The sequence below is a fragment of the Cohnella pontilimi genome, from assembly GCF_005049045.1.
GTDB classification, from domain to species: domain Bacteria; phylum Bacillota; class Bacilli; order Paenibacillales; family Paenibacillaceae; genus Cohnella; species Cohnella pontilimi.
This window is the reverse complement of record NZ_SUPK01000006.1, coordinates 1-114,030: the sequence shown is the minus strand read 5'-3', so window position 1 is coordinate 114,030 and position 114,030 is coordinate 1. Positions and strand designations below refer to the sequence as shown.

118 protein-coding genes, 2 tRNA genes, 2 pseudogenes and 2 riboswitches (1 of these 124 only partly in view) are annotated in these 114,030 nt (G+C 51.4%); of the genes and pseudogenes, 93 read left to right on the top strand and 29 right to left on the bottom strand.

What is annotated here, in order from left to right; genetic code table 11:
* Together E5161_RS13180 and E5161_RS13175 are read left to right on the top strand one after the other, a co-directional pair.
* Nucleotides 1-71, top strand: the 3' end of a protein-coding gene (locus E5161_RS13180; RefSeq protein ID WP_136778284.1) for a metallophosphoesterase family protein. It extends 1,219 nt beyond the left edge of the window; 71 of the gene's 1,290 nt are visible here — the last part of the coding sequence; the start codon falls outside the window, past its left edge; it ends in the stop codon at nt 69-71.
* Between the two features lie 47 nt (nt 72-118).
* The gene (locus tag E5161_RS13175; RefSeq protein ID WP_169306689.1) at nt 119-3,301 is read left to right on the top strand and encodes an AAA family ATPase; all 3,183 of its coding nucleotides are present in this window, start codon (nt 119-121) and stop codon (nt 3,299-3,301) included.
* Here the strand turns inward: E5161_RS13175 and E5161_RS13170 are convergent.
* On the bottom strand, nt 3,273-4,340 hold the full coding sequence (locus E5161_RS13170; protein ID WP_136778282.1) for a YkvI family membrane protein: 1,068 nt from the start codon (nt 4,338-4,340) through the stop codon (nt 3,273-3,275). The genes E5161_RS13175 and E5161_RS13170 overlap by 29 nt on opposite strands.
* Nucleotides 4,341-4,417: 77 nt before the next feature.
* Nucleotides 4,418-4,933 carry a DinB family protein gene (locus E5161_RS13165; protein WP_136778281.1) on the bottom strand — a complete coding sequence of 172 codons (516 nt, stop codon included), beginning with the start codon at nt 4,931-4,933 and terminating at the stop codon, nt 4,418-4,420.
* A gap of 96 nt (nt 4,934-5,029) precedes the next feature.
* On the opposite strand from E5161_RS13165, the gene E5161_RS13160 reads away from it, so the two are divergent.
* The 5 genes and pseudogenes from E5161_RS13160 (at nt 5,030) to E5161_RS13140 (ending at nt 7,148) form a co-directional block, all read left to right on the top strand.
* On the top strand, nt 5,030-5,602 hold the full coding sequence (locus E5161_RS13160) for a xanthine phosphoribosyltransferase (RefSeq protein WP_136778512.1): 573 nt from the start codon (nt 5,030-5,032) through the stop codon (nt 5,600-5,602).
* A gap of 111 nt (nt 5,603-5,713) precedes the next feature.
* Entirely contained in the window at nt 5,714-6,040 is a 327-nt protein-coding gene (locus E5161_RS13155) for a hypothetical protein (RefSeq protein ID WP_136778280.1), read from the top strand.
* A 90-nt stretch (nt 6,041-6,130) separates the two neighbouring features.
* Nucleotides 6,131-6,346: a hypothetical protein gene (locus tag E5161_RS13150; protein ID WP_136778279.1), complete on the top strand. Its 216-nt coding sequence runs from the start codon at nt 6,131-6,133 to the stop codon at nt 6,344-6,346.
* Between the two features lie 76 nt (nt 6,347-6,422).
* Nucleotides 6,423-6,746 (top strand): annotated as a pseudogene (locus tag E5161_RS13145) (carboxymuconolactone decarboxylase family protein); the annotation flags it as partial.
* Between the two features lie 315 nt (nt 6,747-7,061).
* Nucleotides 7,062-7,148 (top strand) — tRNA-Leu (locus E5161_RS13140).
* Between the two features lie 121 nt (nt 7,149-7,269).
* Here the strand turns inward: E5161_RS13140 and E5161_RS13135 are convergent.
* Nucleotides 7,270-7,839 carry a CAP domain-containing protein gene (locus tag E5161_RS13135; RefSeq protein ID WP_342773869.1) on the bottom strand — a complete coding sequence of 190 codons (570 nt, stop codon included), beginning with the start codon at nt 7,837-7,839 and terminating at the stop codon, nt 7,270-7,272.
* A gap of 255 nt (nt 7,840-8,094) precedes the next feature.
* Nucleotides 8,095-8,188, top strand: a riboswitch (cyclic di-GMP riboswitch).
* Between the two features lie 69 nt (nt 8,189-8,257).
* Between E5161_RS13135 and E5161_RS13130 the strand changes: the two genes are divergently transcribed.
* The 7 genes from E5161_RS13130 to E5161_RS13100 all read left to right on the top strand — a co-directional run bounded on the left by E5161_RS13130 (nt 8,258) and on the right by E5161_RS13100 (nt 16,051).
* Nucleotides 8,258-9,139 carry a hypothetical protein gene (locus E5161_RS13130; protein WP_136778277.1) on the top strand — a complete coding sequence of 294 codons (882 nt, stop codon included), beginning with the start codon at nt 8,258-8,260 and terminating at the stop codon, nt 9,137-9,139.
* A gap of 30 nt (nt 9,140-9,169) precedes the next feature.
* Entirely contained in the window at nt 9,170-9,646 is a 477-nt protein-coding gene (locus E5161_RS13125) for a hypothetical protein (protein ID WP_136778276.1), read from the top strand.
* Nucleotides 9,647-9,763: 117 nt separating this feature from the next.
* Nucleotides 9,764-9,850, top strand: a tRNA-Leu gene (locus tag E5161_RS13120).
* Nucleotides 9,851-9,998: 148 nt separating this feature from the next.
* A complete protein-coding gene (locus tag E5161_RS13115; RefSeq protein ID WP_136778275.1) occupies nt 9,999-10,478 on the top strand; it encodes a MarR family winged helix-turn-helix transcriptional regulator in 480 nt (159 codons plus the stop codon).
* On the top strand, nt 10,475-12,202 hold the full coding sequence (locus E5161_RS13110) for an ABC transporter ATP-binding protein (RefSeq protein ID WP_136778274.1): 1,728 nt from the start codon (nt 10,475-10,477) through the stop codon (nt 12,200-12,202). The genes E5161_RS13115 and E5161_RS13110 overlap by 4 nt, the downstream gene beginning before the upstream one ends.
* Nucleotides 12,199-14,091 carry an ABC transporter ATP-binding protein gene (locus E5161_RS13105; RefSeq protein ID WP_136778273.1) on the top strand — a complete coding sequence of 631 codons (1,893 nt, stop codon included), beginning with the start codon at nt 12,199-12,201 and terminating at the stop codon, nt 14,089-14,091. The genes E5161_RS13110 and E5161_RS13105 overlap by 4 nt, the downstream gene beginning before the upstream one ends.
* A gap of 16 nt (nt 14,092-14,107) precedes the next feature.
* Complete coding sequence (locus E5161_RS13100) at nt 14,108-16,051, top strand: sensor histidine kinase (RefSeq protein WP_136778272.1); 1,944 nt, start codon at nt 14,108-14,110, stop codon at nt 16,049-16,051.
* Here the strand turns inward: E5161_RS13100 and E5161_RS13095 are convergent.
* Nucleotides 16,048-16,710 (bottom strand): response regulator transcription factor, encoded by a 663-nt coding sequence (locus E5161_RS13095; protein WP_136778271.1) that lies wholly within the window; start codon nt 16,708-16,710, stop codon nt 16,048-16,050. The two genes, E5161_RS13100 and E5161_RS13095, sit on opposite strands and share 4 nt — an antisense overlap.
* Nucleotides 16,711-16,920: 210 nt before the next feature.
* On the opposite strand from E5161_RS13095, the gene E5161_RS13090 reads away from it, so the two are divergent.
* From E5161_RS13090 to E5161_RS13070, 5 genes are all read left to right on the top strand, one after another.
* Nucleotides 16,921-18,045: an acyltransferase family protein gene (locus tag E5161_RS13090; RefSeq protein ID WP_136778270.1), complete on the top strand. Its 1,125-nt coding sequence runs from the start codon at nt 16,921-16,923 to the stop codon at nt 18,043-18,045.
* A 275-nt stretch (nt 18,046-18,320) separates the two neighbouring features.
* Nucleotides 18,321-19,688, top strand: coding sequence for an ABC transporter substrate-binding protein (locus E5161_RS13085; protein ID WP_246042228.1), 1,368 nt, complete (start codon nt 18,321-18,323; stop codon nt 19,686-19,688).
* A gap of 78 nt (nt 19,689-19,766) precedes the next feature.
* A complete protein-coding gene (locus E5161_RS13080; protein WP_136778269.1) occupies nt 19,767-20,717 on the top strand; it encodes a carbohydrate ABC transporter permease in 951 nt (316 codons plus the stop codon).
* The gene (locus E5161_RS13075; RefSeq protein WP_136778268.1) at nt 20,714-21,595 is read left to right on the top strand and encodes a carbohydrate ABC transporter permease; all 882 of its coding nucleotides are present in this window, start codon (nt 20,714-20,716) and stop codon (nt 21,593-21,595) included. Before E5161_RS13080 ends, E5161_RS13075 begins: the two co-directional genes overlap by 4 nt.
* 48 nt (nt 21,596-21,643) lie before the next feature.
* Complete coding sequence (locus E5161_RS13070; protein ID WP_136778267.1) at nt 21,644-22,435, top strand: DeoR/GlpR family DNA-binding transcription regulator; 792 nt, start codon at nt 21,644-21,646, stop codon at nt 22,433-22,435.
* A 74-nt stretch (nt 22,436-22,509) separates the two neighbouring features.
* Here E5161_RS13070 and E5161_RS13065 read toward each other — a convergent pair whose 3' ends face one another.
* Entirely contained in the window at nt 22,510-23,043 is a 534-nt protein-coding gene (locus tag E5161_RS13065) for a DJ-1/PfpI family protein (RefSeq protein WP_136778266.1), read from the bottom strand.
* Between the two features lie 179 nt (nt 23,044-23,222).
* Here E5161_RS13065 and E5161_RS13060 point away from each other — a divergent pair, with 179 nt between their 5' ends.
* Nucleotides 23,223-24,047 (top strand): divergent polysaccharide deacetylase family protein, encoded by an 825-nt coding sequence (locus E5161_RS13060; RefSeq protein ID WP_136778265.1) that lies wholly within the window; start codon nt 23,223-23,225, stop codon nt 24,045-24,047.
* Here the strand turns inward: E5161_RS13060 and E5161_RS13055 are convergent.
* Nucleotides 24,019-24,732: an N-acetylmuramoyl-L-alanine amidase gene (locus tag E5161_RS13055; protein ID WP_246042226.1), complete on the bottom strand. Its 714-nt coding sequence runs from the start codon at nt 24,730-24,732 to the stop codon at nt 24,019-24,021. The genes E5161_RS13060 and E5161_RS13055 overlap by 29 nt on opposite strands.
* A 146-nt stretch (nt 24,733-24,878) precedes the next feature.
* Between E5161_RS13055 and E5161_RS13050 the strand changes: the two genes are divergently transcribed.
* Nucleotides 24,879-25,115 (top strand): YqzE family protein, encoded by a 237-nt coding sequence (locus tag E5161_RS13050; protein ID WP_136778264.1) that lies wholly within the window; start codon nt 24,879-24,881, stop codon nt 25,113-25,115.
* Here E5161_RS13050 and E5161_RS13045 read toward each other — a convergent pair.
* From E5161_RS13045 to E5161_RS13035, 3 genes are all read right to left on the bottom strand, one after another.
* Nucleotides 25,106-26,002: a hypothetical protein gene (locus E5161_RS13045; protein ID WP_136778263.1), complete on the bottom strand. Its 897-nt coding sequence runs from the start codon at nt 26,000-26,002 to the stop codon at nt 25,106-25,108. The genes E5161_RS13050 and E5161_RS13045 overlap by 10 nt on opposite strands.
* A gap of 163 nt (nt 26,003-26,165) precedes the next feature.
* Nucleotides 26,166-27,047 (bottom strand): YqhG family protein, encoded by an 882-nt coding sequence (locus E5161_RS13040; protein ID WP_136778262.1) that lies wholly within the window; start codon nt 27,045-27,047, stop codon nt 26,166-26,168.
* Nucleotides 27,044-28,879 (bottom strand): DEAD/DEAH box helicase, encoded by a 1,836-nt coding sequence (locus E5161_RS13035; RefSeq protein ID WP_246042224.1) that lies wholly within the window; start codon nt 28,877-28,879, stop codon nt 27,044-27,046. The genes E5161_RS13040 and E5161_RS13035 overlap by 4 nt, the downstream gene beginning before the upstream one ends.
* A 273-nt stretch (nt 28,880-29,152) precedes the next feature.
* Here E5161_RS13035 and E5161_RS13030 point away from each other — a divergent pair, with 273 nt between their 5' ends.
* Together E5161_RS13030 and E5161_RS13025 are read left to right on the top strand one after the other, a co-directional pair.
* Nucleotides 29,153-31,726 (top strand): adenosylcobalamin-dependent ribonucleoside-diphosphate reductase, encoded by a 2,574-nt coding sequence (locus E5161_RS13030; protein ID WP_136778261.1) that lies wholly within the window; start codon nt 29,153-29,155, stop codon nt 31,724-31,726.
* A 198-nt stretch (nt 31,727-31,924) separates the two neighbouring features.
* Nucleotides 31,925-32,446 carry a hypothetical protein gene (locus E5161_RS13025; protein ID WP_136778260.1) on the top strand — a complete coding sequence of 174 codons (522 nt, stop codon included), beginning with the start codon at nt 31,925-31,927 and terminating at the stop codon, nt 32,444-32,446.
* 93 nt (nt 32,447-32,539) lie between these two features.
* Here E5161_RS13025 and E5161_RS13020 read toward each other — a convergent pair whose 3' ends face one another.
* Both E5161_RS13020 and E5161_RS13015 read right to left on the bottom strand, forming a co-directional pair.
* Nucleotides 32,540-32,764 carry a VOC family protein gene (locus tag E5161_RS13020; protein WP_136778259.1) on the bottom strand — a complete coding sequence of 75 codons (225 nt, stop codon included), beginning with the start codon at nt 32,762-32,764 and terminating at the stop codon, nt 32,540-32,542.
* 20 nt (nt 32,765-32,784) lie between these two features.
* Nucleotides 32,785-32,970, bottom strand: a complete 186-nt coding sequence (locus E5161_RS13015; RefSeq protein ID WP_136778258.1) for a hypothetical protein — start codon at nt 32,968-32,970, stop codon at nt 32,785-32,787.
* A gap of 121 nt (nt 32,971-33,091) precedes the next feature.
* Between E5161_RS13015 and E5161_RS13010 the strand changes: the two genes are divergently transcribed.
* The 3 genes from E5161_RS13010 (at nt 33,092) to E5161_RS13000 (ending at nt 35,461) form a co-directional block, all read left to right on the top strand.
* Nucleotides 33,092-33,676: a TetR/AcrR family transcriptional regulator gene (locus tag E5161_RS13010; RefSeq protein ID WP_246042221.1), complete on the top strand. Its 585-nt coding sequence runs from the start codon at nt 33,092-33,094 to the stop codon at nt 33,674-33,676.
* Nucleotides 33,677-33,739: 63 nt separating this feature from the next.
* Nucleotides 33,740-35,128 carry an MFS transporter gene (locus E5161_RS13005; protein WP_136778257.1) on the top strand — a complete coding sequence of 463 codons (1,389 nt, stop codon included), beginning with the start codon at nt 33,740-33,742 and terminating at the stop codon, nt 35,126-35,128.
* A gap of 6 nt (nt 35,129-35,134) precedes the next feature.
* A complete protein-coding gene (locus E5161_RS13000) occupies nt 35,135-35,461 on the top strand; it encodes a luciferase domain-containing protein (RefSeq protein ID WP_136778256.1) in 327 nt (108 codons plus the stop codon).
* 49 nt (nt 35,462-35,510) lie between these two features.
* Here E5161_RS13000 and E5161_RS12995 read toward each other — a convergent pair whose 3' ends face one another.
* Nucleotides 35,511-36,059 (bottom strand): dihydrofolate reductase family protein, encoded by a 549-nt coding sequence (locus tag E5161_RS12995; protein ID WP_136778255.1) that lies wholly within the window; start codon nt 36,057-36,059, stop codon nt 35,511-35,513.
* Nucleotides 36,060-36,246: 187 nt separating this feature from the next.
* Nucleotides 36,247-37,818, bottom strand: coding sequence for a PucR family transcriptional regulator (locus E5161_RS12990; protein ID WP_169306688.1), 1,572 nt, complete (start codon nt 37,816-37,818; stop codon nt 36,247-36,249).
* A gap of 170 nt (nt 37,819-37,988) precedes the next feature.
* Here E5161_RS12990 and E5161_RS12985 point away from each other — a divergent pair, with 170 nt between their 5' ends.
* From E5161_RS12985 to E5161_RS12955, 7 genes are all read left to right on the top strand, one after another.
* Nucleotides 37,989-39,125, top strand: a complete 1,137-nt coding sequence (locus E5161_RS12985; protein WP_136778253.1) for a saccharopine dehydrogenase family protein — start codon at nt 37,989-37,991, stop codon at nt 39,123-39,125.
* Between the two features lie 21 nt (nt 39,126-39,146).
* Nucleotides 39,147-40,601 carry an aldehyde dehydrogenase family protein gene (locus E5161_RS12980; protein WP_136778252.1) on the top strand — a complete coding sequence of 485 codons (1,455 nt, stop codon included), beginning with the start codon at nt 39,147-39,149 and terminating at the stop codon, nt 40,599-40,601.
* Between the two features lie 74 nt (nt 40,602-40,675).
* Nucleotides 40,676-41,929, top strand: a complete 1,254-nt coding sequence (locus E5161_RS12975; RefSeq protein ID WP_136778251.1) for an MFS transporter — start codon at nt 40,676-40,678, stop codon at nt 41,927-41,929.
* 252 nt (nt 41,930-42,181) lie between these two features.
* Complete coding sequence (locus E5161_RS12970) at nt 42,182-43,558, top strand: DJ-1/PfpI family protein (RefSeq protein WP_136778250.1); 1,377 nt, start codon at nt 42,182-42,184, stop codon at nt 43,556-43,558.
* A gap of 186 nt (nt 43,559-43,744) precedes the next feature.
* Nucleotides 43,745-44,074, top strand: coding sequence for an ArsR/SmtB family transcription factor (locus tag E5161_RS12965; RefSeq protein ID WP_136778249.1), 330 nt, complete (start codon nt 43,745-43,747; stop codon nt 44,072-44,074).
* Nucleotides 44,071-44,490 (top strand): SRPBCC family protein, encoded by a 420-nt coding sequence (locus tag E5161_RS12960; RefSeq protein WP_136778248.1) that lies wholly within the window; start codon nt 44,071-44,073, stop codon nt 44,488-44,490. Before E5161_RS12965 ends, E5161_RS12960 begins: the two co-directional genes overlap by 4 nt.
* Before the next feature lie 15 nt (nt 44,491-44,505).
* Nucleotides 44,506-44,970, top strand: a complete 465-nt coding sequence (locus tag E5161_RS12955; protein WP_136778247.1) for a phage tail protein — start codon at nt 44,506-44,508, stop codon at nt 44,968-44,970.
* Between the two features lie 92 nt (nt 44,971-45,062).
* On the opposite strand, the gene E5161_RS12950 is transcribed toward E5161_RS12955, so the two are convergent.
* The gene (locus tag E5161_RS12950) at nt 45,063-45,491 is read right to left on the bottom strand and encodes a CBO0543 family protein (protein ID WP_281279876.1); all 429 of its coding nucleotides are present in this window, start codon (nt 45,489-45,491) and stop codon (nt 45,063-45,065) included.
* Nucleotides 45,451-46,536, bottom strand: coding sequence for a DUF2515 domain-containing protein (locus E5161_RS12945; RefSeq protein ID WP_136778246.1), 1,086 nt, complete (start codon nt 46,534-46,536; stop codon nt 45,451-45,453). Before E5161_RS12945 ends, E5161_RS12950 begins: the two co-directional genes overlap by 41 nt.
* Nucleotides 46,537-46,618: 82 nt before the next feature.
* Between E5161_RS12945 and shc the strand changes: the two genes are divergently transcribed.
* Nucleotides 46,619-48,535, top strand: coding sequence for a squalene--hopene cyclase (shc, locus tag E5161_RS12940; RefSeq protein WP_136778245.1), 1,917 nt, complete (start codon nt 46,619-46,621; stop codon nt 48,533-48,535).
* Between the two features lie 161 nt (nt 48,536-48,696).
* Nucleotides 48,697-48,873 carry a hypothetical protein gene (locus tag E5161_RS20800; RefSeq protein ID WP_169306687.1) on the top strand — a complete coding sequence of 59 codons (177 nt, stop codon included), beginning with the start codon at nt 48,697-48,699 and terminating at the stop codon, nt 48,871-48,873.
* A 226-nt stretch (nt 48,874-49,099) separates the two neighbouring features.
* Here the strand turns inward: E5161_RS20800 and E5161_RS12930 are convergent, their stop codons facing one another.
* Nucleotides 49,100-49,597, bottom strand: coding sequence for a hypothetical protein (locus E5161_RS12930; RefSeq protein ID WP_136778244.1), 498 nt, complete (start codon nt 49,595-49,597; stop codon nt 49,100-49,102).
* Nucleotides 49,598-50,403: 806 nt separating this feature from the next.
* On the opposite strand from E5161_RS12930, the gene E5161_RS12920 reads away from it, so the two are divergent.
* Both E5161_RS12920 and wrbA read left to right on the top strand, forming a co-directional pair.
* Nucleotides 50,404-51,384 carry an aldo/keto reductase gene (locus E5161_RS12920; RefSeq protein ID WP_136778243.1) on the top strand — a complete coding sequence of 327 codons (981 nt, stop codon included), beginning with the start codon at nt 50,404-50,406 and terminating at the stop codon, nt 51,382-51,384.
* 190 nt (nt 51,385-51,574) lie between these two features.
* On the top strand, nt 51,575-52,198 hold the full coding sequence (wrbA, locus tag E5161_RS12915) for an NAD(P)H:quinone oxidoreductase (protein WP_136778242.1): 624 nt from the start codon (nt 51,575-51,577) through the stop codon (nt 52,196-52,198).
* A gap of 42 nt (nt 52,199-52,240) precedes the next feature.
* Here the strand turns inward: wrbA and E5161_RS12910 are convergent, their stop codons facing one another.
* The 3 genes from E5161_RS12910 to E5161_RS12900 are packed head-to-tail and all read right to left on the bottom strand — an operon-like array spanning nt 52,241 to nt 54,884.
* Nucleotides 52,241-52,855: a diadenylate cyclase gene (locus tag E5161_RS12910; protein WP_136778241.1), complete on the bottom strand. Its 615-nt coding sequence runs from the start codon at nt 52,853-52,855 to the stop codon at nt 52,241-52,243.
* A 15-nt stretch (nt 52,856-52,870) separates the two neighbouring features.
* Nucleotides 52,871-53,491 (bottom strand): sporulation-specific diadenylate cyclase CdaS, encoded by a 621-nt coding sequence (gene cdaS, locus E5161_RS12905; protein ID WP_136778240.1) that lies wholly within the window; start codon nt 53,489-53,491, stop codon nt 52,871-52,873.
* A gap of 58 nt (nt 53,492-53,549) precedes the next feature.
* Nucleotides 53,550-54,884, bottom strand: a complete 1,335-nt coding sequence (locus E5161_RS12900) for a glycoside hydrolase family 18 protein (RefSeq protein WP_246042220.1) — start codon at nt 54,882-54,884, stop codon at nt 53,550-53,552.
* Nucleotides 54,885-55,078: 194 nt separating this feature from the next.
* Between E5161_RS12900 and E5161_RS12895 the strand changes: the two genes are divergently transcribed.
* Entirely contained in the window at nt 55,079-55,369 is a 291-nt protein-coding gene (locus E5161_RS12895) for an NAD(P)H-dependent oxidoreductase (protein ID WP_136778239.1), read from the top strand.
* Between the two features lie 72 nt (nt 55,370-55,441).
* Here the strand turns inward: E5161_RS12895 and E5161_RS12890 are convergent, their stop codons facing one another.
* Together E5161_RS12890 and E5161_RS12885 are read right to left on the bottom strand one after the other, a co-directional pair.
* Nucleotides 55,442-55,756, bottom strand: coding sequence for a DMT family transporter (locus E5161_RS12890; RefSeq protein ID WP_136778238.1), 315 nt, complete (start codon nt 55,754-55,756; stop codon nt 55,442-55,444).
* A complete protein-coding gene (locus E5161_RS12885; protein WP_136778237.1) occupies nt 55,753-56,091 on the bottom strand; it encodes a DMT family transporter in 339 nt (112 codons plus the stop codon). Before E5161_RS12885 ends, E5161_RS12890 begins: the two co-directional genes overlap by 4 nt.
* A gap of 63 nt (nt 56,092-56,154) precedes the next feature.
* Nucleotides 56,155-56,255, bottom strand: a riboswitch (guanidine-I (ykkC/yxkD leader).
* A 596-nt stretch (nt 56,256-56,851) separates the two neighbouring features.
* Here E5161_RS12885 and E5161_RS12875 point away from each other — a divergent pair.
* From E5161_RS12875 to E5161_RS12820, 12 genes are all read left to right on the top strand, one after another.
* Nucleotides 56,852-57,352, top strand: coding sequence for a TRAP transporter small permease (locus tag E5161_RS12875; RefSeq protein ID WP_136778236.1), 501 nt, complete (start codon nt 56,852-56,854; stop codon nt 57,350-57,352).
* Complete coding sequence (locus tag E5161_RS12870; protein ID WP_136778235.1) at nt 57,352-58,644, top strand: TRAP transporter large permease; 1,293 nt, start codon at nt 57,352-57,354, stop codon at nt 58,642-58,644. The genes E5161_RS12875 and E5161_RS12870 overlap by 1 nt, the downstream gene beginning before the upstream one ends.
* 127 nt (nt 58,645-58,771) lie before the next feature.
* Nucleotides 58,772-59,830 (top strand): TRAP transporter substrate-binding protein, encoded by a 1,059-nt coding sequence (locus E5161_RS12865; protein ID WP_136778234.1) that lies wholly within the window; start codon nt 58,772-58,774, stop codon nt 59,828-59,830.
* Between the two features lie 109 nt (nt 59,831-59,939).
* A complete protein-coding gene (locus E5161_RS12860; RefSeq protein ID WP_136778233.1) occupies nt 59,940-61,769 on the top strand; it encodes a sensor histidine kinase in 1,830 nt (609 codons plus the stop codon).
* Nucleotides 61,770-61,776: 7 nt separating this feature from the next.
* Entirely contained in the window at nt 61,777-62,394 is a 618-nt protein-coding gene (locus E5161_RS12855; RefSeq protein ID WP_169306686.1) for a nucleotidyltransferase family protein, read from the top strand.
* A gap of 105 nt (nt 62,395-62,499) precedes the next feature.
* Nucleotides 62,500-62,991 carry an FUSC family protein gene (locus E5161_RS12850; protein WP_246042249.1) on the top strand — a complete coding sequence of 164 codons (492 nt, stop codon included), beginning with the start codon at nt 62,500-62,502 and terminating at the stop codon, nt 62,989-62,991.
* A 134-nt stretch (nt 62,992-63,125) separates the two neighbouring features.
* The gene (locus tag E5161_RS12845; RefSeq protein WP_136778503.1) at nt 63,126-65,396 is read left to right on the top strand and encodes a xanthine dehydrogenase family protein molybdopterin-binding subunit; all 2,271 of its coding nucleotides are present in this window, start codon (nt 63,126-63,128) and stop codon (nt 65,394-65,396) included.
* Nucleotides 65,383-66,213: an FAD binding domain-containing protein gene (locus tag E5161_RS12840; RefSeq protein WP_136778230.1), complete on the top strand. Its 831-nt coding sequence runs from the start codon at nt 65,383-65,385 to the stop codon at nt 66,211-66,213. The genes E5161_RS12845 and E5161_RS12840 overlap by 14 nt, the downstream gene beginning before the upstream one ends.
* A 21-nt stretch (nt 66,214-66,234) precedes the next feature.
* Nucleotides 66,235-66,693 (top strand): (2Fe-2S)-binding protein, encoded by a 459-nt coding sequence (locus E5161_RS12835; RefSeq protein ID WP_136778229.1) that lies wholly within the window; start codon nt 66,235-66,237, stop codon nt 66,691-66,693.
* Between the two features lie 5 nt (nt 66,694-66,698).
* Nucleotides 66,699-67,631, top strand: coding sequence for an XdhC family protein (locus tag E5161_RS12830; protein ID WP_136778228.1), 933 nt, complete (start codon nt 66,699-66,701; stop codon nt 67,629-67,631).
* 183 nt (nt 67,632-67,814) lie between these two features.
* A complete protein-coding gene (locus E5161_RS12825; protein WP_136778227.1) occupies nt 67,815-68,471 on the top strand; it encodes a copper amine oxidase N-terminal domain-containing protein in 657 nt (218 codons plus the stop codon).
* Between the two features lie 194 nt (nt 68,472-68,665).
* Nucleotides 68,666-69,544, top strand: a complete 879-nt coding sequence (locus tag E5161_RS12820; protein ID WP_136778226.1) for a proline iminopeptidase-family hydrolase — start codon at nt 68,666-68,668, stop codon at nt 69,542-69,544.
* Nucleotides 69,545-69,612: 68 nt separating this feature from the next.
* On the opposite strand, the gene lepB is transcribed toward E5161_RS12820, so the two are convergent.
* The gene (gene lepB, locus E5161_RS12815; RefSeq protein ID WP_136778225.1) at nt 69,613-70,164 is read right to left on the bottom strand and encodes a signal peptidase I; all 552 of its coding nucleotides are present in this window, start codon (nt 70,162-70,164) and stop codon (nt 69,613-69,615) included.
* A gap of 94 nt (nt 70,165-70,258) precedes the next feature.
* Nucleotides 70,259-70,642: a YmaF family protein gene (locus E5161_RS12810; protein ID WP_136778224.1), complete on the bottom strand. Its 384-nt coding sequence runs from the start codon at nt 70,640-70,642 to the stop codon at nt 70,259-70,261.
* 156 nt (nt 70,643-70,798) lie between these two features.
* Here E5161_RS12810 and E5161_RS12805 point away from each other — a divergent pair, with 156 nt between their 5' ends.
* The 8 genes from E5161_RS12805 to E5161_RS12770 all read left to right on the top strand — a co-directional run bounded on the left by E5161_RS12805 (nt 70,799) and on the right by E5161_RS12770 (nt 77,588).
* Entirely contained in the window at nt 70,799-71,695 is an 897-nt protein-coding gene (locus E5161_RS12805; protein WP_136778223.1) for a DUF2935 domain-containing protein, read from the top strand.
* Between the two features lie 133 nt (nt 71,696-71,828).
* A complete protein-coding gene (locus E5161_RS12800; protein ID WP_136778222.1) occupies nt 71,829-72,020 on the top strand; it encodes a hypothetical protein in 192 nt (63 codons plus the stop codon).
* A 76-nt stretch (nt 72,021-72,096) separates the two neighbouring features.
* Nucleotides 72,097-73,152 carry a BtaManbiosPhlase gene (locus E5161_RS12795; protein ID WP_136778221.1) on the top strand — a complete coding sequence of 352 codons (1,056 nt, stop codon included), beginning with the start codon at nt 72,097-72,099 and terminating at the stop codon, nt 73,150-73,152.
* A 37-nt stretch (nt 73,153-73,189) separates the two neighbouring features.
* Complete coding sequence (locus E5161_RS12790) at nt 73,190-73,864, top strand: TrkA C-terminal domain-containing protein (protein WP_246042218.1); 675 nt, start codon at nt 73,190-73,192, stop codon at nt 73,862-73,864.
* Nucleotides 73,865-74,071: 207 nt separating this feature from the next.
* Nucleotides 74,072-74,506: a TIR domain-containing protein gene (locus E5161_RS12785; RefSeq protein ID WP_136778220.1), complete on the top strand. Its 435-nt coding sequence runs from the start codon at nt 74,072-74,074 to the stop codon at nt 74,504-74,506.
* A 177-nt stretch (nt 74,507-74,683) separates the two neighbouring features.
* The gene (locus E5161_RS12780; protein WP_136778219.1) at nt 74,684-75,883 is read left to right on the top strand and encodes a quaternary amine ABC transporter ATP-binding protein; all 1,200 of its coding nucleotides are present in this window, start codon (nt 74,684-74,686) and stop codon (nt 75,881-75,883) included.
* Nucleotides 75,880-76,707, top strand: a complete 828-nt coding sequence (locus tag E5161_RS12775) for an ABC transporter permease (RefSeq protein ID WP_136778218.1) — start codon at nt 75,880-75,882, stop codon at nt 76,705-76,707. Before E5161_RS12780 ends, E5161_RS12775 begins: the two co-directional genes overlap by 4 nt.
* Before the next feature lie 17 nt (nt 76,708-76,724).
* Complete coding sequence (locus E5161_RS12770) at nt 76,725-77,588, top strand: glycine betaine ABC transporter substrate-binding protein (RefSeq protein WP_246042214.1); 864 nt, start codon at nt 76,725-76,727, stop codon at nt 77,586-77,588.
* A gap of 340 nt (nt 77,589-77,928) precedes the next feature.
* Here the strand turns inward: E5161_RS12770 and E5161_RS12765 are convergent, their stop codons facing one another.
* A complete protein-coding gene (locus E5161_RS12765) occupies nt 77,929-78,276 on the bottom strand; it encodes a cyclic-phosphate processing receiver domain-containing protein (protein ID WP_136778216.1) in 348 nt (115 codons plus the stop codon).
* Between the two features lie 217 nt (nt 78,277-78,493).
* Here E5161_RS12765 and E5161_RS12760 point away from each other — a divergent pair, with 217 nt between their 5' ends.
* The 11 genes from E5161_RS12760 (at nt 78,494) to E5161_RS12710 (ending at nt 87,107) form a co-directional block, all read left to right on the top strand.
* Nucleotides 78,494-78,610, top strand: coding sequence for a sporulation protein YjcZ (locus tag E5161_RS12760; protein WP_136778215.1), 117 nt, complete (start codon nt 78,494-78,496; stop codon nt 78,608-78,610).
* A gap of 234 nt (nt 78,611-78,844) precedes the next feature.
* Nucleotides 78,845-79,564, top strand: a complete 720-nt coding sequence (locus tag E5161_RS12755; RefSeq protein ID WP_169306685.1) for a class I SAM-dependent methyltransferase — start codon at nt 78,845-78,847, stop codon at nt 79,562-79,564.
* A 131-nt stretch (nt 79,565-79,695) separates the two neighbouring features.
* Complete coding sequence (locus tag E5161_RS12750) at nt 79,696-80,019, top strand: DUF3889 domain-containing protein (RefSeq protein ID WP_246042213.1); 324 nt, start codon at nt 79,696-79,698, stop codon at nt 80,017-80,019.
* A gap of 199 nt (nt 80,020-80,218) precedes the next feature.
* Entirely contained in the window at nt 80,219-81,187 is a 969-nt protein-coding gene (locus E5161_RS12745; protein WP_136778213.1) for a cell wall hydrolase, read from the top strand.
* Nucleotides 81,188-81,307: 120 nt separating this feature from the next.
* On the top strand, nt 81,308-81,697 hold the full coding sequence (locus E5161_RS12740) for a VOC family protein (protein WP_136778212.1): 390 nt from the start codon (nt 81,308-81,310) through the stop codon (nt 81,695-81,697).
* 172 nt (nt 81,698-81,869) lie between these two features.
* Complete coding sequence (locus E5161_RS12735) at nt 81,870-82,283, top strand: hypothetical protein (RefSeq protein WP_136778211.1); 414 nt, start codon at nt 81,870-81,872, stop codon at nt 82,281-82,283.
* Between the two features lie 22 nt (nt 82,284-82,305).
* Nucleotides 82,306-82,854, top strand: a complete 549-nt coding sequence (locus E5161_RS12730; protein ID WP_136778210.1) for a VanZ family protein — start codon at nt 82,306-82,308, stop codon at nt 82,852-82,854.
* Between the two features lie 211 nt (nt 82,855-83,065).
* Nucleotides 83,066-84,559 carry a spore germination protein gene (locus E5161_RS12725; protein ID WP_136778500.1) on the top strand — a complete coding sequence of 498 codons (1,494 nt, stop codon included), beginning with the start codon at nt 83,066-83,068 and terminating at the stop codon, nt 84,557-84,559.
* A complete protein-coding gene (locus E5161_RS12720; protein ID WP_136778209.1) occupies nt 84,556-85,767 on the top strand; it encodes a Ger(x)C family spore germination protein in 1,212 nt (403 codons plus the stop codon). The genes E5161_RS12725 and E5161_RS12720 overlap by 4 nt, the downstream gene beginning before the upstream one ends.
* Nucleotides 85,764-85,994: a hypothetical protein gene (locus E5161_RS12715; protein WP_136778208.1), complete on the top strand. Its 231-nt coding sequence runs from the start codon at nt 85,764-85,766 to the stop codon at nt 85,992-85,994. The genes E5161_RS12720 and E5161_RS12715 overlap by 4 nt, the downstream gene beginning before the upstream one ends.
* A gap of 15 nt (nt 85,995-86,009) precedes the next feature.
* Entirely contained in the window at nt 86,010-87,107 is a 1,098-nt protein-coding gene (locus E5161_RS12710; RefSeq protein ID WP_136778207.1) for a GerAB/ArcD/ProY family transporter, read from the top strand.
* On the opposite strand, the pseudogene E5161_RS12705 reads toward E5161_RS12710, so the two are convergent.
* Nucleotides 87,104-87,987 (bottom strand): annotated as a pseudogene (locus E5161_RS12705) (YitT family protein). The gene E5161_RS12710 and the pseudogene E5161_RS12705 overlap by 4 nt on opposite strands.
* Before the next feature lie 107 nt (nt 87,988-88,094).
* On the opposite strand from E5161_RS12705, the gene E5161_RS12700 reads away from it, so the two are divergent.
* Complete coding sequence (locus E5161_RS12700; protein WP_136778206.1) at nt 88,095-89,255, top strand: hypothetical protein; 1,161 nt, start codon at nt 88,095-88,097, stop codon at nt 89,253-89,255.
* Nucleotides 89,256-89,535: 280 nt separating this feature from the next.
* On the opposite strand, the gene E5161_RS12690 is transcribed toward E5161_RS12700, so the two are convergent.
* Nucleotides 89,536-90,627, bottom strand: coding sequence for a PRK06851 family protein (locus E5161_RS12690; protein ID WP_136778204.1), 1,092 nt, complete (start codon nt 90,625-90,627; stop codon nt 89,536-89,538).
* Nucleotides 90,628-90,724: 97 nt separating this feature from the next.
* Nucleotides 90,725-91,180, bottom strand: a complete 456-nt coding sequence (locus E5161_RS12685; RefSeq protein ID WP_169306684.1) for a DUF2269 family protein — start codon at nt 91,178-91,180, stop codon at nt 90,725-90,727.
* Between the two features lie 139 nt (nt 91,181-91,319).
* Between E5161_RS12685 and E5161_RS12680 the strand changes: the two genes are divergently transcribed.
* The 3 genes from E5161_RS12680 (at nt 91,320) to E5161_RS12670 (ending at nt 92,389) form a co-directional block, all read left to right on the top strand.
* Nucleotides 91,320-91,925 (top strand): DUF2087 domain-containing protein, encoded by a 606-nt coding sequence (locus E5161_RS12680; protein ID WP_136778202.1) that lies wholly within the window; start codon nt 91,320-91,322, stop codon nt 91,923-91,925.
* Nucleotides 91,910-92,053, top strand: coding sequence for a hypothetical protein (locus E5161_RS12675; protein ID WP_211246741.1), 144 nt, complete (start codon nt 91,910-91,912; stop codon nt 92,051-92,053). Before E5161_RS12680 ends, E5161_RS12675 begins: the two co-directional genes overlap by 16 nt.
* A gap of 84 nt (nt 92,054-92,137) precedes the next feature.
* Nucleotides 92,138-92,389, top strand: coding sequence for a GlsB/YeaQ/YmgE family stress response membrane protein (locus E5161_RS12670; RefSeq protein ID WP_136778201.1), 252 nt, complete (start codon nt 92,138-92,140; stop codon nt 92,387-92,389).
* A gap of 93 nt (nt 92,390-92,482) precedes the next feature.
* On the opposite strand, the gene E5161_RS12665 is transcribed toward E5161_RS12670, so the two are convergent.
* Nucleotides 92,483-93,064: a general stress protein gene (locus E5161_RS12665; RefSeq protein ID WP_136778200.1), complete on the bottom strand. Its 582-nt coding sequence runs from the start codon at nt 93,062-93,064 to the stop codon at nt 92,483-92,485.
* 317 nt (nt 93,065-93,381) lie between these two features.
* Here E5161_RS12665 and E5161_RS21155 point away from each other — a divergent pair, with 317 nt between their 5' ends.
* The 3 genes from E5161_RS21155 to E5161_RS12655 are packed head-to-tail and all read left to right on the top strand — an operon-like array spanning nt 93,382 to nt 95,342.
* Nucleotides 93,382-93,510: a hypothetical protein gene (locus E5161_RS21155; protein ID WP_246042211.1), complete on the top strand. Its 129-nt coding sequence runs from the start codon at nt 93,382-93,384 to the stop codon at nt 93,508-93,510.
* Between the two features lie 59 nt (nt 93,511-93,569).
* Nucleotides 93,570-93,962: a hypothetical protein gene (locus E5161_RS21150; protein ID WP_246042210.1), complete on the top strand. Its 393-nt coding sequence runs from the start codon at nt 93,570-93,572 to the stop codon at nt 93,960-93,962.
* A 12-nt stretch (nt 93,963-93,974) separates the two neighbouring features.
* Nucleotides 93,975-95,342, top strand: a complete 1,368-nt coding sequence (locus tag E5161_RS12655; protein ID WP_136778199.1) for an aldehyde dehydrogenase — start codon at nt 93,975-93,977, stop codon at nt 95,340-95,342.
* A gap of 6 nt (nt 95,343-95,348) precedes the next feature.
* On the opposite strand, the gene E5161_RS12650 is transcribed toward E5161_RS12655, so the two are convergent.
* Nucleotides 95,349-96,353: a ParB/RepB/Spo0J family partition protein gene (locus tag E5161_RS12650; RefSeq protein WP_136778198.1), complete on the bottom strand. Its 1,005-nt coding sequence runs from the start codon at nt 96,351-96,353 to the stop codon at nt 95,349-95,351.
* Nucleotides 96,354-96,455: 102 nt separating this feature from the next.
* Between E5161_RS12650 and E5161_RS12645 the strand changes: the two genes are divergently transcribed.
* From E5161_RS12645 to E5161_RS12565, 17 genes are all read left to right on the top strand, one after another.
* Nucleotides 96,456-97,082 carry a helicase-related protein gene (locus E5161_RS12645; RefSeq protein ID WP_136778197.1) on the top strand — a complete coding sequence of 209 codons (627 nt, stop codon included), beginning with the start codon at nt 96,456-96,458 and terminating at the stop codon, nt 97,080-97,082.
* A 96-nt stretch (nt 97,083-97,178) separates the two neighbouring features.
* On the top strand, nt 97,179-97,850 hold the full coding sequence (locus E5161_RS12640; protein ID WP_136778196.1) for an MBL fold metallo-hydrolase: 672 nt from the start codon (nt 97,179-97,181) through the stop codon (nt 97,848-97,850).
* A 131-nt stretch (nt 97,851-97,981) separates the two neighbouring features.
* Nucleotides 97,982-99,361 (top strand): extracellular solute-binding protein, encoded by a 1,380-nt coding sequence (locus tag E5161_RS12635; RefSeq protein WP_169306683.1) that lies wholly within the window; start codon nt 97,982-97,984, stop codon nt 99,359-99,361.
* 89 nt (nt 99,362-99,450) lie between these two features.
* Nucleotides 99,451-100,377, top strand: coding sequence for a carbohydrate ABC transporter permease (locus E5161_RS12630; protein ID WP_136778194.1), 927 nt, complete (start codon nt 99,451-99,453; stop codon nt 100,375-100,377).
* A 13-nt stretch (nt 100,378-100,390) separates the two neighbouring features.
* Complete coding sequence (locus tag E5161_RS12625) at nt 100,391-101,356, top strand: carbohydrate ABC transporter permease (RefSeq protein WP_136778193.1); 966 nt, start codon at nt 100,391-100,393, stop codon at nt 101,354-101,356.
* 105 nt (nt 101,357-101,461) lie between these two features.
* Nucleotides 101,462-102,055, top strand: a complete 594-nt coding sequence (locus tag E5161_RS12620; RefSeq protein ID WP_136778192.1) for a DUF2238 domain-containing protein — start codon at nt 101,462-101,464, stop codon at nt 102,053-102,055.
* Between the two features lie 44 nt (nt 102,056-102,099).
* A complete protein-coding gene (locus tag E5161_RS12615) occupies nt 102,100-103,038 on the top strand; it encodes a DMT family transporter (RefSeq protein WP_136778191.1) in 939 nt (312 codons plus the stop codon).
* Nucleotides 103,039-103,130: 92 nt separating this feature from the next.
* Complete coding sequence (locus E5161_RS12610; protein ID WP_136778190.1) at nt 103,131-104,114, top strand: NAD-dependent epimerase/dehydratase family protein; 984 nt, start codon at nt 103,131-103,133, stop codon at nt 104,112-104,114.
* A gap of 3 nt (nt 104,115-104,117) precedes the next feature.
* A complete protein-coding gene (locus tag E5161_RS12605; protein ID WP_136778189.1) occupies nt 104,118-104,999 on the top strand; it encodes an NAD-dependent epimerase/dehydratase family protein in 882 nt (293 codons plus the stop codon).
* 43 nt (nt 105,000-105,042) lie between these two features.
* Nucleotides 105,043-105,588, top strand: a complete 546-nt coding sequence (locus E5161_RS12600; protein ID WP_136778188.1) for a cysteine hydrolase family protein — start codon at nt 105,043-105,045, stop codon at nt 105,586-105,588.
* Between the two features lie 85 nt (nt 105,589-105,673).
* Complete coding sequence (locus E5161_RS20970) at nt 105,674-106,636, top strand: spore coat protein (protein ID WP_211246735.1); 963 nt, start codon at nt 105,674-105,676, stop codon at nt 106,634-106,636.
* A gap of 178 nt (nt 106,637-106,814) precedes the next feature.
* Nucleotides 106,815-107,798: an NAD(P)H-quinone oxidoreductase gene (locus tag E5161_RS12590; RefSeq protein ID WP_136778187.1), complete on the top strand. Its 984-nt coding sequence runs from the start codon at nt 106,815-106,817 to the stop codon at nt 107,796-107,798.
* A gap of 301 nt (nt 107,799-108,099) precedes the next feature.
* Nucleotides 108,100-109,836 (top strand): ABC transporter substrate-binding protein, encoded by a 1,737-nt coding sequence (locus E5161_RS12585; RefSeq protein ID WP_136778186.1) that lies wholly within the window; start codon nt 108,100-108,102, stop codon nt 109,834-109,836.
* Nucleotides 109,837-109,922: 86 nt separating this feature from the next.
* Nucleotides 109,923-110,894 carry an ABC transporter permease gene (locus tag E5161_RS12580; RefSeq protein ID WP_136778185.1) on the top strand — a complete coding sequence of 324 codons (972 nt, stop codon included), beginning with the start codon at nt 109,923-109,925 and terminating at the stop codon, nt 110,892-110,894.
* Entirely contained in the window at nt 110,891-111,889 is a 999-nt protein-coding gene (locus E5161_RS12575; RefSeq protein ID WP_136778184.1) for an ABC transporter permease, read from the top strand. Before E5161_RS12580 ends, E5161_RS12575 begins: the two co-directional genes overlap by 4 nt.
* Nucleotides 111,856-112,914: an ABC transporter ATP-binding protein gene (locus E5161_RS12570; RefSeq protein WP_136778183.1), complete on the top strand. Its 1,059-nt coding sequence runs from the start codon at nt 111,856-111,858 to the stop codon at nt 112,912-112,914. Before E5161_RS12575 ends, E5161_RS12570 begins: the two co-directional genes overlap by 34 nt.
* Nucleotides 112,911-113,882 (top strand): ABC transporter ATP-binding protein, encoded by a 972-nt coding sequence (locus E5161_RS12565; RefSeq protein WP_136778182.1) that lies wholly within the window; start codon nt 112,911-112,913, stop codon nt 113,880-113,882. Before E5161_RS12570 ends, E5161_RS12565 begins: the two co-directional genes overlap by 4 nt.
* The last annotated feature ends 148 nt before the right edge of the window (nt 113,883-114,030 follow it).

The following is a 114,030-nucleotide window of genomic DNA, read 5'->3' as shown; positions in this document are numbered from 1 at the left end:
ATCGCGCGGAGCTGATCCGGCGCGCGATGGAGCTCACGGCATCAATGCTGCGGGACGAGGACGCGGGGTAAGGGCGCGGCGGTCGGCGATGTCCACTACTTACGAAGGAGGGAATTTGATGTTCATCCGCGAGCTGCATGTGGACGGATATGGGGCATTGCACAGTCTGAGCTGCAGCTTGCATGCGCCGGTCACCGTCGTATACGGGCCGAATGAAGCCGGCAAGAGTACGCTGCTCCGGTTTATTCGCAGCATGCTGTACGGCATTCCCACCCGGAAAGATCTTGTCGAGCGGGGGGAGCCTGTTTTCGGCGGACGGCATGGCGGACGGATGCTGGTTTCGGCGAGCGGCGGCCGGCAGTGGATGCTGGAGCGTTATGCGGACGGCGGTGGCTTAAGAAAAACGGCGGGCGGTCTGATTGTACGAGATGAGAACGGAGCCGAGCTGGGATGGTCGCAGTCCGAATGGGAGCGCCATGGGCTCGGCGGCGTGTCGGAGCGCCTGTTTCGCCAACTATTTGCCGTCTCGCTGGATGAGCTTCATGAGCTGCGCACTCTGCAGGGAGAAGAGATCGGCAACTTCCTGTATCATGCCGGTCTCGCCGGAGGGGCAGCGTTGTCGGAAGCCCGGAAGAAGCTGGCCGGCGATATGGACAAGCTGTACCGGCCAAGAGGCACGACGCAGGAAATGAACCGGATTTTGGCCGCGATCAAGGAGACGGAAGCGGTACTCCGGCAAAGCCGCAGCGGCGTGGCGATGTTTCTGGAGGCGAAGGAAGCGCTCGCCCGCACGGAGGAGAAGCTCCTCGACTTGGAGAGGACCCTGCCGCCGTTAATCGAAAAGGTCGCCGAGCTTCAAGGGGCAGTCAACTTGCGGGAATGGTGGCTGAAAAGGAAGCTGCTGCTCGAAGAGGAAGAACAGCTCGTTCGCCGGTTGCCGAATCCGCAAGATCAGCCTCTTTCCGATGAAGCGGCTTCCGCTTGGGCTGAGCTGCAGCGCAACCGAGGGCAAGCGCGGGAGCGTTACAGCTCGGCTTGCCTCTCCGTTCAGCAGCTCCGTTCCGAGCTCGATGCCCTGCCGTGGGACGAAGCTTTGCTGGAACATGCGGCGGAGCTGGAAAAACTCGACGCTATGCGGGAAGCTGTGATCGCCCGTCAGGAAGAAACCGAGTCCGTTACGGCCGATCTTCGGCTATTGGAGGATACCATTCAAAGCCTGTTGTCCCGGTTATCCCCGGAATGGCGGGAAGACGATTTGGCCGCGTTCGCTTCCGTCACGACGGAAAGAGAGTCGCTTCGCCGGATGCAGCAGGCGTGGGGAGAAGCGGAGCGCCGCCGCGAGCGATTGGAGGCGGACGCCGCTCGGCTTCAGCGTCAACGCGAGGCGCTGACCGCTGAAGCGCGCAATATGCCTCAAGCGGCACAACACATGCCAGATGGAACCACAATCTTTCGAGCCACCAGCCGCGAAACGCTGCAGCAAGCTTGGAACGTCTTGGAAGATGAATTGCGCCGATTCGAGAGAGCCCATACCGGCGGCGGTGCGGAGTCCACGACCGGATCGGCTGATCCTAGAAAAGGATCGTCCAGAGCGGCACGACAGCCAGCCCGCAAGCCGTCCTTGCCCCTGTTTGCGGCAACGGCTCTGTTGGCTCTAGTGGCGATCGTGTTTGCATTCTCCAGCAATAGAATGATATTCACCGCCGCCGCCGGCGTGGCCGCCATTTTTGCGTTGTTCACCGGCTGGGCAGCCTTCCGAATGGCCTCCTTTCGCCGCTCTCCCAAGCTGGACTCCACGAACAACATGGGGGAAGTGCTGCAAGAGCGTGAATCGCGTGTACGGGAATGTCTGCGGGATTTGCTCGTCAATCCCGATATCCCTGCCGCTTCTTTGCTTCAAGACGACGTCTGGAAACGTCTCCGCCGGCAAGTGCAAGACGAGCTTTCCCGATTGGAACGCCGGGAGCAAGAGCTTGTCCGCTCGCAAGAGCTGCAGCGCAGAATCGCCGAGCTGGACCGGGAAAAAGAATCGCTCGGAGCGGAAATTCGGGCGGCCATACAAAGGCTGGACGAGCTGCAAGCAGAGTGGAGCAACTGGCTGGGCGCGAGGAAGTTACCTGCCGCGCTTACCCCTGACAGCCTGCCGGATTTGCTGAATTTGGCGGAGCAAGGCCAGACGGCGATCCGCAGCCGCACCAGAGCTCTCGAACGCAAATCGGCACTGGATGAACTGCAAGCCGGCTTTCGGCAATCAGCGGCGGCGCTGTTCGAGGTATGTCCGCCGCCGGCCTCGATGCGAACGGATCCGGCGTTGTCCGTCACCTGGCTGTTCCGCAAGGTGGAGGAACAACGTGCCGTCAAGGCGGAAGCGGTTCGGACGGAAAGGCTGCTGAAACAGGCCGAAGCGGCGGTAATAGAGGCAAGGCAGGTGTTGGATAAGGCGGAGGGGCAGGTTCTTCAGGTCATCCGGGAAGCGCAGGCCGAGGACGAGCAAGCGTACGAGCAGCGTCTTCACATCGACGAACGGCGCCGCAATCTGACCCGTGAACGCCGAGAAATCGAGCTGCGGCTTGAAGCGGGCAGGTCGGCGGAATCGGCTGCCGCACTTTACCTGCTCCTTGATTCGCATGACGAAGCGATGCTGACCACGCTTCTGCGTCAGGCGGAAGAAGCCCGGGATGCCTCCGAGCGCGAAAGAACCGAGCTGCTGGATCGCCGCGGCCGGCTGGCGCAAGAGCTGGAACGTCTGCAGCGGGAGGCTGAGGCGGAGGACCGCCGTCTTCGATTGGCCGAGCTGGAAAGCAAGCTGGAGCAGTTGGCGGAACGATATGCCGTGCTGGCGATCGCCGACCGGCTGCTGAAAGACACGAAAGCGGTGTTCGAAGAAGAGCGCCAGCCCGAAGTGCTGCGGATCGCTTCCCATTATTTCGCGGGAATGAGCGGCGGCGCCTACAGCCGGATTATCGCACCTGCAGACTCCAATGCCATTTTGGCGGAAACGGCGGACCGGCGTCTGACCGACAGCGCGTTTCTTAGCCGGGGTACGCAAGAACAGTTGTATTTGGCGATGCGGTTCGCCTTGGCGGAAGCGGCTTCCGGAGAAATCCCGCTGCCGCTGCTGCTGGACGACCTGTTCGTCCACTTCGACGAGCGGAGGCTCCGTGAAACCGTATCGGTTCTCGGTGAAATCGCGCAGTCACGCCAGGTGATCTTGTTCACCTGTCATCGACATGTGGCCGAGGCTTTGCAGGACGGACTGCCGGCCGCGCAAATCATGGAATGGGCGGCGAGGGGGGCCTGACGCCCCCTTGCAGCGCCTTATCCCGGCCCATCAGGAACAGCCACCCCAGACTGAGCATGCCGAACAGCGGATACAGCGTCGACAGAAGAGGACCGAAACCGAACTGTCCGACGAAAAAGCAAAACAAAAGCAGAACGCCGATGATGAGTTTTTTGGACATATGGATCCGTTCTTCGATTTGCAGGGTCAACCCGAAAACATCGGCGACCAGCGTCGTGAAAATCTCCATGAAGATCAGCAATACAAAGATCCAATGAATCCACGCGCCGAACTCGAGCGCAATGCCTCCCATCGGGATTTCGAATTCCGCAATGCCCGGCATCCGGGCGGCCAGCGTCAAATGACCGGCCAGCAGCATCAAGCCGATCCCGATTCCGCCGAGCCATGCACCCCGCCGCAAAATTTTCGGATCCGCCACAGCCGAGCCCATCGGCACCAACACCGCTTGCGACATGGCCAAGTTAAACGCGGCATACAGAAACGGTGACAACCAAGCCGCCCAGGGCGACACGTCTACTCCCAGTGCTGCCCGGTGATCGGTGCCTGGACTCGCCAAAGTATCGAACAGGAGCACGGCGGTAAACACGATCATGACCGGCACCACGAACGTGTTGATCGTCATGATCGATTTCATGCCATTTTGCAGGACGGCATAACAGGCGAACATCGTGATGAGCAGTCCGCTTTGATAGCTCAAATTCAGATGCTCCGAGAAAATGGAGCCCGCACCGGCCAGCATGACCGCGTTAACGGCGATCAGCACCAACAGCATGCCGTGGCTGACCCACCGGCCGTAACGTTCCCCGAACAGATGCTTGTTCAAATCCTCATACGATTTGGCCTTGATTTCCGCCGCCACCAGCATCACTTTGGCTCCGATCCATACGAAGAAGGACGTGGCCAGCACAATCAGCAAAGGCGCCCAATGCCCGAAACGGGTAAAAAACTGCATCACTTCCCGCCCTGAGGCGAAGCCGGCTCCCACAACCGTGCCAATGAACGTGAACGCCACCTGGAGACTTTGGTACCACGTTTTCATGCCAGAATCCCCCGCCCGTTTGTCATGTCTGCTCTTCTTCCTAACAAACTATGACAAGAACGGGACAGGCATGCTTTCTATCCTAAGTATTTGCCGCGAATGATGTTCAGGTGGTGCGTTTCGTGCCCGGTAATGATCCAGGCGATCGCCCGAACGGACACTTCGAAGTTGTTCGCCGTTCCTCTTCTGACCCAAGCCTCTTCCGGCAATCCGGCGAGCAGCGTCAAGGTGCTCCGGCGAACCGCTTCGTAATCGGCGACGATGTGAGAGAAAGCGGCGCTCTCAAAACCGGCCGCCCGAACGAACGCCTCTTGATCGTATCCGGCGATCGGAGACTGGGAGCCTCTGGCGATCATGAGCAGCCGGTAACCCATAATGCGTTCATTGTCCGTTACGTGGCCGAGTACTTCCTTGAGCGACCATTTGTCCGGCGCATAACGGAAATCGGCTTGCGTGTCGGACACGTTAGACAGCAGAGCCTTCGTTTCTTCCATCTGATTGGCGAGAATGTCGATCAGGTTCCCTTCCGGCACCAGTTGCACATACTTTTCATAAAAAGCGTTGTATTCGTCTTTAGCAGGACGTTGGTTCATGGGTTAATCCTCCCATTTTCGTTTGAGAAAAATTATAGCATTCGGGCATGGGATATGGTAAGTTAAACGGAAAAGTGCGGGACGGTGAAAGGCAACTTGGATTTGCTGAAGCAACGGATATTGAAAGAAGCGAGTATCGTGAATGCGGACGTGCTCAAGGTAGACTCGCTCCTCAATCATGGAGCCGACCCGGAGCTCACCCTCGAAATGGGACGGGAGTTCGCCCGCAGGTTCGCCGGCGAGACGATCACCAAAGTCATAACCGTGGAATCCTCCGGCATTCCCGCAGCTTTCGCGACGGCACTCGCGATTGGCGTGCCGCTTGTTTTCGCCCGGCGCAAAAAGACGCTGATCGGGGATCCCGATGCCTATTGTGAACGGGTGCCTTCTTTTACGAAAGGGATCGTGACCGATCTGATCGTCTCCCGGCAGCTGCTCGGTCCGGCGGATTCGGTTTTGTTTATTGACGATATCATCGCCAACGGTGACGCGGCACGGGGTCTCATTCGCATCGTCGAACAATCCGGCGCACGGCTGGCCGGCGTCGGCATTGTGCTGGAGAAATCGTTCCAAGCGGGAGGACGGACGCTGCGGGAGCTCGGCTACCGGTTAGAATCGCTGGTCCGCATCCGGTCCCTGGAAAACCATGTGATCAGTTTTGAGGAATAAAAGGCATTTATAGGATAAAAGTTGTACAAAATGGAAGGATAAACGTCTCTTTCCCTCCTAAGGACGATAACGTATAATAGAGAGGAACTTGCAGAGGGAGGCGAGCAGCAAATGGAAAACGTTCAGCCGTCCGTTGATTTTTTCGGGCAAAAGTTGGAAGACGCCAAGGTCCATTTCGAGCGCGCGCTCGACTGCAAACATACGGAGTTCGATGATCTGTACCCATACATGATCGAACACCCGCAGTTTTTTTGGTACAAACGCTACGTCGCTTGGTCGGAGCTGCTGACGATCGTCAAGCTGTGCGAGGAACTGGAGTTTCCGTGGGCGGACAAATTCACGGAACGCCAAGCCGAATACGTTCGCAGTCGGGTCATGTCGAGCAAAGTGCTCGATGAATGGTATGAAACGAACGATTCGATGGAACACGTCGGCTGATCGTGAAGTCGCAGCATCATTTTCAAGACCCGCGGGACGGTTGTCCGGCGGGTTTTATTTGTATAAACAACGTGTTGAGGAGGATTTAAAATGGTGAACGAGGAACAATTGGACCGATACCGTGTGGAAGGTACGAAAGTGCGGGTCGTTCGCGACGCGCTCGAACAGAACGATGTGGTCGGCTATGTGGTCGCCTGGGACGACACGAGCGTGCTGATTCGCAGGCCGAACCGTCGGGTCGTCAAGCTCGACCGCAGCTATCGCATCCAGGAAGCGGGCGTACCGCGGCATTTTGAACTTTCATAATGCATGAATCCTCCGGTCTTGAGGCAGATTATGGGGCATACCCGAGCGTCGGGAACAAGACAGGGAGGGATCGCCGATGTCCTTGATGGAGCAGAAGGTACGGAATTATAAAGAAGAGGTCGCCGGTCTGGCGCAGTCGATTCCAGACGTGGCGGAGGCTTACCACCGTTTCACCGGAGAGTGCTTTGCGCCCGGCGAATTGGATGAACGCACGAAGCAGCTGATCGCTCTTGGGGTATCGCTGTACGCGAACAACGAGATTTGCTCGTTTTATCATGTGCAGGAAGCGCGGTCCAAGGGAGCGAGCGACCGCCAGATCATGGAGGCGGCGGCAGTGGCGGCTGCCGCGGCGGGCGGGCACGTGCTTTCTCAAGGAGTGACTCGTGTGCAGGGCGCTTTGCAAGTCGGACGGTATGACGGTCCTCCGCTGCAAATGTACGATACCGCTGTCCGAATGGATGGAGCAAGCGGGATGCAGGATTACCTGCGGCAAGACACCGAATTCGCCGAAGAGTGGGAGCCGGGGCAGGATTTGCCGGGCGGAATCTCGATGTCTCCTTCCTACTGACAAATCCGATTTGACTGAAAAATAGAACTTCTTTTTTCAGCTTGACTTCGCTTCCGAGACCGTGATATGATAAGTTTCGTGATTGCGACAGACCTGCTAGACAGCGCCCCGGCGCGGCTCGCGAGTATGGAAAGAATCACACTGTATGCGGTCGTGGCGGAATTGGCAGACGCGCTAGATTCAGGTTCTAGTGGTGTAACAGCCGTGGAGGTTCGAGTCCTCTCGACCGCACCATACATACAGACAAGACCTCAACCGGAAGGTTGGGGTTTTTTTGTGCGTTATGCTAAAGTGAGCATGTGAATGAACAAAAAGCCTTGCTCAGCAAGGCTTTTTGTTTCTGGCGGCGCCGAGATCAACCCAGAAAATGCTGCACCCACTCGCCTTTATAGTATGCGACCCCGATCGAGGTATAATTTTTGTTCAAAATGTTGGCGCGGTGGCCTTTGCTGTTCATCCAATCTTGCATGACTTGGGCGGGAGAACGTTGGCCCATAGCAATATTTTCACCGGCAAAATGATAAGTGATTCCGAATCTCTTCATCATGGCAAAAGGGGAACCATAGGTCGGCGATGTATGGGAAAAGTATTGGCGATTGCTCATGTCCTTCGCCTTCACCATGGCGACAGAGGCGGCCTTGGTGTTCGTCTTGAGCGCCTTCAGGCCTCTCTTGGCACGTTCTTTATTGACCAGCTTCACGACTTCGGAAGCAAAATTTGCCGTGGATCCTTGAACCGGCGTGTTCGCGGCGAGCAAGGTGTTTAATTGCAATGCGCTTAAAGCGCCGCCTTGGCTGATGTTATAAACGGTGCCGCTTGCGGCTGCCGATGCGCTTCCAACGGGTATGGAAATCGCCAAACCGAGAACGCCTGCCATCAACATTTTCGTCATCTGTCTGCCATTGATGCTTTTGAAACTAAACACTTAAAAAATTTCCTCCCTTTTGAATGGTCAGCTGTTTAGAACTGCCGCAATTTGGGTAACAATGTGTCTACTTTAGCAGGATTGTCCATGGAAGTCATTCCATAAAATTTTACAATTGGGTGCATTTGCCAGCTTGCCAGCTTTTATGAGAAAAGGCCACCTGGCTTCCGGCTGGCCTCCCTGTCACTTTTCTTTGTGGTTTTGGCAGGGATTCGTGAGAATTCGTAGAATTCATTAAGAAAGTGCAGTCAAGTGATTGAAAAAAGGCAAACCCGCTCGAAAGTCGGGGACGCAAAGCCACGGGTCTAACCCATCGCTGCCGCGATGACACGACAGCCGGGTTGCTCGAGTTGCTTGGCTTTTTTATTTTCTCCCAAATCATCTGCCTCGGAGAATCGGGGGGGAGGTGTGAAGTCGCGTGATTCAGAGGCGCATAAGAAATAAGATTGCATTCCGGCTGCTCGGACTGGGAACCCTGTTGTTGGCAGCCTGTGTCGGCTGGCTGGCCCATCCTGTCAAAGCGCAGGCCGCCCTGTTGGATTTGCTGCCGGACATCAAGGCTCCGGTCGTCGACGTGCAAGTTCCTTCCCTCAAAGTGGAGACTCCGTTAGTGGAGGTCACCACCCCGGCGATTGAGGTGTCGACACCCCAGATAGATGGATCCTCACCGCTCATTGAGGTGACTCCCGTCCAAATCGAAATCGGTCCGGTGCAGGTCGAAACACCGGCGGCTGAAATCCGTCTGCCTAGCGAGGCCATCCCTCAGCAGCCGGAACTGCCGAAGACTCCTCCGGTCAAGGAAGAAACACCGGACAAGCCGGTTACCGCACGAAGCGATCCGATACCTTCAGCTTCCGTCGGGATATCAGAATCTCAACCGGTTCACGCGATGCTGCCGAAAGTGCCTTCCACACTTCTTGATAAACCGATGGAGTCGGATGCCGTTCCGAAAAGGAACGAGCCCCTTCCCCAAAAGGACCACCATGCGGTGACTTCGAGAACGGCCCCGATCGTGAATGTGGCGAAATCCGTGCCCATACCCTCCGAACCCTTGAATACCCGGCGGCCGGCAAACGCAGCCGCGGTTATGGCGGAAAGGGGCGCTGCAAACGGCGGAGGCGGATCTTCCGGCGCCGGCAGTCCGCTGCCTGCCGCCAATCCCGGCTTGTTGACATCGTCTGTCCTGATTCAGCCCCCGAGCAATCGGAAGCTGTATTACGACCGCTCCCGTCTGTCCGGGACGAACCAATGGTCGAAGCCGCCTCCGGTCGAACCGCCGCGGTATACCCTTCTTCTCTAAGCCATTTCAATCAGAGAAGGAGTGTATATCGTGATAGACAGCATTCAAGGGGTAAAAGTGTCGGTTGTATCAGGTGTGCTCATTGCGGGTTTCATGTCGTGGTCGGACGTTCGGACCGAAGCCGGAACCAAGGTCTGCCAAGCGTTGGTGGGCCGGTATTCCATCGAGCGCCGCCAATGGGTGGAGATCGGAAGGTGGTTCTGTCAGCTTGCGGAGACGGATAATGTCCCGGTCGTGAAAAAGCAAAGCTATCATCCTGCCGCAGAGATCGGCTTTTATCTGGATGCCAGACATATGAACGTACATTGGCAAGGGGACTACGAACGATTCGCCCGCCAATGTGAAGCCTGGATTTTGCAAGCTTTGGAGGAGAGAGGTGTCCGGATCAGGAAAGCCGGGACCGACAGTCCGACGGAGCAAGAGCGGGAGACGGTGAACGAGGCGTTTCACCGCTGGTGCCAGACTGCCTTTCATACCGGCAGCCAGAAGCAGGATACATGCCGTTAATGAATATCCCCGTCCGGTATGAGACCGGACGGGGATATGCCATTTTTTGTGGTTTGACACTGCATACACAGCATGGTAGTATTTTATTCACTGACGTTGCAAAACAACGTTCGGTATGCGGTCGTGGCGGAATTGGCAGACGCGCTAGATTCAGGTTCTAGTGGTGTAACAGCCGTGGAGGTTCGAGTCCTCTCGACCGCACCATACATACAGAAGCATCCTTTCTCAACGCAAGATCACGAGGAAGGATTTTTTTGTTTTCACCCCATTTTCCGCATTGACGGCCCACTGCGCATACGCATATACTTAGGCTACCTAACTAATTAACGGATGTACGAGGTGATGAATGTTGATGCCCGAATTTCACCCGGCGGCGCAGAAGCTGCTTGAAGCCTTCCGGCGGTTCAGAAACACGGATTGGCAACGCCGAAACGCGGAAGGATGCAAGCCGAGCGAAATCGCGGTACTGCTCTGCCTGAAACGAGCCGGGAAGGAGAGCGATCACGGAATCGCGGTATCGGAAATCAGCGCGGCACTTGGCGTCACCCTGCCGACCGTGACACAGCTCGTTAACGGGCTTGTCGACCAAGGGCTGATCGAACGCGCCGCGGATCAGAAGGACCGGCGAGTCGTGCGCTTGACACTCACAGAACGAGGCCAACAAATTGCGGGTCAAGCCGCTGTCTCGATGCGAAACCGCTTTAACGGCTTAGTTGCCCATTTGGGTGAAGAGCGAAGCTTGCAGTTCGCCCAACTGCTGGACGAAACGATGACTTATTTTCACGAGACGGGCCGAAAACGACGGCAATCGGAAGGAGACGAGCAGGCTTGATCAAACTTTTTCGATTTTTAAAACCGTACCGGTTCACCATTGCCGGCATTTTGATCCTCATCCTGTTACAATCGCTCTCTGAATTGTATTTACCCACGCTGATGGCGGATATCGTGGACAAGGGAGTCGTACAAAATGATATCGGCTACATTTGGCAAATAGGCGGCTGGATGCTGCTCGTAGCCGCGGCGGGCGTATGCGTGTCGGTTGCGGCCAGCTATTGGTCGGCCAAAGTGTCGTCCGGCTTCGGTAAATTGCTCCGGAGCAAAGTGTTCTCGCATGTGGAGCGGTTTTCGCTGCAGGAGTTCGATAAGTTCGGCTCTGCCTCGCTGATTACACGAACCACCAACGACATTACGCAGGTTCAGCAAGTGACGATGATGATGCTGCGGATGGTCGTCATGGCGTTGATGATGTGTATCGGGGGCATCATCATGGCGGTGTCTAAAGACGCGGAGCTCTCGCTTGTCATTGTTGCCGTCATGCCGGTGCTGGCGCTGGCCATTTATGTGATTATGAGCCGGAGCATTCCGCTGTTTAAGGCCATGCAAGTGAAAATCGATAAGCTGAATCTCGTGCTGCGCGAAGGATTGGCCGGCATCCGCGTCATTCGCGCCTTCAACCGGATCGAATATGAGAAAAAACGGTTCGAAAGGGCAAACGGGGACTTAACCGAAACGGCGGTCCGGGTGAATCAGATCATGGCAACCATGATGCCCGTCATGATGCTCGTGCTCAACTTCTCTTCGATCGCGATCGTTTGGTTCGGCGGGCTGCGAATCGACAGCGGGCATATGCAGGTCGGCGATTTGATGGCGTTCATCCAATATGCGATGCAGATTATGTTTTCGCTGCTCATGATGTCGATGATGTTCGTCATGATCCCCCGTGCGTCGGCGTCTGCCGTACGTATCCATGATGTGCTGGAAACGGCGCCTGTGATTGAGGATGCTCCGCAAACGGAAGAGGCGAATGGCGTTCGGGGACTGATCGAATTCGAAAATGTGACGTTCCGTTATCCGGGCGCCGAGCAGCCGGCCGTCTCCGACATCTCATTCCGAGTGAAGCCCGGCGAGGTTACGGCGATTATCGGAGGCACCGGCTCGGGCAAGTCGACACTTCTTCACCTCATTCCACGGTTTTACGATGTGGACGCCGGCCAAATTCGGATCGACGGCGTGGATGTACGCCAGCTCTCGCAGCAAGATCTGCGTTCCAAAATCGGCTTCGTGCCGCAGAAAGCGGTACTGTTCACCGGTACCGTGGCCGACAATATCCGTTTCGGCAAAGACGATGCGACGGATGAAGAGGTGAGGCATGCCGCGGACGTGGCGCAGGCGACGGAGTTTATAACCCGTATGGGCGAAGGCTTTGATTCCGACATTTCGCAAGGAGGAACGAACGTATCCGGAGGACAGAAGCAGCGGCTGTCGATTGCCCGTGCCCTTGTACGTAAACCGGAGATTTACTTATTCGACGACAGCTTCTCCGCGCTTGACCTCAAAACCGATGCGAAGCTTCGCGCCGCGCTCCGGAGCGAAACGCGCGAATCCGCCATGCTCATCGTCGCACAGCGGGTCAGCACCGTCATGGATGCCGACCGGATCATCGTGCTCGAGGATGGGGCGATTGCGGGGATCGGCCGCCACCAAGAGCTGTTGGAAACTTGCAGCGTCTATCAAGAAATCGTTTCCTCACAATTGACGGAGGAGGAGATCGCATGAGCGAACAACGCAGACAACCGCAAGGCGGCAGGCCCATGGGACCGGGCTTTGGCCCGTTCGGCGGCGGCATGGCGATGCCCGGGCAAAAGGCGAAGGACGCGAAGGGCACGCTGCGCAGGCTGCTCCGCTATCTCAGACCTCACCGCTTCCGCTTGCTTGCCGTACTTGTGACGGCGGTGCTGAGTACGGTGTTCGGGATCATCAGCCCGAAGCTGCTCGGCAACGTGACGACGAAGCTGTTCGAAGGGATGATGGGGAAGCTGAAAGGCATTCCCGGGGCAGGTATCGATTTTGCGGGCATTTGGCAAATTCTCTTGGTATTGATCGGATTATATTTACTGAGTGCACTTTTCAGCTTCATTCAGCAATACATCATGGCCGGCGTGGCACAGAAAACCGTTTACGCTTTGCGAAACGAGGTCAATGGCAAGCTGGCCCGTCTGCCGCTGAAATTTTACGATTCGCGTACGCATGGGGAGATCATGAGCCGCGCGGTCAACGATATGGACAATATCAGCAATACACTGCAGCAAAGCTTGACGCAGGCCATCACTTCGGTCATTACGCTGATCGGGATCATCGTCATGATGCTGACCATCAGCCCGCTGCTGACCTTGATCCTGATCGTGACGCTGCCGCTGAGCTTTATCGCGATCAAGAAAATCGCGACGCGTTCGCAAACGTATTTCAAAGGACAGCAAAAAGAGCTCGGTGAACTGAACGGACATGTCGAAGAGATGTTTACCGGTCATAAAATCGTGAAAGCGTTCGGGCGCGAAGCACAATCCGCCGACCGGTTCAACGCGATTAACGAACGGTTGTACGAGTCGGGGTGGAAGGCCCAATTCGTCTCGGGGATCATCATGCCGATCATGAACTTTATCGGCAATATCGGGTTCGTGTTGATTTGCGTGGCAGGCGGGTTGCTGGTCACGAGGCAATCTATCGCCATCGGCGATATTCAGGCGTTCATTCAATACGCAAGACAATTCACGCAGCCGATCGCCCAAACGGCGAATATCGCGAATGTCATTCAATCGGCCATCGCATCAGCCGAGCGCGTATTCGAGCTTCTGGATGAGCAGGAGGAAGCGCCGGAAGCCGGAGCGCATGCCGCACAGGTCCATGCTTCTCCGAAAGGTGAAATTGCATTCCAACATGTAAAATTCGGTTATCAGGAAGACGCCGCATTCATCGAGGATTTGAACATCGAGGTGCACTCCGGGCAAACGGTGGCGATCGTTGGACCGACAGGGGCCGGCAAAACAACGCTGGTCAACCTGCTGATGCGCTTTTATGAAATCAATGGCGGGGCCATTACAGTCGACGGGACAGACATCACGAAGATGAAGCGAGGAGATTTGCGCAGCTTGTTCGGTATGGTTCTGCAGGACACGTGGCTGTTTAACGGCACAATTCGCGACAATATCGCGTACGGCCGAGAGGGCGCCACGGAGCAGGAGATCGTTCAGGCAGCCATAGCGGCCCACGCCGATCATTTTATCCGCACATTGCCGGACGGGTACGATACGATCTTGAACGAAGAAGCGTCCAATATATCGCAGGGCCAGAAGCAGCTGCTGACGATCGCCCGCGCGGTGCTGGCCGATCCGGCGATACTTATTCTGGACGAAGCGACAAGCAATGTCGATACACGTACGGAAATCCATATCCAGAAGGCGATGAGCGAGCTGATGAGCGGAAGAACGAGCTTCGTCATCGCCCACAGGCTGTCGACGATCCGTGACGCCGACTTGATTCTCGTCATGAAGGACGGCGCGGTAGTCGAACAAGGTTCGCATGAGGAGCTTCTTGAAAAAGGCGGTTTTTACGCCGATCTTTACAACAGCCAGTTTGCGGGCGTGAATTTACAGCCGGAAGCGGTGTGAGTAAAAGGAGAAAACGATGGCGGCTTTGAAAACTGGGGCGAAGGTCGCAGGGACAGCTTTCGCCCTCTTCGGATTGAACGGCTTGATTAATTATTATTTAATGAGGCCTCTTGGCGGAGCATCGGAAGAGTTGAACCGGTTACGCCAGCACTTGGACGACGCCGTGTTCGTCCTGCTGTTTGCATTCCTCGCCGTCGTCTTATGGGCGATGTTTGCCGTGCTGCCCCGGGAACGCGGCTACCTTTACCTGGGCTTTATCTCGTTTCTTACATCGCTTCAGCTGTTTTGGGATTGGAACGACAAGAAGTTGTTGTTTGGAAAATTCCAAGGAAGTCCTTACGGGTCTCTTGCCATCAAATGCGGCATTGTATATTTGGCCTTCACGCTCGTCGCACACCTGTTGAACACCACAAGCAGACCGGTCACCCGCACGCTGCTCCAGGCAGGCGGCTTGCTTTGGGCAACGATCACGGCTGCATTGCTTCTGTCGGCCGGCACCGTGTGGTTGGCCGTTCTGAACCGGTTGTTTTTGGGATACGTGTTTGCCAACATGGCGCTATCCGTCGGGCAATTCATTACGTTATTGCGCCGAGAGCAGCAACGAGCCGAACTCCGGTCGATTGCGGCGGGCTTTTTCCTATTTGCGATCGTCCTGCTGCCGGATCCCGCGAAAGATTTGATGGAAGAAATTGCGGGTCACAGACTGGGTTATCGCATGGTGTATTGGGAGCAATGCTTGGAGGATACGTTCGCTTGGGCTTTGCTTGCACTGTTGTTCGTTTTTGGGAGGATGTTTTTCCGCCGTTTCGTTCAGACGCTTAAGGACAATCAGGCCGGCAGCGAGCAAATCCGGACCCAAAACGCCGCCTTGCAGCAGGAAGTGGAAACCCGTCAGCGGCTTGATCAGTTGTTGTCCAAAATGCTGCGAGCCTATCGGGCAGCCGATTGGGAGAAAGGTGTCATCGAGGAAGGCCGGCAATATTTCACCCCTCATCGGTTTGTATTGGTGAAGTTCAACGAAACAACCGGTTCCATCGGATACGAAGGGGACGATGCCCGCCTTTTTGAGGAGGAGCTTCAACGGTTGATGCATACGGAACGTCGGCCGGCCGGAGAGGCGACAGCTACTTCTTCCCTCGTATTAGGTTCGGCGGGAGGCGCAGGGGAAACGAGGCTTTATGTGGGAGTCATGTCCGCGAATGGCGGTCCGATTTCGTTCGGTGAACGGGATCGATTCGCTTTATCGCTCATGTCGAAGTACGTTTCAATTTTTTACGAATATTTTCAGCTGCTGGAGAGCCGGTTGAAGGAGATGGAGCAGCGGGAAGCGAGCCGGACGCCTTGGCTGTCCAAGCTGTTTTTGCAAATGGCGGAGAAAGAACGCAAGCGGCTGGCTTCCGATCTGCATGACGAAGTTTTACAAGAATTGCTGCACATCCGGCGAATGCTGGACCGAACGCAGGCCGAGCAATGGGACGAATACAAAGAGGGGATCCGGCTCGGATTGGACAACGCGGAGTTTATGATTCGGGAAACGTGCCGTGAGCTGATGCCGTCGTTCTTATCCGGCCAAAACGTGCTCCACGCGGTTTCCAAGCTGGTGGAACGAACGAGATTGCGAGCCGATTTTTTGCTGGAATTTCATCCGCTGCCGCTATCCGCAAACCTTAGCGACGAGCAGTCTACGGCGGTCTACAGGGTCGTGCAGGAACTCATCAACAATGCGATGAAGCACTCGGAAGCCCGACGGGTCGTACTGGAGATCGGGCAACTGGAGGGAGACTTGCAAATCCGATATGCGGATGACGGGAAAGGCATGGAGACCGGCACCGATTTCGCTTCCGAGAACCGGTTCGGATTGAGAGGCATCGCCGAAAGAATCCATATGGTGGGCGGCGAAGTGTCGGTGACATCCGAACCGGGCCAAGGGGTCAACATCCGGTGTACTTTGCCGGTCTAGTCGGCCGACTGTGAGATCAGGTTCAGCCATTTCAACTCAATCCCTTTGATCACCGCTTCTTGCCGGGAGGCTGCGCCCAGTTTCTCGAACAACCGGGAAATCATATATTCGACATTGCGCTGGCTCATAAAAAGCCGGTCCGCAATGTCTTTATTTTTGTACCCTTGCGCGATCAGCTTCAGGACGTTCAGTTCTTTGTCCGATAAAGACCGATTCAAGTCTCCGCTCTCCGATCCGGGGCTTGCGGACAGGTGATTTTTCGTTCTCAATTGCCGGGCGAGAGGAAGAGGGAGAACCGTCAATTGCTGCATCGCCAGGTGGAGGCTGAATATAAACTCCTGCCCCCCCATTGACTTTTCCAAAATACACGCCGCTCCCAGCTCGATCAGCCGGTCGTAATGCTCCGATATGTCTTCGCCGGTCAAGATGACGATGGTAGCCTCCGGGCAGCGTTGCAAGGCGGCTTCCGTCAATTCAAAGCCGTTCATGCCCGGCAGCTTCAGATCGAACACAAACAGATCGAACGAGGATTGCTCCATATGACTCAGCGCTTCCGCTCCGCTGGAAGCCGCCGTGACGCGGAAACCGTTCTTCTCGAGAATCATGGAAGTGCCGGCCAGGAATGTCCGGTGGTCGTCCACCAATAAAATATGTTTCACAAACGCTTCCCCCAACTTTGCGGCTTTCTGAATGATTTCAGTATATCATGCCGGTTTCAACCAAACACCGAAGCCGTTCCCGAAAAGACCGAAATGCATTCGTCTCGCTGCCGAAAAAAAGATTGCGCGGTTTCCCGGAACGATTTCGGTGAGCTTTCGGTGACCGCCGTGTTACGTTGAAGGCATGAAACGGTAAAGGGGAAGCGGAATATGGAAAAACGTTTGAACTATCTGGATCGGTTGAAGGTGTATATGACCGTGTTGGTGATTCTCCATCATACGGCGATCACTTATGGCGGAGCAGGAGGCTGGTACTACTACGAGCATCAGGATAATGTGGTGGTGAACACGCTGCTCACGTTGTTTACGGCGGTGAACCAATCTTATTTTATGGGATTGTTTTTTTTCATTTCCGGTTATGTGACGCCTACTTCCTATGACCGGCACGGATGCGCCGGTTTTGTGAAAGCCCGCCTCATCCGGTTCGGAATCCCGCTGGTCTTTTATATGCTGGTGATCTCTCCCATTCTTCGGTACGTATCGACCGGCTTTAAAGGTTCATTCGGCACCTTTATAGAAGAAGAGGTCATCGGCCATCCTTTGCGGGGGTTGGTGGAATTTTCAGTCGGACCGTTGTGGTACTTAGAGGCGCTGCTTTTGTTTTTCGCCGGATATGTCGGCTTCCGGCTGCTGACTGCGGACAAATTTCGGGGAAGACCGCTCGCATTGACGCCTCGTGTGATTACCCGCTATGTTGTCATCGTCGTGGCGGCCAATTTCCTGGTGCGTCTGGCGTTTCCGGTAGGTACGGAATTTCTGAATTTGCAGCTGGGTTACTTTCCGGCCTATATCGGCCTGTTTATGGCGGGTATCGCGGCTTACAGGGGGAATTGGCTTGGACAGCTCTCCAACCGTGCGGCCAGGAAATGGCTGTGGACGGCCATCGGGCTCATCGTCTTGATGCCGGCGGGGATGGCGATCGGCGGGGCGCTGGAAGGAAACACATCGGTATTCATGGGCGGGTGGAACTGGCAGTCGGCTTTCTATGCCGCGCTCGATCCTCTGATGGGGCTGGGCATATCCTACTTCCTGCTGGTATGGTTCCGCGAGCGTTGGAACGGCGCGTCGAGGGGAATCACCCCATGGCTATCCGCCAATGCGTTCCTCGTGTATATCCTGCACGCGGCGTTCGTTACTTACGCGGCATTTTCGCTTCGCCATCTGGGTTGGCACCCGCTCGTGAAATTCGGCTTGACCGGATGCGCCGCCGTTGTTCTCTCGTATACGGCAGCTTCGATCATTCGGCAGGTTCCTGGCGTCAAACAGGTCGTTTGAGAAACGAACCTTTCTAGAATTTATGTCCGCAAAATACACTTTCTTCGGGTAGGAGATGACCCATGAAGGAAGTGTCTTTTAATTCATTCCAATTTCTCGATTTACAAAAATGTAAAATTAAAGATTAGTAATCTATTATCAGGAATTGATGTTGACTTTTAACAGTCGTGTATATACTATATTTTTACATCATTCATGTTTCCACACTGTAAGCGCTTTAATGTGTGGCTTTGTGCGGTATTTTAATTTTATTCCACAAGGGGGAATGAACGGGTATGTTTCAACGGAAAAAGTTTTCTGTCATTCTTGTCGTTATGGTTCTAATCGGCAGCACATTGCTGGCCGCCTGCTCCTCGGATAAGAAAGGGGAACCAAGCGCAAGCGTCTCTTCGCCGAGTAATTCGGCAACACCCGGCGAATCGGCATCGCCGTCGCCATCAGCAGACAAGCCGAAAGAGAAAGTCACACTCGATTTCTGGGCACACTGGGGCTCGACGACACGCCGTCCGATTATTGAGAAAATCGTAAGCGATTTCAACGCCTCCCAGGATCGTATTTTCGTGAAATATTCGTTCCAGCCGTTCGGCGAAGGTTGGACGAAGGAACTGGCGGCGATCGCCGCGGGCAATCCGCCCGACGTCATTATCCAAGATATTTTTACGGTCGGGCAGCGCGCGGAAAAGAAGCAGGCCGTGAACCTCTCCGAATTCCTCAGCAAAGATCCGTCGGTGAAAGACCGCTTCTTCGAACAGCTTTGGGACACCGTACTTTACAACAATGAGCCTTATGCGCTGCCGTTCAATACGGACACGCGTTTCCTGTACTACAACAAGAAAGCTTTCGCGGAAGTCGGATTGGATCCGAACTCGCCTCCGACAACGTGGGCGGAGCTTGAGACATTCGCGAAGAAGCTGGATAAGAAAAACGGCAAGAGATATGACAGAATCGGTTACCACGCCAACAATGCCGGCGGTTGGGACCTGTGGGTTCAAAACTCGGACGGCAAACTGCTGATCGACAGAGAGGGTCCGCATTACAACTCGGATGCGAAAGTGGAAGCATTGAAATGGGTCAAAGGCTGGGACGACCGCTTGGGCAAAAAGGAAATGGACGCGTTCAAAGCGACGTTCGGCAGCAAACAAAACGATCCTTTCGTCATCGGGAAGTTGGCCATGACTGTTCAAACCGGTACGTTTTTCGCGCAAATCAAAGATTTTATGAATCCTGACGACATCGGCTTCGCTCCGGTACCCGAAATGAAGCCCGGCTCGGGCAACTGGACGTTCGGCGGCGGCTTCACGCTCGAAATTCCTTACGGCGCCAAGCATCCGGAAGAGAGCTGGGAGTTTATGAAATATATGACGGATATCGCAGCGCAAAAGTATTGGGGCCAATATTTGTTCGACAACATCGCGAACAAAGAAGCGGCGAACGACCCCGATCTCTCGGCGAATCCGGTATACAAATTCGCGACTGAAAACATGAAGTGGACGCTGATCAGCCCGGTGCCCAACAATGCGCCCGATTACAAAAATATCGCCAATCCTTTCATTGAGAAGGCTCTGCTCGGGCAAGAAGATCCGAAAAGCGCGCTCGATAAAGCGCAGGCAGGCGTCGAGAATTTAATGAAGACTACGAAATAAGCGAGCTGAGGGAGGGGTGGGTGTACCAAGCCACTCCTCCCCTTTCTTTGTCGTTCAGCCGCCGGAAGGAGGATGTACATGAGTTTGCGCCAATCGCCGTCAGCCGGTAGAAGAAAAACACGCTTGTCTCTCGAGCGCAAGGAAGCTTTGCAAGGATATATGTTCGTGTTGCCGTGGATTCTGGGGTTTATCGTTTTCACGTCGGGGCCTTTGCTGTTTTCGCTATACGTCAGCTTCACCAATTACGATTTTACATCCCGGATGGATTTCATCGGCCTGCGCAATTACGAGCACATGTTTGATGAGGATCCGCTCTTCTGGCTTTCTTTGAAAAATACGGCTTTCTATGTAGTACTGATGGTGCCGCTCACAACGATCGCCTCCGTCTTTCTGGCGACGCTGCTGAATCAAAAAATTCCGGGCATGCGAATTTTCCGCACCGTTTATTATTTGCCCGCCGTCCTGTCCGGGGTTGGCGTCTACATGCTATGGATGCAGCTGTTAAGTCCCGATTCGGGCCTTGTAAACGTCGTGCTTTCCTGGTTCGGCATCGAGGGCCCGGGATGGCTGTTTGACGCCAATTGGACGAAGCCGGCCATCGTGTTTATGAAAATGTGGAGCGTAGGCGGAGGCATGCTCATGTACCTCGCCGCGCTGCAGAACGTTCCCGAGCAGCTTTACGAAGCGGCCGAGCTGGACGGTGCGGGCGTGTTCCGCCGTTTCCGGCATATCACGCTTCCCATGATTACGCCGGTCATATTTTTTGAAGTCGTCACGACGTTGATCGGCGGATTTCAAATTTTCCAGGAAGGTTACGTCATGTCCGCGGATCCGACAACGCCAGGCTCCCCGATGAATTCGCTGCTGTTTTATAACCTGCATATGTACCTGAAAGCTTTCCAGGTGTTCCAGATGGGTTACGCCTCCGCGATGGCCTGGTTCCTGTTTGCGATCGTCCTCGTCATCACGCTGCTGAATATGTGGATTTCGAAGTTTTGGGTTCATTACGAGGGAGGTGACGGCCGATGAACAGCGCGCTTGATTGGAAAACCGGCAGCTATTATCAAAACCGCCGCTTACAGCAAAGAATCAAAAAAGCGGTGTTGTTTATCGTACTGTCGGCTGTCGGCTTGACGTTCGTCATTCCGTTCTGGTGGATGATCTCCACTTCTCTGAAATCGATGGACGAGATCATGCAATACCCGCCTTCCTTTCTCCCGGGGCATTGGCGCTTTCACAATTACGTGGAAACCTGGACCTCAATCGACTTTACCCGGTTCACGCTGAATACGTTAATGGTTGCGTGCATTTCCGTTACCGCGCACGTCATTTCCAATTCATTCGTCGCTTACGGTTTTGCCAAGATCCGTTTTCCGGGCCGCAATATCCTGTTTTCCATCGTGCTCTCCACGATGATCATTCCCGGGTTCGTCACTTTGATTCCGCAGTATATCATGTTCGCCAAGATCCATTGGGTGGGCACTTATTTGCCGCTCACGGTTCCGGGTTTTTTCGGAAACGCGTTTCAAATTTTTTTGCTCCGCCAGTTTTATTTGGGCATCCCGAATGAATTGATTGAAGCCGCGAAAATCGACGGAGCGAACCATTTCTATATTTGGCGGAAGATTATGATTCCTCTGTCTTTGCCGGCGATTATTATGGTCGCCATTTCAACCTTCACCGCTTCATGGAACGATTTTGTCGGACCGGTCATCTACCTCACGAACGAGAGCCATTACACGCTGCAAATCGCACTGCAGTCCTTCAAGGTCAGTTCGGGCCTGAACCAATGGCATTATTTGATGGCGGGTTCCGTCATTGCGCTGACTCCGATCGTGGTCATGTTCTTCCTTTTCCAAAAATACTTCATCCAGGGCATGAACATTTCGGCGGGAACGAAAGGATAGCGGACGCTTATGACCGAATTCGCTGACGGAAGTTGAGGAGGATATAAGATGCTGGTTGTGCAACGTCGTAATCAGATCAAGGAAATGGTTTTGACAGAACGAAGCGTGAAGGTGGCCGATTTGGTCAAAGAATTCAATGTTTCCGAGGAAACGATCCGGAGGGATTTGAACCAACTGGAACGGGAAGGAATCATTCAAAAAAACTACGGAGGCGCTGTTTTGACGGACGAATTCGTCAACGGGATGACGGCGATTCCTCCCGTGCAGCAGCGGAAGTTTCAATTTTTCGAAGAGAAGGACGCCATTGCCCGTCACGCCGCCTCTTACGTGTCCGCCAATCAGGTCGTTATTCTCGACTCCGGCTCCACCACATGGTGCGTGGCCCGGCACTTGAAATCGGTTCCGAATCTCATGGTCGTGACCAACGGTATGGACGTGGCGGAAGAAAGCAGCCAGAACGAAGGGGCGTCCGTGTTCGTCATCGGCGGGAAATTGATCAACAAGTCGATGAGCCTCGTCGGCCCGCAGGCGGAATTCGAGCTGCAAAAATACAATGCCCATTTTGCTTTTTTGGGCACATCGGGCATTTCTCAGCGCAAAGGCTTCACGAGTTCCGACTTGTACGAAGCGGAGGTCAAGCGGGCGATGATTGCGGCCGGACAAAAAGTCGCGATTGTCGCCGATCACAGCAAATTCGAGAAGCATGGGCTGATTTCGTTTTCGAGCTTCCAGGATGTTGATATCTTGATTACCAGCACCCTCGCCGATCCCCGGATTTTGGATGATATCCGCCAAACCGGCGTGGAAGTCGTGCAAGTGCCCGTCGATCGAAATTCCTGAGCGGTCTACCCGAATAGCACCACAAACAACCCCCTTGCAGATGCAAAGGGGTTATCGTGTTTACGTTTCCATATTCAATAAGCGTCCACACCGAGCCTCTTGATCGTCTCTTCGATGAAGTAAGGTTCGTCGTCCGGCGTGCGGGACATGATCAGGTTGTCCTCTACCACGACAGGTTTATCCAGGAATACCGCTCCATCCACGGCGATCTCTTCGGCAATGCCGGGATAGGAGGTGAATGACTTATTTTTCAGCAGTCCGGCACGCTGAAGAACCTGTGGTCCGTGGCAGATGGCGGAGATCGGAACGCCTTGGCCATCCGCTTCCTGGACGAATCGGATGATAGCGTCACTCTCGCGCAGATGGGAGGGAGATTTGCCTCCGGGAATAATAACGGCCGAAAACTCCGAGGGATCGGCTTCTTCCGCCGACATGTGCGTCGTGTAGGAGACGGTGCCTCTTTTACCCGTGAGCTCGACCCCTTTTTCCAAACCGATGATCACCGCGTCGTTGCCGTTTTTGACGATCGCTTCGTACGGATTTTTCATTTCCGAATCTTCAAAGCCTTCGGCCAACAGAAACGCGACTTTTTTGGATCCTTGTGCCATCGGAATTCACTTCCTGTTCCGTAGGTTTGCCCGTAAATTCAGGCTTATGCCTAAATACCCGCTGTCCCGTCGCTCTAAACGGCTGAGCTTGGCGGATAAAACAAGGCGTTTAGTGAAAGATGAGGAGGCGGAGCCTATTGCGGCCCCCTCCACTTGCGGAACGGAAAGGAAGGATTACAATGCTTAGAAAAATAGGCGTGTTGACGTTAGCCGCGGCGGTATGGATGATCGGCAGTCCGGCTTTGGGCGCTGCGGCTGCGAAGCCAGACGAGGCGCCGGCGGGGAGGCTTGCCGCCTCCCGGCACATCGCGATTGTAATCGACGATTTCGGGAACGGCATGAAGGGAACCGGGGAAATGCTGCGGCTCCCTGTGAAGTTTACGGCAGCAGTGATGCCGTTCCTGCCGACCACGCGGCGCGATGCGGAGGCAGCGCATGTCCAAGGCCACGACGTCATCATCCATCTGCCGATGGAGCCGAACCGCGGGAAGGCCAGCTGGCTCGGACCGGGCGCGATTCTGACGAGCCTGCCGGATCAAGAGATTCGCCGGCGGGTGTTGGCCGCCATCGAGAATGTTCCTTATGCGATCGGCATGAACAATCATATGGGATCTAAAGCGACCTCGGATGAACGCGTCATGCGGATTGTACTGGAGGTTTGCAAGGAGAGAGGGCTGTTTTTCCTGGACAGCCGAACTTCCTCCCGCAGCGTAGTACCCCAAGTGGCGCAAGAGTTAGGCGTGCCGATTCTTCGGAACGATGTTTTTCTTGACGAAGTTTATACGCACAGGCATGTATCGCGCCAAATCTCCGTGGTTCGCAAGGAACTGCTGAAGCGGGCCGCATGTGTCGTCATCGGCCATGTGGGCCCGCCCGGCTTGATTACGTCCGGAGAACTTAAAACCGCGATCCCGAAACTGCAAGCCGAAGCCACGTTCGTGCGGCTGTCCGAGCTGCTGCCGTTCTCCGGCCTGCTTAGGGCGCAAAGCAGCGGTAAGCGATAATGCCGGCGGCAATCGCTTCTGCGATCCGCGTCTGGCCGCGCTTGGAAGTCAGCATGGCACGGTCGGCAGGATGACTGAGGAAGGCGGTTTCCACGATGACGCTGGGTGCTTTCACGTGGTTCAGCAAATAAAATTTGTTGGACGGCCTGTGCAGGGTGCGGTTTCCTTGCAGCCTGTTCAAGCTCCCTTGAATCATCGCCGCAAGAAGAGCGCTTCGCCCTTCTCGGCGATGGATGACCAACGCTCCTCTGTCGCGGCTATCCGCCCAGTTGACATGGATGCTCACGAACATCCGGGCCTCAATCTCATCCGTCAAGCTGCGCCGCTGGGACAAGTCCCGGCGATGCCGGGAACGGACGGCGTGCCACCGGTTGTCGTCGCTGAGCGCATAGTCGCCGGTACGGTTAAGCACCGCCCGCACTTTATAACTGCGCAAAATGAGGTACAGCTTTTTGGCGATAGCCAGGTTGATATCCTTCTCCATGATGTCGCCATAGTGCGTTCCGCCGTCGACTCCGCCGTGGCCGGCATCGATCAGCACGTCCGCTGCCGGTACCGCCCAATAGATGTCTTCCGGTACGACTCGCCCGGTCTCCATCGCACCTGTTCCGTACGGCGGATATGTCCAACCGGTTCCCGCCGTCAACAGGACAGCGGCAAGCGCGATACCCAGCATTCTTCGCATAACCGTTCCTTCTTTCGTGTCGGATGTCCCTTTAGCGTGGCACCGATACGTGCGGCTCATTCGGCGGAAGGCCAGAAGCAGGTGCGGCGCTCGTTTGAACGGCGCCCGTTCGGGGCAGACTAACAGGCAGAAGGAGGCGATTGCGGATGAGCGACGGTTCGGAGTACATCAAATACGTGACGAAGCGTGTTGTGACTTACTGGGAAACGCCGAAAGCTCCCGAGCAGCGCCGTCTCGTGCGGCAGCGTCGGGAGCCTTGGGTCACCCGTTGGTTCGGCCAACTGCTGCCGATCGGCATTCGGGTGTGGTTAAGCGGCCGTAAATCCGATTCCGTGAGATCGGAGGTCATGGAACTCACGGAAGGCGCACCGGATTATCGGTAGAATCGGCCTAACGTTGTGAGGGTTTTGAGCGGGATGTATCGGGTGCCCGACATGTCGAGCGCGATATCGAGCCGTCCCCCGGTCCACCGCTGGAAGCCGGTCACGGGGAGCGCATACAAGATCGCGTCGCCGAACGGCTCGGACACGTAACGAAGATGCTGTTTGCTGCGGATACGGGTTTGCAGCTTAGCGGCGTCCTGAACGGAGAACGGCTTCTCGCCGGTAAGCCAAGGCAATCTTTCATAAGGATCGAAAGCGGATTTCAGCCACGAAGTGGAGACGCCTGGCCCTGCGGCGGATACGGGGACGGGTGTCTTTTTGGCTTGCAGGTTGAATATCTTATCGTTCATCGGCAGCAGCTCGCCGGTTTTGGCGTCCAGCCAGTAAGTTTCGGAGTAAATCGTGACTTCCCAAAAGGCTGCGAACGGATGAAGGTAGTGTTTTTGCACGGTCATGTAGGATGGCGACTTCGATGTAAGAAGTCCGTTTTCCTTGAGCGTCCGCTTCAATGCGGTTTCAGAAAACAATGCGGCGGGGCCGGTGCCGTATTCGCCAAGCCGGAACGATCCGTCCGCGGCAGCCTGCACCACCATGTATCCAACCGTCTTCCCGTTCGCCGACAGGAGCACAAGCCAGCTGTGCGTTCCCGGACCGAGCGCCTGGATATCCGAAGCCGCGGTTTTCCAAGACGTAAAAGGCTGGCGCTTGGACAACTCGGAGACCCATACCGTGACCTGCTTGGCCAGCGCGGAAGGCGGTTCGGTAACGCTGGTCGGCGGCACCGTAGCCGGCGATACGGCGAAGCTTGGCAGGGGAACCGAAATCAGCAGAATGAACATGAGCAGCAACGTGCGAAACGCCATCCGACGGTAACTTGTGTTGGACATCGAGGATCACCTGCTTAGCGCAATTATAGTTGGACCGGACTTCATTGTAAGGGACAAGCCTCGCCGATGCTGTTGAACACTGTCGGTTGAAAGGGACGAGGGTCGGTTCTGTTTTTGCCGAAAAATCGCGAACGCTTCCGGAACGGTGAGGCAACTATTCGCACTAATCGATGCCGGGGAGATGAAAGATTCCGCAATTGACGATCGATACAGCCACGCGCGGCCGGTATTGCCAGTCGATTTCTTCTTCCCGCTGCTTCTGTCTGGTCTGCAGAACCGCTTTCTGCTCGTCATCCTCAGTGGATCTCTCAAGCAGAGGTCCGTAATACTGATTTATCCGATTCCGCTCCTCCTGACGCCGATTCTCCGCTTCGACCGCCCAACCAAAATCGCTTGTTTTGATTTTTCGTTCCAAAGCGTTCTCCAGCTGGGATAGTCCTTTGCGCAGGGAAAGGCCGTTGCGGAGCAGATGGATGTTGGCGGGCAGGCGGGGGGTCAGCCGTTTGTCTTTCAGTCCCTCGTAAAATTTGTCGTCGATGACCCCGGTCGCCAGCGAAATTCCCCAGCCATACAGCTCTTCCCGTTTCATATCGCATTCGTACCCGACTTTGAAGTTGACCCCCAGCCAAGCCGTGTAGGGCTGAGAGCCGAGCGGGTCGCGATGCCCTCGCGGGGGCTCCTCGAACATCGTGACATTTCGGCCCGCTTGCCGCACCGCATCGAACAGCTGCGTCAATCGGCGCGATCCGAAATAGATTTCTTCGCGCGCGACTCTGACGCCGCCAGTGACGAGGGAAGTGAGCGGAGTGGAGGGAATCCCGGCCTCGGGTACGGGCGCTTTTTCGAAAATCCACGTATACGTCATCGTTTCCGGAGCCACTCCGCATCGGTCTACGAAGCTCCAATAAAAGGGCCGGTTCGTGAGCGCCCGGTCGGCGTCGGGGGACAGCTTAACGGTGATATGGTTCGGGCTTTTTTCGAGGATCTGGCATCCGGTTGCTTCTATATAGGAAAGAACGAATTTTTGGATCTGCTTCACGTTCATGTCTTCGTCCCCCGCTTGGACTTGCCGCGCTGCTCCAGCAACGTGTCCCCGAGTCCGTCCAGCCGCTTGCGCAGCTCTTCACCATCCGCAGCTTCCAACACCATTTTGGCCAGCCGGTGCTCCCAGGACTCCTCTTGATCGAGCCTTTGCACAATTTCATCCAATTCGCCGATGACCATCTCAAACATGTTGATTTTTTCGTGGAGCAGATGTACGATATGTTCTTCGATTGTGCCGACGGTGCACAGGTTGTAGATGTTCACGTCTTCCTTCTGTCCGAGCCGGTGAACGCGGCCGATCCGCTGCTCCACCCGCATCGGATTCCACGGCAGGTCGAAATTGATGATGTTCCGGCAAAATTGCAGGTTGATGCCTTCGCCCCCGGCCTCCGTGGCGATCATCACTTGCGCGCGTCTGCGGAACAGGTCCATCATCCAGTCTTTTTTGCCCCGGTTCATGCCGCCCCGGTAAGGGACGGCTTGAATGCCGTGCTCATTAAAAAAGCGGAGCAAATAGTTCTGCGTCTGGCGGTACTCGGTGAAAATAATCGCTTTCTCGTCGCCCATCGCTTGGAGCAGCTCGATCGTTTTTTCTCCTTTGGTGTTGGACTTGATGTTCCGGATGAGCTCGACGAGTTCCCAAATCCGCGCTCTTAATGGGGATTCCTCTTGCGTTTTCTTAAAGAGGTTCACCAACGTAAGGAACACGGCGTCCCGGCTGGAGCATACTTCGCGCTGCAGGGTGACCATGGACAGCATGCTGGCGATATCTCCGCTCTCGGCTTTCACGTGCTGACGGACGTAGTCGGTAACGCCTTGGTATAACGCCATCTCCTCCTCCGACAGATGAAGGGGAACGTTGGTGACGAAGCGCCGGGTGAATTCCACTCCGCCGTCGCTTCTGCGATTGCGGATCATGACTTGGCCGAGACTTTCCTGGAGCTTAGCTTCGTTCTTCGGTACGCGCCGGTCGACGACGTGATTCGCGGCGAAATCGCCTTCGGCGCCAAGCTGTCCGGGCTTGAGCAGGGTGATCAGGTTGTAAAGCTCCGAAAGATCGTTTTGCACCGGAGTGGCGGTGAGCAGAAGGCAATATTTTTTTCGAAGTTCATTAATGAATTTATAGTTGCTGGTTCGCTTGTTTTTCAGCTTGTGGGCTTCGTCCACGATCAGCATGTCAAACTCGTTATCGAGCAGGATTTGGCGGTGCGGATCCCGTTTGGCGGTATCCATGGAGGCGACCACGATATCGCTGCCCCAGGAATATTCTTTTTTCTGCGGTACCGCGGGCAGATCGAACTTGTTGGCGAGCTCGCGCACCCATTGGAGCACCAAGGAAGCCGGCACCAGAATGAGAACCTTCCGCACAAGCCCGCGAACCCAATATTCTTTCAGGACAAGACCGGCTTCGATCGTTTTGCCCAAACCGACTTCGTCGGCTAATATGGCGCGGCCCCGCATCTCGTGCATTACCTTTCTCGCGGTTTCGATCTGATGGGGCAGCGGCGTGAAAGCAGGAAGCAGGCGCGTGCACTGAAGCTCGTGGAAATCGCTGACGCGATTCGCTTCTTCGGCTTCCAAGGCCAGACGGTACATCTGCCAGTCGTCCCACGGACCGTTGCGTTCTACGCGGCGCTCCAATTCTTCGAATACGGTGCGGTTAAACTTCAGCTCCACCAACGGATGCACGAGACGAGGCGGCGTGTCGGAGCCGGGGGTGCCAAGCTGTTGGCCGGCGGAAAATGCGTCTTTGGTCACGGGTGCCGGGTCGGCTTCGGAAGACGTACCGGACGGCATGCCGGCGGGCGATAGATGGGGGAAGTGCAACGACATGTCCTCCTAAAGGTTGGAAGTTAACTCTTAGTATGAGCAATGCCGCGGTTTTCGAAACCATCGTAAAAAAATGAGCAAAAGAGCGAAATTCGGAGGTTGTTCGAGCTAGGCTGACAAGGTTCGCTAATTTATGAGTTATGTCCTATAGCTTCACAATATCTGGTATAGTATAATGGCATTCGTACACAATATGTTGTACAATTTACATATGCCTTATAAATGTTCGGCTTGCATCAGCAGCAATAAATAACAGCGTTCGGGAGGGATTTCCGGGTGAATTCGACGGAAACGAAGGGACTTACTGGACTTAGTGAAAAGATCTTTTTGGATCGCTATGCCTGGAAAAATGCGGACACCAGCGCGGCGAAAGTGGGCGACGTCGTCCTCGTACTGACGAAGGACGATCCGAAATTCCCCGCCAAAGACGTTGGCGAAGTGGTGAAGCGTGAAGGTAATAACGTAACGGTTAAACTGCGCAACGGAGATCTGGTGGAATCCACGGTCGAGAAGCTCACGCTCACGATCGAGAAAACACCGGAGCAAATGTGGGACCGTCTGGCGGGCGCCATGGCTTCCGTCGAAACTTCTCCGGAGAAGCAGAAAGAGTGGGCGGACAAGTTCCGCTGGCTGCTCGACGACTGGAAGCTCGTTCCGGGCGGCCGGATTGCGGCAGGCGCGGGCGCAAGCGACGAACTGACGCTTTTCAACTGCTATGTGATCCCTTCTCCTCATGACAGCCGCGGAGGCATCATGGAGACGTTGTCCGAAATGACCGAGATCATGTCCCGCGGCGGCGGCGTTGGTATTAACCTGTCGTCCCTGCGTCCCCGCCGTTCGGTGGTTAAAGGCGTGAACGGTTCTTCCAGCGGTGCAGTATCCTGGGGCGGCCTGTTCAGCTACACGACCGGCCTGATCGAGCAAGGCGGCAGCCGCCGCGGCGCCCTGATGCTCATGATCAACGACTGGCATCCGGACCTTCTCGATTTCATTACCGTTAAGCAAACGATGGGCCAAGTGACCAACGCCAACTTGTCGGTCTGCGTGAGCAACGCGTTCATGAAAGCCGTCAAAGAAGACTTGGATTGGGACTTGGTGTTCCCGGACAAGAACGATCCGGAATACAACGAGCTGTGGGACGGCGACCTTGACAAGTGGAAGAAGCACGGCAAAGCCGTCGAGCACTATCGTACCGTCCGCGCACGCGACGTATGGCACACGATCATTGAATCCGCTTGGAAATCCGCGGAGCCGGGCGTCGTGTTCATGGAATACTACAATCAAATGTCCAACAGCTGGTACTTCAACCCGATCATCTGTACGAACCCGTGCGGTGAGCAAGGTCTTCCGGCTTGGGGTGTCTGCAACCTGTCGGCGATCAACCTGTCCAAGTTTTACGACGCGGAGAATCATGACGTAGCTTGGGACGAGCTGTCCAAAGTGGTTCGTTATTCCACGCGTTTCCTGGACAATGTCATCGACAAAACGCCGTATCATTTCCCGGAGAACGAGCGCAACCAGAAGAACGAGCGCCGCGTAGGTCTCGGTACGATGGGTCTGGCCGAGCTGATGATCCGTCTGGAAATCCGTTACGGCAGCGTGGAATCGCTGGACTTCCTCGATAAGCTGTACGGCTTCATGGCCCGCGAAGCTTATCTCGCTTCCACCGAAATCGCAGCGGAAAAAGGCTCCTTCCCGGCATTCGAAGCCGACCTGTTCCTTCAAAGCGGCTTCATGAAGAACATGGTCGAGGTATATCCGGAAGTCGGCGATGCAGTCCGCAACCGCGGCATGCGTAACGTCACTGTCATTACCCAGGCGCCGACCGGCTCCACGGGTACGATGGTGGGCACTTCGACCGGCATCGAGCCGTACTTCGCGTTTGAATATTTCCGTCAAAGCCGTCTGGGCTTCGACAAACAATATGTCCCGATCGCTCAGGAATGGAAAGACGCGCATCCGGGCGAAGAACTGCCGGAATGGTTCGCCACGGCGATGGATCTGAAAGCGATGGATCACATCCGTGTGCAAGGCGCGATTCAGCGCTGGGTCGACAGCTCGATCTCCAAAACGGCGAACGCTCCGCATGATTTTACCGTAGAAGAGACGAAAGAGCTTTACGAGAAAGCGTTCGAGCTCGGTTGCAAAGGCGTCACGATCTACCGCGACGGCAGCCGTGACGTGCAGGTTCTGAGCACGTCGAAGGATGAGAAGAAAGAAGAAGCCGCCGCTCCGGCAGCTCCAGCAGCTTCGGACGATAAAGCGGTCAGCGAGTTGGACGCGACGCTGAATGCCGGCGTTACGCCTGCTCAAGCTCAATCGTTCGGCAAGCAGTACAAGAGCCGTCCGAAAGTATTGCGCGGAGCGACGTATAAGTACAACACGCCGTTCGGCATGGCGTACATCACGGTCAACGATATCGACGGCACGCCGGGCGAAATCTTCCTGAACGTAGGCAAAGCCGGCTCCGACGTATTCGCGATGGCGGAAGCGCTCGGCCGCGTATGCTCGCTGTTCCTCCGGTACGGCGACCATGGCGACAAAGTGCAGCTGCTCGTGAAGCACTTGAAGGGCATTGGCGGCTCCGGCGCAGTCGGCTTCGGCCCGAACCGCGTCGAGTCGATCGCAGACGCCGTGGCTAAAGCGCTTGAAACGCACGCCGGATTCATCGATGTTGAACATGCTGCGGCGTTGGAAGCTTCGAGCTCCGTATCCGCCGCCATTCCGGCCGGCCACAATCATAAACCGTACCAGTCCAAGGACTTGTGCCCTTCCTGCGGATCCGCCTCGCTGCTGAACGTAGAAGGCTGCAAGACTTGCGCGAACTGTGGCTATAGCAAGTGCAGCTAATGCAATAGACCCCGGCGACGGGGTCTTTTTTTTGTGCTCATGGAAGCTGCCAAAATGGCCACAACTGACGCAGAAGTCCAGTCGATCCTAAGATCGGATGGACTAAATTGAATTTCTTAGATTAATGACAGTAGAGTACATCGCTAAAAAAAGGTTAAGTTTTTATAATACCTAATATGACGGCAGGAGATGATCGTTTTGCATAAGGTACTAGGTATTGTCGTATTGATGGCGGTTGTCTTTGTAGGATGTACTCATAAGCCAGCACAAAGTTCGCCTTCTCCAAGTGGGGGTGGTCGTCTTGATGAAAGACTTACTTTGCAACAAGCACAAGAAAAAGTTCCTTTTACAATTCTAATGCCTAACCATTTACCAACCGGTGTAGTTTTCGAATATGCAAAAACTGCTGATGGCACAAATTATGTATTAGATGCAAAAGGTCCATCAGTTTTAATCATGTTTGCAGGTGGTGGGCAAGGCTTCGGTGTAGTTGAACAACAAGGGGTAATGGGACATTTAGATCGGGGAGTAATAAAAAAAGTAAGTGTTAATAATACCGAGGCTGAGTATTCGGAAAACGAAAAGCCGTTTGAGACTAATTTGTTATGGCAAGAAGGAAATGTTGTTTGTCGTATTTATTCGAATATGCATAGTTCGTTTGCCAAAGAAAAAGGATTGATCGAAATTGCTTCAAGTTTTAAGTTTGTGCAATTTCCTTAAACGGATATTAATGGATCGATGCGGCGAGGCTTTTGGCACCCGGCCAACAAGGTGGGAAGATTTATATTTTTTTGTTTTTGCTGGTGATAGAATCTAAAAAATATCCCGCACCACTAACTCTTTGACATTCCATGGACGAATGACCGGACCTTCCACAATATCAGCATTCGCCTTTCTGACTTTATTGGTAAGCAAATCGATATTATCCGCCAAAAAGTTGACTTCAACTCCAAGCCCCTTCGGCACTTCAGCCGAAGCGCCAGCGATCAGCATGATATCTTGATATTTCTCCCCCCGTAAATGAGCCATTCCTGGCATTGAAAATACTACCTCTTGCTTTACGATACCATTTTACCGATTCTTCCATTCAGCATACAGGCATTTCGGTATCCTAGCAGCAGCGCCGATTTCAGCTGCGTGTAGATGAGAATATCGCCGCTCTTATGATCCCGTAGAGGGCCGAACAATTTGTCAAGAAACCCGGAATGCGCCTCGGTTTCCCCCATCAGGATACGGGGAATCAATAAATTCTCGTAGCTGCGAAAATCGTCGACTTCGCGGACTTGACAGAGCGATTCGATTTGTGAATAATAAAATGTAAGTAAGTACTTACAAAAGCAATGGGCGGGAAGGCAGGAACTATTCTTGAACCAAGCGGCAAGCACCGGCGACAAGTTAATATTGGCGGCGATCGACCTGATCGCGGAACAAGGGTATGACGGGACGACGACGAAGGAGATCGCCGCGGCGGCCGGAGTCAGCGAAGTGACGCTGTTTCGGCATTTCGGCAGCAAACAGTCGCTGCTCGTCGCCGCGTTCGAGCGGTACCATTACGCCGGCGAAATGACGAAGCTGTTTAACGAGCGTCTGACGTGGGACGTGCGGACGGATTTGCTGTTGATCGGACGGACGTATCATGCGATCATGAACCGGAACCGGAAGCTTCTCGCTATCGCGCAAAAGGGCGGAAGCCGGCTGCCCGAGGAAGTGCATAAGCACGCTTCGCAGCATCCGGTCCAACTGAAGAAGCTTCTGACGAACTATTTCTCGACGCTCCATGAACAAGGGAAAATCGCGCCGATCGATCCGGAAATTACGGCCATGTCGTTCATGTGGATGAATTTGGGGGCGTTCAGCAGCAACTTGTTGGAGTCGTCGAATTCGGACGTTACGCTCGACACGTTTATCGAGCAGAGCGTCGATCTTTTCGCTAGGGCGCTGGCTCCCTAGTTTTTTCTTACCCAAGATGTAAGTATGTACTTACATACAATGAAATGAAAGGATGTTCTCCTCATGCAGATTTCTTCCAAAGAACTCGCAGGCCGGCGCATCATGCGCGTCATGCTGTTCACAGCCGTCTTCAGCGCGATGAGCGTGCTCACGTTTAACATCGTGCTGCCGGAACTGAGAGCGGAATTTCAGATCGACTTGGCCCAGGCGAGCTGGCTTTCCTCCGGTTATCTTCTCGTTTATGCGATCGGAAGCGTCGTTTACGGTAAGCTGGCGAACCGGTACCGCCTGAAAAATTTGCTCACGTTCGGGCTACTCGCGTTTGCTGTCGGCTCGCTGGTTGGCTTCGCGTCGTCGACCTTTTGGCAAGCGTTGGCCGGCCGCCTCCTGCAGGCGGCCGGCGCGTCGGTCGTTCCAGCGGCGGCGTTGCTCATTCCGATCCGTTACTTTCCGCCAGAGCGGCGCGGCGGGGCGATGAGCATGACCGCTGCCGGCTTGGCGCTCGGCACCGCGCTCGGCCCCGTCGTGGCCGCGTTGTTGCTCGCCGTCCTGGATTGGCGCTGGCTGTTCGTTCCACCCGTTCTCGTTTTGTCATTGGTGCCGTTTTTCCAAAAATACGTGAACGACGAACCCGTCCCGAATCCCGGGAAGCTCGATTGGCCCGGGGGCGCTCTGCTTGCGATGACTGTGGCGCTCGCGCTGCTCGGCGCAACCTATTCGTCGGGCTGGTTGTTCATGGCGGCGGCCCTGACGCTATGCTTGCTCGTATGGCGGCTTGCGTCCGCGTCCGAACCGTTCGTACAGCCGGCAGTGTTCCGGAACCGGAGTTACTCGAGCGGACTGGCGATGGCGGCCCTGATTTCCTGTGTCGCGACCGGCATGGCGTTATTGCCGCCATTGCTGCTCGCCGACATCTACGGGCTTAGTTCCGAATGGATCGGCTTTGCGCTCGTGCCGGCCGCCGTCGCTTCGTCCGCGCTGAGCCGAACGGGCGGAAAGCTGGCGGACCGGAGGGGAGACGCCAGCCTGTACACGCTCGCATCCGGGCTGCTGATGCTCTGTTTCGCGCTGCTCGCCGCGTTTTCCGGCGCGGCACCCGTTTGGACGATTCCGTTGTTCCTGGTATTCGGCAACGTCGGCCAGACGTTCATCCAAGTCGCCGTCTCAAACTCGTTGTCTAAGACGTTGTCGAAAGAGCAAGCTGGAGTCGGCATGGGGCTGTTTACGATGACGAATTTTATCGTCGGCGGCATGGCCGCGAGCGTATACGGCTTGCTGCTCGAGATGGATGCGCCAGGCTGGAATCCGCTCGCCTCCGGTTCGAACGCCGGAATGTTCGCCAACGTGTTTTTGGGCTTCCTGATCCTTCACGCGGGATTGCTGGCGTATTACCGGATGCGGTTCCGTCCAGGCCGGCTTTCAGAGCCGCGGCTGTCGGCCGAAGGGAGGTGAAGGGGCATGGCGAAAACGGACGGTCCGGCGCTGGTTGAAACGGTTCGTTCCTGGCCCGGCGTGTCGCTTCGGCCGCATCGGTTCGGCGGGACGGAATTCGTCGTGAACGGGAAGGAAATCGGACATATGCATGGCAACCGATTGTTCGACCTTCTTTTGTCAAAATCCGAACGCGATCGGTGGATTGAAGAAGGGAAGGCAAGTCCGCATCATATATATCCCGATTCAGGCTGGGTATCCGTTTATTTGAAAACCGAGCAAGATATTGCCTGTGCCATTGAAATCGCGCGTTTTAAATATGATCAAATAAAATTGAAGGGTAGGCGTACATGAAGAAACCGCCCCCTATTCTGCGGGAGCGGTTTCCGAAGCCTTATGACATTTAGCGCACGACGCTGTAGGTATGAGTGACGACACCTGTAGGGAACGTCTCGGTCGCTTCCAGCTTCAGCTTGATCTTATCCATCCCCTCCGGGAACAAGCGCTGCCCGCTTCCAAGCACCACCGGGTAAGTCATCAGGCGGTATTCATCGATAAGATCAAGTTGGATGAGGGTTTTGATGAGTTCGAGGCTGCCGAAAACCAGAATGTCTTTGCCCGGCTGCTCTTTCAGTTTGTTGATTTCCTCCGCGATGTTGTCCCTAATCACGTGGGAATCTGGCCCCCAATCCGCCTTATCCAAGGTGCTGGAGACAATGTACTTGGGACAGTTGTTCATCCATACGCCATATTCGCCGGTTTGTTCGATCATGTTCGGCCAAGCTTCGGCAAATCCTTCATACGTTTTGCGGCCGAGCAGCAGTCCTTCGCCGTTTTTCATTTCGTTGAACTTGAAGTTGTTTTGCTCATCGGTACCGAACTCGAACGTCCACATCGGGGCTTCACACACACCGTCAAGCGAAATAAATTCCGATACGACAACTTTTCTCATCTTCCATTCTCCTCTTCGTTTTTTTGTGTTTCGGCTTTTGTCTGATCCAAATATACCCTATTAGTAATATTCCTGTCAGGTAATATTTAAATTTATTTGTAGTTAATATATAGATACAAAAGTTTTTGACATTTTTTATGTACTCGGATCCGTAAAATGCCCATCAATTGGATGGGCATATTTTGTTTTATTGAGCTTGGAGGATGTGGTGGGCCAGTTGAAAATGGAATTGGGTTTCCGGATTGTCCAATTGGTAGCCGCCCAGGGCGATGGCTCTATCTAACCTGTACCTTAAGGTTTTGGGATGAATTTTTAAGGTTTCGGACGTTTTTTGAATATGAAAGCCCATAGAAGCAAAAGTCAGCAGCGTGTGGATGAGAATATCGCCGCTTTTATGATCCCGAAGAGGGCCGAACAATTTGTCAAGAAACCCCGAATGCGCCTCGATTTCTCCCATCAGGATACGGGGAATGAATAAATCCTCGTAGCTGTGAAATTGGCCGTAACGGACGTAAGGGAGCAGGCTTCTTACTTCCTTATATGCGTGACGGGCGTTCTTGAACGTATGCAGGAGACTGACGGCCAACGAGATGTTCACATCTTTCATCGAATGCCAAATCTCTGCAGCCGAAATCCGCTCGGGAATTAAAAATACAATTTGATTTTGCATGAGAGAAAAAACGGGAGGGATTTGCAGGACTTGCATGCAACGTTTTAATCTTTCGGCGAGCCGCTCGCGTTTTAAAATACTTTCGCGGGACAGCGGGGTGGGAATGTTGATCACGATAATGCCGACGGCGTATTTGCCTTCGGAATCATACCCCAGTATACCTGCGCGGTGCAAGATTTGCGGTGTGGGATGAGACAGGCTTTCGAGCAAAGAATCCAGGAAGGAGTATCCTAACTGAAACTCTAAAGAAGTCAAAGCACGTTGCTGTGAAATGTGCAGCGCCATAATGAGAGAAGCGGATTGAATCGCCTGGAGATCCATATTCCTCAGAGATTGCTGGTCATCGATTATCCATAATAAGCTGACCAACTGTTTATCGACGGAGATCGGACAGAGAAGCCGTGCAGGCAGACCGGAATCCGGCATGGCGGGATATTGAATGGGTTTGGATAGGGAATGCAGAGGAATATGTTCGAGTTGTTCTTTACGAAAGAAAAATAGGTCTTGATTTGAACCTTGATTTTCTTGGGATCTGCTAGGGTTCGCATAATAAGCTGTCAAAATTGGACCTTCCGGATGCTGGACGATGACCGATCGTTCAATCAATTTCCCTAATATGGAGGCGATATCCTGCAGATCTTTCGCGTTTAAAGCAATTTCGATGAGTTTCTGATGAATATACTCGGATCGTTCCTGAAGATTATATTGGTAGGCCAAAATCGAGCTGAGTACCTCTTCTGTGACCGTGTTGAATTGGACTTCCCATGGGATTTCGATGATGGGAAACCTCAGCTCGTCCGCCGCTTTACATACAGAGAACGGCATATGGGTGAAATATTCAGGGACTGCCAGACCTAACCCGGCGAGCCCGCATTTAGACATTTCGCCAATGAGTTCCGTCAGTTGTTCTTCCTTTTTGGGCAATCCGAAGCCTGTCGTCAGAAGTAAATCTCCTGAACTGACACAAGATAACGGATCAGGCAAATCGACAATAGACACCCAGCGTATGGTTTTTTGGAGACCTTCAGCACCGGCGACCACCTTAGCATCTTGAAGCGAGGGCAATTGTAAGGCTTGAAGCAAGTTCATCTTCCTTCTCCCCTTCATATCCATTATCCATTATTGATAGCATACTACAGTTAAAATCATCCATAAAAGCAAATGTATTTCCATAAAGTTTTTTTTACAATAAAGACAATATTTCATGCGAACTCCAACTTTTGATTTTCGGTCGACGGTTCTGAGAGGGGGCTATCATTTTGAGTGAAGTCGTCGTATTGGGTGCAGTGGGAACCATTGGGAACATTATTGTAAGAGATCTTGTGGAAAGCGGCGTCGAAGTCATAGGTGCCGACTTGGATTTCAAGCGTCTCGATCAACTCAAAAATCAGATAAACAACAAAAATTTGAAAATATGTCCCCTGGATATCCGAAATCATGAGGCATCCAAAGATGTGTTAAAAAGCGCCAAAGTTTGTGTAAACGCTACCAATTATAAATTTAACACGGAGGTCATGAAAATTGCAGCAGAAGCAAAAGTAGATGTGCTGGATTTGGGCGGACTGTATACCGTCACGAAAGAACAATTGAAATTGGATCCGTTTATGAAGGAAGCAGGGGTGCTCTCCATTCCGGGCATGGGTTCCGACCCGGGGGTTTCCAATATATTAAGTAGATACGGTGTGGAGATGCTGGATCACGCCGAAGAAATCCATATTCGGTACGGATCCACCACAACAGGAGCAACATTCCCATTTGCCATTGATACGATTCTAGATGAAGCAACAAAGAACGCGATTGTCGTTAGAAACGGTCAACTGCTTGAAATTCCACCATTGAGCCATGAAGAAGAAACGAAGTTCTATGAAACGATCGGTGTTCAGACAACTTACTCCATCTTGCATTCTGAACTGGCCACTTTGCCGATCAGTTTTCCCCAGGTGAAGGAAATTACATACAAGGACACATGGGATCCTTCAACCATTAAATTTATCAGAATCCTGGAACATATGGGATTGCTAAATGATCACCAACCGGACAACAAAGTTTCTGCCAGACAAAAACTGGTCTCTTTCCTGAGAGAATCGATTTCCGAGAATCCCAGTTGGGGAACGGATGAACTGATGGTTGAGGTGAGGGGGCTGAAAGGAGGGAAAAAAGCAACGGTCAAATTTGAATTGTTATGCGGATGGCAAGAAGCATGGAATGTTAACGCATTGGCTTATGTGACCAGTATACCTGCATCTATTGTGGCCCAAATGCTGCTCAACAAAGAAATCGAAGGAAAAGGCGTCAAACCGCCGGAACAGTGCATTGATCCTGCGAAGTTTGTCTCTTATTTGACGCAAAAGAACGTTACTTTGGTTTCAACGCTTTGCGAATCTGCCTATATCTAAATCAATAAAGGAGATGTTCACATGCAAACGAAAACGGCTGTACTGCGCAATTTCATTGATGGAAAGTCATCGGAGTCGGCATCAAGCCGTGTCCGGGAGATCCTATCTCCGGTTACGGGAGAATATATGTACCAAGCGCCGTACTCCACGGCAGAAGAAATTGACGCCGCCGTTTCTGCTGCCCGAAAGGCGCAGCCTCTTTGGGAATCTGCTTCGGTATGGGAGCGGGCACGTGTCTGCTATGCCATAGCCGATGCTATTGATCGAAATAAAGAAAAGTTGTGCCGTGCGCTTACGCTGGAGCAAGGTAAACCGTATGAAGCCGAATCATTGCCGGATATCGAGGAGTCTGCAGAACTTTTCAGAATTGCAGCCGAAGACCTCAAGCGGATGGAAACCCCCATTATTCCGTCGATGGATGCGAATAAACGAATTTTCACTTTCCGCAAAGCAAATGGCGTTTATGCCATCATCATTCCGTGGAACTTTCCTACGCTGATGCTGGCCGAATTTGCGGCTCCTGCCATAGCGGCGGGCAATACGATGGTGCTCAAACCTTCCGAGTACACCCCGGGGATCATTAGTTTGTTCACGGAAATCATGCATGAAGCCGATCTTCCGCCAGGCGTCTTCAACCTCGTTTATGGTGATGGCGAAGTAGGACAGCAGTTGATTGAACACCCGGGCATTGATGCCGTAGGATTTATCGGCTCTCACGGAACGGCCGAAAAAATCGTCCGTGCCGCCGGAATGAAACCTTCCATTATCGAAGCGAGCGGCAACGGTCCGACGATCGTGTGCGAAGATGCCGATCTGGACGCTGCGGCTGCGGGAATTGTTCATGGCGGATTTTTTAATGCCGGTCAAGTCTGTTGCGCGACTGCACGGGTGCTTGTGCAGGAAAAAGTTCATGATGAACTTGTCGAACGCGTGTTGTCTGAAGCGCAGAACTGGCGACTGGGAGATCCGTTTGACAAGGTGACGAAAGTCGGCCCCATGAACAATGATGCCGTTGCTGCCAAAATGGAATCGCATGTACAGGATGCAGTTGCCAAAGGCGCGCAAGTTCTGTTAGGCGGCAAGAGAGCCGGCCAGTTCCCTACGAAGCTTTATTTCGAACCGACGGTGATCGATAACGTAGGGTTGGATACTTTGATCCAACAACACGAGACGTTCGGACCGATTGTGCCCATTATTACGGTTAAGGACGATGAAGAGGCGATCCGGGTCGGCAACGATTCCTATTTGGGATTGCAATCCGCCGTCTATACCAAGAGTTCTGCCCGTGCATTCAAATATATGAACAGTTTGAAAACAGGTAATATCGTGATCAATGAACATGGAGGCTATTGGGAACCTCACGTACCCTTCGGCGGTGCAGCAGGGACCCGCACCGGCTGGGGACGCATCGGCGGCAAATATACGATGCTGGATATGACGCATATTCGCACGGTCGTTTGGGATTTTTCTCGTTAAATCGAAATACCGGACGACATATATGGTTGCGAAACGGGCATGTTTCGCAACCATAAATTGGGAGGATAGTCTAAATGGGGAACACGAAAGATCGCAAATGGCTCATGCTATGGCTGTCTTATTTGACCTTGATCGCCTGTTTCATTCCGTATATCGGATACTCGACGCAAATCACGCAACTTATGGACGAAACCTCAATCAGTTATGCAGCGACCGGGTTGTTGGCTTCCGTGACCGCTTTGGTTGGGGGTCTGATATTGCCCTTTGTCGGCGTCCTGGTCGATAGATGGGGAGCCCGCAACATCATTCTGCTAGGTTTGTTGATCAGTGCGGCAGGTCAAATTCTTTTTGCTTACATGCCCAGTTTCTCGGGAATGGTATTTTCCAGAGCGATCGTCGGACTTGGAGTTGGCTTGTTATTCGTAGGACCTTATACGATGGCGGCTCAATGGTTTGAAAGCTCCAAAGGCATCGGTTCTGCCTTGGGTGTCATGTTTACTTCCGACGGAATCGGCACTGTGTTCGCGTTGTATTTGTTTTCCTTTGTTCTTGCGGCCCTGGGCTGGAGAGATGGTTCGGCCGTCGGCGGACTATTTCTGATCGCCGTATTGGTTCTGTCTTTCTTCGTGCTGAAGGATCCTCCTCATATCCGAAAGCGAGAAAGGACATCCTCATCACCGGCAGAAAGGTTTTCTTTAAAAGACTATCTCAACGTGATCGGCAACCGGAATGTCGTGATGGCTTCTGCGTTTTTCATCGGCGAATGGGGACTTTATGCCGTCATGGCCTACTGGGTGCCCACGATTCTGATGGAAGATGCCGGATGGTCCGAAGGCGTCGCCGGATTTTTGGCTTCCTTGTACGTATTGATCGGTATCGTTCCTTCCATCATCTTCGGCTTGATCTCGGATAGGATGGGCAAGCGGAAACCGTTCATCCTGCTCGCAGGTCTTTGGATGACCCTTACCCTCGCCGTGCTCACGTTCGGCTTGGCTAACAACCGATATGAATTAGTGGCTTGGATGATGCCGCTGGTCGGTCTGGGCGTTTATACGGGCATGCCGGTCGCGTTGGCATCGGCGGTTGAATCCGTCGGCATGAAATTCGTGGCGACGGCAAACGGATTTATTTTGGGAATCGGATTTTTGGTCGGCGGTTTCTTGTACCCTTATGTCATGGGGTACATTAAAGACACGACAGGCGCTTATACCGTGGGTTTTATCGGCGCCATCATTGCCACCTTTGTTCTGAATTTTGTTTTTGCATTGTTTAGCAAAGATTCGAAAGAACAGGTGATAACAGGCAAGGATCAAGCTCTTCAAGGATGATAGGGCCCGAGCTCAGGAAATGAAGCGAATTATTTCTTAGTCAAGCGACAAACAGCCCTCAACTTGGAAACAAGTTGGGGGCTGTTTGTCGCTTGACCCCAAGTGAAAATATTTGCGCGAAGTCCGCAAATATTTGCGGGAAGACTTTCATTGTTTGCGCGTTCCAATATCGTTCCCCCCTTTATGATGATTTCATGCGAAACAAGTATGGGGAAGCAAATACAAATAATTTTGATCAGAGGAGAATCAAAGATGAAGTTATTATTACGTATAGTTGTCTATGTAATGACGTTCGTTATATTTTTCGGAGGGATCGGTGCGTTTGGGTATATTCATTCCAGTCAGGAATATTGGAATCCCACTCGGCAAACACCAATGCCTGCTTTACAAAGCGTGAGCGTACCTGAATATAATCCGAAAAAACCTACTGTAGCTGTCATTTTATCCAATCCGACGACAGAAGTGTTTGATTTTATGGTTCCGTATGAAATGTTTGCGATGACGGAGTCTTATAACGTCTTTGCTGTTGCGCCGGACAAAAACATAAAAACACTCTCCGGCGGTTTGGATCTGATGCCGCACTATTCTTTTGATGAACTGGATCAATTATTAGGAAAAAGTCCCGACCTTATTGTGATCCCGGCCATGCCTATGGTTGACGAAGCAAAGTATAAACCTGTCCGGGAATGGATACAAAAACATGCTGATACGAAACTGTTAAGCATTTGCGCTGGAGCGCTGAATCTGGCCGATACAGGTTTATTGAAAGGGAAAGAAGCAACGACCGACTGGAAAAGTTTCGATTATCATGAAACCAATCAATATCCTGAAACAAAGTGGAGAAGGGATGTGCGTTATGTCGTAGACGGGAACATCGTCTCTTCAGCAGCGATCACTTCAGGAATTGATGCCGTCCTCTATGTGATCTCGCAGCAGTTAGGCGAACCAATGGCGGAGAAAATAGCGAAAGAGATGAATTACCCTTCGTATCATTACGTAAAAAATCCAAAGGTAGACCCGAATGATGTTGATCGAACCGAATGGATTTTTATGTTCAACCAAGCTTTCCAAATGAACAAAAAAAGCGCTGGGGTATTGTTGTATAACGGGGTGGATGACGGAGCGCTTTCTACGATTTTTGATACTTATGCCACTTCTGGAACAACAAAGGTTTACACCGTCTCAGACGCCAATCAGCCTATTGTTACGAAGTATCATCTAAACCTCGTCACCCGATATCAAATGTCGAATGCGCCGAAGCTGGATCGCATGCTTGTTCCGGGAGTAGAAGCCGAGTCTTTAGCTGCGGAAGAAGTGAAGCAGTGGAGTGCAAAGGGTAACAACGTGATGCCTGAGTTCATTCACAGCGGTTCCGCTGACCGATTTATGTTTGATGCTCCACTTGAAGATTTAGCGAAGCAGGAGGACGTCCTAACCGCTAAATATGATGCCAAGCGAGTAGAATACCGTGCTGCGACCCATCTAAAGTTCGAAGGCAAACCGTTTTCCTATGAAGCTTTCGGTATACCCGTTCTGATTACATTAGCTGCACTGCTTACTGCTTTCTTTATTGATAGACGAATCATTCGAAAAGTGAAGGCAGGGCGTCAATCAATAGCACATTCTTAATAAAGACTTAACGGTTTCCATTTGGGCGTTGACAGGACACTAAATGGTGTCCTATAATAAAATCGACACCAAACAGTGTCCAATTATCGGTTAGATATCTAGAAAATTTGGAAACCATGATGGGAGGGAACGAATGAGTCCGAAGACGATAATGCTTCAGAAAGATAAAGTTTTGGAGTGGGTGCTATGAGTGAGAATAACCAGTTGCGTGATGTGTTTGACGCAATTGCAGACCCGACCAGGCGCCGACTGATTCAATTATTGGCAGAGGCGGAGGAGCTGCCGCTTCATGAGTTAACGGCACAGTTTCCAATGGGCCGTACAGCGGTATCCAAGCATTTGACCATCCTCAAAGAGGCCGGACTGGTTGTTGACCGCAAAGTCGGCAGAGAAACGCGATATCGACTAAACGCCGCTCCACTCAGAGAAATTCAAGATTGGGTGGCTTTCTACAGCAAGTTCTGGAGTACGAATATGTTGCGCTTGAACCAACTATTAGAGGAGGAAGAAGAATGAGTTTAACCTTATCTATGGATTTTCAGTTCACGACGTCGATCGAGAAGCTTTGGTCCGCCTTAACCGACTCAAGCAAGCTTGCCAAATGGGTGGCGAATATCCAAACCGGTGAGGGGATGGAAAATAATTTTAAGCCCGTCGTAGGCCACAGTTTTCAATTCCGCACGCAACCGACCGAATATTGGAATGGGATTATTGAAGGTGAAGTGCTTATCGTGGAGGAACCAAACCGGTTGTCCTATACTTGGGCCAGCGGAGAAAAGCACACGGTCTCTTGGACGCTGCAGGATTTAGGGGACGGGAAGGTGAACCTTCATCTCGAACAAACCGGAATTTCAAACGCTCAAGCACTCAATGGAGCTAAGTATGGTTGGGGAAAATGGTGCGGCGAGCTTGAAAAGATGTTGGAACAATAACAAGGAGTGATGGAAATGTCCTATATCGTTGATTTCAAAAATGTGTCTACGGTTGGTTTAGAATCTTCACCTGTAGCTGAAGCGCTTGCTGGTTTACGTGCGAATGAAGCCCGTTACTTAATGAACAAATACAAGCATGAATTTACGGTTGTAACGGCCAGCGAAAGCCAGGAGACCCTCGATTATGTGAACCGAATTTTGAAAGAAGAACGTGATATTGAGTTTGCGGCCAAACCCTTAGAAACGTCGCGTTTTCAGGTGGAAAATATCGATTGGACCTACGTCTTTTATGAGGATGGTCTTTCGGTGAACGTTTTGTATACGGTTGATGATCCTAAGAAGCGAGCCGTTGGTTTTAAGCTTTCTGAGGGGATGGAGGTACCTAAGGAGTTAGAAGGGAAGTTTAAGTTTGCTAGGCAGAAGTCCAAGCTAGCTGGAACAATCCGGGGCTCGTACTTTGTAATTAAAGGAGAATATTAAACTTTTCAATGACAGGAGCGTCCCGCAGGACGCTCGGATGGCAGGAGGTTATACGATGTTGGCGACCGCGAAGGGGATTATTAGGGGCACGCCTACATCGGTGTGCCTCTTCTTTTGCTCAACCAGAAATAAAAGGCTGAAATCAGCGTAATAAATAGCAAATAACCGAAGAAGCTGTATAAGTGCTTCCACTGATCGGAATGGACAAACAGCCCAAGTTGCTCAGCTAATTTTTCCGAAACCGGCATGAACAGGCTCACAAACAAGGTCATGCCTGCCCTCCACCATAGATTCACTTGGGAAAGGAAATTCAAAAAAACCATCGTCAATAGAGGCAGCACGACTAAAGTGAAGACGATATTAATCGAAAAGATCTCCGGCAGCAGCCTATGAGGAAACTCATACAGTCCTTTACCGACAAAATAGAGATCCAAATACGTACTAAGCAGTGAGGCCAGCACTGCACATGCTAAACTATCTTTATTCCAAAAAGTTAATCGCTTTTTTGGCAAGCGCGGCAACCTCGAGTCGCTCCAATGTTTTACAGTATTCACTCTGAATCTCTCCGTCCATCATTTCTATGTCATCCTCTAAATAATTCACCATGCTTATATCTTGAAACCAATCCCCCGGTTCTGCATCCGGCTGGCTGACATTTTTCCAGGCGTGCTCAAGTATGGGGCTGTAAATTCTCCGAGCTCCCTTGCGAAGTCTGCACGATTTTATCCTTAATGGATAGGTAATTCCCGGTGTGCCTTCATTTACATAATTGAAAAAATGCGGCCAGTAGTCCTTTCTTGATCCAGTATGCGGCTGGCGTTTCGCCCAATCCAGGACTTGCTTGTTAAAATCCTTATTCTTAAACAAAACGGCATATAGCCTTTTTCCAAGTAAAATTCGCTCATGCAGTGATTGGAATTGGTGAAGGGTCTGCCCCTTTAAATTCTCACCTTCCGAAGGAAAAAGAATTTGATTAAATGACAGCCAATCCTGAAAGTAAAATTCGATTTTGGTGAATACTTCTTTTTGATAATGGGGATTTTGAATAACCCGTTGTTCCAAGTAACTTTGTTCATTGATGACTAACGCTATACAAAGAATATATCTGTCTCGGACTCTCCAAAAATAGTTCCAAATCGTTTCCATAAAAATGGACACATTCAGTTGGGGCAGCAGATAAAAAAGCGGTCTATTTTGCTTTAAACTCTCCTCGTAAAGCAGAAATTGCGGGTATACATCTTGGAAAATCAGCCAGTTCCCGCGTTCTAAAAAATGAAAAAATGATTCCTGCTCCTTTTTGGAGAGCAGTTTGGTTAGAAGCTCTCCCTTAAGATCGGTCATATTCCATCCGCCATTCCGTGATACCATATGGCCCAAAAAAGCCCATTGAATTTCAGGATGCCGAAGATAAAACTCGAGATAGGCTTTCGTTCTCGTGACATTATTTAGGTTGTATTCCCGGGTAATCCATCTAATTTTGTTCAAAAGCTTTTCCTCTGAAAGAGTTAACTCATTCGATAATGCAGGGAGGTGTTTCTTTCTTTTCTTTAAATCCTCGCGAATCATTTCAAGCGGTGTTTTTGGGCGGTTTCTGATTAAAAAGATAGCAGCTTCCCTCCCTAATGAATGCTCATCAGTAGAGCCGAATATGTATAGCCTAAGATGCTTTTGCGGGACGGGAGGAAGGAGTGCTGGAATATTGGATACTGTAAAAGGGATAAAGTGGATTGTGGATACACTCCGAAAAGACCAATCTGCCGATGGGTCGTGGGCATATCCGTTTGAAACGGGTATTTCTACCGATGCCTATATGATTATTTTATTGCGGACTTTAGAAATTGATGATGAGGAATTAATCGAAGGGCTTTGCCAAAGAATTTTAAGTAAGCAGCAGAAAAATGGAGCATGGAAGCTTTTTTATGATGAAGGCGAAGGAAATGTAACGGCTACTTTGGAAGCCTATTACGGATTGCTTTTTTCCGGATTTTACAGCGAAGAAGACGAGCGTCTTCGCGCAGCCAAAAAATTTATTCTCGATCATGGCGGATTATCGGAAGTGAGTACGTTTACGAAAATCATGCTGGCACTGACCGGGCAATTCAAATGGCCGTCCGTTGCCCTTATGCCAATTGAGATGATTCTGCTCCCGCACAACTTCCCCATCAATTTTTACTCTTTTTCCGTTTTCGGGAGAGCCAATATGACACCGATTATGATACTGGCGGATAAAAAGTTTTCCATTCCATCACCATATGCTCCTGACCTGTCCGATTTGAAATTGAAAAGGGATGATGAGGACCAATGGGTTGGCTCAAGAGAATGGCGCTCGTTGCGCTCCTATATTCAGGATGGCGTCAAAAGATTGCTCGGTATTCCGCGGGTACTGCACAGGTTAGCGATTGAGCGTGCCGAAAAATATATGCTGGACCACTTGGAGCAGGACGGAACCTTTTACAGTTATTACAGCAGTACCTTTTTGATGATTTTTGCCCTGCTTTCCTTAGGATATAAAAAATCAGATTCGGTCATTATCAAGGCCGTCGACGGGATTCGGGCAATGAAATCGGTAATTAACGGCTTTCCTCATATGCAATACACCACGGCCAATGTGTGGAATACCTCGTTAATCGGTTATACCCTTCAGGCAGCGGGAGTTTCGCACGAAGACCCTATGGTGATGAAGGCCAACAAGTATTTGCTAAGCCGCCAGCATACCCGCTTTGGCGACTGGGTTGTGCACAATCCCAACAGCCTCCCGGGTGGCTGGGGTTTTTCCGATGTGAATACGATGAATCCGGATGTGGATGACACGACCGCCTCGTTAAGATCCATATCCAACATTGCATCGCGGGATCCGTCTGCCTGGAAAAGGGGCGTCGACTGGCTCTTGTCGATGCAAAACGATAATGGCGGATGGCCTGCTTTTGAAAAAAACACAGATTCCAAGTTATTAGCATTCCTACCGCTTGAAAAGGGCCGGTTTATGCTGATGGATCCTACTTGTGCGGATTTGACCGGGAGAACGCTGGAGTTTTTCGGTAACTATACGAATCTTCCGAACATTCCGAACAGCCCCGTTATCCGGAATGCTGTAAATTGGCTGTTGCGAAATCAACGGAAGGATGGGTCATGGTATGGGCGCTGGGGGATTTGTTTTATTTACGGTACATGGGGTGCGATTACAGGTTTAAGGGCAGTGGGACTATCGAAAAGTCATCCGAGCATTCAAAAGGCGTCGGCATGGCTGAGCAGTATTCAGAATCCGGACGGCGGATGGGGCGAATCGTGCCGAAGTGACATTCAAATGACTTACGTTCCGCTTACGACGAGCACACTGACGGATACGGCTTGGGCGCTGGATGCCCTGATTGCAATTGCTGACCGGCCGACTACTGCCATCCAAAAAGGAATAACGTATTTGCTCGGCTCCCTGGAGATAGAGGATTGGACGACTGACTATCCTAAAGGCCAAGGGATGGGAGGAGCGTTTTATATCCATTACCATAGTTACCGATATATATTTCCGCTGCTAACTTTAGCGCACTATCGAAGGAAGTTTGAATAACGCTGAACAGTTAGTAGAAGTCGTCCATCTGGGCGGCTTTTTCATTTTCAGCACGATCTATGAAAGGCATAAGCAGAATGAAAAGTACAAGCATATGAATGATTAATATAAAACGAACCTTTTGCAGACTGAGCAAAGGAGGCAAAGGAAGGGACAGGGACATGACCAAGCTGGAAGAGTATCTGAAGCAGAACTTCGAAAAGGGCAGCTATGAGTACTGGATCACCGTGATACAGGATAGCGAAGGGAAGGTCCACCTCTATATCCATCCATTGAATTTGGATGGTGAGACCCTGGCTTTTGTTGCTGAAGGCAATTATCTGATACCGAATATATAAATCTGTCCTTTATGTTATCGCGCATTCTCAGGAATTGGAAAGCTGCAATAGAGTTCGGGTATTTGGTAAAGACACCCGTAAAGAAGAATACCGCTGGCAAGCCCACCGTAAGGTAGGCATGGTTTTTCAAAACCCGGACCATCAGATTGTGGCCATGACCGTAGAGGATGACATGGCATTTGGATTAGAAAATCTGGAGATGTCCCAAACGGAAATAGAAAATCAGCTAATCAGGGCTCTTTCCATTCAAAATCCCAAGGTCTCGTGCACGACCCATCAGCTGAATCAATACCTTCATATCTCCTGAGCCTTGTTCTAATAGTTTCCTTTCTAATTGAGCCATTTCTTTCTGGAGTTTTTTATATTCCTCCTGCAGTTGCCGATATGCAAGATTAGCAGCTTCTAAGGCTTTTCCAAGGGATTCAAATGGATCTGCTTGCATAGATAAATCGGTAGTCTCAATCGAATATCTACCGGCAGTATTCTTTTTGTCAGTACTGGCTTTATTATTTTTTGCTTCAAGTTTCGCTTCTTTTAACTCAGATTCATAATGCGCTCTGATCACCGCATTCCACCTAAAACTGCAAGCGCCGGATGTCCGATTCAGTTTTTTGGCAGCGCTCTGAAAAGCTTGCAACTGAGGTTTTCCGCCTTTAACAAATTCCAGTACCGTTTGTGCCAACAGTGATTCGTCTTCGGCAGACCACGCGTCTTTTCTTTTCATTATGGCACCTCAAGTTTATTTACTTACGGTTAACCACCGTCTACTTGTCATATTCTATGGCATAAGCTGTCTGTCGGTAATGGACATGAAACCATCACTCTACATGGACAAGCGCGGTGGATCTTGTTTTAGTGGCGGTGGTGTAGGACGCTCTGCAGCTTTCGTACTTGTACTCTTCATCCTTCTGGTAATCATCTTGACATCTGGAATAATTTAAAAATTTAGTCGTGTGGAGCATCATTAAAATCGTATGTAAACAGAGACAGAGGTATATGGAGGCTCCATTTTCCCTGTCCCTTTTTGAATTATTTTACCAATCGTAATGCCAGTAATGCGGATGGTGTACCCAGTAATCCCAGTGATGTGGATGATGCCAGTAATGCGGATGATGGTGGTAATGGGGGTAGTGCGAATATATCACGTCGTAATGATGATATGGAATAGAAACAATTGTTGACTGTAGAAACTTGGGTGCTTGAACGGGGACGACAGGAGCAACCTGCAAAGGCAACACTTTATGAGGCTCCAATGTTGAAATTCCTCCTTGATATTGATGATTTCAACGTATTCGTCACATACAAATCGTGATACTTGCCCGAAAGAAAATGGGCACACACGGATATTCGGCGACTGTTTAAACGCCTAATCCTAGAAAATAAAACTGCCGAAAACCCGGCTTATGGACATGCTTATGTACGTAAAATACGTGGATGACATGCACCATTCCGATCTGTTACCAGTTAACTCCAGATGGTAGACTCTTTATGTAGCGTGATCCGATAAAAGCCAAAGGAGTGAATCGATGAATGGAATATGTGAAACTCGGAAATACCGGCTTGGAAGTATCCCGGATTTGTCTTGGCTGTATGGGGTTTGGTGTAGCAGAGCGGTGGGTGCATCAATGGGTGCTTAACGAAGAGAACAGTCGACCGATCATAAAAAAAGCGTTAGACCTGGGTATAAATTTCTTTGATACGGCGAATGTATATTCCGACGGAACGAGTGAGGAGATTGTTGGGCGAGCTCTGAAGGATTACTCCAATCGAGATGAGATTGTTCTCGCGACCAAAGTCCACTTCAGTATGCATGAAGGTCCAAATGGTGCCGGGCTTTCCCGTAAGGCTATCATGAGTGAAATCGATAAGAGCTTAAAGAGACTCGGAACAGATTATGTGGATTTGTACCAAATTCATCGTTGGGATTACAATACGCCTATCGAAGAGACGATGGAAGCTTTGCATGATGTCGTCAAGGCCGGAAAGGCACGATACATCGGCGCATCTGCCATGTATGCTTGGCAGTTTCTGAAGGCGCTGCATGTGGCGGAGAAAAACAACTGGACCCGGTTTGTATCGATGCAGAACCATTATAACCTGATCTACCGTGAAGAGGAGCGGGAGATGCTGCCGCTGTGCAGGGCTGAAAAAATAGGTGTAATCCCTTACAGTCCGCTCGCTTCGGGAAGATTGACGCGCGATTGGTCGGAAACAACGAATCGTTCCGAAACCGATCAGGTACAGAAAGCCAAGTACGATGCCACTGCAGATGCGGATCGGGTGATTGTCGAGCGGCTCGCAGCCATCGCGGAGCAACGCGGCGTTCCCCGTGTTCATGTCGCGATCGCCTGGTTGCTGCAGAAAGAACCGGTCACGGGCCCCATCATCGGAGCGACGAAAATTTCCCATCTCGAGGATGCCGCAGCCGCTCTTTCACTCAGACTGACACCCGAAGAGATGGCGTCGCTGGAAGAGCCGTACGTACCACACCGGGTTGTCGGCGCTCTGTAATCGGTGCTTGGTCGCAGCGCAATCGGTTTGCGGCAAACAATAAAACGGGTTGAGGAGAAGAGCCTCAGCCCGTTTTCATTCATCGGCTATGGGATATAGGACGAATAACCGGCATATCGGATGCTAATCCTAGCCCCATGAGTCAATTTCTGGGAATTGGCCGCATCGAAGAAAGGAACGATGATTAAAAATGCCAGACGTGAAATTAGCCGTCGTATATTACAGTTCAACGGGAACAAACTACCAGCTCGCGCGCTGGGCTGAAGAGGGCGGGAAGGCAGCGGGCGCGGATGTATCGGTCTACAAGGTAGAGGAATTAATGCCCGAAACTGTCATTAACGGCAACACAGCGATGAAGGCTCATGCGGAGGCGACAAAAAACATCCCTGTCGTGACGCCTGATGATATTGTCGCCGCTGATGCCATCATCTTCAGCACCCCGACACGTTTCGGAAATATCGCTTCTCAAATAAAACAATTTTTGGACACGACGGGCGGCATTTGGTTCCACGGCAAAACGGTCAATAAAGTTGTAAGTGCGATGACCTCTGCCCAAAATAGCCATGGCGGTCAAGAAGCGACGATTCTGAATCTATACACAACGATGTACCACTGGGGAGCTATTGTAGTTGCACCAGGGTACACGGATCAAGCCCTGTTCGCTGCGGGAGGGAATCCTTACGGTACGAGCGTGAGTGTCGACCAAAACAACAAAATTCGTGACAATGAAAGTGATATACGGGCCGCCGTCATCCATCAAGCGAAAAGAGTGGTCACAGTCGCACAGTGGGTTAAAAATGGATTGCAGGGCTAAAGGAAAAGGAAACGGCTAATCTCCTGTGGGGTTAGCCTGCTTTTATTTAGCTGAAAAAGGATATAGGCTTCCATCTATACAAAATGAAGTTGATCCGCTATCGGAGATGATCAAAATTAAAGCATCACAACGTTCGGACAAACCGACCGCAGACATTTCGCGAGGGTCAAAGGCGCGACCCCAAAAGATTTGATTGGTAGTAGGAAGCTGATTTGCCGCAGAAAGGACCATATCTTCACGAATCAGTACGGCACCGTCATGCAGCGGACTTTCAGGGTGGAAAATGGATTCTAACAGATGGCTGGAAATTTGAGCTTGAACCGGTGTTCCTGCACGAATCAAAGGTGATACGGGCTCCTGCTTTTCGATGACGATTAGAGCTCCGTATCTCTTTAAACTCAAGGTTAGAATCGCTCGAGATATTTCCGCAGTATTTTCCGTATACTCCGTAAGAAGACCGGTTATAAAATAAGTGGATGTTGTTGATTTTAACTCGGATAGATCTTTTAAAATATCTTCAATGTCGTTCAAAATTTGTATATTGTATTGTTCTATGGTCAAGATATCATGCTCAAGTGTTTTGCAAATTGCAGCCAGTTTCTTCGTCATCTCCGAACGCAGTTGAGTAAAATCGCCATGACAGTCCGTAAGTTTCATTTAAAAGCTCCTTCGTTAAGGATGAGCAACCATCTGAAATGGATACAGGGACCCGTTCACGGCAAACGATTCTTTTCCGGTTTCTTCGGACACCACGAATATTACAGCATCCGTATGCTCGGATAATCCGATGGCCGCACGATGTCGGGTTCCCAATTTTTTGTTTTTATAAGTTTTTTTAGTTAGCGGCAGGATGTTTGCGGCTGATACAATAACATCGTTTCGAATCCATACCGCACCGTCATGCAACGGACTTCCTACATTAAATATTGAATTTAACAATGAGCTTGAAATCTCCGCGAAGAGGGGAGTCCCTTTCGTGATCCATTCATCAATCGGATCCTCTCTTTGTACGACAATGAGCCCCCCTTTCCGTTTTGAGCTTAGTTGTTGCACAGAGGTGAAAATTTCATTGCATTGGCTCGTATACGGAGCAAGCAAACGGTTTAAGTGATAAGTGGATGCCAACTTTCCAGCCTCTGATAATTTATTTGAAATACTTGTGAGCTCCTTCAGGATATCAATTCCTTCATCGTCTAAAGTGGTCGCCATTTGAGTTAATCTCTTGTGTACGCTGATAAATTGCTCTTTGATATCAGATATCAGTGGTGCAAAATCGTTGCATGCAGATCCCACTAGCTTATCCTCCTTTAGAGGCTGGCGGCTTCTTGTTATGGACAAGCCCTAACGGTTTTTAATGGATTCGGAATTCCTCAAGCAATATTTCCTCGGTTTGCGGCGTCGTTAAACCGAGATGCCAGCAGCCCATTCCCGCAAGTCCATATGTTTTCACAAGGCGGAACTTGGCCAATAAGCTTCGGGCATCCTCGAACCAAACCTCGTGCAGCAATCCTTCTTTATCCACATAACGAAATGTCGGTGCGGCAAAATCCTCATGATATTGGACTGCACTTTCATGTTCTATATAGATGTCGATGGCTTTTTGCGTTGAGTATGCCTTTCCCTGCCTTTTCTCTCCTGAAAGAGTCCAATCGTAAGCGTATTGGGGAATACCCATCATAAGCTTGGATCTGGGGGTAACGGAGACCGCATAATCAAGCGTAGCCTTTACGCGATCGATGGGGGCAATCGGACCGGAAGGACCCCCGGGCCAATGCCAATCGTATGTCATGATGAAGATGCGATCTACATACTTACCTATCGCTTTGTAATCATATCCGGCGGAGTAAGAAGGAATGTTGTTCCCTTCCTTTGGGGGGACGGCGATCATGACTTCCATATTCGCTTTATGAAGTTTTTGGGATAACTCTTTTAAAAATCGGTTCAAGTGATCTCGGTCACCGGGCCTGACTTGCTCGAAATCTATAACAACTCCTTTATAATCGTGAGTGTGCAGGACCTGGTAGATATTGTTGATAAATTGTTTGCGAAGCTGCTTTTTTGAGATAAGACGATGGGCCAATTCAGGATTAAAACCGACCTTCTCGTCAAGATTGGTGATCGTAGCGTAAGGCGTTAGTCCTTTTCGCCAGGCGATTTTATGGGTTTCGTTTTCCGACAGTTCCATTAATGTACCGTCAAACTGAGGACGATACTCGAAAACGAAAAGACCGGACAACGTCTTCTGATAATTGCCGATCATCCATTCGTTACCCTGCTTATCTTTAGGGAGGTAGTATGTACCTGTCCATACATCTAACTTTGGAGGGCGGGGAATGGTTAACCTTTGTCCCGGTTTAATGACCAGATTTTTCAGATGGTTGGCCTTCTTGATTTGGTTTTCGGTCAGTGAATGACGTTTTGCGATTTCCCAAATACTGTCCCCCGGTTGAACAACGTAGGTGGAACCTTGCAGCAAGATCGCTTGCCCGACGACCAATCTTGCGTTAGTTTTAAGTCCATTTAATCTGGCAACAGCCTTAACATCGAAGCCATATTGCTTCGAAATTTTAGTTAATGTGTCCCCAGACTTAACTTCGTGTATCACTTGGGCTTGGACCGGCAATGGTATAAGGAATATCAGGATAAGGAAGGCCGCAGCGAAAGCCCTTCTTGTCATTTTTTTCATGAACCGGGAACCTCCTAGTCATCAAATAGCAATGGTTTGCTTTGGCAGTAATTTGCTTCCATTTTGAAGGGGATATGCAAACTCATGAATGGAAAATTTTTCAGAGTAAAGGATCCGTACAACTTTTGAATCTGGCAATGGGATTTGGGTAAATTAATGAAATGCTGATAACGAAACCTAGGAGGTAAAATCTAGTGACAAAAGTTGGTGTTTTGGTGGGCAGCTTGAGAAAAGAGTCCTTTTCAAAAAAACTCGCAGTGAATACAGCCGCTCTTTTCCCTGATGGATATGAGACACATTTGCGCCAACCGCTGGTCTTCTTAAATATGCCCATACTCCAACAACCGGAGGCTTATATCGGGAATGTCGCCGATCTGTTGGATGAAAACGGCAAGTTGAAAGACGAAGGGACTGTTAAGTTCCTTCAGTCGTTCGTCCATGCTTTTGTTGACTTGATCAGGAGATATTTCGGATACAAAGCTTAGGCATCATTGGAGAATTTGATATCGTGGCGTACGGCGGGCATTCCATCCGGAATGCGCCGCTGTTTTTGTTTTTTAACTGACCAGTTTCAAACCGACTGCGGAGGTTAGGACCAAGCCAATGCATACAATCCGAAGCAAGCTTCGGGATTCATTGTAAAGTACCATTCCGAGTATTGCACCGCCCGAAGCGCCGATTCCCGTCCATACAGCATAAGCCGTTCCCATAGGTAAGGTTATCATTGCTAACGACAAGAATGCGAAACTGAGAGCAAAACCTATTGTCATTAAGAGAAAGGACTTCCAATTTCGTGTTTTGTTGAATTTGTTAATGAGTGCTACTCCGGTCATTTCGAATACGCCTGCCAAAATCAAAAAAAACCAATTCATCCGTTTCTCGCCTCACCCTTCTCTTGACTAAGCAATTTCAAGCCCATGACGCCGATGAGTAACAATAGGATTAACGCTATTTTTGAAACATGAACTTTCGCATCGAACAAGAGGATCTCAGCTATGACCGTTCCCGCTGTCCCCAGGCCGACGAACACTGCATAGACTGTGCCCACGGGTAGGGAACGCGACACCATAATCATCAAATAAAAGCTGATAAAAATAGCGATTATCGTTCCTCCCCATTCCCAATAGTTACCTGCATGTTTTAAACCAATGACCCAGCCCACTTCGAAAATAGCCGCAATCACAACCGATATCCATGCCTTGTTCAAAATGATGTCCTCCTCTAATGAAAAAATAATAAGCCCAAGAAATAAACCGCGATTACGCAGTCCATCTCCCAGGCTTTTATCCTTCCGTGTCACAGCCGGCCGGCTGTGCGTTTTCTCTCGGACCAGACCAGCATCTATACCGCGGAACCCTAGAAAACCTTCATATGAATTTTTATCAACTTACTTCTAAACAGCGAAAATGTCAAGGAAACGGTTCCCCTCACGATAGACATAAAAAAAGACCTCATGGTATCGTAATAAAGAATAAATATTTTTGAAAGCGAAAAATTGTTCGGTGACTCGGTGTGAGGAAATGCCGTAACATTGAAACTGCAATAGATTGAACCCGCTTTCAAAAGCGGGCGTCCAAATGATGATGCTTAAAGGAAAGGTCGAAGAGCTGGGCGTTTACGAGACGATGAGAAAGGTCAGGGAACTCGGATACCGCAGCGTGGAGGTGTCGCAAATTCCGATGACCCCCGAAAATGTATGGACGAGATCCGTTCGATTGCTTGAAAACCTCCGAAGACCATTTACGGAAGCTCGGATACGCCGACTGGTTCTAATGGCAATCCAGATCCCGGACCGATAAGTTTTTAGCCCGAACCGCCTTTTCAAGGCGGTTTTTTTAACGAGAAATATCTAAAAAAATTACAAAAAAATCTAAAACGGCTGTCGTTACGAAACCCTAAATGTAAGCGCTATAATGAAGTGCAAATTGCAAAGATTTGGAAGACGTCTGCATACAGGAGGGGAGTTTTTGAAGCGGTTGAAAAAGGTATGGCTGGCAATCGACACGTTCGTGGAATCGTTCGCGTTGATCAGTCTTTTAGCGATCATCATTCTCGTAACGATTCAAGTATTCACGCGGAAGCTGCTCAACTACGTCTTTCCTTGGGGAGAAGAAACCATTTTGATTTTACTGGCTTATTTTTCCTTCTTGGGCATTGCCATCGGCTTTCGGGAAAAACTCCACCTCGGCATCGATTCCTTTACGGAGAAGCTTCCCAAGCCGGTGAACCAAGTGTTGGACAAAATCATCTACTTGTCCATCTTCGCGTTCGGAGGCTACTTGGTCTATTACGGATGGAGTTTTACGAAGCTTATGAATGAATCGCGCCTGTCCGCCACCGATCTTCCCAGCAGTATCGTATACGTCATCATGCCGATCACGGGCGTTTTAACCTGTGTGTATTCAGCTTTGCAGCTGTTCGGCGCGGACACGAGCAGGCATCACGGCATGGGGGGCGAGCACGAATAATGGATAATGCAACGGCAATTTGGATATTGGTCATTAGCTTTGTCGGTCTCGTACTGCTTCGCTTCCCCATCTCTTTGACGCTGGCAGGCTCTTCTATTCTTACACTCCTGTATTTGCACGTGCCTCTTGCCGTGGTGGGACAAACGATGCTGCAAGGAATCAGCACATTGTCGCTGCTGGCGATTCCGTTTTTTATTTTAGCGGGACAGATCATGAGCGAGGGGAAAATGGCGCTTCGGCTCATCAATCTCGCGCAGGTGTTTGTCGGCTCCATACGGGGCGGATTGGCCATGGTAAACAACGTGGCTTGTCTCTTTTTCGGCAATATTTCAGGCTCGGCGGTGGCCGATGTTTCGTCGGTTGGTTCCGTCATGATCCCGATGATGAAGAAGAAAGGTTACGACACGGACTATTCCGTCGGAGTGACCATCTCATCGGCGATTCAGGGCGTTGTCGTGCCGCCAAGCCACAATTTGGTGCTCTATTCGCTGGCCGCCGGAGGCAGCGTATCGGTCGCCAGCCTGTTTCTGGCCGGGATTGTACCGGGGATACTTCTGTGCATTTCCCTTATGATCACCAGCTATGTTACTTCGGTGAGGCGGGGCTACCAGAAAGGGGAACTCATTGCATGGCGCAATGTTCCCAAAATTGTTTTCGACGGACTTGCCTCGATGATGACCGCAGTCATTATTCTCGGCGGCATTTTCACCGGATGGTTTACCGCGTCGGAAAGCGGGGCGCTGGCTTGCTTATACGCCTTCATTCTTACGTTTCTCATCTACCGCGACGTGCCGGTCAGCCGGATGTGGGTTATCCTGAAGCGCACGTTCCGTACGGTTTCCATGGTGATGTTCTTGATTGCGGCATCCGCCAGCTTCGGCTATGTGCTGGCTTTTCTGAAAGTTCCGGCCATGGTCACGGATCTGATGCTGGGCATTTCGGATAATCCGATCATCATCCTGCTGATCATCAATATCCTGCTGCTTATTCTGGGCGCTCCAATGGATATGGCGCCGCTGATCATGATCATGACGCCGATCCTGCTGCCTGTCGTGACATCCATCGGCATGGACCCCGTGCATTTCGGCATCATCTTGATGCTGAACTTGGGTATCGGACTGTTGACGCCTCCGGTCGGAACGGTGCTGTTCGTGGGGGCGGCAATCGGCAACATCTCGATCCCGCAAGCGACCAAATCCATGATGCCGTTCTTTTACGTGTTGTGTATCGTGCTGCTGATCCTGACCTATATTCCCGGCCTGGTCATGTGGCTGCCGAATTATTTTAAGTAATAGCCAATTGGATAAAAAAATCTAAAAAAGTTACAAAAATTCCTAAAATCACTCCTGTATCTATGAATGCGTTTCCAAATTATACTGAGGTCGTCTTACCATTCATGAGAAGAGAAGGGGAATTTACATGAAGAAATTGTGGAAGGGCATCCCGATTCTATCCTTGGCGGTCGTTCTGGTGCTCACTGCTTGCGGAAGTAATAAATCGAATAGCGCCAACTCCAGCAACTCAGCTCCGGCCGGAAGCTCGGCGCCGGCCAGCAGCGCCGTGCCGGAAGGGCCGAAATACAACTTCCGATTGGCCGAAACGCACCCGGCGGACTATCCCACCACGAAGGGCGACCAAAAATTCGCGGAGCTGGTGAAGGAACGTTCGAACGGCCGCATTACGATCGACGTGTTCCCGGGCTCGCAATTGGGGGAAGAAAAAGCGGTCATCGAGCAGGTGCAGCTCGGCGCAATTGAATTTACGCGGGTGAGCGCCGGCGCGCTTGGGGGCTTCAACAAGGAGTATGAAGCGTTCAGCTTGCCGTATATTTTCGATAACGAAGACCACCAGTGGAAATTCCTGAATAGCGAAGACGGCACGAAGCTGTTGGACAGTCTGGAATCTTCCCGCATGAAAGGGTTGGCTTATTACAGCTCCGGCTCCCGGAATTTCTATTCCTCCAAGCCGCTGAACAGCATCAAGGATTTAAAGGGGCTCAAAATCCGCGTACAGCAAAACAAGGTCAATATCGATTTAATGAACGCACTCGGAGCGAATGCGACGCCGATGCCGTACGGAGAAGTATTCGGCGCCCTGCAAACAGGTATCATTGACGCGGCCGAAAACAATTTTCCGAGCTACTTGACCTCGAACCATTATCAAAAAGCGAAGAACCTGATTCTGGATCAGCATCAACGCGTGCCGGAAGTGCTGCTCATCAGCAAACTGGCCTGGGACAAATTGAACCCGGAAGATCAACAGCTGATCAAACAAGCGGCTCTGGACTCGGTCGCCACTCAGAGAGAAGAGTGGAGCAAGTTCGAGAAAGACGCAGAAGCCAAAGTCAGAGAATCCGGCGTGAACATTGTGGAAGTCTCTGACCTGAAGCCTTGGCAAGATGCGGTGAAACCGATGATCGAACGATATCGTGCCGAGTTCGGAGCCATTCTGGATGCGATCGACAAAGCCAGAAACTGACCCGTACCTGGAGGGGGCGCAGAAGCCCCCTCTTTTTGCTTGTAGGAGAGGAGACGAAGGTGCGGCGTCGAATTGAGGGTTAAGGCAGAGAGAACCCGAGGGGGACTTTATGAATCGCTTGGGAAACCGATTGTGGCTCCTGGTTCAAAAACTCGTTTTGCTAAGAAATCAGCCGTTGATGCTAAGGCTGCTGATTTATTCCGCTCTGCTCGTACTGGTTCCTTTGTCGCTCGTCGGCGTCATTTCCTACCGGGAATCCTCATACATCATGGAAAGGGAGGCGAGGGAAAGCAGCTGGCAAATTATCGGGCAGGTTCGGACGAATATGGAATATTACATCACCGGCTTTGAAATCGATTCGATCAAGCTCCTGAACCGGACGGAAGTGAAGGAAATGCTGCAGAAAAGCTCGGCTGCCGAAATAGAAGCCAGCGGATTGCAAGCCTCCGTGAAAAAGATGCTGCAGGAAATCGCTTATTCCAGATCCGATATTTCCCGAATTTCCGTATTTCTCGATAACGAAACGGTCATTACCACGGATCGAACCCCGTTTTCGGAGTCCACCCAAGATTTGAAAAAGGAATATTGGTACGATTTCGTTCCCCACAATGCGGATATTAAGCTGATCAGCCGCGTCATCCAGATCAGGGACCGCTCGGAGCCGGTCATCTCCATGGTCAAGCGGCTCATCCATCCGTTGACACTGGAGCCCGTCGGCATGATGATCGTCGACATCAACTTCAAGCGGATCCAGGAAATTTCGGATCAGGTAACGGTTGGCCGCACCGGTTATATGTCGATTGTAGATGCCGAAGGGTATTACTTGTATCGGCCCGGATTATCCGGCTTCGGCCAAAGATCGGGCCTTGCGCTCGTTCGCCAAATGGCCGGCCAGAAATACGGAAGCTTCAGGTTGGATTCGGATACGAGCGAATATTTGACTTTCGGTTATTCTCCTTATTTGAAATGGTATATTGTGACCTCTTATCCGGAAAAAGAGCTGCTGGAGGGAGTCTACAACATCCGCAGCACGATTGCAGGGACCGTAATCATTACCCTGTGTGTGGCTTATCTGCTAGGCTCCGGCTTTGCCGCGAGCCTCGTTCGGCCCATCCGGCGGCTGCAGAGGTTTGTGAGCCAGGTCAAACAGGGGGATCTCAAGGTTCGGGCTGCCGTTAAAACGCGGGATGAAATAGGACGGCTTACGCTCGACTTCAACCGGATGGTGGAGCGGCTGGAGGGGCTCGTAGAGGAGGTTTATTTATCGCAATTGAAAGAAAAGGACCTGCTTCTTCGACAGAGCCAAATCGAACTTAAGATGCTCCAGTCCCAGATGAACCCGCATTTCCTGTTCAATTCGCTCGAGACGATCCGGGGGATGGCGTTGGAAAAAGGAATGAACGACATTTCCCGGCTTTCTTCCGCTTTATCGCGTTTGCTGCGGTATAATCTGAACAATCATTCTCCGTTCGTCACCCTGAAGGAAGAGCTGGAAGTATGCGACATGTATCTCAGCATCCAGAAATTCCGGTTTGAGGAACGGCTTCAGTATCGCTTCGATATCCCCGAGTGGGCGTTCGAACAAAAAGTGGTCAAGTTTTCCTTGCAGCCCTTGGTTGAAAACAGTGTCGTTCACGGTATGGAATCCCGGGATGGGACGGTTCACGTCGTGATATCCGCCGAACGCGCTCCGGAACCGGGCCGTTTCCTGGTTCGAATACGGGACAACGGGAATGGCATTTCCACCGACCGTCTGGTGGCCATTCGGCGCGATTTGGAGAAGAAGGATATCCTCTCGGGAGGACGACATATCGGAATTGTGAATGTGCATCGCAGGCTGGTCCAGTTAATCGGAGATTTTTCCGGAATCCATCTCGAAAGCCAGCCCGGCCAGGGGACGGATGTATGGTTTTATCTGTCCTTGGACGATACAGGGTGAGTCGCTTATGAAGACAGTGGCCATTTATTTAGCTGCGGGAATGAGTTCCAGGATGGGAAGAGATAAGCTGAGCTTGCCCACAAAAGCAGGTCCTGTCGGAGGTCTAGCTTTTGCTGAGGTCATCCGGTCGAAAGTCGAACATATTTTGGTCATCACGAGAACTGAAACGGTTCCGGGTTGGATGCCCGAGAGGTTCACGAAGCAGCCGGAGGCAGCGAGATGGACACAAATTACATGCCGACACGCTTGGAAAGGGCAGGCACACTCTATCTCAGAAGGAATTTTACAAGCTGAATTACGCGGTGCGGAAGCCGTTCTCATTTTGCTGGCGGATCAGCCGCTGGTAAGTGAGAAGATGATTAACGCGGCGCTTGAGATTTTCGAAGATCCGGCCGAGCCGGCCACGGATATTGTGATCACCTCATACAACGGTATATATGCCCCGCCAGTCGTGTTCTCCGAAAAGCTGTTTTCCGATTTGCTCAAACTTAAAGGCGATGAAGGAGCAAAAAGTATCATCCACAGACATGAAAGAAAAAGAATCCTAACAGCGGATCCGAGGAATTTGTTGGACATTGACAACGAAGAGGACTATCGCCGGCTTCTTGAGATAACAGGAGGGTAGCTCTGTCTTCGGGCGTAAGTCCAACGGGAATTACATACACGGGCAGGATAAGGAGCATTTTATTTGTAACCATGTTGGGTAGTTACGGAGGGTTTCAGATTGACAATGGCATCAGGGAAGCACCGCCCTCAATGGATGAAAGTAAGTACCGTCACCTTGATGATGGGAATCGCCTCCGCATTGGCGTGGGAGCTTGCCAAGCTGGCAGGCTCCAAGCATCCGTTCTTGGCCCCTGTCTCCGTCATCTTGTGCACGAAATCCACGTTCCGAAAATCACTCCAATTTTCCTATTACCGTCTGCTTGGCACCATGCTCGGCGTTTACGTTACAGCCTGGGCGGTACGCTTCATGCCTTTGAACGGCTGGTCGCTGGGTCTGCTGATCGTCGCGGTCGGGTTTATTTCCCTGCTATTCGGACGCAAGGAAGTATTGGTTCGAGAAACAGCATTAAGCGTCGCCCTGGTGATCAGTCTGCAAAAAGAGTCCGGTGTTTACGCTTTCGACCGCATCCGCGACACCTTCATCGGAGTTGCGGTGGCGCTTATAATTCAATATGTGATATACCGTCCGAAGAAGAGTGAAATTGCCGGAAGTTGAACCGCAGTTATATCCCCCCCCTCCTTGCCCATATAAATCAGAGATGGAGGAGCGGGACGGGGTGAGAACGATTGAAGGCGATTGGGCGAAGCGTACCCAAGAAGGAGTCGTTCGATAAAGTTACCGGGGTCGCGATGTATACGGCGGACAAAGTTGAAGCACGAATGCTGCATGCGAGACTCGCCCTCAGCCCCTACGCGCATGCACGTATATTGAGTGTGGATACGTCTGAAGCGAAGCAGGTGCAGGGGGTCAAGACGATTTTGACCGGTGATGTAAGCGATGTATTGATTGGCGAAGAGATCAGAGACCGGCCAATCATCGCGCGAGAAAAGGTTCGTTATTACGGCGAAGTTGTGGCGGTGGCCGTCGCGGATACCGAAGCGGCTGCGAAACGGGCAGCCGAATTGATACGTGTTGAGTATGAGCCATTGCCGGTCGTCAATTCGCCGGTGGATGCATTAAGGCAAGACGCACCGATTCTGCATGACAAACTGGGTGAATATGAGAATGAAGGGCGCGCCGTTCCGGTTCCCGGTACGAATATTGCAAGCGTGAACCGGCTGCGCAAGGGAGATATCGACAAAGGCTGGAAGGAAAGCGAAATGATCGCCGAGAATACCGTTTGGTTTATGCCCTCGGATCACGCGGCGATGGAAACCCGCAGTGCGACTGCGGAAATTCGGCCGGACGGCTATGTCGTCATCGATACATCCTCTCAAGTTCCTTTTACCGTCAAGAAATATATGGCGAATTATTTCGGTATCGGCTCCGGATGGATCGTCGTTCAAACTCCGCTGGTAGGGGGCGCCTTCGGAGGGAAATCGGCCATTTTTTTGGAGCCTATCGTGTATCTGGCCTCCAAAGCCGTGGGCGGTCGAAAAGTGAAAATCGTCTTAACGAGAGAGGAAGACATGGCGTCGGCCCCGGTGCGCATCGGACTGCATGCGACGGTGAAGCTGGGATCCACACTAGACGGATACATAAAAGCCGCGCATATCACGTATCGGTTTGACGGCGGTGCCTATAACGACAAATCCAGCGATGTGGCGAAAGCGGCAGTTATCGATTGCTCGGGACCTTACGGAATTCCGAATCTGGCATGTGATTGTTTTACCTTATACACGAATCATGGCTTTGCAGCGGCCTTTCGGGGGTACGGTCATTCTGAGCTCACTTTCGCGATGGAAAGAGCCATCGACGCGTTAGCCGACAAACTCGGAATGGATCCATGGGAGCTGCGATTCCGCAATGCCGCGGTTCCCGGAGATACGGCACCGACACGGGATCTCCTGACTCCCAGCAATCTCGGAGACATCAAAACTTGTCTGAATCGTCTAAAAATATTGTCGGAGTGGGAGGGTTGGCAAGTTCGTCAAATCGACGCGTATCGGATTCGTGCCAAGGGCATCAGCTGCTTTTGGAAAAACTCCTCTATGGATACTGACGCCAGCTCCGGAGCCATCATCCTGTTTAACCCCGATGGCAGCATCAACCTGGAGACGGGTGTCGTGGAAATCGGGACGGGTACCAAGACTGTGCTGGCACAAATTTTGGCTGAGAGAATGAGGATGAGCCCGGAGCGAATTCATGTCAAACTTACGGTGGATACGCGAACTACGCCGGAACATTGGAAAACGGTGGCGAGCAGGGGGACGCTGCTGGCCGGACGTGCCGTATTAAAGGCCGCCGACGATGCGATCCGGCAACTGCTGGACATCGCAGCCTGTGTCCTTCGCGCCGATCCGGAGGACCTCGTACTTGAAAATGAAAAGGTATTCGTGCGGGCTGATCCGAGCGTGAACATTGAGGTAAGAGAGATTTGTTACGGATACGTTTATCCGAACGGAAATGCGATCGGCGGGCAGATTATCGGACGGGGACATTACATTCAGAGAAGAATGAATCCGTTGAACCCGGTGACCGGAGAGGGCACACCTGGACCGGAATGGAATGTCGGGGCTCAAGCGGTGGAGATTGAGATGGATACCCGCGATTGCTCTTACCGGCTCATGAAGGCGATTTCCGTCAATGATGCGGGCAAGGTGCTGAATCCCGAAGGTGCGCGCGGCCAAGTGATGGGCGCGATGGCCATGGGGCTCAGTTTCGCGAATCGAGAAGGATTTGACTATAACGAACAAGGGATGGTGCTCAACCCTACGCTGCGGGATTTTAGTGTGCTCCGTTACGACGAAAACCCGTCCTATATCGTGGAATTCATAGAAACTCCTTGCCTGGACGCGCCTTACGGAGCCCGCGCATTAGGTGAACATGGGATGATCGGCATGCCGGCGGCGCTGGCGGACGCGTTGTCGCGAGCAGCGGGAGTGAGACTGAATCAGCTTCCTCTCTATCCGGAAACGGTATGGAGAGCACGAATGGGGTATTCCCATGTTTTCTTATAATTTCGATTATTACCGGCCTGCTTCGATCCGTGAGGCTGCCGGCTTGTTTCAACGTTTGGACGCTCAAGGAAAGAGGCCGATGTATTGGTCGGGAGGAACGGAAATCATTACGCTTGGGAGAGTAAACCTCGTCTATACGGAAGCTGTGATTGATTTGAAGCATATTCCGGAATGCCGTGCCCTTGCCGTCAACGATCAAAGCTTGATCGTTGGTTCCGCTCTGACTCTCTCCGAGCTTTACGATTCTCGCGTATTTCCCCTGCTGGGAGAAACGGGGTCAGGCGTAGCCGATCGTACCTCCCGCAACAAGATTACATTGGGAGGCAATATTTGCAGCCAGTTCATTTACAAAGAGGCGGTTCTGCCTCTGCTGCTCACGGACAGCGATCTGGTGATTGCAGGGCCGTCCGGTGCCCGCCGGATCCCCATCGGTCAAATCTTTAACGGTACTCTTCGACTGGGCAGCGGAGAGTTTCTCGTACAATCCGTGACCGATTCGCAATATTTGACGATGCCCCATTTCTCCATCAAGAAAAGAAAAGTGGCCGCAATCGATTACCCGGTTGTGACGACTGCCGCTATCCGAACCAACTCGGGAATCCGGCTCGCTTTCAGCGGCCTGTGTGCCTTTCCATTCCGCTCCGCTGCGCTGGAACGTCTGCTGAACGAAAGCAAATTACCGGTTGCGGAAAGGGTGGGACTGGCGGCAAGCCAGCTGCCGGCTCCCATTCTGAGCGATATGAAAGCTTCGGCGGCATACCGGGAAATCGTCTGGAAAAATGTGCTGATCGATATTTTAACCACCCTCGGCGAGTAGCGATGGGAGGAGTCGGCGAAATTGAGAATCGAGTTGTTGTTGAATGGCGAGAAGCACTTGGTGGAAGTCCAGCCGCCGGAGCTTCTTCTCGACGTGTTAAGGGAAACTTTCGGTTTAACCGGAGCCAAGCCGGGATGTCGAAACGGAGATTGCGGAACCTGCACGGTTACGGTAAACGGGTGGCCGATGAAATCTTGCCTTATGCTGGCAGCCGAAGCATCCGGTCAAGCGGTGGTCACTGTCGAAGGGTTGGGAGACGCCGATATCCAGCAAGCTTTCGTTGATAAATTTGCCTTTCAATGCGGATATTGTACGCCCGGATTTATTATGAATATCCATGCGCTTAGCAGTAAACATCCGCAAGCCGATGAGGCGACCATCCGCGATTGGCTGCAGTCTAATATTTGCCGCTGCACCGGATACGAAGAAATTCGGCAAGCTGTCGTGTCTGTACTCGAAGGGAAGGTAAAGGGGATGTAATCGGGATGGATTCCATACACGCCGTTTTGCAGGCTATCGAGCAATCGGAAGAATACTGCGTACTGGCGAGTATTGTCCGGGTTGTAGGTTCATCTTACCGGAAGGAAGGAACCGCTGCTCTCTACATGGAGAGCGGAAAGCGGGTCGGCATGCTTACCGCAGGCTGTTTAGAGGAAGATCTGGCGTTGCGGGCTCGTGAAATGTATGGGACGAATGCACCGAAACTGATCAAATACGACCTGAGTGCGGAAACGGAAACCGAATGGGGAAGAGGTTTCGGCTGCAACGGAGAAATCCATATTTTGCTGGAACCGATTGACGACAAGCAGAGACAAGCGCTGAAGGAAATCAAGATTATTTTGGAGCAAGGGAAATCGGTAAACGTTGTGAAGGCGGTAGAAGGGGAGACCTACATCCATACCTATCAACCCAAACCAAGACTGATTCTCCTTGGTGCGGGACAGGACGCCAGACCGGTCTCCAAGCTGGCTGCGAGACTCGGCTTCTACGTTATTGTCTGGGACTGGCGTCCGAGTTTTTGCGCATACGAATATTTTCCTGATGCAGATCAGCGATGGGTAGGCGCACCAGAGGAAGTGATTCCTGGGCTCCATCTGCGGCAGGACGATTGTGTTGTGCTGATGACGCACGATTTTCAGAAAGACAGGGAGCTTCTCGCTTTGGTACGGGATACTGAACTCCTTTATTTGGGTGTCTTAGGTCCAAAAGCTCGCACATCAAGGTTGGTACTCGAGGAAGCATTGCTTGAAAGAATCCATTCTCCCGTCGGACTTCCGATTGGCGCGGAAGGGCCCGAAGAGATCGCAGTCAGTATTGCAGCTGACTTAATCCTCCATGTTAGGCGCGGAACGAAATGCCAAAAAAACGAAGAAGGCTCATTCCTCCAACATTATTTAGACGTCGACTTCTGGAAGTAGTTGCTAATCCATATAAACGATGTATAAGAGCTTAGTCTGCCTACTAGGTAGCAGCCGTGGATAGCCTTGTCTCCGGAAATAACCGCTGTTTATCAACAACCTTTTGAGACTTTAAGTCGTCTAAACCATTGAAAGGATCAAAAACGTACGATTTTATCGTACATGTGAGGAGGCAACACGAACATGCAAAAGAAATGGGTACCGCTCATTGTGTCTGTCGTTGCTGCTAGTGCCATTGTCATTGCCAGTACTTCATTCGCTTCAAGTCCCATCAAGCTGGTTGTAAACGGAAAAACGATCGCTACTGATGTCCCGCCTCAAATCATCAAAAACCGTACCATGGTGCCGATTCGCTCGGCCGGAGAAGCTTTGGGTGCCAAAGTAGGCTGGAATCAAGAAACGAGAACCGTCACGATAGATCGGCCGAACTCAGGTTCCGATCAGCGTCAAATCGAGCTTTTGAATCAGTGGGTAGCCGCTAAATCCCCTGAGGGAGCCGTTCAGACTTGGGCTGAGGCGATCAAGAACCGGAACGGGGCGGTGCAATTTGCCATGCTGGCGCCGGACCTGCAGAAAAAGACACGCAAGCAATTCGAGTCATTGAATTGGGTAACAGGAGTTTCCAGCCCCTGGGTAGACAGCTTTACGGTGTCCAACGATGGTAAAACCGGTCAAGATCAATTGTCCTATAGTGTATTGTTCAAGCTCGCGACTTCAACGGGAAGCGCTGGCGAAGGGACATTAAAAGCAACCGTCCGAAAATCGGACGATACATGGAGCCTGATCGGGATTCAACCGGGTAAAGGCGGAGAAAGCTTGGGCATCACGGTGCTTCCGTAATAAGCAAGAGAGTTTTTACAAAGAAGAAGGCTGCTTCGGCAGCCTTCTTCTTTGTAAATCCAGCCGGGTTCCGATGGATGATCTCCATTATCTTGGCTTACGAGAGGAAAATGATGCGCTTAGCCGAATGAATAGGAGGGCAAAATGTAAGAGTTACTCATCAGATAGCGGTATGTGGAACGGGGGAAGTCCAAGTGAGAAATCAAGAAGGTTTCATAGAAGTGCCCGGCGGCAAGGTGTGGTACAGCAAAATGGGGGAGGGAGACAGAACTCCTCTGCTGGTGCTGCATGGAGGACCCGGAAATACGCACGATCCGCTCAAAGCGGCATTGGGTGTGTTGGCGAGCGACAGACCCGTCATTTTTTACGATCAGCTTGGTTCAGGAAATTCCAACAGACCTCATGACCGCTCCTTATGGAAGCTGGAGAGATTTGTGGAAGAACTGGCGTGTGTGCGTGAAGCGCTGAATCTAAATCCGGTTCACATTTTGGGCCATTCTTGGGGGACGATGCTGGCCGCTTCCTATCTCGTTGATCGCAAACCTGCCGGTGTGAACAGTATCATTTTTTCCAGCCCCTGCCTCGACGCCGAACGGTGGAAGCAAGATGCGGATCGTTTGCTCGCGCAGCTGCCCGCCGATGTTCAGCAGACCATCCAAAAACATCAGGAAAACGGAACAACGAGTTCGGAAAAGTACCGGGAGGCCATGCAGGTATTTGAGAGACAGCATGTTTGCCGCCTCGACCCCAGGCCGTCAGTCTTGTCCGTAAGCCGACAGAAGGCGAATCACAGCGTGTACCTTACGATGTGGGGACCATCCGAATTCTATCCAACGGGGAATTTGAAAACGTACAATGTCACGCCAGACTTGTCTGCAATAGCATTGCCGGCGCTTTTCCTGTGCGGCCGCTACGACGAAGCCACTCCGGAATCGACCCAATATTATCAGTCTCTAGTCCCCGGCGCCGAAATGTGCGTTTTCGAAAACAGCTCGCACTTGAGTTACTTGGAAGAAACGGATGCCTACATATCGGTCGTTCGGTCGTTTCTGGGTCAAGTAGAGGGTCGTTAATTCCTGTCCGAAACATAGAAGGCCGGCTCATCTTGAGCCGGCCTGTTGTTATCGTTTATTTCGTTTTTTTACGGAATTATCTTTTTGCCGAGCACGTGGTCCAGAGGAATATAGCCAATATCACGACTATCTTCACTGTTATTCCGGTTGTCCCCCATCACAAAAATATGGTCGGCCGGTACGATCCATTTCTTATCCGACTCAAAGAACATCATTTCCTTTACATACGGCTCATTGACTTCTTCGCCGTTGCGATACACATGGTGATTTTTAAACTCCAGAATGTCACCCGGTTTTCCGACGACCCTTTTGATATAAAACACGTGATCCGTCGTATTGCGAAAAAGCTGAATCAGCGGATTTTCCAATACGTCATCTTTCAACCCGCGATTTCGATCTACTCTGCTATCTATTATAACAATGTCGCCATATTCAGGGAGGTAAGAGAAGGTGTGGGGGAGCTTCGAAACGTAAACCCGCTCGCTGTCATGTAAAGTCGGATCCATAGAGTGGCCGTCCACCTGATAGGGCTGAACAATAAAGATGCCTACAACGGAAGCAACGACGAATGCAATGGCGAGAGTGGAAGCCCAACTCCATATTTTTTTTACTACATTCATAACAAGTGTCCTCCGGCGTTGCTTTTCCCAAATTATATCATGAAAAACGCCTCTACACATTCCGTATGTGCAGAGGCGATTCTATTGGGAAAGACTAGAACTCTTCATCACTTGTTTTACCGCTGTAAGCATGGGAGTGAGGGGTTCTTCCATTCACGGTGGTGAATCCCTCGAACAAGTGATAATGCCCTCCGCCTGGAAGGGGAATCTCATCGCCGGTGGTACCGCAAATTTCGTGGGTGTGACCGTCATCGAAGGAAGTAACGGTACGATATTCGTGCACATGTGGAACGCCTGTCGGCGCTGGAGCTGTGGTTCCGGCGTATCGATGAGAATGGCCGACATCAAATGAAGTCACTCCGGCAAATTCGTGTACATGTACCGGCCTTCCATCCCAAGAGGTGATATACAGCTGGTGCGAATGCTGCCCATCCGCATCTTCAGAGTGAACGATAAACCCGGAAACAGGGATTTTCATAGCGCATCTCCTTTTCATCGAAATTTCTCAAGGTTAAGTTATGAGTGTTAAGTGTAAATATGCCGTTCATACAAGCTACAAAATATTCCCTTTCGAATATGGATTAGCCCTCCGTTCATATGCTCATTGGAGAAGTAGATATCGGGAGGGGAAGCCGTGTACCAACAAAATGCAGGACAAGGGCAATATGTGTTGGATCCCCAAAGAGCGCTTTTGCTGCCGCCTGAATTAAAAGCGGCACCGATCGAATCTTTAACGGAGCAATTGTTCATCGAACGGTCTCTCACGGAGAATCGGTTTTGGCTGCGGATCATGAAGGAGCACTCTTTCTTTTTGTGCGAGGGGTTCAGCAAAGATGACATCGGATTAATTCAGGAAGCGAACCGATTTTTCCATTACTTTGATCAATTGTTGCAGCGATCTCACACCATACCCGCAACCGTGCAGGCCGTTCGAGCGCTTAATGATGAGAGTATTCAGGCCGTTTCGGCACTTCGCAATTTTAAACGCAACCTCCTCATCCTGATCATTAATTGCAAGATTAAAGGTTTTAATTTTCCCTTGTTAGTGGACCACATTGCGAGAGAAGCGGAATACTTTGTTCGAAACCTAATGAAGTTTAATCAAGGCATCATGGAACCGATCCAAGACGCTATTATCAGCGAAAATGTATTTTGGCTGCGGATCATGATGGAGCATTCCCGTTTTATCGGATCGCTGCTGGATCAATCCGAGCGGAACTTGGTGCACCAGGCATTAAAGTTCGGAGATGATTTCGAGATCTTGCTTGGTCAAGCACGGGATGTTGAATCGATGCTTTATAATAAGCAGCCAACGTATCCGATTATTTCCAAGATGAATAAAGACAGCGAAAATGCTACGGTTGAGTTACGGAATTTCAAGCGTGCTGGACTTGAATTCATTCGAACATGCCAGATTCGCAGCGTGATCGATCCGTTATTAGCGGATCACGTTGTGCGAGAGGCGGAACACTTTCTCATGATCATTCAGATTTTGCAGCAGCGATTGGCTGCGAAACAAATGGAAACCTGAGTTTCGGCTTGAGAACTCCCTGATGGCTGATGGGGAGTTCTTTTTTGATATATTCCGCAGACTCCCCGTCGCAAGCGTTGGACAGCCTTCATACATTAATCGTATAAGCGATGAAATATATATGGAGGAATTGATGATGGAAAGAGAAAAGTTCAACCATATGATGGACTCATTTCGGGATCGATTGTTCGACATCATTCATCTCGAGGACAAAAGCAAACTGGGCACTCACATTCAAGAGACGGCGGCAGATATGCTCAAATATTTCAATCTTCCCTATGACGAGAAAGCGATAAAGAATTGGTGGCAGAAATTCCAAAAATAAAAAAGGGGCTTGAACGGGACGTCAGGCGGGTGATGGATATAGAGTAGAAAGTTTAAACGAAGGAGCCTGTAAAACCATGAACATATATCGTTATGAAGAGAATCCGCTGATTACCCCGGAGGATGTGAAACCGTTCCACGAAGGATTTGAAGTGATCGGCGCGTTTAACGCAGGAATCGCCAAATACAAGGACGAAATCCTGATGCTGCTGCGCGTTGCGGAGCGCCCAAGAAGCGAGCAGCCCAATATCGTCAAGGCGCCGATCTACAATCCGGCTACGCAAGCTGTCGATTTGGTGGAATTTAGAACGGACGATGTACGCTACGACTTTTCCGATCCCCGTGTTATCCGGGATGTCACCCAAAGCGCCGGATTTGCCTATTTGACTTCGCTGTCCTACATACGGATCGCCCGCAGCAAGGACGGACGCCGTTTCACGATCGACGACAAGCCGTTCGTCTATCCTTCCAATCCATTGGAGGCGTTCGGGGTCGAAGACCCGAGGGTGACGCAAATCGGGGACACCTACTATATTTATTTCTCGGTGGTATCGCCTGTCGGAATCGGGGAATCGATGGTTTCGACCCAAGATTTTGTGAAAGTTACCCATCACGGCATGATTTTCTGTCCTGACAATAAAGATGTGCTGATCTTCCCCGAAAAGATTAACGGCAAATATTACGCTCTCCACCGCCCGACGGTCAAAAGCATCGGTTCGCCGGAAATATGGATCGCCGAATCGGACAACCTGCTGCACTGGGGCAATCATAAGCATCTTCTCGGTCTGAGGGAAGGCATGTGGGACGGGGGCAGAATCGGAGGAGGAGCGGTTCCTTTCCGGACGGACAAAGGCTGGCTGGAGCTGTATCACGGGGCGACCAAGGAACACCGGTACTGTATGGGGGCTGTCCTGCTGGACTTGAACGATCCGTCCAATGTGCTTGCCCGCTCGGGCAAGCCGATTCTTGAGCCGGATGCGGGATATGAAAAGAACGGCTTTTTCGGCGACGTCGTGTTTTCCTGCGGAGCGCTCGTCGAAGGGGATGTGGTGAAAATATATTACGGCGTTGCGGACACTTCCATGGCTTGTGCGGAGCTTAGTCTTCAGGAGATTATGGACGGCTTGATCTAGGTCTAAACCGGAGTTTACATTCATTGTAGAAAAGCGTATGCTTGTGTTGCAAAATGCAACTTTATTAGACAAGGGGCAGAATCAACGGATGGCGGATTCGGAAAAGGCAGGGTATAAATCCATTGCACTTGACATCGCCCAAAGAATCGTGAGCGGAGAAATTCCGGTTGGCAGCAAAATTTCCGGACGATCGTTGCTCGCCGGACAATATCATGTTTCCCCGGAAACAATACGGAAGGCCATCGGATTGCTGAAGGAAGAAAACATTGTTTCCGTAACACAGGGAAAAGAAATCACCGTTATATCCAACCGTAATGCTTATGAATATATTACGAAACACAATTATTTGAAATCCGTATACTCTCTAAAGCAGGATTTGCAACTTCTTTTACAAGAGAAACAAAATATTGATCGTAGATTCGAATCCATTCTGACCGAGATAATGGAAGCCTCGGACCGGCTTCAGAATCTAAAGCCATACAATCCTATAGAGTTAAAAATTCATTCCCATTCTCACGTAATCGGAATGACGATTGCCAGTCTCCAATTCTGGCAAAACACAGGAGCAACGATAATAGCGCTTCGCCGAGGGACGAATGTGTCGATTTCACCAGGTCCTCATGTCGTGCTGCTGGAAGATGATGTATTGGTTGTCGTCGGCGAGGAGAAGGCTTTCGAGAAAACGAAGCAATTTATCAATAGACCGAGATGAAAAAATAGAAGCAAACGGGCTGCCAGAGAAGATCTTGGCGGCTCTTCTTCATTTTTATGCATAATTTTACAAACAATTTAATTTCATATTAGGGTTGTTAGTCAGTGGGTGGTGTGATAAATTAAAGATAATAAATTCTTCATATTAACATTTGGGTGGAGCCTGTCATCAAAGGCTCCTTCTGTCTATTTAAGGAGTTAAGAAACAGTGAAATTAACGAATCAGCTCCATCGTCATTACAACTTATATTTAAGCTGTGCATGGAACTACAACAGCATGAATAAAGATTTGCACGATTTATTGGGTGCGAGAGAGGACTTTCGTTATCGTTCGATTTATCTTTCCCCCCAACATGCTGTTTTCCAAACAAATGACGAGAGAAAAATTTACGAGTCCATTAGAAGCAAAATCAAGTTCTGTGATGCGGTGATTATGTTGTGTGGCGTTTATTCCAATTATAGTCGTTGGATCAACAAAGAGATTATTGCGTGTAAAGACGAGTTAAATATTCCGCTCATCGCCGTTCAACGTTTTGATGCAAACCGCACATCTCAAGTGATGAAGGAGAATGCCGATGTCATAGTGAACTGGCAAGCCGATGAGATTATTGCGGCGATCATACAGCACGCAAACAAGAAATAGAATGCGATTTACATTCATTTACAAACAACTTAATAAATAAAATGAAGTTGTCAGAATGATGTTCGTATGTTACTGTACTTATGAATGGCAGAATTTCCGGCCGCACTGCTTCGGTTTGCTATTGGCCCCTAATTTGGGGTCTTTATTATTTTCGTTATAAGGAGGCTACCCCTGTCCATGTCTATTATCGAAGTAAGACAGCTGACCAAAATTTTCGGAAACGAGCCGAACCGAGCGGAACAGCTGCTTAGTCAAGGTTGGTCTAAGGAAAAGATTTACAAAGAAACCAAGATGACGGTAGGTGTGAATAAAGCCAGTTTTTCTATAGAGCAAGGGGAGATATTCGTCATTATGGGTTTATCCGGCAGCGGAAAGTCGACATTGGTCCGCTTATTGAACCGGCTGATTGAGCCGTCCTCCGGCCAAGTTTTGTTCAATGGACGGGACATCGTCCAAATGAGCACCGACGAACTGCGTCAGTTGCGCAGAAAAAAAATCGGGATGGTTTTTCAGAAGTTTGCCCTGTTTCCTCACCGTACGGTGCTCGGCAATGTGGAATACGGACTTGAAATACAAGGGATTGACAAAAAAACGAGAAAAGAGCTTGCGAGGAACGCTCTCGAACTGGTCGGCCTTGAAGGTTGGGAGAATAGTTATCCGGATCAACTGAGCGGCGGTATGCAGCAGAGGGTAGGATTGGCTCGTGGATTGGCCAACGATCCGGATGTTTTGCTGATGGACGAAGCGTTCAGCGCACTCGATCCTCTCATTCGCAAGGATATGCAGCATGAGCTGCTTCTTCTTCAAGCTAGGATGAAAAAGACCATCATCTTCATCACGCATGACCTGGATGAAGCACTGCGTATCGGGGACCGGATTGCCCTCATGAAAGACGGCTCTATTGTACAAATCGGAACGCCGGAACAAATTTTGATCCAGCCGGCGGACAAATATGTGGAACGTTTTGTGGAAGACGTGGATCTGTCCAAAGTGCTTACGGCTGCGCATGTTATGCAGGAGCCAGAAACCATTACTCCTGATAAAGGTCCCCGGGTGGCCCTCCAGTTGATGAGAGACAGCGGGGTTTCCAGTCTCTATGTGACGGATAAAGAGAGGAAGCTTTTGGGTGTGGTGACTGCGGAAAGCGCATCGCTTGCTGTGAAAGAAAACAAATCAATTGGCGAAGTGATGGAAGTTAACGTGCCATGGGTACCGCCGGCTACGGTTCTCCATGAATTATTTGAGGTTATGGCCGAAACCAGAATCCCTGTCGCGGTAGTCGATGAACGAGACAAATTGAGAGGCATCCTGATCAAAGGAGCTGTTCTCTCCGCGCTTGCGGGCAATGCCGTACCGGAAGCAGGTGTGGCTGTATGAGCATACCTAAAATCCCTCTGGGGCATTGGGTTGAAGCATTTGAGGATTGGCTTACCGACCACCTGGGATCGGTGTTCAACTTTATTAGATCCATAATTGGTTCCATGGTCGAAGGAATCGAGACCGGTTTATTGGCTGCTCCTGCGATTGTGCTGATTCTTCTCATTGCTGCTTTGGCCTATAGGATCGGCAAGTGGAGAATGGCACTGTTTGCATTTATCGGGCTGATGTTGATCGATAATCTCGGGTTGTGGGAACCGTCTATGCAGGCGTTGTCCCTGGTACTGACCGCCGCCATTCTTTCCGTTGCTGCCGGAGTGCCGATTGGCATTTTATGCGCGCGAAAAAACGGTGTCCAAAATACGGTTACTCCGGTTTTGGATTTCATGCAGACCATGCCTGCTTTCGTTTATTTGCTGCCTGCGGTTTCCTTTTTTTCGCTTGGCGTAGTCCCGGGTGTTATCGCATCGATCATCTTCGCAATCCCGCCCACCATTCGGCTGACGAATTTGGGCATCCGTCAGGTGCCAGCTGAGCTCGTCGAGGCTGCCGATGCCTTCGGCTCCACCCCGAACCAAAAATTGTTCAAACTGCAGCTTCCGCTTGCTATGCCGACGATCATGGCCGGGATTAACCAGACCATCATGCTGTCGTTATCGATGGTCGTCATTTCCTCCATGATCGGCGCGCAAGGCGTAGGTGCCTTGGTTTACCGTGCCGTTACGCAAGCGAAGACGGGAGTCGGTTTCGAAGCTGGCATCGCAATCGTCATCATGGCGATTCTGCTTGATCGCTTGACGCAAAATGCGTTCAAGAAAAAATAATGCAAGGAGTGTTTTTATTGAGGAAATGGTATTTGCTGTTGTCGATTGTAATGGTGATTGCCGTGTTGGCTGGATGTTCCGGCAACAAGGGCAACAAATCAATTAAACTTGCTTATGTGGCATGGGACTCCGAAATTGCCAGCACCAATGTTGTCAAGGAGGTACTGGAGTCTAAGCTGGGTTACAAGGTGGAAATGCTTCAGGTGGACGCAGGTCCGATGTGGGCGGGCATCGCCGACGGCAGCGCGGATGCGATGGTTGCTGCTTGGCTTCCCAGCACGCATTCGTCTTACTTGGATAAATATAAGTCCAATATCGTCGACCTTGGCCCGAATCTGAACGGCACGAAGATCGGCCTGGCGGTTCCGGCTTATATGGATATCAAGTCCATTGAAGATTTGAACAAGACGGAAACCGCATCTTTGCTCAAAAAACAGTTAATCGGCATCGAGCCCGGCGCAGGAATTATGATGGCCACGGAAAAGGCTATTCAGGAATATGGATTGAAGAGCTATACACTTGTTGAGAGCTCTTCTGCGGCCATGGCTCAAGAACTGCTCAAAGCTTACGATAATAAACAGCCTATCGTGGTTACCGGATGGACGCCCCATTGGATGTTCGCCAAGATGGACTTGAAATACTTAGATGATCCAAAGGGCGTATACGGCGGGGATGAGCAAATTCATACGTTGGTCCGCAAAGGTCTGCAAGAGGACAAGAAGGACGCCTATGCGTTCCTTGACCGGTTCGAGTGGACTCCGGATGATATGGCGAACGTGATGGTGGCGATTCAAGAAGGCAAATCTCCGGAAGATGCGGCCAAGGATTGGGTAAAAGCAAACGCGGACAAAGTGGATCGTTGGGTCAAAAGCACCGATTAAGGTGCCTTGTTCCCTGGTTCTGGATTTAACGAAGAAAGATCAGTCAGCGCTTAGCTGATTGATCTTTCTCTCTTCTTGGCCTGATATTATATTTCAGCGATTTGTGGTCCGGCGCGGCGGCTTTGTCGGGTTCAAGGGGTGAAGGAGGATGAGAGGAGCACGGATCTTTGCCGAACGGAAGGATCTTGTCCGGATCCAAAGGCCCTCTGTAGTTAAGGCCGATATTGAGCTGACCTTCCAGGCTTTTAATGTCCATCGTCCCGAAATGGCTTGTCCTCTGGAAGGCGCGTTCAACGGAATAGGCTCCTTTAACCATTTTCCGATAGTATGCTCCGGGAGATTAAGAAAACTTTCCTTGGCTTCGTCTCAGGTCGGGGGAGATTTCGAACGGTCTGGGACGTATGGAGAGAGACACGTGCTCAGGCTTGTGGCGGTCAAGCAGAAAGTACATTTTTAACGAACCGATGGGATTCGCACTGTGGATGATGATTTCATTGGCAAAGAGCCTTTTGCTCACCATGTATTTCGCCAAATCGTATCCGGTCGGCTGATGATACCCCATGTCGTGGTCCAACGAAAGCACGTCGATTTTATGATGTTTCAGCAGTTTGATACACTGATCCACCGTCCTGACCAAACGAAATCCTTCCGGACAAGGACGTGTGTCGTCCAGAAACACATTCATCATAAGCACAGCCTCACTTGGAATTTAGGTAAGATTCAACACATCATATGACGGATCCTAAAATATTCTTGGACAATGTTGAGGAAGGTTCCACGACTCACGGGACAGGAGCACAATTCGCGCAATTCTGTGCGTTCGTCCTGTCGATTGGAGCCTCCTCGTCGTATGTTAGGGGTGTGATGATAATACATCACTAAACCTATGCAGGTGGTGATATTGAATGGGATTCGTAGGAGGCGGCTTTAGCTGCGGAGGTTTTGGCTGGCTTGGCGGTGCAGCATTCGTGCTTGTTCTCTTTATTCTGCTGGTAATCATTCTGGCAGCTGGAATTATCTAAGTACAAAATCCGAAGAACGTCACGAATAAACGGAACAAAATATCGCCAGACTTCACCGCCTATCCAGGCGGTTCTTTTTTTGCATGTAAACATTTGCGTGTGCAGGAGCGGATTCTTATTCGAAATGTGTGTTCGTACTGGCGGTTCGGATCTCTGTGCATATGTTATGGCTGTATTCACCTAAAGTCATGGGGATTTGCGATTGTTAACAAGCGAATGAAGGATGTGAACGGAATGGAATACATGGACCTGCTCTCGCGTCTTGGGGTGGCTTCCGCGCACCCGGGCGGATTTAAGGCGACGAAACGACTGCTGGAAAAAGCCCTTGAGCCGGGAGAATTGCGAATATTGGAAGTGGGATGCGGCACGGGGAAAACGGCTTGTTATCTTGCGGAAAAAGGTTATCGTGTCACCGCACTGGATCAACATCCGCTCATGCTTGAGAAGGCCAAACGCCGGGCAGAGAAACAAGGGCTCACCGGGATCGAATGGGTGGAGGGAAGCGTTGAGCGGCTCCCTCTCGAAGATCAAACTTTCGATGTTGTCTACGCAGAATCCGTGACGGTTTTTACCGATGTTCCGAAATCTTTGAAGGAATATCATCGGGTATTGAAGCCGAACGGCCGGCTGCTCGACCGTGAAATCGTTTTGTTTGCTGAAATCCCTCAGCCTATTTATGAAGAAATCCTCGATTATTTCAAATTCAATAAAATTTTATCGTTGGATGAGTGGATGGGGTCTCTTCATCAAGCCGGATTCAAGGCCGATCGTCCGTCGCTTGACGATTTCCGCGGCCCTCAATTCGCGGCTGAACACAGCGAATTACAGGAATTGGACCTCACCATGCTGTTCGACCCCGAAATCGGACAAGGAATTATGAAATACGCCGATTTAATGCTGGCGCAGGAATCGTATTTTCGAGTTTGCGATTTTGTTGCTCATAAGTCCGGATAACAGCTCGCCGGCTCGGCCGTCCAAGATCAGCCATATCCGTTGGGGTATGGCTTTCTTGTTGGCTGCGGGCGGTTACCTCATATAGGAGATGGGCAATTTAATTCAAACAACAACTGGAAAGGGTAGAGGGTATGAAACAAAAAACGGTCATGTTATGGATCTGTTGTCTCTCCATTCTGGCCTCCACAGCTTTCGCTCGTCATCCTGAGCCAGAGCCTTCTTACGCAAAATGGGGCAATATGGCGGTGCAAGAAACGATGAAACGATATGGTTTCCCCATCATCGATTATTTGCACGTAGGTCGTACATACATTTCGGCAAGAAAGGCGGAGGAGAAGTTTAAACTATGGCTCAGAAAGCCTGACGGCAAGGAATTCGGCGTCTATGTCACCATCCGCTTCGATCCCGTAACGGATCGCGTCGAAACGATCGGGTTTGAAGAAACGAATCGATAAGCCGGCCGGATTGCTGTGAGGACGAAAACCCGAAAAGATGACGAATCTTTTCGGGCTTTTTTTTTGCAATTATTAAATGAGAATCCTTCTATTCAAATAAGAAATCACTCATATTTAAAATTTTCCTTGTCATTTCTTGTATCATTACAAGCAACCAAGTCAGTAAAAAGATTTATCAACATCGTGAAAACGGAGGGTGATGAAAATCAATTGGCTGACTAAAATTACGGCGGCGACTCTTGCTGTGTTTGTGGCGGTTGGCTCCGGCGCGGCAATGGCGAGCGCGGAACCGGCGTTGTATATCGGCGACGAGCCTGCTGAAATGAGCCAAAGCATATGGCTTGTAGATGGAAAGTCCTATGCCCCGGTAAAGGAATTTTCGGAAATGATGGGATGGGTTGTTGATATTGATGACGGGACAGGCCAGATTACCGTTTCGAACGTTATCGGAGATCAGCTTTCCATTCCAACGGAGCAAACGATAATCCGTTACAACGGGCACACCTATGAAACCTCGGAATCCGTTAAAGTGAAAGATGGAAACGTTTATTATTCCCTTCGCATTCTCGCGGAGTCTATGCACGCAAATGTTGGATGGCGGAAGGAAGAACGAAAGCCCGTCGTGACAGCGGAGCCTGTGCATGTCGTAGAGAGCGGCGAAACCTTATGGGGGATTGCCAAGCAATATCAAACAACCGTGAAAGAATTGCAGCTGCGCAACGGACTAAAGAATGAATCTCTCACGGCGGGTCAGGCCCTGAAAGTGGTTATTCCCGACTTTATGGCAGCCAAGTCAAAGTCGGAAATAGAAGTCAATCAGGCCGATTTGATGCTTCTGGCCAACCTGGTGCAAATCGAAGCGGGGAATGAACCTTACGAGGGGAAACTCGCTGTGGCATGCGTGGTGATGAACCGGGTGGATGATCCCGATTATCCCGATACCGTCAAAGGCGTCATTTACGAGCCGAAGCAATTCTCGCCTGCGGGCAACGGGAAACTGGCCAACGTGAAGCCGTCCAAGGACAGTCTGAAAGCGGCCAAAGCGGCATTGTCCGGCGATAATAACGTTCCCGGCGCTGTCTATTTCTTTAACCCGAAGCTTGAGCCGGCCAAATTAAAGAAAGTGAAAGTGGTAGCCAAAATCGGTAATCATGTTTTTGCCAAATAAACGCGTCGGTCCGGAGTTATTCCGGGCCGGTTTTTTTTGCGCAAAGGCTGCATGAGAGGAGGAATCATTCCAATGAACGTGAATTTATACAAAAGTTGCCTAATGAGGAGGGAATAAGAGATGAGTACGCCGAAATCCGCCATCCCGATGCTGGCCGTACACCAGGCCGACAAAGCCATTGATTTTTACATTAAAGTGTTTGGTGCCGTTGAAGTCACGAGAATGGTCACAGACGACGGAAAAGTTGAACATGCCGAGATAAGAGTGGGGGATGCCCGCATCATGATTGCCGATGAGTTTCCCGGACACAATCGTGCGGCAAAATCGCTGGGCGGCACACCGGTTATCATTTACCTATATGTGGATCGTGTTGACGATGTGGTAGAAAGAGCTGTCCATGAAGGTGCAGCATCTCTTAGGCCCATTCAGGATTTGCCCCATGGAGACCGCGTGGGAAAGATTGAAGATCCCTTCGGTCATGTATGGATGGTTGCTTGCCCTCTTAAATAACAAGACAAAACGCCTCGTTAAATAAAAATGCCGGACGTGAATGAATCGCAGTGAGCCAGAACCTTATGATTCTGGCTTTTTTGGTGCGCCAACACCCGTTTTGAAGAGATTGAAACTAATCCAACATTTGGGAGTTAATATAATAGAGCTTTTAACCGAAAGGGGGCATACTATGAAGCCGCTGTCCATGTTTCTCGTTATGTTTGTTTCGCTAACCGCTTGCAAAACCGAGCAACCCGAGCTGCCGAAACTGGAGTCGATTACATTAGCCGAAGCCTATCCGGGCGATATTTTGGAAGTGGATAAAATCGAGCTCTTGGACGGAAGTTCCGGGGAACGAAAGGTCGTAACAGATCGAGCGAAGATCCAAAGTTGGCTCCGCGAAATAAAAGATATCGTGCTTACCCCTGACGATAATCAAGAGGGAAGAGTCGGATATTTATTCGGTATAGAGCTGTTCGAAGGGGAGGAGAGCAAGTTCGGCTTTATCCCCAATGCCGTCAACGGTGTTAACTACGAATGGAATGACAAGCTGGAATTGAAAATAAAAGCGTTGTTCGAAGAGCAATTCGGAAGGACATTCTAATAAACGGTGAGAGGAGACTTTCATGTATACAACCGAAAATGTGATTTTTCTAGGGGTCGTATCGCTTCCCTTATTGATCGTATTGAATTTGATAAGAAGAAAGTCAGTTTTTTACCACTTGGTTTCGGCTGCCGTGTGGATATATCTAGTTGGCGTGATTGCGGTAACTCTTGCTCCGTTTATCGTCGATAGCCGGGTGATAGAGTCCAACAAACATATGGGCGGTGCGGTTTCTTTTAATTTTATTCCGCTTAAAAGCATCAAAGGCGCTTTTGATCGCTCTTATTTTGGAATGAGAAACTTAATCGGCAATATCCTGCTGCTTCTGCCGTTTGGCGTTTTGGCGGGTTCAAAGCGCAACATTCGAATATATAAAATGGTGCTGATCGGTGTGGCGGCTTCAGTTTTCATAGAGGCGCTGCAGTTTCTGTTGGCATCAAGCTACGTTATTCAGCGGCGATCAGTGGATATCGACGACGTGATCTTAAACAGCTGCGGATACCTGTTCGGCTGTTTGGCCGCGCTTATAGGGAAACGAGCGTTCCTGAAAAAGTCGGTTCTATCCCAGTGACGAGGAGTGGCTGTGACTTTTCATGAAACAATTGCATTTTTTGGATTCTAAAAGGAAAAGATACGGGGGAGGATTGTCGGTGAGAAACAGCTAGGGGGGGGCGAAAATTTTGGGCGGCATCTGGAGATCCATCAAAAAACGGTTCGGCGGTTCTTCGAATCATGCCCAACCATCCGGGAGCCCGGATTCGTCCAAGCAACCGTTATCCTCCATGCTGGACGATAACACCAGCCAATTGAAAGAATCGTTGGGCTGCAGCCCTGATCTGGTCATGAAGGAAGTGCGGCTTCACTATTATCCGAAAGCCAAATTGAAATTGGTCTATATAGCCGGAATGGCGGATGTGGAGCCGCTCCTCGATTCCTTCCTCCTGGAAGCGAGCACCGAGCAGCTGCCCAAGAATCTGGCTGATCAACAACTTCCGGAATATTTGAAGACGACCGTGTTTGCGGCAGGCGACATCCAGGAGATCCGCGATTATGAAACGCTGTTTGCCGTGTTGTTCGCAGGGAGTGCCGTGATTCTCCTGGACGGGTACGACGTCGCCATTGCTGTCGGCACCAAGGGCGGAGAAAAACGCGGCGTGGAAGAGCCGAACACGCAAGTGGTCATCCGCGGTCCGCGCGAAGGTTTCACGGAAACGCTGAATGTGAATACCGCCCTTGTCCGCCGCATTATTCGGGACAATCGGCTTTGGTTGGAAAGCCGAAAAATCGGGACGCGGACCCAAACCGATGTGGCCATCATGTATATCAAAGGACTGGCTGATGAGAAAGTGCTGCAAGAGCTCCGCTGCCGGCTGGACAAAATCGATATTGACGGCATCCTCGAAAGCGGGTATATCGAAGAATTCATTCAGGAAAAAACGCTGACGCCTTTTCCTACCGTTTTTAATACGGAAAGACCGGATACCGTCGCTGGGTCGATCCTGGAAGGACGGGTGGCGATCTTCGTGCAGGGAACGCCGTTCGTATTGATCATACCCGCTTTGTTCGTCCAATTCCTCCAGTCGTCCGAGGATTATTATGAACGCGCGGATTTCGCGACGTTAATCCGATTGCTGCGCTATATCAGTTTCGGCATCGCGCTGCTTGCGCCTTCCGTTTACATAGCGGTTACGACCTATCATCAGGAGCTGCTGCCCACATCGCTATTAATCAGCTTGGCGGGCCAGAGGGAAGGTGTCCCGTTTCCGGCCGTTATTGAGGCTTTGATGATGGAAATCACATTCGAGATTTTGCGGGAGGGGGGACTGAGGATGCCGAAGCCGATCGGCCAATCCGTGTCCATCGTGGGCACATTGGTCATCGGCCAGTCGGCCGTCCAAGCCGGGCTTGTGTCCGCCGCGATGGTCATTGTCGTGTCCCTTACCGCGATTGCCAATTTTGTGATTCCTGCGTTCAATATGGCGATCTCCGTGCGGATGCTGCGCTTTTTTTTAATGATGGTTGCCGCAACAGCAGGTTTGTACGGGCTGTTTACCGGGATGATCGCCGTCGTATTGCACTTATGCAGCTTGAAGTCCTTCGGAGTTCCCTATATGTCGCCGATTGCTCCGATCGATCCCGACAATACGAAGGATTCGCTCATTCGCGCTCCTTGGCGGTCCTTGTTCGCCCGTCCCCGGTCCATTACCCCGCAGAATGTAATCCGTAAGCGGAAAGCTTCCGGATCGGAAGCCGCGGGCGGAAAGAAGCAGCCATGAACGGATTCGCGAAATGCCTGCTTATCCTGCTCATCGTACCGGTCTTAACCAGTTGTTGGAACCGAAGGGAACTGAACGTGTTGGGCATTGCCATCGCGATCGGTATTGACAAATCCGACGGAGAGTATAAGCTTTCCGCCCAAATCGTCAACCCGGGAGAAATATCCGGCAAACCAGGCACGGGCGGCGGCAGTGCACCGATCGTGACCCACCATGCAACCGGAAAAACGATCTTTGAGGCTATTCGGAAATTAACGACGGAAGAACCACGAAGAGTATTCGCCGGTCAAACCCGGATATTGGTATTCGGCGAGGAGTTTGCCAGAGAGGGGATCGCCGAAGCGATGGATATCGTTACGAGGGAGCCCGAGGTATCGGCCAATATCTACATGCTCGTCTCCAGGGGTACAACCGCGGAAAATATATTGAAAGTATTGACCTCGATTGAAAAAGTGCCCGCACTAAGTATCCTGAATTCGATGAAAGCCTCTGAAAAATACTGGGGATCCATCAAGCTGGTCAAATTGGACGACTTGCTTGACACTCTGATGACCGAAGGAATGCAGCCGGCACTGCCGGCCATTGAAATAAAGGGCGATCCTATAGCGGGACAAGCCTTAGATCATACCGACCAATCAGATTTGGCTTCCGTGCTGCATTTTACCGGAATGGCTGTTTTCAAAGAAGATAAATTGGCAGGTTGGCTGGAAGAGGATGAAAGTCGAGCCTATCGCTTCGTCACGGAAAAAGTAAAAAACTCGGTCGTTCAAATTCCCTGTTCGACGGAGGGAGTTACAAGCTTGGAAATGATATGGACGAAAAATAAAATCCGCGGATATATAAAACGTGGCAAACCCTATGTGTCTATTCAGATTCGCGGGGAGGCGAATGTGGGAGAAACTCAATGCCGGGAATCGTTAAAAAAACCGGAGACGATGAAGGAATTGCAAAAAAGGACAAACGATAGCCTGAGGCGGGTAATCGAGAAAACGATCCTTACCGTGCAGGAGCAATACGGCTCGGATATATTCGGTTTCGGTGCGGAGATCCACCGCTCCGATCCGAAGGGATGGAAGAAGTTGGAGGAGCACACTTGGATCAAGGAGTTCGGCAATCTCGATTTTGAAACGCACGTCGATATCCGGATTCGGCATACCGGCATGATTGTGGATCCGGTCGAAGAGTCAACGAGGCGGACACCAAGATGACAGTAGTGGGGATCATCTTAGCCGCGGGTGCCATGTTCTGGATGGACGGTCTTCCGTTGGCCAGACGCTGTTTATGGAAAGATTTTTGGATCTTTCTCACGTTATTGTTGTTCGGAGTTGGGCTTTTGTTGATCCACGCGCTGAAGATCGAAATTGCGAGTCCGGTGTATGCCATTTCCGTTATTTTCAAACCGGTCAATCAATTCATTCGCGGCTTGTTTTCATGAAAGGAGTGTTTCGCCATGTTGGAAGAAGAGAAGATCGGAAGTCGACAGCTCGCGGTATTGGTCGTTATGTTTACCGTTGGAACGTCAATGCTGCTCGTTCCCGGCGAGTTGGCAGCGGAAGCGAAACAAGACGCCTGGATCGCCTCTATTCTGGGCGTCGGACTTGGGCTTCTCTCCGTGTTACTGTTCTGGAAGTTAGGGGACAGGTTCCCGGACAGGACGGCCGCGGAATACTCGGAACTGCTGCTCGGCAAATGGCTGGGCAAAGCGATGTCCGTGCTCTTCTTCTCGTTCTGCTTCATGCTTTCTGCAGTGCTGCTCAGGGATGTGGGAGAATTCGTTTCGACGCAAGTCCTGACCGAAACTCCAATTGAGTTTGTGCACCTGCTTTTTTTGCTTATTGTCGTCTTGGGCGTGCGTCTTGGGCTTGCCCCGATCGGCCGTGCCGCTGAAATTTTTTTTCCTTGGATGGTGCTCCTTTTTCTCGTGGTGGTGGGATTTCTTTGGCCCTATGCAAAAATCGAAAACTTAAAGCCGTTGATGGAAGATGGGTTCAAACCTGTTCTCCTCGGCGGTGTTCAAATGTTTACCCTTCAGGAATATGTCATTTTTTTGATGATTCTTCCTTTTGTCGACAACATTCACAAAAGGGGGAGTGCGATGCTGAAGGGCGCGTTGGTCGGAGGAGCCTTGGTCGTGATCGTAACCTTGGATTGCATCCTTGTGCTGGGACCGAATGTAACGACGTTGTATGTGTATCCGGCTTACGTGCTTGCGCAAAAAATCGATATCGGCGAGTTTCTCAGCCGTATTCAAATTGTAGTAGCCGGCATGTGGTTTCTTACCATTTATTTCAAGACAGCGGTAAGTTTTTATGCGTCTGTTGTCTCCTTGGGGCAGACCTTGCGCCTGAGAGAGCATCGGACTCTTGTCCTTCCCTTGGCCGCCGTCATGCTGGCGATCGCCAATATTGCCTATCCCAACATGACTTATTATGTGGACTTCTACCGAAACGTATGGATACCCTATGGGCTTGTTTTTATGGTGGTACCGCCTGTCATTTTGCTGACGGTATCTTACGTGACCGGGAAAAAGTCGCCTTCCTGCAGTTAATGACTGTTTTTCTTCTTGAAGCGCCCGCCCTTCACATCGTGAATGTTGCCGATAGCGAGGAATGCGCCGGGATCGATTTCATCGACGATCGATTTCAATTTCGCCTCTTCCATCCGGTTGATCACGATAAGTATTAAATTGCGCTCGTCGCCGCTAAATGCGCCCTTTCCGGTGATATAAGTGACCCCGCCGCCTAAACCGAAATTCAAGGCGTCTCCGATTTCCTCGTGCTTATCGCTGATAATCCAAGCAAATTTTGACTGATCCAGCCCTTCGATCGTGACGTCAATCAGCTTAACGGCTATGAAGTAAGCGATCAAGGAGTACATGGCGTGATCCCAGCCGAACACAAATCCCGCGCTGCCCAATATAAAAATGTTAAAAAACATGACCACTTCGCCGACGGAAAACGGCGATTGTTTACTAATGAGAATCGATATGATTTCGATTCCGTCCAACGAGCCGTTCGCCCGGATCACCATGCCGACGCCAATCCCTAAAATGATGCCGCCAAACACAGCTGCAAGCAAAGGATCTATGGTGAGAGGCGGTACCGGGATCAACAAAGTCGTACCGACAGACATCAGAATGACGGCGAATAACGTGGAGAGGGCAAACGTCTTCCCGAATTGTTTATAGCCAATGTATAAGAACGGGAGGTTCAGAACGACGAGAAAAATTCCCACGGCAAATGCAGCTCGTGCGCCATCATGATGGAGATGCCGGTAATTCCGCCGTCAATGATGTTGTTCGGAACGAGGAAAATTTCAAGGCCGACGGCAACCAGTGCGGCACCGACTATCAAGGCAACAATACGTGCGATCGTTCGAAATGTCTTCTTTCTTTTCGGAATCACCAAGTTCGGCAGCCCCTCAATCATGTTTGTCCTCCGATGACGATTAGTATCAGTAATTTGTAACCGGATTAACCGGGGCTAAAGCGGGCACCGTATTTACAAAACCCGATTCAAGCCGACCGGAGGGAACCATGAATAACGCTTTTTGCCGGGGAGCCGCGGTTTTACTGGCCTTGGTCACGCTTTTCACGCCGACGCACCCGACTACATATGCCGCCGGCGTGAAACGGAATCATATGACGACGCTCATCGTACGTTCGAGCCCGAAAGCCGTATTTGAAAGCCGGTACGTGATTCATAATGCCAAACTCCAATTGGCCCTGCGAAAGGCCAAGCAAGAAGAGGCTGAATTTTCCCCGTCACTGACGGATGTTTATGTCATCGCGCCTCATGGTGCGCAGGAGAACATACTTCGTTTAGAACAGTCGGGGAATCTTTGGGATGAAGAGCAGGGGAAGAGGCTTGTCCTGCCGCGAAACGCATCGCATAAACTGCTGAAGGAAGCGCAAAAAGCAAGAAACCGCCATTACGGGGATTTGATACCTTGGAAAGACGCGGATTCGATCGTGTATCGAAAAAGCGTATTTACGATTACGGATTTGGAAACGGGCCTCTCCTTTCGGGTACAGCGGCGCGCGGGAAGCGACCACGCGGATGTGCAGCCCACAACGAAAGAGGATACGAAAATGATGAAGCGAATTTACGAAGGCCGTTGGAGCTGGAAACGGAAAGCGATTCTCGTATCCGCAGGCGGCAGGCGGCTGGCGGCCTCGATGAACGGGATGCCGCACGGCGGAGACGGGATCCCGGACAATGATTTTTCCGGCCACTTTTGCGTCCACTTCTTGAACAGCACGACTCATCGGTCCGAAGTGCCGGATCCGGCGCATCAATTCATGGTATATAAAGCTGCGGGGAAAACGAGGGAGTTACTGCATGCAGCCACTCCCCGTAAGCTTGCGCAATATTTGGTTCAAGCCATGAATGACCGGGATTTGGAAATAGTCCGCCTCCTGGCGGAAGGCGTGAAGAGGGAGAAATCGGGGGCGCTGATTCGTGAACTCGATTCCTTGGTGTCCGTAAAAATGATCCGGCAATCGGAATTGGACCAAGCGGATGACCTCTATTCCGTAACGTTCACGCTGGAGGCCGTTGAACTTCATCCCCGGACGCGGATCAAGTACAAAAAGGAGTTCCAGTTTATGTTGATCCGGCAGCTTCCGGAATCGTCGTGGCGCATGCAGGATTTGAATCTCGATCCCGAGCCTGAAAAAAACACCCGCGAAGCTTAGGCAGCTTCGTGGGTGTGAGGAATAACTAGCGGTTGTGATTAAATGAACAAGCCAGCACTCAGAACGATTACCAACAGAATGAATAAAACGAGAACGAAGGCCGCCCAGCGTCCTAAGCCAAAACCGGCGCAGGAAAAGCCGCCGACTCCAAAGCCCATATGATCACCACCCGTGATGGAATTGAGATCGTGATGATACTCATCACGTTGATAATGTATGGTTTCGTGTGATCATAGGTCTGTACCTTTGCACAGTTCCGTCAATTTAGGCACTGACCGATTTACGCGGTCGGCGTTTTATTCACAAACTCATTCCGCAGCCCGGACAGCGAACGGTCGACTACGGAAAAGTCTACAGCCGTGCGGTATAGTTCCCTGATTTTGAAGTGAACGTCCCGTGCTTCTCCGAGATACGAGGTGGCCTCTTTCATTTTTTGTGCGTACCGGGATTTGATGTCGGCCAATTGTTCGGCGTAACGTTCGTCGACTCCGGGCTTTATGACGCGCTCGTACATATCCAGGATCCGGTCGCTAGTGCGGTCCGGGAAGTATTCATGCGGTGCGGTGCTGTCGAAGACGGCGAGACCAAGCTCAGGAAAGATCAGCATATCCAGGCTGTTCGGATCGAATCCGCAATGAAAGACGTCCAAGTCGTAGCCTTTGGACTCCGCTTCGGCGGCCAGCCGCTTCAGCAAGGTCGATTTCCCGGATCCGGGCCTTCCTTTGATGAAAATTCTCGTGTTCAGTCCGCTCGTGAGATTTTGGATATGATCAATGGCCCCAAGCGGCGTCGCGGCTCCGAAGAAGAGATGCCGGACGGCAGCTTGTTTGTTTTCCATTGGTGAGGCGAGCCAGGATTCCGAAAATTCCCGAGCCACCTCATCCGATTTTTGAAAATCCAAATTTTCAATATAAGGAGCTTCCCATTCGTCATGAATGCGGAGTGCGTCGGCAAAGCAAGCATAAGCGCTGGAATAGGCATCCGACAGCTTCTTATTCAGAACTTCCGCGGTTTCCTCATAGTTGGCCGGCAGCAATCGCGAATCAACCGCAGGAGTGAGATCGATCGCGATCGTTCTTGTGTCTTGCGCCGAATAGGGGCAAGCCGTTCCGTCGACAATCGCAATGCCTGAATTCCTCAAGATCACGATATCTACATCATCGGGATGGAGAGGAGAATGAAACCATTCGACATCCTCCCCTTCGTTCCGTATGCCAGCCGCCAGCGAACGGATCAGCGTCGGCTTTGCCGTGCCGGGAGGTCCTTGTAGAACATAAATCCGGGATAAATCCCGAAGTGCCGACTCATATTGCACAACTTCTCCACGTGCCGTATTGCCGCGAGCGAAATAATGGCGTTCCGTTCCGGTCATTGGGCAGCACTCCTTCCTTCTTCCTCGATGCCAACATATGCAGAGGGAAGCAGGTGGGTGTACGCCCAAAAAAAACGGCCGTCGCGGCCGTTCATCCTCAGAACGGCTTAAGCACCATGAGTGCGATGATCGCAAATGTAAACAGATGCACCGTACTCTCAAGAGGTGCAATCTGTTTCATGGACTCTGCAAAGCCGGATGGAATATCCTCGCCCTCACTTGACAGGACCAGATGTGTAGTTCTTTTCATGCGTGGTTCAACAAATCCGATAATCAAAATCTCAATGAGGAGAAACAGCAGCAAAGAGATATTTAACCATACGAGCGAAAATCCGATTTTACTGACGATCATGAGCAAGACACCCGTTACAAGCAGCGTAATGCCGCCTATTTTGGGGAATTTGTTGACTTTTTGAATGATCCCGAATATAAAGCGTAACTGACTGCCGGACTTAGCCGATTTTCCTAACACCGGCAAAATGAATGCAGGCCCTATTCCTACAATCGCAGCTAAAACATGCAAGACAATGAGCAGATCAAATAATACGCCCAATAAATTTAACCTCCCATTTGATTTATGCCAGTGTATGCCGGTTCGTCTCATTTAGAACCGTTGCTTGACAGATGCTGGTAGTTTAATTAATATCTAATTAGATGATTGTTAAATTAAATGCTGATCGAAGGTGAAAGGTTTGCAGTTAGATAAACTGGTGAACTATTACAAAGCCTTATCCGACCGGAATCGGATTCGCATTCTCATCTTGCTTGCCAAAGAGGAGATGAACGGATTGACGTTGGCGGAAAAGCTCGGGGTTACGCCTGCTACGATTACACACCATATTGCTAAATTAAAGGCCGTGGGCATTGTCATGGAACGTAGAGAAAAGAACGCCTCTATTTATCGAGTCTCGCAATATTTGCTGGAGCAAAATGACGGCGCCCTGGTTAACTTGATGAAGGAGCAACAGAATATGTCGGACAACGATAACGAGCAGCATCGCGACAAACACGAGAAAATGCGCGAATCCGTCTTGAAGAGCTTCTTCACTCCGGATCAAACGCTCAAACAAATTCCTTCCCAATTGAAGAAAAAACTGATCGCACTCGAGTTTATGGTTCAAAATCTGGAAATCGGGAAGAAATACTCAGAGAAAGAAATCAACGAATACATCCAAACATTCCATCCCGATTACGCGACGCTTCGTAGAGAATTCATTATGCATCAATACATGTTCAGAGAAAATGAAGTGTATGAGCTGAATCCGCGGGAGATGTGGGCCAAATGGCAAAATCTTTAACGCAGCCATATCTGCAGATCGCAGATGAATCTCCGGTGATCATCGAGAGGAGCGTCACGCCGAGAGGGGAAATCCAGCTCCAGCGCAGAGGTCCGCACTACGAGATCATCAGCAACGGTGATGCTTGAATCACTGGTTAATCCGGCGGCTTGCCGGGTACTATTCCTTTATCACAGCTGAACTGATCAGTGAGAATAAAGGAGGAAACCGAAATGCATATCCTTTGGGTACTCATCATCGGAGGTCTTATCGGATGGCTGGCAGGCGCGCTTATTGGACGGGACGTTCCGGGCGGCATTATCGGTAACATTATTGCCGGGTTTGTCGGAGCTTGGCTGGGCGGTTATCTGCTCGGCGACTGGGGACCGGTTGTTGCCGGTTTCGCCATCATCCCGGCCGTCATAGGAGCTATCGTGGTCGTGTTGATTGTGAGTGCGATCCTGCGGTCGACAAGAAGAGTATAAAATGTAGGACCACCGCCATCGTGCGGTGGCCCTGCATCACAAAAAAGAAATGTGGCGCAGCCGATAGGCTGGCGCCACATTTTTATTGTCCGCTTAGTACCGTTGTACCCGATCTTGCCCGTCGATGTCTTGGTTGTAGGTTCCGGCGGTACCCGCACCGTACATCGTCATTCCGTAGGTGTCGGCGTTGAGAGAGTTGTAGGTACGGAAGTTGTCGTACACGCCATGTTCGCGTTCCGCGTCGGAATCGACCATGACGAGTATTTTGCCTTGTTCCACATACTCGTTATAGCGCTTTGCTTCGTCCTCCGGAATGCCCATGCCGACCAGTCCGCCGACGATTCCGCCCGCTCCCGCGCCTACGGCCGCGCCTGTTAAGGCGGCTGCGATCGGGCCTGCAGCCAGAATCGGACCGACGCCCGGAATCGCCAGCAAGCCGAGACCGGCCAGCAAACCGGTGACGCCGCCTGCAACCCCGCCCGTGGCCGCTCCGGTCGCCGCGCCTTCCGGCGCTTTCGTTCCGGTCGCTTCTTTGATTTCTTTCATGTCGTCCTTATCTTTGCCGATAACCGAGATTTCGTCCGAGCGGTAACCTTGCCGCTTCAAGCCTTCGATCGCGTTTCTGGCTTCCATTTCCGAGTCAAATACACCGACAATTTTTTTGGAATGTTCCATTTCGATTCCCTCCCAAAAACGATTTGTGGTCAACCTCGACGTCGGGCAGCTTGTGATACGGACTTGCTAGATTTTTTTACCCGATTCACCCGACAGTAAACTCAAACGGGAAAACTTACGTTGAACCTGCACAAAACCACAAAATTCTACGCCGCGAATTTCCCGATTTTGTTCCGAACAGGATAAGGGGAGATATTCGGCGAAGAACTAAGCATAATGACGAGCAGATCGAAGGAGAGGGCGGGCGGCATGTCCAATATACGCTTGCAGTTCCTGAAAATATTGCGTTCGACATCAACGTCAATGGAACGAATCAGGTGAATCAGTGGATCTTGACGCTGCCGAATCTCCGTCGTTATGTCTATTTCAGCACGGCATACGTCTCGGGCGACCGTGAAGGCCGAATCCTTGAGACCGAGCTGGAAATGGAGCAAAGGACGCGCTGAATTTTCTGCCTTTCATCCCTTACATGGGGTCTGGGGAAGCGGAGGGCAATTTCGTACCGGTGGATTACGTTTTCGAAGCCACGCTTTACTTGGCTCATGCGGACGCGGGAGTCGGCCGGACGTATCATTTGACCGATCCGAGGCCATACCGGATGAAAGACGTCTATCGCATGCTGATGAAGGAATATTTGGGCAAGGAACCGGTCGGTACGATTCCTTTATCCGCGGCTAAGCTGTTGTTATCGCTGCCGGCGGCGCGAAAATGGCTGCGGGTGGAAAAGGAGGCATTGGATTACCTCGTTTGCAAGGCTCACTACGATACGGCAAATGCGGAACGGGATCTGCAAGGTTCGGGTATTACATGTCCGGATTTTCAAGAAACGCTCGGCGCCATGGTCAAATTTTATAAAGAACATAAAAACGATTCGGAGAAGCAGCTGAAGATTCGTTAAGAGGGGACCTTTATGGACGTTTCGATTTTGTTGAATAAACAGAGGGCGTTTTTTCGTACGGAGAAGACGAAAGATTATCATTTTCGTTTGGAAGCACTTGAGAAGCTGAGGGCGGCGGTCATTCGCCATGAAGAGGATTTGCTGCAAGCGTTGAAGGCGGATTTGAACAAATCGGAATTCGACGCTTATTCGACGGAGATCGGCATCATTTTGTCGGAAATCCGGTTTGCGATGAAGCATCTGCGAGCCTGGATGAAGCCGGCGAAAGTGAAAACGCCGCTCACGCATTTCGGTTCCAAGAGCGCCGTATATTCCGAGCCTTATGGCGTATCGCTCATTATCTCCCCGTGGAACTTTCCGTTCCAGCTCGCTGTCGCGCCTCTGATCGGCGCAATCGCTGCGGGGAACTGCGTGGTGCTGAAGCCGTCCGAGCTTACGCCGCGAACCTCCGAAGTGCTGGAGAATCTCATCTCCGAGACGTTCCCTGAACCATACGTTGCCGTTGTTCAGGGCGGTGTGGAAGTAAGCCAAGAGCTGCTCGGCGCAAAGTGGGACTATATCTTTTTTACCGGCAGCGTGCCGGTGGGCCGAATCGTGGCGCAGGCGGCCGCGAATCACATGACGCCGGTCACGTTGGAGCTGGGCGGGAAAAGTCCGTGTATCGTTCACGAAGACGCCAATCTTGGGCTGGCGGCGAAACGCATCGCTTGGGGCAAATTTATGAATGCCGGCCAAACCTGTATCGCCCCGGACTATTTGTATGTCCATGAAAGCGTCAAAATGGACTTTCTGGCGCAGTTGCAAAAAGCCATTCGCAATCTCTACGGGGAGATGCCGCTTGAAAACGAGCTTTATACGCATATCGTGAGCGAGAAGCACTTCCGGCGTCTCGCCTCGTTCCTCGAAAACGGTGTTACATATGTCGGCGGAAAAACCGACCCTGGGCGGCTTGTGATCGAACCGACCGTTTTAACGGAAGTGCGTTGGGAAGATCCCGTCATGAAGGAGGAAATCTTCGGTCCTATACTGCCTGTTCTGGAATACCGCTATCTGTCCGAGATGTTAGAGGGGATCCGGAACCATCCGAATCCGCTGGCGCTGTATGTGTTCACGGAGAATCCCGGCATTCAGCAGGAAGTGATGAACCGGGTTTCTTTCGGAGGCGGCTGCATCAACGACACGCTGTACCATTTTACCTCTCCCTATTTGCCGTTCGGAGGTGTCGGGAACAGCGGGCTGGGCAGTTATCACGGAAAAGGCAGCTTCGATACGTTCTCGCACAAGAAGAGTGTGTTGAAACAAACGACTTTGTACGATATTCCCGTCCGGTATCCGAATACGAAGAACGCACTGAAGATGATCAAGCGCTTTTTAAAGTAACCGAACTTATTCGCCGCCATCCTTCAATAGCTCGGCGGCGCGCTTCCAATCCGCTAAATGTTTTTCCAGATCTACCACCACGGCGGCAACGTGTTGCGCAAGCTGGGCTTTCTCCTCCGGCGTCAAATCGGACAGTGCAGATGCATCGGCAGACGGTGCCGCGGGAAGCCGGAGCGAGGATGCCTGTCGTTGGATCTGCTCCACCAGCGATGATGAGTTTGAAGAGTCAACTTCCTCCCGGTCCGTTTTTTCCTCTTTCGCCGGCGGAGCGGGCTTCGGCTCGGCGGCTTTCGCTCTTTCCGCTTTGTTTTGCTCAAATACGGACCAAGTTTCAAGAAGCTCTCGTCCGGATTTGTACAACAGCTTGTCCTTCGTACCGGGGGACAGATTCTTGTCTTTGAACAGCTTGGCAATCTTCTTGACATCGCTCGCGGGCAGCTCGTCCCTTGCGATGATCAGCGCAAGGGAATCTCGATGCTCTATCGGCAAATCCTTGATCGGCAGCAACTGGGTTTCCGTCAGCTTATCCTTGCGGATTTCCGTGCCGCTGACGATCAGCTTCTTCACCGCATCTCCGAAGCTCAGCAAATCCAGTTTATTTTTAATATAGGATTCCGTCTTACCCAGCTTGCTGGACAAATATTTCACCGAGCTGCTGAATTTCTCGTCGTGCAGCAGCTTATGGAACGCTTCCGCTTCTTCAATCGGAGAAAAACCTTCGCGCGTCAAATTTTCCGCAATTTGCTCGAGGTAGATTTCCATTTCATCGGTAATCTCGGAAATGATACAGGGAATCGTTCGGAGCCCCAGCGCCTTGCAGGCTTTGTACCGCCGGTTCCCGTAAATGATTTTATATCGCCCGCTGCCCACGGTTCTCACCTTGATCGGAGACAGCAGGCCAAGCTCGCCGATGCTCTTCATGAGCTCCTGCAAAGCCTCCTCGTCGAATTGGTAACGGGGCTGGCCGGTGTCTTCATCGATCAAATGCAGCGCAATTTCAGTGATGTCCATTCCTGAAGTCTCCAATCTTTAACGGTTGTAATCCTTCTTCTATAAAGATAACGTATACAGAGAGGTGTGAGAAGTACAGAACAACGGGAAGGATGAGCAATCATGAACGTCATGGAAAAACCGATCCTCGTATTGATGGATCCGGCCCTGGAGTCGGACTACCTCAACCTTTTATACGAATATTTCGCGGCCTCCGAGCGCAACGGCAGAACTTCTTCGATTTCGGACAAAAAACAAATGATGGCCGTCAAAGAGAAAATGTGCTCGCTGTGCAACCGGAATCCGGAAAAGCTGAACCAACTGAAAACGATCATACAGAGCGCGCAGGAGAAAAGAGAAAAGACAGTTGTCATGTTCCGATCCCCTGCGGTCGCCGCCGAAATCATGGAGCTGCTTTCAGCGGATATGCCGAGCAGCGCCATTGTAACGGTCACGCCGCAAATGTCCATCCACGAGCTGAATCAGATGATCGACCGGTTCAACAAAATTCCGGAATCTACGGCATTGCTGGTCACGGATGCCGTGAGTACCGGCTTGGATGTGACGGCCGCCAATCATTTGGTGCATTACGATTACCCGCCGCGTTACGCCGATCTGATGCAGCGCAACAACCGGATCACGCGCCAAACGTCCCAGCATGCGGAAGCCGTCATCTATTACCTCGCGACGGCGGGCAAAATCGACGAATTCGATTATCAAGAATGTATGAGCGAAAACCGTCCTATGTGAGAAGCAAGGTCGACAGTGTAATTCGCTGTCGGCTTTTCTTTTGTGCCGCTGAAATCTAAAATAGGGGAAAGGGACGAAGCGGAGGTGGATGATCCAATGTTAAACGCAGGTGTGTCGCCTCTATTGCTCGAATTGCGCACGGGCGGGCAGCCGTTTCCGGTACATGCGGCACTGTTTCGAGATGAGCAGAATGTCATCCTGGTGGATACCGGCACTCCCGGTCAACTGGAAGTGATCCGTGAAGCGCTGGGACGGGAAGGCGTCTCCTTGGACCAGCTCACCCAAATCATCATTACCCATCAAGATATGGACCATCTGGGCAGCTTGCCTGAGTTAGCGGAGGCCACAAACGGACGGGTACAAGTGCTGGCGCATGAACTCTGCAAACCTTATATTCAGGGAGAACTCCCGACGATTAAAAGGGGAGTTTTGGTCCGTCCCACCAAAGTGGATGTCACGCTGCGGGACGGCGATTCACTTCCCTATTGCGGAGGGATCCAGATCATCTTTACGCCCGGCCACACGCCGGATCATATCAGTTTGTATCATCCGGCGAGCCGAACGCTCATTTCCGGCGACGCGCTGACCTCGCAGGCCGGCACTCTGATGCCTCCCAGCCGGGACTTCACACCGGATATGCCCACTGCCTTGCGTTCGGTCGCCAAACTGTCGCGGTTGGACATCGAGACGGTCATCACTTATCACGGTGGAGTTTGCACAGGCGGCATCCGAGAACGCCTGCTGCAGATCGCATCCGGCATCGAATAGGAGATCTGAACAAAATTTGAAAGCGCAATCATATTATCGTTGACAAGTTGTTACTACAATTAATATAATCTAGACACAATACAAGCGAAAGTTGTATTGAACCTAAGAGAAGAGACGGACGGAGGGGTTCTGTGAAAACCAAGTTTGGCATCACGAAGCTTTTTGTAATCGCTCTCACTTTTCTCGTCATCATCGTCGGCTGCAGTCCGGCGCCCAAGGCATCTGAAAGCAGCCAGCCGCCAGCCTCAAGTGGGAATGCTTCCGGCAATACCTCCGGCGGGGCAGTGGATCTGAACTCGTTGGATTGGTCGAAGCTGGATGACCCTGCACTCAAGAATGAAGAAATCAATCTGTTGGTTGTCGACACGGAGGGTGACCTCACGAAGCTGCTCCAGAAGTTTAGCGATGAAACGGGCATCAAGCTGAAGGTGTCGGCGACAGATTACAACTCGCTGTTTAACAAAATCACCACGGCGGCCCTTTCCAACTCCTCCGAATTTGATCTGATCGAGATGGATACGATCTGGGCAGGCCAATTTCTCGCAGGCAACCTTGTGGAAGATTTGACGAACGTCGTCCCGGCGGACGTGCAAAGCGGATTCACGCAATCTTCACTCAGCTCGGTGAAGTACAACGACAAACTTGCGGCGATGCCGTATTTCTCCAGCACGAAGCACTTCTACTGGAACATGAAAATGCTCAAGGACGCGGGTTACGATGCCCCTCCGAAAACTTGGACCGAATTCCGCGAAATGTCCAAGAAACTCACCAAAGGCGGCAAATACGCTTCCGGCTGGTCCTGGAAACAAGCGGAAAGCTTGAACTGCGACTTCGTCGGCATGGTGTATTCCTTCGGCGGAAGCTTCTTCAAACAAGACGGCACGCTGGAAGTCAACTCGGAAGGCGCCGTCAAAGCTCTTCAATACATGACCGATCTGATTCGAAACGACAAAACGATCGACCCCGCAAGCTTGCAATGGACGGAAGACGACGTGAGCAATGCTTTCCGGGCTGGTAAAATCGCCATGATGTCCAACTGGGAAGGGCAGTTCCCGGACGTCAACGATCCCTCGAAATCTCAAATTGTAGACCAAGCGGACGTAGGGCTTCTCCCAGGAGAAGGAAGTGTCGTTTCCGCTTCGGTAACGGGTTCGGAAGGCATCGCCATCATGAAATCCAGCAAGCATAAGCTCGCTTCCCTGGCGTTCTTGAAGTGGATGGCTTCGAAATCGTTCCAAGAGCCGAACTTCACCGAGAGAGGCACTTATCCAGTGCTGCAATCACTGTACGAGGATCCGAAAGTGAAAGAAGCGGATAAAACGCAAACGATCGACAAAATCATGGCGCAGTTCGAATACGGCCAAAACCGTCCGAACGGTCCCGGTTATGTCGAATGGGCCGATATTCTTTCCGCGGAAGTATTCAAAGCGCTTGCGGGCAACAAATCGCCTAAGCAGGCCCTTGACGACGCCGCCTCGAAAATCGACCAAGCCATCAAAAAAGCACAATAAATTGTTAGGGCAAGCGGAGGAGCGGTTAGCCTGTCTAACCGCTTTTTCCTATCTATCGGCCTCAAATAGCATGGTTGGAGGAGAGAAATATGAAAAAAACGGCAACGGGCGGGGCCTTCTCCGCTTTGAGACTGTCGCCGAGAGCGTGGAAGGATACGCTGCTCGCTATTCTTCTGCTGCTTCCTACGATTTATATTTTGCTCAAGACGTTTGTCTCCCCGATCATCGAGTCGCTGGTATGGAGTTTTTACAAATATAACTTAATGGACGGATCCGCGATTCAGTATGTCGGATTCCGCAACTACAACCAAATTTTTCAGATGAACGAATTCTGGGTTTCGATGAAGAACACGGCCTATTTTACGGTGTTCACGGTCGGAGCCGAGCTGGCGCTCGGATTTTTCTGTGCCTTGCTGCTCAACCAGATGTTCCGGGGAAGAACCTTCTTCCGGGGAATCATCATCATTCCTTGGGCGATGCTTACATTGGTGAACGGCTTGATGTGGAACTGGATCTATCAGCCGGGCTACGGCGGACTAACCGTCGTGCTTCACAATTTAGGCTTGCTGTCTCCGGATTCGAATCCGGTCTGGCTGACGAACTCGACCCAGATTATGACGTTCGCTTCCATCGCGGACATTTGGAAAATGACGCCTTACATGACGCTGCTTCTGTTAGCCGGTCTGCAGTCGCTCAATCCCGCGCTTTATGAGGCAGCGGTCATGGACGGCGCCGGGTTCTGGAAAAAGATTTGGCATATCACGATTCCACAGTTGGCCCCGGCCATGATCGTGGCGGTTGTGCTCCGGGTCCTCGGCGCGTTCCGGGTGTACGACATTTTGACCGTTTTCAGCAACGACCCTACGACATCCGTTTCGTTCCTGACGTACAACTATGCGTTCCGGTATTTCTATCTGGGCAGAGCCTCCGCGATGGCGTGGATCTCGACGATTTTCATCTTGATTCTGATCGTCATCTATATTCGGATGCTCAAGAAAAATAACGAGTTGGAGTAGAGGAGGGAGAAAGATGGCAAATCCGTTACAAACCCGTGTGCCGGCAACCGTTGCGGTACGACCGAAATCCGGCATAAAATCGAAGCTGTTCAAATCGGCCAGCAACGAGCTGATCCCCCCATTTTGGCTGTGGATTGGACTCATCCTTCTCTCTTTGTTTACTCTGGCTCCGTTCGTCTATTTGCTGCTGACCTCCATCAGTCCCAGCAATGAACTATTGAGCGGACGTATATTCCCTCACTCGGCGACGTTCAATAACTATGTTAGGCTGTTCACCGGCTCTAACGCAGCGAGTTATATGGCAGCAGCCAAAAACAGCGTGCTCGTCTCTGTATATACGACACTGCTCACGATCTTCATCGGCGTGTTTGCCGCTTATGCGCTGGCCAAAATCAAGTTTCCCTTCCGCACCACTTCGCTGTTCGCTATTTTGGCGATGCAGCTGCTTCCCTCGATCAGCCTGATTGTGCCGATGTACATGATGATGCGCAACGGCATCGACATCGGAATCCCGTTTACCGGCATCGTTTTTTTTCATACGCCGCCCCTGCTCGACACGGTGGCCGGATTGGTGGTGGCCTATACCACTTTCTCGCTTCCTTTCGCGATATGGCTCATGGCGGGGTATTTTCAGACCATCTCCAAAGAGCTGGAGGAAGCGTCTTATATCGACGGCAACGGCCGCCTCGGCACGATGTTCCGGATCGTCATTCCGCTTGCGATGCCGGGAATCGCCGCAACGGCGATCTTCACCATGCTGTCGGCCTGGGACGAGTTTATGTTCGCCAGCGCCTTCACCCAGACGGATGCGGCCAAAACGCTGCCCGTCGCCATCCGAGAGTTTATCGGCAAACACAGCATCGATTGGGGCTTGATGACTGCGGGCGGCGTCGTCGCTTCTTTGCCGCCGGTCATTATTTCGCTTTTCCTGTACCGATACATCGTAGGCGGCTTATCCGCGGGCGGCGTAAAGGAATAACAAATAACCATGAAGCCGACAGTACACACTGTCGGCTTTTTTATTTGTGCTCTGTCGGGTTTATTAATGATTAACATGTCATGATCAGGAAGCGGGGAATCTCCTATGGATATCCGGAACCGGAAAGATGCATGGAACGATCGTTTCGAGCTCGCCTTGTACATACTTGCCGTTGTCTGCTTTGTTTATTTTCTGATCCGTGGAAATCCGGAGAAAGTTTTTCATGCGGCGCTCACGATGTTCGTTTTGCTCGGCATTCGACTTGTGGCTCGGTGGACGAAGACCGCGATGTTTCCCGCCTTGCGGTTTTCCGTTCTGCTCTTTCTTTTCGTGACGATGTTTGTGGCCAAACAATTCGGATTCTATAGTGTGATACCCTATTTAGATAAAATCGAGCATTTGTTTTCCGGTGTCATTCTGAGCTTCGTGGGGCTGTTGATGTACAGGAAGATGGATCAAGCCGGACAGGCGGCTGTCGTGAACTGGAGGCTCGCGGTATGGTTCAGTCTTTTCTTTGCAGTGGCGATGGCCGGCTGCTGGGAAATATTCGAGTTTACGACCGATCGGCTGTTCGGTCTCAACTCCCAGAACGGCAGCCTGGTCGATACGATGATGGACATCATTTGCGGAACCGTAGGAGCGGCCGCTTCGGTCCCGTTCTTGGCCAAGGAAGCCAAAACGGAGCGAATTGCGATATAATCGTACTGTTCATTCAGCAGATAAGCAGCACGGAAGGAGACAGCATGACGGCACAACGGTTTTTTACGCATCCCGCGGGCAGGCCCTTGGCGGCGCTTGGCGCTACTTTGCTATGGGGCAGCGCATTCCCGCTGATCAAGCTTTCCTATCAACACATGGACATTCACCGCGATGAAACCTTCGAGCAAATCTTGTTCGCGGGATATCGGTTCACTTTGGCCGGATTGATCATTTTGGCGATGATGATTCTGATGAGAATCCCGTTCGACCGAAATCCGCGTTCCTGGGCGGGTATCGCGAAAGTCAGCGCTTTTCAAACGGTATGCCAGTATTTGTTCTTTTACATCGGACTCAGCTACGCAACCGGCACGATCAGCTCCATTATTGCGGGCACCACCTCTTTCTTTCAGCTTCTCGTCGCGCATTTCTTGTATCGTAACGACAGGTTGACACCGATGCGGGGGCTCGGCGTGTTCGTAGGCTTTGCCGGAATCGCAGTTATTTGGCTGCAGGGAGAATCGAGCGGGTTTTCGTTCGGCTTCGGGGAAATATTGCTCATCGTATCGATGTTTTTCGGCGGCTTGGGCAATGTGCTGGCGAAAAAGGAATCGGCGCATTCGAACATCTTCTTTTTAACGGGGCTCCAAATGTTTCTCGGCGGCGTCGTCCTACTGTCGGTCGGCGCCTTTCAGACGGGAATCCTGCCGTTTCACATGGACGGACAAGCCATCGCCATGCTGATCTACTTAGCCATTCTATCATCGGCCGGTTTTCTGCTATGGAATTTACTGATGAAGTACAACAGCGTAAGCTCGGTTTCAATGTACTTAGCGCTCATCCCGCTGTTTGGGGTCATCTTGTCGTCGATCTTGCTGCATGAGCGGCTGCATCCGACGATTTTGGTCTCTCTCTGCCTGATTATTGTGGGGATTGTTATCGTAAACCGGGTCCGGTTAAGGAAGGAGTCTTCCAAGAACGCATAGCGTGTGAAACCGATTGACAACCGGAATTGTCCGGTGATAGTCTGATAACAGACTGGTCAGTCGGTTTAACGTGAAGCGAGGGAGGCGTCCGAATGAAAATCTTAATGCTTGGCGGCACGAGATTTATCGGCAAAACGATCGTGGAAACGGCGACGGCGAGGGGGCATGAAGTGACCCTTTTTAACCGCGGCAACCGGCCGGAAATGTTTCCCGGCCTTGAACAGTTAACGGGCGACCGGGAAACGAACCTCGAAGCTTTGGAAGGGCGCACTTGGGATGCCGTCATCGATACGTGCGGTTACGTTCCGAGAATTGTTGCGCAATCGGTTCGGCTGCTCCGGCAGCAAACGGAACATTACACGTTCATCTCCACTCTCAATGTCTATGATCATACGGTGCCCGGGGTCATGGACGAGACGCATCCAACCGCAAGGTGGGAGGATGAAAGCGTGGAGGAGATTTCTCAGGTATACGGTCCGATGAAGGCCCGCTGCGAGGAGACGGTGCGGGAACATTACCCGGATCGCGGACTGATCGTCAGATGCGGCCTTGTCGCTGGCCCCGGCGATCATACGGACCGGCTGACCTATTGGCCTCATCGCATCGGACGCGGCGGAGAAGTGCTGGCGCCGGGTGATCCGAATGCGCCGATCCAATTCATCGACGTTCGAGACTTGTCGGAGTGGATTGTCCGCATGGTAGAGGCACGTCAGCATGGAACGTATAACGCCACAGGTCCGGAGAAATCAATCACCGTCGGCGGCTTCCTCGAGCAGTGTGTGGAGGGGATCGGGAGCGGCGCGCGGCTCACTTGGGTGGATGACGACTTCCTGCTCCGCCACGAAGTGGGTTCGTGGATCGAAATGCCGCTGTGGATTCCCCGCAAGGAAAAGATTGATGCCTTGATGTCGCTCAATGTGAGTAAAGCCCAACAAGCGGGTTTGACTTACCGCCCGCTGCGGCAAACCATTCAGGATATTCTCGCATGGGACCGCTCTCGTCCCGGCGATTACGTGCTGAAAGCCGGACTTTCGGCCGGCAAAGAACAAGAGCTTCTGGACAAGTGGAGGTCATGACCGGTGAATAAGGTTCTTGTTTTAGGCGGCACGATGCTCTTCGGCAAACGGTTGGTTCGTCAACTCATCGAACAAGGCACCGAGGTCACGATCGCCACCCGCGGCATGACGCCGGATCCGTTCGGCTCCTCCGTGCGGAGAGTGAAGCTGGAGAGGCAGGACCGCGAAAGTGTGGTGCAAGCGCTGAACGAGGGCGAGTGGGACGTCGTGTACGACCAAACCTGCTATTCTCCTCAGGAGCTGGCGGATGTTTTGGAGTTGCTGAAAGGCCGTGTCGGACGATACGTATTTACGTCCACGATGGCCGTATACCCTCACGGAGAGGGATTAACCGAATCCGCTTACGATCCATGGCAGGAGCAATATGTACTGGGCAAACCCAGGCAAGCATACGCCGGTGTACAAGGTTATCAGGAAGCGAAGCGGCACGCGGAAGCTTTTCTGTTGCAGCAGACCGCCGTCCCGGCGGCGGCGGTGCGCTTTCCGCTCGTCATCGGTCCCGATGATTATACGAACCGCCTTCGGTTTTACGTGGATAAAGTCAAGAACCAAACACCGATTGCCTTGCCGGATCCCGACGCCAGGTTGTCTTTCATTTCCTCCGAAGAATCGGCCGATTTTCTTGGGTGGACAGGACGAAGTGAATGGACGGGGCCAATGAATGCTTCTTCCGAAGGGCACATTTCTCACCGGGAATTAATGAAGCTGGTGGAGAGTAAGACCGGCCGCGAAGGCGGCTTCACCGATTCGCCGGATTCTCCCGACCGATCTCCCTACGGTTTTGCCGGGTCATGGACGATCGACGCCTCTAAGGCTGCTAAGCTCGGTTTTTCTTTTCGAAAACTTCGCGATTATTTGCCGGAGCTTCTTGAATCCTACCTGTAAGCGTACTAATCTGTTTACAGGACGATAGAAGGGGCGTGTTGTTATGAAAGCGTTAATCGTGATCGACTATACGGTGGATTTCGTCGTGGGAAAACTGCCGTGCGGCCAGCCGGCCGTTGACCTGGAGGGTCGGATTACCGAAATTACCCGGCAATTCGCGGACCGCGGAGACTTTGTGGTGATGGCGGTCGACCTGCACGAGGAAGGAGACGTCTACCACCCGGAGACGAAGCTGTTTCCTCCGCATAACATCCGCAACACCGAAGGCCGGCATCTATTCGGCCAGCTTCAAAATTGGTACGAACAGAATCAAGATCGCGTCTATTGGATGGATAAAACGAGATACAGCGCATTTTGCGGAACGGATTTGGAGCTCAAGCTTCGTGCTCGAGGTATTCAGGAAGTGCATCTCGTCGGCGTATGTACGGACATCTGTGTCCTGCATACCGCAGTAGACGCTTATAATAAGGGGTTCCGGATCGTGGTGCACGAAGATGCGGTGGCCAGCTTTAATCCGCAAGGTCATGAATGGGCGCTCGGTCATTTTAAAGGCGTTGTAGGAGCGGAAGTCGTCAAAGGTTGGGCATGACGCCGGGTTCCGTGCGTATAATTCGGATGAGCTCGGGAAGACCATATAGATGGTCACGTAAAATTCCCGGAGGAGTGATACTTCCATGCCGTTCGGCGCTCATGAAACGATGGAAACGCACGAAATTTTGTCGGAGAAGATCAACTGCATTACCCATTTTCATTTGTATGCGCGTGAAGCGAAGCATCCCCAGCTGAGGGATATGATCGCCCGCCATCAGCAGGAAGCCATTGCGTCGTACAATCAACTGGTGGCCTACACCCACGATTACATACCGTTCAGGCCGATCTCCCCGAACACTGACCTTCAAGGAGTGAAGCCGCAAAGCGTCCAGTACGGTTTGCATAATCCGCAGCCGATGGCGCCACAGGCCGATTCGATGTTATCCGACCGAGAAATTGCCATGGCGATGCTGTGGTGCCATAAAAACGGCGCCAGAAACTGCAGCTCGGCCAGCCTGGAAGCGGCGGATCCGAATTTGCGGCAGATGATGATGAACTGTGCGGCGGCTTGCACGAATTCAGCCTATGAGGTATTCCTGTTCATGAACGAGCATGGGGTATACCAAGTTCCTACGTTGAATGATCATACAGCCAAAACGCTGCTCCACAGCTACCAGCCGTCCGATTCCTCGCTCAATGCGCAATACAGCGTGCAAGGCGGACAGCAAATGTGGCAGCAGCAACCGTGGCAGCAGCACCATGCGCAGCAGCATTGGCAGCAACCGGTCCAGCGCTCTCCGGAATCGTGGCAGCAGTCGTGGGCGCAGGTGGGCAGCGCCGGCGGCCATACGGGTTATGGCGCCGCCCATTCGACGCTCGGAAGTTACAACCAGGCGAATCCGAACGTCGGTGCCGGCACGAGCGGAAATCCGCTGAATGCGGGTTCGGCCAACAGCGTGACGTACGGTCATGGCGGCGCGGGGATGCAAAGTCAGAGTCCAAGCGGTCAGAACCAGACCCAGAGCCAAATGTTGAACCAGAGTCAAACCGCCGACAGTACGGAATCCATTCAATCGGATGAAGAAGGCGGATCGATGACGCAATAAGCTGTGGATCCCCGACATCGCCGGAACCCCTTATCCAGACGATAAGGGGTTTCTTATTGATCGGACCTGTTGTAAATTAGGGATAAAAGATGTATAAGTTCGAGGAGAAACTTCCTATAACAATAGCGAATTTGCGGGAGGCGGCCGTGAAGCTCGCCTCCGGCAGGAAAGGAGCGTTATGAAAGCCGTACTGGTGGATGACACGACGAAGACGCTGCGGATCGGAGAAGCGGATGAACCCGTACTCACGGAAGAGGATTTGCTCGTGAAAGTTGCGGCAACCGCGCTAAACCGGGCGGATTTGTTGCAGAAACGGGGATTGTATCCTCCGCCGACGGGAGCGTCTCCCATTCTCGGGCTCGAAATGGCAGGTGTCGTGGAAAAGGTCGGCGCGAAAGCGGCGGGCTTGTGGAAACCCGGCGACCGGGTTTTCGCTCTTCTTCCCGGAGGAGGTTATGCGCAGCGGGTCAGCATACCGGCCGGAATGGCGATGCGCATTCCCGAACGGTATTCTTTTGAAGAAGCGGCGGCCGTTCCCGAGGTGTTCTTGACGGCGTATTTGAACTTGTTCGTGCTGGGCGGGCTGAAACCGCACCATACCGTACTCATTCATGCCGGGGCGAGCGGCGTCGGAACGGCCGCGATTCAATTGGTACGCGAAGCGGGCGCCAAATCGATCGTTACAGCGGGAACCGAAGAGAAACGCGGTACGTGCCTGAGCCTTGGCGCGGCCGCCGCGATCGATTATCATACGGGACCTTTCGTATCGCAGGTGAAAGAAATAACCGGCGGGCGGGGCGCGGACATCGTGTTGGATTTTATAGGCGCCTCCTACTGGGAGCAAAATCTGGAGTCGCTGGCACCGGACGGCCGTCTGATCGTTCTCGGAACGATGGGCGGGAGCCGGGCGGCGGATTTGGACCTCGGGCTGCTGCTTAGACGGCGTCTGCAGGTGATCGGAAGCTCTCTTCGTTCCAAGCCGGCTGAAGAGAAACTCGTACTGACTCGGCAATTCGAGGAATTTGGACTGCCGAGGCTGGCAGACGGCCGGCTGAAACCAGTCATCGACTCGGTGTGGGACTGGGAGCAAGCGAACGAGGCGCATGCACACATGGAGCAAAACCGGAATGTCGGCAAAATCGTCCTCCGAATCGGCGAGTAATAGAAGTAAGTAATAGAAGAAAGTAATAGAAGAAAAATGATAGAAAAAATAAAAGGGGAAAACGTTTACGATCGGGATTTCATGTTTTAGCTCACAGATTTTTGGGTATTCATCTTTGGTTCTCGTAATGAAAATCGGCTGAAAACAGTAAAACCATAGAGAAGTCAAGGGGGTAATGGAAAAAATGTCGAAAATAAAGAAAAAAATAAGTTTTGTAATTTTTTTGTGAGATATAGTATTATGTTTTGTAAGAAAGCGCTTTTCAAGTGCTTTGTCTTACATATTTAAGGAGGATGAAGAAGTGAGGAAAACCAACTGGTTATCCGGCATCACCGCAGTTGCTCTCGTGGGGGCATTGCTCGCAGGCTGCTCAGGCAAAAAAGACAATGAGCCTTCAGCTTCGCCGACGACGAGCGCGCCGGCAGCAACAGCATCAGCATCTGCATCGGCACCTGCCGCAGGCACGCCTGTAGATGGAGGAACGCTGACGATCAGCACGTTCTCGGACATCGTCAGCATCAACCCGATTTATGTTTCGGATACGGCCTCCGGCGATATCCAAAACCTGGCCTTCGCCAACCTGTATGATTATGACCGTAACGCTAACGTAACGGTTGAACCTTGGTCCCTTGCAGCCGAGCTTCCGAAAGTCAGCGAAGACGGCAAAACTTACACCGTCAAGCTGAAGTCGACGGCCAAATGGAGCGACGGTCAACCGGTTACCGCTGACGACCTCATTTATTTCATCAACACCGTTAAAAACCCGGATGCAGGCTCTCCTGGCATCAGCAGCTTCGATAAAGTAGATAAAGTGAACAAAATTGACGATCAAACGGTAGATATCGTACTGAATCAAGTGTACGCGCCGTTCCTGAACGTTCTCGTTACCGGTATCGTTCCGCAGCACGTCCTGAAGGACGTCCCGCTGAAGGATCTGCAGAAGAACGCATACGGTATCGACCCGGCTAAAACGGTCACCAACGGACCTTGGAAATGGACCGAGTGGAAACAAGGCCAATACATCACGTTGGAAGCCGACCCGAATTACTGGGGCGAGAAGAAGCCGCACATCGCGAAAATCATTTACAAGCAATATGCGGACCAAAACACGGAAGTGCAAGCGATCATCAAGGGCGACACCCAGATGACCGAAGCGATTCCGGTAACCCAAATCGACGCAGTGAAGAAACACGAGAACCTGAACGTGATTCTGGCTCCGGGACCGCAGTACGAGTACTTGAACTTCAACTTCAAGGATGAGAACTTCCCGGATAAATATTCTCCGTTCAAAGGCCAAAAGACCCGCCAAGCGATCGCTTACGCGCTGAATCGCCAAGGTATGGTCGACAAGGTACTCAAAGGTACCGGCCGCTTGATGAACTCGCCGTTCCTGCCGGGCAGCTGGGCAGATCCGGGCGACGAAGCCGTGAACTACAACTTCGATCCGGAGAAAGCTAAGCAATTGCTGGCAGAAGACGGATGGAAAGCTGGCAGCGACGGCATTCTCGCGAAAGACGGACACAAATTCTCCTTCGAACTGCAATACAACGCCGGCAACAGCCGCCGCGAGCAAGTTGCGCAAGTTATTCAGCAAAACCTGAAAGATGTAGGCATCGAAGTGAAGCCGAAAGCGATCGACTTCTCTACCTGGATCGACCAGAACGTAACACCGGGTAAATTCCCTGCGCTGCTGCTTTCCTGGTCCCTGAACAACCCGGATCCGGACGCAGAAAGCATTTTCTCCTCCAAATACTTCCCGCCGAACGGACAAAACGGCGGCTGGTATAAGAACGAGAAGCTTGACGCACTGTGGGTGAAAGGCCAACAAACCGTTGACAAAGATGAGCGCGCAGCGGTCTACAAAGAGATCGGCAAAGAAATCTCCATCGATCTGCCGTACGTCTTCATGTATCAATACGGTCTTCCGCAGGTTGTGGATGGCACGACGCTGCACTGGGCGGAAGAGGATAAACCGGAATCCTCCCTGGCTTATGGTTACCTGTTCCACGTCATCAACTGGTGGTCTGACAAGAAATAATTGAATTCACTACCATAAAAGCCACTGTAACAGGGGAAGGCCCACTGCGGGCCTTTCCCTGTTGTCAGGGAAAGGGGGATGGCCGAATGACCGAATATCTGATTCGCCGCATTATTCAATCCGTATTGGTATTGTTCCTGATCTCCATCCTCAGCTTCGCGCTGATTCACGCGGCGCCTGGCGGTCCGACACAAATCTTTTTATCGCCGAACCTTTCGGCGGAAGCCGGGAAAATTCAAGCGCATAACTTGGGACTGGACCGGCCGGTACCTGTGCAATACTTCATTTGGTTAGGCAATTTGCTGCAAGGAGATCTTGGCTACACTTTTAAGAACCACATTCCCGTAGGGAAGATTTTATGGCCTACCGTAGGCAACACGATGGTTTTGATGGGCGCCGCTTGGCTTTTTTCTCTCATCATCGCCATTCCATGGGGCATCTACAATAGTACGAGACAATACGGAATTTCCGATCAAACGTCGAATATTATCGCCTATTTGGGCTTCGCGATGCCGACCTTCTGGTTCGGGATCATTTTGCAACAATATTTTGCCTTGAAGCTGGGATGGCTTCCATTGTCCGATATGTACACGATGGGCAAACAAGGCAACATGCTGGATCTGCTGTATCATCTCATTCTTCCCGTCACGGTGTTGACGCTGGGCTTCCTGGCCGCGTATTCCAAGTACTCCCGCGCCAGTATGATCGACGTGCTCGATCAAGACTATATCCGTACCGCTCGCGCCAAAGGTCTGAAAGAACGCCGGGTCGTATTCCGTCACGCATTGCGTAACGCGCTGATTCCGATTATTACGGTTCTCGGTTTGGATCTTGCGGTTCTGGTCGGCGGAGCCGCTTTGACGGAAAGCGTGTTTAACTGGCCGGGAATGGGCCGGCTGTTCGTCCAAATGGCCGTTGCCCGTGAATACTCCGTTCTGATGTCCATTACGCTGCTCGTATCGGTTTTTGTCATCCTCGGCAACTTGCTGGCGGATATTTTATATGCCATCGTTGACCCTCGGGTACAATTGGGGCGGAGTGGAGGAGCATCGTCATGACGGATATGATTCTGGAAAAAGCCGTTTCTGCCGGTACCCGTAACACGGCCCAAGGAACGCCGTCGGCCGCTCAGCCTCCCGTTCCCGAGAAACGCCCGCCGGGTCCTTGGAAGACGGCCATGAAGAAATTCATGCATAATCCACTCGCGGTCACAGGACTCATTATTTTGTTGATTTTCGTATTGGCCGCTTTGTTCGCGAAGTGGTTGACGCCTTTTGATCCTACGCATGGCGATTTGCTGGATTCCAGCCTTCCGCCGGGCACTGACGGTCACTGGCTGGGCACGGATGAACTGGGAAGGGACATTTTCGCCCGTTTGCTCTATAGTACCCGTATTTCTCTTTCGATCGGATTCCTGGTCGCACTGGTTTCAGTCGTCGTGGGAAGCCTGATCGGCGCGATTTCCGGATACTTCGGCGGTTGGGTGGATACGATCTTCATGCGTCTGGTAGACGTGATGAACTCCATCCCGCTGCTGTTCCTTAATATTTTGATTTTGGCTATTTTCGGATCGAAAGTCTCCTATATGATTATGATTCTCGCGTTTACAAGCTGGATGAGCGTCGCCCGTCTCGTTCGCGGTTCCTACCTGCAGCTGCGCGAAATGCAGTATGTCGAGGCCGCCAAAGCGATCGGAGTATCGAGCTGGGGCATTATTTTCCGGCATCTTCTCCGTAACGCATCCGCGCCGATTATCGTAAACGCGACATTGATGGTAGGCGCGGCTATTCTTAGCGAATCCGCACTTTCCTTCCTTGGATTGGGCATTCAAGAGCCGGACACGAGCTGGGGCAAAATGCTCAGCAACGCGCAAGAATTCATGCTGGTCGACCCGCTGCAGGCACTGTATCCCGGCCTGTGCATCTTGATCGTCGTGCTGGCCGTCAACTTCATCGGCGACGGCATTCGGGATGGATTGGATCCGAAGAAGTCGACGATTCCTCAAAGGAGGCTGGATAAATGGCGGAAAAAATTCTCGAAATCCGGAGTTTGACAACCGGCTTTCTGACAGATAAAGGTTTGGTCAAAGCGACGGACCGCATCTCGCTGGACATTGAGAAAGGCAAGACGCTGTGCATAGTAGGAGAATCCGGAAGCGGCAAAAGCGTGACGGCACTGTCGGTTATGCGTCTCATCGACTATGCCGGCGGCATTATCGAAGACGGTAAGGTGTTGTTTAACGGGCAGGACCTCGTCTCGAAGCGGCAGAATGAGATGTTGAAAATCCGCGGCAACAAAATCACGATGATTTTCCAAGATCCGATGTCCGCCTTGAATCCCGTCTTTACAGTCGGCGAACAAATTGCGGAATCGCTCCGAATTCATAAAAATTTGCCTGAAAAAGAAGCTTGGCGTCAAGCGGTGGACATGCTTCGCAAGGTGGGCATTCCCAGCCCGGAAATTCGCGCGAAGCAGTATCCGTATGAGATGTCCGGCGGGATGTGTCAACGGGTGGTCATCGCGATGGCGCTAGCCTGCAACCCGGAGCTGCTGATTGCCGACGAACCGACGACGGCACTCGACGTGACGGTTCAGGCGCAAATTTTGGATTTGCTTCAGCAATTGAAGCAAGAATTCAAGATGTCGATGCTCCTGATTACCCACGATATGGGCGTAGCGGCGGAAGTCGCTGACCGGATCGCGGTTATGTATGCAGGGGCTTTGGTGGAGGAAGGAACGGTCGCGGAAATCTTCGATCGTCCGCGCCATCCGTACACGATTGGACTTCTATCCTCCATTCCCGGCTTGGAAGGCGAACGCGGCGGAGAATTGTACACGATCAAGGGATCGATTCCGCCGCTGAGCAACGTGCCTTCCGGATGCCGTTTCCATCCGCGTTGCCCTTACGCGATGGATGTTTGCAAAACGAACGAACCGCCTCTGCGCGAATCGGCAACCGGACACAAGGCGGCTTGCTGGCTGGACGATGTCGGAGAAGACGATCCGAGACCGGGCAAGCCGAACCGGGCAGAGACTAAAGTAACGATCGGATCAAGACCGGAGGTGACGCAGCCGTGAACTCGCCGTTTTTGCTGGAAGCCAAAAATGTGAAAAAGTATTTTCCGATCAAGACCGGCTTGTTCAACCGGGTCGTCGGTCAGGTCAAAGCGGTGGATGACGTTTCGTTCGGCATCCGGGCCGGAGAAACGTTCGGCCTGGTAGGCGAATCCGGCTGCGGTAAATCGACGCTGGCACGCGTACTGCTGAACCTCAAGAACGCAACCGATGGCGAGATCAACTTCGACGGCCGCAATATCGCGAAAGTCGGGACAAGCGAGCTGCGCAAGCTCCGTGAAGAGATGCAGATCATTTTCCAGGATCCGTACGGTTCCTTGAACCCCCGCTTTCTCGTGAAAGACATCATCGGCGAGCCGTTGCGCATTCACACGAAAATGTCGGCGAAAGAAATCGACGATCGTGTCGTGGAGTTGATGCAGCTGGTCGGCCTTGACGTTACCCGGCGCAACCGCTACCCGCACGAGTTTTCCGGCGGACAGCGCCAACGGATCGGCATCGCCCGGGCCATCGCGCTCAACCCGAAATTTGTCGTGGCCGACGAAGCTGTATCCGCGCTCGACGTTTCGGTTCAGTCCCAGGTACTCAACCTGCTCAAAAAGCTTCAAAAAGAGCTGGGCTTGACCTACTTGTTCATCGCGCACGGTTTGAATGTGGTTCGTCATATTTCGGATCGCATCGGTGTGATGTACCTCGGCAAAATGGTAGAGGTCGCACCTACCGACGAACTGTTCTCCAATCCTAAGCATCCTTACACGAAAGTGCTGTTGTCCGCAATTCCGCAAGCGACACCGAATCGTGTGCGGGAACGGATCATTCTGGAAGGCGATGTTCCGTCACCCGCCAATCCGCCGTCGGGCTGCCGTTTCCACACCCGGTGTCCTTTTGCGCAAGAGCGCTGCCGCGTGGAAGAGCCGAAGCTGGAATCGATGGGACCGGACCGCCAGGTCGCATGTCATTTCCCTCTGTAATAGGAAACAACCTTGGTCGGATGCATTGATATGCTCCCCTTGCGGTAGACAGTTGAAATAATAAAACTGTTTACTGCGAGGTGGAGCATTTTTATGTCCCATAAAGCAAAAATATCAGGATTTGAAAAAATCGAAGCCATTGAGAAAT

Excerpts from the sequence above, each read along its gene's own strand:
- E5161_RS13175 (WP_169306689.1), top strand. The coding sequence starts at position 119 with ATGTTCATCCGCGAGCTGCATGTGGACGGATATGGGGCATTGCACAGT.
- E5161_RS13170 (WP_136778282.1), bottom strand. The coding sequence starts at position 4,340 with ATGAAAACGTGGTACCAAAGTCTCCAGGTGGCGTTCACGTTCATTGGC.
- E5161_RS13165 (WP_136778281.1), bottom strand. The coding sequence starts at position 4,933 with ATGAACCAACGTCCTGCTAAAGACGAATACAACGCTTTTTATGAAAAG.
- E5161_RS13155 (WP_136778280.1), top strand. The coding sequence starts at position 5,714 with ATGGAAAACGTTCAGCCGTCCGTTGATTTTTTCGGGCAAAAGTTGGAA.
- E5161_RS13150 (WP_136778279.1), top strand. The coding sequence starts at position 6,131 with ATGGTGAACGAGGAACAATTGGACCGATACCGTGTGGAAGGTACGAAA.
- E5161_RS13115 (WP_136778275.1), top strand. The coding sequence starts at position 9,999 with ATGCCCGAATTTCACCCGGCGGCGCAGAAGCTGCTTGAAGCCTTCCGG.
- E5161_RS13105 (WP_136778273.1), top strand. The coding sequence starts at position 12,199 with ATGAGCGAACAACGCAGACAACCGCAAGGCGGCAGGCCCATGGGACCG.
- E5161_RS13100 (WP_136778272.1), top strand. The coding sequence starts at position 14,108 with ATGGCGGCTTTGAAAACTGGGGCGAAGGTCGCAGGGACAGCTTTCGCC.
- E5161_RS13090 (WP_136778270.1), top strand. The coding sequence starts at position 16,921 with ATGGAAAAACGTTTGAACTATCTGGATCGGTTGAAGGTGTATATGACC.
- E5161_RS13085 (WP_246042228.1), top strand. The coding sequence starts at position 18,321 with ATGTTTCAACGGAAAAAGTTTTCTGTCATTCTTGTCGTTATGGTTCTA.
- E5161_RS13080 (WP_136778269.1), top strand. The coding sequence starts at position 19,767 with ATGAGTTTGCGCCAATCGCCGTCAGCCGGTAGAAGAAAAACACGCTTG.
- E5161_RS13075 (WP_136778268.1), top strand. The coding sequence starts at position 20,714 with ATGAACAGCGCGCTTGATTGGAAAACCGGCAGCTATTATCAAAACCGC.
- E5161_RS13070 (WP_136778267.1), top strand. The coding sequence starts at position 21,644 with ATGCTGGTTGTGCAACGTCGTAATCAGATCAAGGAAATGGTTTTGACA.
- E5161_RS13065 (WP_136778266.1), bottom strand. The coding sequence starts at position 23,043 with ATGGCACAAGGATCCAAAAAAGTCGCGTTTCTGTTGGCCGAAGGCTTT.
- E5161_RS13060 (WP_136778265.1), top strand. The coding sequence starts at position 23,223 with ATGCTTAGAAAAATAGGCGTGTTGACGTTAGCCGCGGCGGTATGGATG.
- E5161_RS13055 (WP_246042226.1), bottom strand. The coding sequence starts at position 24,732 with ATGCGAAGAATGCTGGGTATCGCGCTTGCCGCTGTCCTGTTGACGGCG.
- E5161_RS13050 (WP_136778264.1), top strand. The coding sequence starts at position 24,879 with ATGAGCGACGGTTCGGAGTACATCAAATACGTGACGAAGCGTGTTGTG.
- E5161_RS13045 (WP_136778263.1), bottom strand. The coding sequence starts at position 26,002 with ATGTCCAACACAAGTTACCGTCGGATGGCGTTTCGCACGTTGCTGCTC.
- E5161_RS13040 (WP_136778262.1), bottom strand. The coding sequence starts at position 27,047 with ATGAACGTGAAGCAGATCCAAAAATTCGTTCTTTCCTATATAGAAGCA.
- E5161_RS13035 (WP_246042224.1), bottom strand. The coding sequence starts at position 28,879 with ATGTCGTTGCACTTCCCCCATCTATCGCCCGCCGGCATGCCGTCCGGT.
- E5161_RS13020 (WP_136778259.1), bottom strand. The coding sequence starts at position 32,764 with ATGCCAGGAATGGCTCATTTACGGGGGGAGAAATATCAAGATATCATG.
- E5161_RS13005 (WP_136778257.1), top strand. The coding sequence starts at position 33,740 with ATGCAGATTTCTTCCAAAGAACTCGCAGGCCGGCGCATCATGCGCGTC.
- E5161_RS13000 (WP_136778256.1), top strand. The coding sequence starts at position 35,135 with ATGGCGAAAACGGACGGTCCGGCGCTGGTTGAAACGGTTCGTTCCTGG.
- E5161_RS12995 (WP_136778255.1), bottom strand. The coding sequence starts at position 36,059 with ATGAGAAAAGTTGTCGTATCGGAATTTATTTCGCTTGACGGTGTGTGT.
- E5161_RS12990 (WP_169306688.1), bottom strand. The coding sequence starts at position 37,818 with ATGAACTTGCTTCAAGCCTTACAATTGCCCTCGCTTCAAGATGCTAAG.
- E5161_RS12980 (WP_136778252.1), top strand. The coding sequence starts at position 39,147 with ATGCAAACGAAAACGGCTGTACTGCGCAATTTCATTGATGGAAAGTCA.
- E5161_RS12975 (WP_136778251.1), top strand. The coding sequence starts at position 40,676 with ATGGGGAACACGAAAGATCGCAAATGGCTCATGCTATGGCTGTCTTAT.
- E5161_RS12970 (WP_136778250.1), top strand. The coding sequence starts at position 42,182 with ATGAAGTTATTATTACGTATAGTTGTCTATGTAATGACGTTCGTTATA.
- E5161_RS12965 (WP_136778249.1), top strand. The coding sequence starts at position 43,745 with ATGAGTGAGAATAACCAGTTGCGTGATGTGTTTGACGCAATTGCAGAC.
- E5161_RS12960 (WP_136778248.1), top strand. The coding sequence starts at position 44,071 with ATGAGTTTAACCTTATCTATGGATTTTCAGTTCACGACGTCGATCGAG.
- E5161_RS12955 (WP_136778247.1), top strand. The coding sequence starts at position 44,506 with ATGTCCTATATCGTTGATTTCAAAAATGTGTCTACGGTTGGTTTAGAA.
- E5161_RS12945 (WP_136778246.1), bottom strand. The coding sequence starts at position 46,536 with ATGATTCGCGAGGATTTAAAGAAAAGAAAGAAACACCTCCCTGCATTA.
- shc (WP_136778245.1), top strand. The coding sequence starts at position 46,619 with ATGTATAGCCTAAGATGCTTTTGCGGGACGGGAGGAAGGAGTGCTGGA.
- E5161_RS20800 (WP_169306687.1), top strand. The coding sequence starts at position 48,697 with ATGACCAAGCTGGAAGAGTATCTGAAGCAGAACTTCGAAAAGGGCAGC.
- E5161_RS12930 (WP_136778244.1), bottom strand. The coding sequence starts at position 49,597 with ATGAAAAGAAAAGACGCGTGGTCTGCCGAAGACGAATCACTGTTGGCA.
- E5161_RS12920 (WP_136778243.1), top strand. The coding sequence starts at position 50,404 with ATGGAATATGTGAAACTCGGAAATACCGGCTTGGAAGTATCCCGGATT.
- wrbA (WP_136778242.1), top strand. The coding sequence starts at position 51,575 with ATGCCAGACGTGAAATTAGCCGTCGTATATTACAGTTCAACGGGAACA.
- E5161_RS12910 (WP_136778241.1), bottom strand. The coding sequence starts at position 52,855 with ATGAAACTTACGGACTGTCATGGCGATTTTACTCAACTGCGTTCGGAG.
- E5161_RS12900 (WP_246042220.1), bottom strand. The coding sequence starts at position 54,884 with ATGAAAAAAATGACAAGAAGGGCTTTCGCTGCGGCCTTCCTTATCCTG.
- E5161_RS12890 (WP_136778238.1), bottom strand. The coding sequence starts at position 55,756 with ATGAATTGGTTTTTTTTGATTTTGGCAGGCGTATTCGAAATGACCGGA.
- E5161_RS12870 (WP_136778235.1), top strand. The coding sequence starts at position 57,352 with ATGGATAATGCAACGGCAATTTGGATATTGGTCATTAGCTTTGTCGGT.
- E5161_RS12865 (WP_136778234.1), top strand. The coding sequence starts at position 58,772 with ATGAAGAAATTGTGGAAGGGCATCCCGATTCTATCCTTGGCGGTCGTT.
- E5161_RS12860 (WP_136778233.1), top strand. The coding sequence starts at position 59,940 with ATGAATCGCTTGGGAAACCGATTGTGGCTCCTGGTTCAAAAACTCGTT.
- E5161_RS12855 (WP_169306686.1), top strand. The coding sequence starts at position 61,777 with ATGAAGACAGTGGCCATTTATTTAGCTGCGGGAATGAGTTCCAGGATG.
- E5161_RS12850 (WP_246042249.1), top strand. The coding sequence starts at position 62,500 with ATGGCATCAGGGAAGCACCGCCCTCAATGGATGAAAGTAAGTACCGTC.
- E5161_RS12845 (WP_136778503.1), top strand. The coding sequence starts at position 63,126 with ATGTATACGGCGGACAAAGTTGAAGCACGAATGCTGCATGCGAGACTC.
- E5161_RS12840 (WP_136778230.1), top strand. The coding sequence starts at position 65,383 with ATGTTTTCTTATAATTTCGATTATTACCGGCCTGCTTCGATCCGTGAG.
- E5161_RS12830 (WP_136778228.1), top strand. The coding sequence starts at position 66,699 with ATGGATTCCATACACGCCGTTTTGCAGGCTATCGAGCAATCGGAAGAA.
- E5161_RS12825 (WP_136778227.1), top strand. The coding sequence starts at position 67,815 with ATGCAAAAGAAATGGGTACCGCTCATTGTGTCTGTCGTTGCTGCTAGT.
- lepB (WP_136778225.1), bottom strand. The coding sequence starts at position 70,164 with ATGAATGTAGTAAAAAAAATATGGAGTTGGGCTTCCACTCTCGCCATT.
- E5161_RS12810 (WP_136778224.1), bottom strand. The coding sequence starts at position 70,642 with ATGAAAATCCCTGTTTCCGGGTTTATCGTTCACTCTGAAGATGCGGAT.
- E5161_RS12800 (WP_136778222.1), top strand. The coding sequence starts at position 71,829 with ATGATGGAAAGAGAAAAGTTCAACCATATGATGGACTCATTTCGGGAT.
- E5161_RS12795 (WP_136778221.1), top strand. The coding sequence starts at position 72,097 with ATGAACATATATCGTTATGAAGAGAATCCGCTGATTACCCCGGAGGAT.
- E5161_RS12790 (WP_246042218.1), top strand. The coding sequence starts at position 73,190 with ATGCTTGTGTTGCAAAATGCAACTTTATTAGACAAGGGGCAGAATCAA.
- E5161_RS12780 (WP_136778219.1), top strand. The coding sequence starts at position 74,684 with ATGTCTATTATCGAAGTAAGACAGCTGACCAAAATTTTCGGAAACGAG.
- E5161_RS12775 (WP_136778218.1), top strand. The coding sequence starts at position 75,880 with ATGAGCATACCTAAAATCCCTCTGGGGCATTGGGTTGAAGCATTTGAG.
- E5161_RS12765 (WP_136778216.1), bottom strand. The coding sequence starts at position 78,276 with ATGATGAATGTGTTTCTGGACGACACACGTCCTTGTCCGGAAGGATTT.
- E5161_RS12760 (WP_136778215.1), top strand. The coding sequence starts at position 78,494 with ATGGGATTCGTAGGAGGCGGCTTTAGCTGCGGAGGTTTTGGCTGGCTT.
- E5161_RS12755 (WP_169306685.1), top strand. The coding sequence starts at position 78,845 with ATGGAATACATGGACCTGCTCTCGCGTCTTGGGGTGGCTTCCGCGCAC.
- E5161_RS12750 (WP_246042213.1), top strand. The coding sequence starts at position 79,696 with ATGAAACAAAAAACGGTCATGTTATGGATCTGTTGTCTCTCCATTCTG.
- E5161_RS12745 (WP_136778213.1), top strand. The coding sequence starts at position 80,219 with ATGAAAATCAATTGGCTGACTAAAATTACGGCGGCGACTCTTGCTGTG.
- E5161_RS12740 (WP_136778212.1), top strand. The coding sequence starts at position 81,308 with ATGAGTACGCCGAAATCCGCCATCCCGATGCTGGCCGTACACCAGGCC.
- E5161_RS12735 (WP_136778211.1), top strand. The coding sequence starts at position 81,870 with ATGAAGCCGCTGTCCATGTTTCTCGTTATGTTTGTTTCGCTAACCGCT.
- E5161_RS12730 (WP_136778210.1), top strand. The coding sequence starts at position 82,306 with ATGTATACAACCGAAAATGTGATTTTTCTAGGGGTCGTATCGCTTCCC.
- E5161_RS12725 (WP_136778500.1), top strand. The coding sequence starts at position 83,066 with ATGCTGGACGATAACACCAGCCAATTGAAAGAATCGTTGGGCTGCAGC.
- E5161_RS12720 (WP_136778209.1), top strand. The coding sequence starts at position 84,556 with ATGAACGGATTCGCGAAATGCCTGCTTATCCTGCTCATCGTACCGGTC.
- E5161_RS12715 (WP_136778208.1), top strand. The coding sequence starts at position 85,764 with ATGACAGTAGTGGGGATCATCTTAGCCGCGGGTGCCATGTTCTGGATG.
- E5161_RS12710 (WP_136778207.1), top strand. The coding sequence starts at position 86,010 with ATGTTGGAAGAAGAGAAGATCGGAAGTCGACAGCTCGCGGTATTGGTC.
- E5161_RS12700 (WP_136778206.1), top strand. The coding sequence starts at position 88,095 with ATGAATAACGCTTTTTGCCGGGGAGCCGCGGTTTTACTGGCCTTGGTC.
- E5161_RS12690 (WP_136778204.1), bottom strand. The coding sequence starts at position 90,627 with ATGACCGGAACGGAACGCCATTATTTCGCTCGCGGCAATACGGCACGT.
- E5161_RS12675 (WP_211246741.1), top strand. The coding sequence starts at position 91,910 with ATGGCAAAATCTTTAACGCAGCCATATCTGCAGATCGCAGATGAATCT.
- E5161_RS12670 (WP_136778201.1), top strand. The coding sequence starts at position 92,138 with ATGCATATCCTTTGGGTACTCATCATCGGAGGTCTTATCGGATGGCTG.
- E5161_RS12665 (WP_136778200.1), bottom strand. The coding sequence starts at position 93,064 with ATGGAACATTCCAAAAAAATTGTCGGTGTATTTGACTCGGAAATGGAA.
- E5161_RS12655 (WP_136778199.1), top strand. The coding sequence starts at position 93,975 with ATGGACGTTTCGATTTTGTTGAATAAACAGAGGGCGTTTTTTCGTACG.
- E5161_RS12650 (WP_136778198.1), bottom strand. The coding sequence starts at position 96,353 with ATGGACATCACTGAAATTGCGCTGCATTTGATCGATGAAGACACCGGC.
- E5161_RS12645 (WP_136778197.1), top strand. The coding sequence starts at position 96,456 with ATGAACGTCATGGAAAAACCGATCCTCGTATTGATGGATCCGGCCCTG.
- E5161_RS12640 (WP_136778196.1), top strand. The coding sequence starts at position 97,179 with ATGTTAAACGCAGGTGTGTCGCCTCTATTGCTCGAATTGCGCACGGGC.
- E5161_RS12630 (WP_136778194.1), top strand. The coding sequence starts at position 99,451 with ATGAAAAAAACGGCAACGGGCGGGGCCTTCTCCGCTTTGAGACTGTCG.
- E5161_RS12625 (WP_136778193.1), top strand. The coding sequence starts at position 100,391 with ATGGCAAATCCGTTACAAACCCGTGTGCCGGCAACCGTTGCGGTACGA.
- E5161_RS12620 (WP_136778192.1), top strand. The coding sequence starts at position 101,462 with ATGGATATCCGGAACCGGAAAGATGCATGGAACGATCGTTTCGAGCTC.
- E5161_RS12615 (WP_136778191.1), top strand. The coding sequence starts at position 102,100 with ATGACGGCACAACGGTTTTTTACGCATCCCGCGGGCAGGCCCTTGGCG.
- E5161_RS12610 (WP_136778190.1), top strand. The coding sequence starts at position 103,131 with ATGAAAATCTTAATGCTTGGCGGCACGAGATTTATCGGCAAAACGATC.
- E5161_RS12600 (WP_136778188.1), top strand. The coding sequence starts at position 105,043 with ATGAAAGCGTTAATCGTGATCGACTATACGGTGGATTTCGTCGTGGGA.
- E5161_RS20970 (WP_211246735.1), top strand. The coding sequence starts at position 105,674 with ATGCCGTTCGGCGCTCATGAAACGATGGAAACGCACGAAATTTTGTCG.
- E5161_RS12590 (WP_136778187.1), top strand. The coding sequence starts at position 106,815 with ATGAAAGCCGTACTGGTGGATGACACGACGAAGACGCTGCGGATCGGA.
- E5161_RS12580 (WP_136778185.1), top strand. The coding sequence starts at position 109,923 with ATGACCGAATATCTGATTCGCCGCATTATTCAATCCGTATTGGTATTG.
- E5161_RS12575 (WP_136778184.1), top strand. The coding sequence starts at position 110,891 with ATGACGGATATGATTCTGGAAAAAGCCGTTTCTGCCGGTACCCGTAAC.
- E5161_RS12570 (WP_136778183.1), top strand. The coding sequence starts at position 111,856 with ATGGCGGAAAAAATTCTCGAAATCCGGAGTTTGACAACCGGCTTTCTG.